This is a genomic window from Eubacterium sp. SB2, assembly GCF_001244405.1.
In the GTDB taxonomy this organism is placed as follows: Bacteria; Bacillota; Clostridia; order Lachnospirales; family Lachnospiraceae; genus Faecalicatena; species Faecalicatena contortus_B.
Genome location: NZ_LN865150.1, coordinates 173,015 through 288,357 on the forward strand (window position 1 = coordinate 173,015; position 115,343 = coordinate 288,357).

The following is a 115,343-nucleotide window of genomic DNA, read 5'->3' on the forward strand; positions in this document are numbered from 1 at the left end:
CATTCAGAAGCCACCCCTCGTCCGTTTTTTCAGCCTGAATTGTGTCCGGCAGCTGAAGATCTTCAAAGGAAGGCTCATAAATCTTCATATTAGATTCCGTTGCGTCAGCAGGCTGATCCGCAGTATCGTTCCCAGGAACAATGGTATATCGGGTTATGGCATCAAGTCGGTCGTATTTGTTCAGTTTTTCATACTGTGACTGGCTCATGAGAGAGCTGGTCGTATAAGCAACAGGCAGCACATTCTCATTTTCAGCCAGAACAGGAAGGCTTTTGCCGGCCGTGTTTTTTTCAGTGCCCGCAGCTTTCACGATTTGATATCCGGCAGGCACTTGATCCTGAAAGGTCTCAAGATAACGCACCCCGAGGAAATTCAGTAAAAACGGATTGGAAGAGGGCAGGATCGCCAGCCTGTTATTAATCTGAACGGGGGACAGCAGCGTATCATAATAAAAGTCAGAGTATCCCTCATTAGAAATAGAGGAGTACATGGCACTTTTCTGCTGCCTGCCGTTTACCGCAAGATTGCCGGTATTGAGTACGTCAGTCAGTGTGTCGTATCTGTAGAGAGGAGATCCGCCATACACCGGGCTGCTGTCCAGCACAGAGTTGTCTGTGAATACATCTTCTTTCTTTACAAACTGTTCCTTCTGCATTGTCTGGTAAAACAGCATACAAGGCATGAAGCATAGCAGAACCCGGCTGGTCACATACCTGTACTTCAGTAGGGGTTCTTTCACCTTTATTTTGCTGACCAGTACAACAAATAGGAGGATTCCAAGGTCAGCAGCTATCCATGGAAATGTATTCTTTGAACGGAAAAAGAACAAGCATGCAGCTGCAATCAAACAGGGCCAAAGCTTCCAGGTAATTTTTTCCATGCGCAGTTCATTTAAAAGTTTCGCGCATTGCAGTACAACGAGCGGTACAAATGGAATCAGAATCTTTGCACGGGCATACAGTGTCCCGTTCAATATCCATGCAGCGGCTCCGCAGAAGGAAACAAAGAGCAGCATAATACTCTCAGTCCGGTACTTTTTATGGCAGAGCCCCAAAAGCAGCAGGTAAAGGCATATTGCGGTCAGCCCCATTCCGTAAGGACTGTACAGGAGTCCGTGCATATCGGCATTCGCCCCAAGTATCTCCATTAGATTCAGATTCTCAGAAGCGCGTTTGTGTTCCAGAATGACCAATGCAGTCGGTATAAGCAGAAGAGCCGCCATACCGATGGAAAGAAAGGCCGATTTTAAATATCGAAGCAATCCATGTTTCCAGAATTCCGTTCCCTCCTCACGCATCCAGTACCAGCCAATGACCGCGAGGCAGGCTATGGAGTAATAAAAACTGTTAAGGTAAATCAGCAGCATGCATAGCGGAAGAAACTGAAAACGTTTTTTCTTAATGCACAAAAGTGCCAGCATCAAAAAGGGCATATAATTTACAAACATGATCTGCCGATGGGTCTGAAAAAAACATGCGGCAGTCAGGAAAAACAGGCTGCCAAGAAAGGCAGACCCCTTATCCTGCGTGTGTTTTAGCAGCCAGCAATAGCAGAGCATAACGGAACAGAAATATCCTGCCAGCATATAGCCGATCAGAAAATATACCATAGGAACAAAAGGAAACAGACATCCGATCAGAATGTCCGGCCTCAGGTATCCATAGTAAGAAAACTGATATCCATTACTCCCGCCCCCTAGCGGCAGAAAAGCCGGCACCAATGTCCCCTGTTCCAGGCAGGCGCCGCGGATTGTCTCAGCAAGCCGGACATGCTGGCTCAGCCAGTCTGTATAAGATCCATAGAAATATCCCCCCGGAATGGTCAGAATCACCAGCATTATGAAGAGCCCGGCCAGCAGTGCGGGGAAGAAATACTTTTTGTTTGTCATACTCTCTCCTTTTTATGAGCGGTTACAGAATATTGTTTACATTTGTGGATTATACAACCCGTTTCTTAAAGAATTCCCAAACTGAATCTGAAGAATTCTTAAGAGTAACTATATTTTTTCTGAAATCATGTATAATGATATTGGAAACAAGGGGGTTGGTAAATATGGAAACAGCCAGAATTTTAATAGTGGACGATAACCCGGAGATTCGTGAGATTATCAGAATCTTGCTTCAAGGGGAAGGATATGACATAGAAGAAGCAAAGAATGGAACAAAGGCCCTGGAAATGCTGGGGCTTAAGATGTTTGACCTGATTATTCTGGATATCATGATGCCGGGCATGAACGGATACCAGACTTGTCTGGAGATCCGGAAGCAGAGCAACGCGCCGATTTTGTTTTTAAGCGCGAAGGGACAGGAGAGCGACAAAACTCTGGGATTTTCCAGCGGAGGGGATGATTATCTGGTAAAACCGTTTTCCTATAATGAACTGGTCAGCCGTGCCAAAGCCCTGATCAGACGCTATCAGATATATAAAGGCAAAGAAGAACCTGATTCTGCCGCAGAGGATAGGAACAGCGAGGAAGGAAGCCAGGAAAAAAAGCGCCTGCACTTTCATTATCTTGAGATAGATGAGGAGCAGGAGACGGTGTATGCGGAAGGCCGGGAGATTGAACTGACGGACACGGAATATGCCATGCTCCATTTACTGATAAAGTACCGGCACCAGATATTTTCGGCGGAAAGACTGTATGAGGCTGTCTGGGATGAGCCTTACTATTACGGCGCCAATAATACGATCATGGTCCATATCAGAAATCTGCGGAAAAAGATTGAAAAGGATGCCAGGAATCCCGTTTTGATCAAAACCATATGGGGGAAGGGGTACCGCTGTGATTAAGAAGATGAAGACCGCAGTAAAAAGCTGGAAAATACGGACGAAGCTTTCAATACTTATGTTGGCAGCTGCGATTGCAAGTCTTTCCCTGTTTTGGGGGATCTGGTCTAATATGGGAAATGTATGGAAGTTCCTGTGCAGATTCCCTTCGATCACATGGGATGAGAATGCGCTGATTGAGGAACTGGAAGCAAATGCAAAATACTACGATGTTCCGGATCGGGAGGAAAATAAGGATGCGCAGGCCGAATTCAAGTCGTTCTTTGCTCCTAAGGATGAGTATACGGGTATATATGTTTACGAAATCGGCGGAGACGGGCTTTTCAGGGCAGGAGCATACCCGGAGATAACCGAACGGATGGTATACGGCAGCCTGCTGGATGCAGGATACAAAATCTCATCAGGGGAGATTGAGAACCACGATCAGAGGCCGATGGAGTTCCGCAATGGGAAATACAGCGTGATGATTTATTCCTATCACGCCATGAAAATGGTGTACCCATACCTTCTGTTCAGTGTGCTGATCAGCGTAGGTGCGTTCCTGACAATAAATCTGTTTTTTATTAACCGGAGGATGAAGGACGTTCTCTGCCTGAAGGATGAGGTGCTGCAGATGGCGTCCGGCAATCTAAAGCATCCGGTACCTGACTGTGGAGAAGATGAGATCGGTATACTGGCAGAAGAACTGGACAAACTCCGCACTGCGCTGGATGAGAATATCTGTCAGGAGGAAGAAAGCCGAAAGGCAAATCAGGATCTGATCACAGCCATATCCCACGACCTCAGAACCCCGCTGACGATTCTTAACGGATATCTGGAAGTACTCCAGTTAAAGAAGATACCCAAGTCAATGGAAGAAGAGTACCTGGCAAGATGCCTGCAGAAAACAAGCGATATCAAAGAGATGACAGATAAAATGTTCGAATATGCGCTGGTGTTTGAAGAAACAGAAGCGGTCAATATGGAAAAAGTCCCGGTACAGGATCTGCAGGAAATTCTGCAGGAGAACCTGGACTTCCTGCGTCTGGCCGGATTTGAAGCAGAAGTAAATATCGAAGAAAGCCAGGGGTTCATGAAGGGTGATATCGTAATTTTAAAAAGAATATTCAACAATCTGTTTTCGAACATCTTAAAATACGGGGACAAGAAAAACCCTGTCAGGCTCACCTTCAAAACAGAAAAACAGCAGCTCAAAACAACCCTTATAAATACAGTCAAAAAGGAAGTAAATGAAACCGACAGCAACCGGATCGGACTCAAAAGCGTGGAAAAAATGGTAGAAATCCATGGTGGAGAACTGTATGTGCTGAGTGAGGCAGATATATACACCATACAAGTCTCAATTCCAAGGGGGACGTGAGCGTTGCAGGAGGCGCGGCAGCATTCAGGGGCTGTCGGGAAATGAGATTCATAAGCTGCATATTGAGGCAGACTATAAAGTCAGGCTGCAATATATAGTATGAATCATACATTTCCCGACGGCCCCTTGGTTTTTGCAGGATGATAAAAAAGGATTTAACGGGCCATTTGGAAAATTTTAATTACATCCTCCTTATATAAGGTCTGGAAGAAGCCAACGTGTCCGCCGCCTGTGGCAACGCATTTTTCGGCCATTTCTTCAATTTGTGCATCTGTGGGAGTTACACCCAGTTCACGGAGACTGGTCGGCATTCCGATAGAGCGGCACCAGTTTTCCCAAGCTTCGATACCTTTGAGGGCAGTTGCCTCTGTATCATAGAAGTTCTGTGCTGCATCAAATACACGGACTGCAAACTGTGCGAATCTTGCCGGATTTGTCTTATATACGTATCTTGCCCAGCTCCCCCAGACGGCACAGAGGCCTGCGCCGTGAGCAACATCAAACATACCGCCCAGCTCATGTTCGATTTTGTGAGATGCAAAGTCGGATACACGTCCGGTTCCGGTCAGTCCATTGTGAGAAAGACTTCCGGCCCACATCAGGGTTGCGCGAGCTTCATAGTTTTCAGGGTCTTTTACAGCAGTCAGGGCAGCTTCACGAACAGATACAAGAAGTCCTTCTGCCATACGGTCGATCAGGTCGACATCTTTTGTGTTTGTAAAATACCGCTCCATAGTATGCATCATAATATCAGAAGCACCGCTGGATGTCTGATATGCAGGAAGTGTATATGTAAGTTCCGGGTTCATGATCGCAAATTTAGGACGGGCGCAGTCATGGTTGTAAGAACGCTTGAGCATGCCGTCTTCGATGGTGATTACCATGGAGTTGCTTGTCTCAGAACCGGTTGCTGCGATTGTTGAGATACATCCGATAGGTGCAATTTTGTCGGTGGCAGTTTTGCCCAGCAGAAGGTCTTCCAGTTCAAAATCATTTGCAAGGCCGTAACCGATTCCTTTGGCAGAGTCGATTGCGCTTCCGCCGCCGATCGGAAGCAGAAAGTCAACTCCTTCCTCTTTACAAAGCCGGATTCCTTCTTTTACTAGTCCAAGTCTTGGATTCGGAACAACTCCGCCCAAATCTACATATTCCAGACCGGCCTCAGTAAGTCCCTGGTGGATACGGTCTAAAGTACCGCTTTTCTGAAGATAATCGCCGCCGAAATGTACAAGTACTTTGTGCCCGCCCATTTCCTTGATGACCTTACCGGCTTCTGCTTCAACACCTTTTCCAAAAATAACTTTTGTGGGGTTATAAAATTCAAAATTAATCATGTGTAAATCCTCCTGATTATAAAAGATTATTGTGCTGTCTATTATTATAGACGTTTCCGAAGAAAAGAATATTTGATAAATTGCACCAACTAAGTGAAAAAGTATAGGCAGAGATACAAAAACACAGAAACAGTGTAGGATAAACGTAACCGGAAATTTGAAAAGTAAATAAAACAAACGAAATATCGGTTAATGTGCACAAAAGGAGGGGGAATAAATTTGTTAAATGTGATATATTTACCATTGATTGCACTAAGTTCATTGGTTAAAGTGCAATTAACTGATTTGTAAATAACTGCTGAAACTAGGTATAATATCTACAGAACAGCAAGGAAAGGTGGTCAAATGTTTTTACCAAGAGAAAAGAAAATCCTTCATTTGCTCTATAAAAATGAAAATAAGTTTACCACATCACAAATTGCTGCGGAATTAAAAGTCAGCCCAAGAACAATCAAGGCTGATATAAAGAAGATCAGGGAGATTCTGGAGAAAAATTCCTGCAGTATTAAGACAAAGCAGGGGGTTGGCCTTTGGCTGTATTATGATGAAGCCGGAGAACAGTTTCTGCAGTCAGTCTTGTATGAGATGAAGGATTCCTACATCTCATCGGATGTGAGGAAGTATTACGTTGCTGCTTATCTGCTCTTACATAATAAAAAGTATATATCAATGGAATCAATTGCAAACCTACTTTACGTGAGTAAAGGAACGATTGTGAATGATGTATCGGAGTTGATTTCCTTCTGGGAGAAATTCGGTATTACCTTCATAAAGAAAGTAAAATACGGGATTAAGGCAGAAGGTTCGGAAACACAGATTCGATGGGCGCTGACAGATGTTCTGAAAAAGGTCGGCGGAAAAAGCGGAAGAATTGAAAATGAGAAGATACAGACGCTGTTTACAAAAGTGCGGCTGGAAAGTTTAAAGCGTATCATCCGGTTGGCAGAGAATCGGTTCCATTTTGTATTGACGGATATTTCTTTTGATGAACTTTTGATTCAGCTTGCGATTCTGATAACGAGAGTTCAGATGGGATGTGTGACAGAGCCGGAGGAAAAAAAGAAACAGGCCAGTGAAGGAAGAAAAGCCTGGTTTGTAAGCCGTTATATTCTGGAACAGATATATGAACAGTTGGATGTTGAAATTCCGGAATCTGAGATTACATTTTTGATGACGTGTCTTCTGGCAGTCAGATATCAGATTCCTATGACGAAAGAAAAGGACAGAGAGAAAACCCGTGCCAGAGAGCCTCAGATGTTTGATGATATCATGTCACTTCTACAGGAAGTGGACGAACAGTATCAACTGCAGCTGGAGGAAGACAGCGAATTGGCATGCGCGCTGTTCGATCACCTGGAATGTATGGTTCACAGGTTCCAGAGCATGATGTATCTGGAAAATCCGATTTTGGATGCGGTGAAAAAGGAAATGTTCTACGAATATGAGATTGCTTCTTATCTGATATCAAAGTTCGGACAGAAATACGGACTGGAGACGACGGAGGATGAGATCGGCTATGTCTCATTTCACATAGGAGCAGCCATAGAACGAGCACGACAGAAAATGAAAAAAAATCTGTCTGTCACAATTATATGTATGACCGGTATCGGAACGTCACAGTTTGTTTCCATGAAGCTGAAACGATTGTTTCCGGAAATAGAAATTAAGCAGATTATTTCGGGAAACCAGGCAGATAGTTTAGAACCGGAGGCACAGGATTTTGTAATCTCAACAGTGCCTATTTATAAAGAAGGAATCGAAGTGCTTCATGTATCGTCGGTTTTGAGTGAAACGGATATTCAGAGAATCCGAAAATACATTCAGAAAAAAACAAGCCATCTACAGGAAGAAAATACTGAATATTTTTACCTAAAGAAGTTTTTGAATAGTTCCATCTCCATTATGAACTGCGATTTGAAGTCAAAAGAAGAAGTAATCAAACTTCTGGGAGGAAGGATGATCAGCGAAGGCTATGTAGATGAAGGGTATATACAGTCTGTATTTGAAAGAGAAGAACTTTCGGAAACTTCAGTAGGCAGTCTGGTAGCTATACCGCATGCATTTGAAGGGCACATACGTAAACAGGGAATTGGATTCATGACTTTACAGAAACCCATCATATGGGGCTCAGAGAAAGTACAGATTGTCTTTATGCTGGCGTTGGATGCAAAGGTGGAGAATAACTTTCAGCGGATTTTCAGCGATGTGCTGGATCTGACACGAAATATAAAAGATGTTGAACAGGTATTAAGAGCAAAAAAATTTAGCGAGTTAGATATTTTGACAAAGGCATAGACATGCAGGAAAGGAATAAACACAATATGAATGTATCAGAAATGGTGAATGAAAAGCTTGTAAATTTTGGATATGAAGCCAAGACAAAAGACGATGTAATCAAAGGACTTGGCAAAATGATGTATGATGCAGGGAAAGTAAATGACCTGAATAAATATATTGAAGGACTTTACGAAAGAGAGGCCGTATTTTCCACGGGGGTCGGAAACGGTGTCGCAATACCCCATTGCAAATCAGACTGCGTCAGAGAAGCAGCATTTACGCTGGTTAAACTAAAAAATTCGGTGGAATGGGAAACACTGGATGGACGTCCGGTTGACTACGTGATTATGCTTGCTGCACCAAACACATCAGATAACGCACATCTTGAAATGCTTTCCAAGCTGGCAGCGAATCTGATGGATGATGATTTCCGGGAAACGCTGAAAGGTGCATCTACAGTCGAGGAAATCAAAGCGCTGTTTTCATCAAAAAAGGAGGAAGAGTAATATGTATATTTTAGGAGTGACAAGTTGTCCGGTTGGGATTGCACATACCTATATGGCAGCATCCAATCTGGAAAAGACTGCAAAGAAAAAAGGTCTGGAAATCAAAATCGAAACGCAGGGGGCTGCCGGTGTTGAGAATGAGATTACAAAAGAAGACCTTAAAAGGGCAGACGCAGTGATTATTGCGAGTGATGTAAGAATAAAAAACGCCGAGCGTTTTGACGACCTGCCGACACTGACCGTCGGTGTCAGCGAAGCAATCAAAGATGCAGAAGGAATTATAAAAGAATTATTGGAGGCGTTAGAATAATGGCAGAAATCAAAAGAAAAACAAAAAAGAAAAGCCAGGGAGCTTTTCTGAGAGATTCTATTATGACAGGTATTTCCTACATGATTCCAGTAATTGTAGGAGCAGGTGTAATTCAGGCAATTGCAAAGGCACTGGGCGGATATGATATCGGAAACCATATGGATCAGATTGATACAATTGCAAAAGCAATCATGCTTCTCGGACAGAACATGATGAACTATGTTGTACCGGTTATTGCAGCATTTATCGCATATGCGATGGCTGATAAGCCGGGACTTGCACCAGGCTTTGTAATGGGTGCTCTTGCAGGTGCAATCAATACCGGATTTGTCGGCGGGGTTGTCGGTGGTATCATGGTTGGTTATTTTGTACTTATGCTAAAGAAGATTAAGGTGCCAAAGGCAATACAGGGTATCATGCCGATTCTGGTCTATCCGGTAGTCACGACACTGGTCTGTGGTCTGCTGATGTATTATGTGGTAGGACGCCCAATCAGTTGGTTTATGGCATGGCTTACCTCAGGACTGATGGCTCTGAGCGGCGGTTCCAGATTCGTACTTGGTGCAGTAATCGGGGCAATGATTTGTCTGGATCACGGAGGTCCTATTAACAAAACGGCAGCTCTGTTCGTAAACGGACTGAATGCTGACGGATTCTTAATTCCTACTTCTGCTAAAATGTGTGCAGGTATGACATCTCCTCTGGGAATTGGTCTTGCATGTTTCATCGGCGGAAAAAAGAAATTTACAGAAGCTGAAAGAGAGCAGGCAAAATCACTGTTTATCCTGTCATGCTGCTATGTACAGGAAGGGGTTATCCCATTCCTGATGAAAGACCCGGTTCGTGTTGCAATTTCCTGCTGCACAGGAGGTGCGATTACAGGCGGTCTGTGTATGATGCTCGGACTTGAGTCTCCGGCAGTTCATGGTGGTGCATTTGTTATTGCCATGACATCCAACCCGCTTTTGTTTATCGGTCTTTGGCTGTTAGGCGGTTGTATTACAGGCGTACTGTATGCAGTCCTCAGAAGACCACTGCCGGAAGGATATGTAGAAAGCGAAGAAGACATTGTATCTATTATTTAATTTCTCAGAAAGGAAGAAGCTTTGGCTTTTTCCTTTCTACACTTAAAGCAGAACCTGACAGACGGCTAGATATATTTTTACCGGGCGCCGAAAAGTATGTACGGCAGCCCGGGATATAAGGAGAATAATAATATGTATGTATCAATGAAGGATATGCTCTGGCATGCACATCAAAATAATTATGCAGTTATGGCAATCAATTGTGTAAATATGGAACAGGCGAAGGCGATTATCCAGTCGGCAGAAGAAGAAAAATCTGCGGTAATTATCAACATTTCCCCCCGTCAGATGAAAGCCCACGGACATGGGGATATTCTTGCCCCGATGATAAAAGGAATGGCAGAAAAAGTATCAGTTCCGGTTGCATTCAATCTGGATCACGGCGCTGACCTTGAAGATATAACAGCGGCCATGAAATATGGATTTTCAAGTGTGATGATTGATTCTTCCAGTTATGATTTTGAAGAAAATGTCAGAAGAACACAGCTGGTAGCTTCTCTTGCACACGGTATGGGACTGTCCTGTGAGGCAGAATTAGGACATGTAGGAATGGCAAAAGAGGCAGATAACGAAAAGGCGGACTTGTACACAGATCCACGCCAGGCTAAGGAATTTGCAGAGAAAACGGAATGCGACTGCCTTGCAGTGGCGATCGGAACGGCTCACGGAAGTTACCCCAAAGGATTTGTCCCAAAACTGGATTTTGACCGTTTGAAATTATTAAAAGAGACACTGCAGATGCCGCTTGTGCTTCATGGCGGTTCCGGTGCCGGAGAAGAGAATATCAGAAAAGCAGTAGCATATGGAATCAATAAGATCAATGTATGTACAGACTTGTTTAAGCATGCGAGAATCGCAACAGCAAAGGCTCTGGAGGCGAATCCGGAAATCGATTATATGGATCTTTGTATTGCGGCACAGGAAGCAATGAAAGATTTTATTAAGAGTTACATGAGAGTGATCGGTTCCAGCGGCCGCTATGATTTCGACAAGTATGAAGGGCCGGAGTTAGACTGATGGATTGAAAAAAGAAATACATTCTTTCCGACAATCGGCGGGGAATGTATACGAGGTGGACTATGGGACAGGATGTTTGGTTGGAATTACTTCCGGGGCTGCTCCTGGCAGTGGGAATGATTGCGGTTTTTAAAGGCGGAAGCGGATGGTATCTTTTTCGCCGGAGTATCTATAAAGAGATTTATTCTAATTACCTGGAATATGCAATGAGGAAGAAAAGCCTGACAAAACTGTCGGAAAGCTATTACCTTGATTCGCGGTTCGGCAGGCACAGGATTTTTTATCAGCTTGCCGCTGCGAAAGGGGAAAAGACCCCGCAGGCTTACGTTATCATCTTGCTGACCAGCGGAATGTATGTATTGGATATTAAGAATCAGACCGGCCAAATTGAAGCGTCAGTCCGGGGGGATTTTAAATATCAGGCAGTTGAAAAAGAAAAGAAAGGCAAAAAAGCCAAAGTAGAAATCAAAATGATGCGTAATCCTATGGATGAGATACAATATTTCCAATCGCAGATTATTCGGAAACTAAATAAAAAAGAACTTACGATTCATCCGATCGTCGTGTTTCCTGATGCGAGTACATTGACATGGAAAGACGGGAAAATACCAGATTTGGTTGCGGTCATTCACAGAAAACAAGTGTATCAGACAATGAAAGAGATACATGAGAAGAAAGCAGATGTTTTCAGTGAATCAGAAATAGAGCATATGTATCTGGCGCTTGCCGGAGAGGTGCTTGAAGCTGAGAAAAATAAACGATTCGGCTTCAGAAAAAAAGAGGTGTAATCATGTTAAATGGAAAAGATGTATGGAATATGTGGTTTCAGAAGGAGATGGGTGACCTGACTGTCGGAGACCGGACCGTTTATACTTTTCCGAAGATGAAGAAAAGTTTTTACGAGATGCTGAAAGATACGGCAGAAAAATTTTCTGAAAAAACAGGCCTTTGCGATAACTGGGGGCGCTGTTACAGTTATCAGGAATTTCTTCACATGGTGGATTCCATGGCGGCATATCTGAAATATGTGCGTCATTTGGAAAAAGGAAGTCATGTGGGACTGCTTTTAAATAATGGAATTGAATTTGCAACATCCTTTTATGCATTATGTAAACTGGGGGCCGTTGCGGTGCCGTTTCCGACAAAATACCGGGAACCGGAAGTGCGCTCTTTGATTGAAAAAGCGGATCTGCAGGGAATTCTGGCGAGTGAGGATTACGGATGGGTTCGGTCTTACAGTGAAGCCGGAATCTTCGTAGAGGTAACGGCAGATGAGGAGGAGGGATATGGTTTTGCAGAGGCAGTCGCAAAAGGAAATATCTCAGAGATGATGTGTGCGGAGCCGGGTTGTGGTGAATTGAATGATGAATTTATCCTGATGTTTACGTCAGGGACGACTTCTGCAAGTAAAGGCGTTATTTTAAAAAATTATAATGTCAATCATGCGGTGATGATCTACCAGAAGCTGCTGGAACTTGGACCGGAGGATAAAACAATCATTCCCGTACCGATTTATCATATCACAGGCTTGGTGGCGCTGCTTGGGCTGTTTGTCTATATCGGCGGAACAATCTATCTGTATAAGCGGTACGATGCAAAGCGGATTCTTGAAGGTGTAAAGAGGGATGGAATAACATTTATGCACGGCTCACCGACCGTATTCGGACAGCTGTTGGATTACAGAGAGGAATTCCCTGAGCTTCCGGGTATCCGGACACTGGCATGCGGCAGCAGTTATATGCCGGTGGAAACGATGAAGAAGCTGCACCGCTGGATGCCGCTGATGAAATTTTGCAACGTTTATGGAATGACGGAAACTTCTTCACCGGGAACGGTATTTCCGTATGATGCTGCCACAAGTCTGTATCCTGGGTCAGAGGGGAAACCGGTCCCGGGGCTGATGCTGAAAATATTGGATGACGATGGCCGGGAAGTGCCGGACGGTACGGTTGGAGTCGTATATTTAAAAGGTGCAAATATTTGTGAATATTACTATCATCTGAAAACCCCGCTGATTACGGAAGACGGATGGCTCAATACCGGAGATATGGGATATATCAACGAGGACTCGTATGTTTTTATCGTAGACCGGAAAAAGGACATGATAAACCGGGGCGGAGAGAAAATCTGGTGTACAGATGTGGAAGATGAACTTGTTGCGGTCGAGGGGGTTAAAGATGCAGCAGTGGTAGGGATTCCGAGTAAAAAGTACGGAGAAGTGGCTGCGGCATTGATTGTTCTTGAGAGCGGCGTGCAGATGACAGCAGAGGAACTGAAGGCGGATTTGAAGAGCCGTTTGGCAAAGTTTAAGATACCGGAGCAGATTTTATTTGCAGATGTAGTTCCGAAGACACCGGGACTTAAGACAGATAAAAAAACAATCAAAACGATGTTTGCTGATGCGGACAGAATTTCGTAAGAAGAGGGTTTGCGGCGAAATGAGATGAAAGAGAGAGGAAAGAAGTTATGCTGAAAGCAAATTTTGTGAGTGCGAAGGAAGCGGCTGCTAAGATAAAGGACGGCAATACTGTCTGTACGATTGCGATGACACTGGTAAGTGCCAGCGAATCTATTTTAAAGGAACTGGAAAAAAGCTATCTGGATACAGGACATCCGTCAAATCTGACGTTGCTTCACTCTTGTGGGCAGAGTGACCGCAAAGACGGAATTCAACATCTGGCACACGAAGGTATGGTAACCAAAATCATCGGTTCTCACTGGGGCTTGCAGCCGCGTTGGATGGACATGATTGCAAACAGCCAGGTTGAGGCGTACTGTCTGCCGCAGGGCCAGATTGCACAGCTATACCGGAGCATGGCATGTGGCCTGCCGGGAAAAATGTCAAAAGTCGGACTGGGAACATTTATTGATCCACGTGTGGAAGGCGGAAAGATGAATGAGCGGACAAAGCCGCTGAAAGATATTGTAGATATCATCGAATATGATGGTGAAGAGTACATGTTTTACAAACAGATACCGATTGATGTATGCGTAATCCGGGGTACGGTTTGTGATGAGATGGGAAATCTGACAACCACCGAAGAGGCTATGAAACTGGAAGTGCTTCCGGCGGTTCTGGCTGCCAAAAGGTACGGCGGAATCGTGATCGCACAGGTCAAACAGGTTGTACAGACAGGTACTATCAATCCGAAGGATGTGACGGTCCCGGGAGTATTTATTGATGATATTGTTGTCTGTGAGAACCCCCGGGAAGACCACCGGCAGACCTCTTCCTGGTATTTTGATCCGTCGTACTGCGGACAGGTACGGGTACCGCAGGGCAATATTCCTCCGGCGCCGTTTAATGAACGGAAATTCATTGCCCGAAGAGGAACGCAGGAATTATATGATGGTGCAGTCGTGAATCTTGGAACAGGAATTCCAAATGATATGGTCGGAAAAGTGTGCAATGAAGAAGGGGTTTCCGATGATATTATGATTACCGTAGAGTCAGGAATCTACGGAGGAGTCCAGGCCGGAGGGATTGATTTTGGGATCGGTCAGAACCTGTATGCAATGATCGGACATCATGAGCAGATGGATTATTACAACGGAGCCGGTGTCGATATTACATACATGGGGCTTGGAGAACTTGGAGAGGACGGCAGTGTCAATTCGACCAAGATGGGATCGAGATGTACAGGTGCAGGCGGATTCATTGATATTACGCAGAATGCGAAGAAAGTAGTATTTCTCGGAACATTTACGGCGAGCGGAGCAAAATATCAGTTTGCTGACGGCAGGCTGACCATTTTACAGGAAGGAAAAATCCGCAAGATGGTAAAACAGGTTGCACAGTTGTCTTTCAACGGACCGATGGCCAGAGAAAAAGGCCAGGAAGTTACGATCGTAACAGAACGTGCAGTATTTTGTCTCTGTAAAGAGGGCGTGGAACTGATAGAAATCGCGCCGGGAATAGATTTACAGACACAGGTGCTGGATATGATGGATTTTCAGCCGCTTGTCAGCCCAAAGCTGAAGCTGATGGATGAGAGATTATTCATCCAGGATGGTCCGTTTGGACTAAGGTTAAAAGAAAAATCCTTGAAAATAAAGGGAAAACGAATTGACTAAATTGGGAGGTAATTGGGAATGAAAATTGCAGTAATTGGTGCAGGACTTATGGGAAGCGGTATCGCACAGACATGTGCGCAGGCCGGATATGAAGTGAAGAATATTGATGTGTTTAAACCAGCGATTGAAAAGGCAAAGGAGAACATAGAGAAAATATTTGTAAAGAAAATTGCCAAAGGAAAAATTACAGAAGCAGAGAAAGCCGAAGTACTTGAAAGACTGACATACAGCAGTAATATGGAGGATGTAAAAGGCGCAGATCTGATTATCGAAGCAGTTCCGGAGAAAATCGATCTGAAAAAATCCGTATTTGAGCAGCTGGATAAACTGGCTGATCCGGAGACTCTGATAGTGTCCAACACGTCAGGATTAAGTATTTCAGAAATCGCAGCAGCAACAAACAGACCAGATAAAGTAATGGGGGTACATTTTTTCTATCCGGCTCCGGTTATGAAACTGGTAGAGCTGATTCGCGGAATTGCAACTGCAGATGAGACTTACCATAAAGTAAAAGAATTTGCAATTACGATTAAAAAGACAGTGGTAGATGCACCGGAATATCCGGGATTTATCGTAAACCGCGTACTTGTACCGATGCAGAATGAGGCAGCATTCATGGTAATGGAAGGCTGCAAACCGGAAGATGTCGATAACGCAATGAAACTGGGATGCAATTTCCCCATGGGACCATTGGAGCTGACAGACTTTGTAGGTGTGGATGTTATGCTTGCAACGATGACAGGACTGTACAACGGTTTCCATGACAGCAAGTACAGACCATGTCCATTGCTTGAGACTATGGTAAAAGCAGGACATCTTGGAAGAAAATCCGGACAGGGATTCTATAAATACGAATAAGATTTCAGAAAATTCAGAAAACGAAGGGCAAAGGGGTCAGACCCCTTTGCTGGGTGAGAGGAGAGACAGTGATGAAAGAAGTAGTAGTAGTCAGCGGCGTTAGACTTCCGGTTGGAAGTTATGGCGGCAGTTTAAAAGATATTTCAGCAATTGACATGGGTGCGATGGTAGTAAAAGAAGCAGTGGATCGTGCGGGGATTGATCCGGCGGTCGTAGATGAAGTAATCATAGGGCAGGTTGGGGAGGTTGCAGAGAATGGATTTGCTGCAAGGGCAATCAGTTTGAAAGCAGGAATGCCAAAAGAGACAACTGCATATTCTGTAAACCGTCAGTGTGGTTCCGGATTGCAGTCCATTGCAGAGGCTGTGATGGAAATCCAGACAGGTCAGGCAGAAGTTGTAGTGGCAGGTGGTTCTGAAAATATTTCTCAGCTTCCGTATTATGTAAAGGATGCCCGCTGGGGAGCAAGAATGGGACACAAAGTGTTTGAAGATGGTGTGATTGATATCCTGACATGGCCGCTTGACGGAAATCATAATGGTGTAACAGCAGAAAATGTTGCTGAAAAATATCACGTAACAAGAGAAGAACAGGATGCGTTTGCAGTACAGAGCCATCAGAGAGCCTGTGCGGCAATCAAAGCAGGAAAGTTCAAGGATGAGATTCTTCCGGTAGAGTTAAAAGACCGTAAAGGAAATGTAACAATATTTGATACAGACGAAGGACCGAGAGATGGGCAGAGTATGGAAAAACTTGCAAAGCTTCGGCCTTGCTTTGTAAAAGGCGGTACGGTAACAGCTGCAAACTCTTCCACCTTGAATGATGGTGCGGCGGCAGTTGTCGTTATGTCAAAAGAAAAAGCAGAAGAACTTGGAGTATCTCCGAAGTTAAAAATCGGAGGTTATGCAATTGCAGGGTTTGATGCAGAACTGATGGGATATTCACCGAAGTTCTCCAGTGAGAAGCTGGCGGAAAAATTAGGTCTGGATCTGAAATCCATCGATATGTTTGAAATTAATGAGGCATTTGCGAGCCAGGCATACGCAGTAAGCAGAGATCTCGGACTGGATCCTGAAAAAGTAAATATTTATGGCGGCGGTATCTCCATCGGCCACCCGATTGGCGCGACCGGTACAATGCTGACTGTAAAGGTGATGTATGAATTGATGCATACAGATAAGAAAGATGCGATGATCAGTATGTGTATTGGCGGAGGACAGGGAATTTCCATGTACTTTACAAAATGTGAATAAGAGATGATACCGCTAAAAGTTGTTTAGATTGAGTCCGAAAATGGGGCGCTGTCGGGAAATAGATAATCCGCACAGCGCCCCATACCCAATTCTAAAAAATTCTGATTTCCAAAATAATCTGATAAATATGTGGAATTAACACAATTATTGATTAATTTATAAAAAAAGAATAAAGTGTGTTGACAAAGATGAGCTTGTATGATATTATCTAACTAATCCAAGAGAGATAAATAAAAAAGAAAAAGATATCTCAAAGGAAATCATCTGAATGGACATAAATAAAAATGTTCCATTAGATTAAAATATCAGATGAAGGAGGAAAGGTCCAATGGACAATTCGACATCATTTATTAATCAATATGTTAGTGGTACGGCAAATGGAAGTTCCTGTGAAGAAGAGACCTTTACCGATATAAGATAAAGGAATCCAGTACAAAAGAAGAATGAAAAGGATTTAATCGGAGAGTTCTGAAGCTGGATTAAAATCAACGATTTACCATTTGCAGACGTATTGAATATAGATACCACATATAACAGAGTTCCTGACATGTGTAAAGAAACATTAACAGGATATCATTTCATAAAAAGTGTACATAGTTATAGAAGAAATAGCTTAATAGGATGCCGGAATATTGTTAACAATACTGCGGGAACCAAACAGCTATAGGATGAATAACCTAAGGTTATGCTTTAGAATTATGAATCGATACCAAGAGCGAAAGTGATTGGGTTCTAGTTGTATAATCGATTTGTATATTGAAGGACAGGAGGTTTAATAAGCCAGTCTTAGTGAACAGACTGAAGCATCAATAAACAAAGCGGTAAAGGTCTTACAGGAACGTAAATCAGGAGATTCCTCCGATTTATAAAATATATAGAATGAGAAAATTAAATAAGTCTTAAAATGCATCTTCAATGTTAATTGAGGATGCATTTTTTTGACATTGAGGAGGGCTTATGGTAAACTAAGGACAGAATTATCTGCACATGTGCGTATAAACGGGCGTATGCCGGATAAAAGATATAAATAATATTATATGAACGAGGTGAGTGCAGTGGATAAGTACGAATATAAGTTAAAGACAGAACAGATGCTTGAACTTATGGAAAGCGGTGCATATAATAAAGCCGCCGAGATTGCGGATACCATCGACTGGAAGAGAGTCAGAAACGCCACTATGCTGACGAATGTCAGTGACATATATGAGAGGAACGGGGACAATCAGAAGAGTTATGAGGTTCTGAATATTGCTTATCATCGTGCAGAAGGCAGCAGGAAGGTTATCTATCGTTTATGCGCTCTGGCACTTAAAACGGGAAATGTGGATGAAGCCATTGACTATTATGATGATTTTATGCAGGTTGCGCCGAAGGATCCCAACCAGCATATTTTGAGATACAAGATATTAAGAGCCAGAAGGGCTCCGGTCGAGCAGCAGATTGAGGCTCTCGAGGAGTTTAAGAAGGCAGAGTACATTGAAGAATGGGCGTATGAACTGGCCAGATTGTATCAGGAGGCCGGAATGACGGCAGAGTGTCTGGAGGAATGCGACGACCTGATTCTCTGGTTCAGCGAAGGAAAGTTTGTTTATAAGGCGATGGAACTCAAGATGCAGTATAAACAGCTGACACCTTCACAGCAGGAGAAGTATGACCATCGCTACGAAAAGATTGAATCAGAGACAGAAGAACTTCCTGACCTGACAGAATATCAGGCGAGGAAGGCAGCTCTGACGTCAGACGAGCTGGACGGTGATGAGGCGGATGACACGGACGCGCCGGCAGAAGTAGATGAGGGTGTGTATGAACCGGCAGATGACGATGAGGTTCCGGCTGAAGAGGATTCAACAGAGCGGGAGCCGAATCACGAGGAGATGCCGGAGACAGAAGAGGAGCCGGATGACCTTCCGGTAGATGAGACGGTGCAGAGACTGGAGCAAAAAGGAATTGGCAGCAGGATGAAGCTGGAGGATGCTCTGCAGAGTCTTTTGCGGCCTAAAAAGGAAGAACCTGAGCCAGAAGAGGAAGAGCTTGAAGAAGAAGATGTGCCTGAGCTTGAGGCGGCAATCGAGGAGATCGAATCAGTAATTGATCTGGAACTTGTAAATGAATATGCAGTGAAGCGTAAAAGAGAGATTCACTTTGACAAAGATTTGGAAGAATTGAAAGCGGAACCTCTGGAGGAAGAACTCTCCGATGATATAGAGGAAGATCCGTCTCAGGAAGAGACTGCGGCAATCGAAGCTGCGGATGAAGAACTGCAGGAAGCGGCAGAGGAAATTATCAGCGAGGTATTCTCTGAGGAAGCTCAGGGGGCGGCGGAAGCGGGACTCTTAGAAGAGACAGCAGAGACGGAAGGTATTGACGGCGATTTACTGGAAGAAGTTCTGGAATCGGCAGAAGCGGAGCTTTGGGATGAGGAGCCTTTGGAAGAGGATGTGGATTCTGCAGAAGAACCATGGGATGAAGAGGCGTTAGAGGATACAGAGGAAGAGCCGTTGGAGGAAGAACTGCTGGAAGATTCAGAAGAAGAACTGTTTGAAGAGGAACCAGTGGTAGAGCAGGCAGCGGAGCTGTCGGAGGACTCTTATGAGGAACTGCTTGAAGAAGAGCCAGTGGAAGAACACGCAGTAGAAGAGTTACAGGAAGAGCCAGTGGAAGCGCTGCCGGAAGAAGTGCCGGCATATGACTTAGCAGAAGAGATTACCGGGAACGAATTACTGGAAGATTCCGGGGAAGAACTGCTGGAGGAAGAGTCCAATTATGGTTTAGAAGAGGAATTTACCGAGGACGAATTACTGGAAGATTTCACGGGGGATCTGCCGGAAGAAGAGTCTGCGTATGGTTTAGAAGAGGAGTTTAACGAGGATGAAATAGGGGAAGATTCTACGGATGATCTGCCGGTCGAGGAACACCCGTATAGTATAGAAGAAGAATTCTCAGAGGAAGACATATTGGAGGATGCAGAGGAAGAATTCCCGGAGGACGAACCGTTCACAGAAAAAGAAGTTGAACTTCAGGAGGAGCCAGATGTAGAAGAATCTGAGAGAATAGAAGAAGCAGCAAAAGCAGATAATATTAAGCAGGAGAATAAAAAGCCGGTGAATGACGATCAGGTTGAAGGCCAGCTCAGCATCGAAGATATATTGATGGGTATGGGACATGATGAGCAGAAGGAACCGGCAGAAGAGGACAAGATGGAAGAAAAGAAGAAAAATGCGGAACCGATACTGCCGCCGGATATTCAGAGACTGATAGATGAGATTGAGGGGGTGCTGCCTGAGGAGCCTCAGCCGGTGAGAAGAACGGCGGGACGGGCTGACGAACCACGTGAGAATATGGGAGCAATTACGCAGCAGCTCCGTATCGACGATATTGCAGAGTTCCTGGATGCTTCAGACGATCTGGAGGAAGATATGGAAGGCTTTATTGACGATCTTCCAGAGGAAGTTGATGAGTTTGCTCCAAGGACAGAACAAGAGGCATATGAGGATGACTATGCCGGCGAGTATGAAGACTCTTATGAAGAAGAGTACGATGATGCAGAGGAATCCTATCAAGACGAAGAAGAGGAATTTACGGCAGAATATGAAGAAGCCGATGAACTCTATGATGATGAATATGACGACGGATATGACGGACAGGATGAATTTGAAGAGGAGTACGAAGAAGATTATTCTGAAGATGAGTTTGATGACGGTGAAACATATGAGGAAGACTACGAGGATGCCGGGACAGAATCATATGAAGAAGAGTATGATCAGGATTACTATGATGAGTATGAGGAGGAACTGGCAGAATACGATGCAGAGGAGCCTTCTGATGATATAGAAGATATAGCGGCTGGGCTGGAAGAAGAGTTCCGCCCGAATCCGGAGCATGCGGAGGGATTTGACGACAGGGAGATTCCAGACGATGATGACGGTATTGATATTATGTCTGCAACGACCCCGCTGAGCCGGAAAGAGACCGCTAAGATGATTGCTACAGGCAAGACTGCGCCGCTTCCGCTCAATGAGATATCCGATGCCCTTTCTATGTCAGACACGGGATTTGTCGTCCATGGAAGATATGATCTGGAGACACAGAGCGGGATCGGGACAAGGGCCGGACTTACCGAGGAGCAGAAAAAGTTATTCTCCTATTTTGTTCCGGTACGCGGCATGAGTGAGCAGCTTGTGGATGTACTTGAACAGGATCATAACTGTTCAAACCGCAATGGAACTTCCAAAACGGGCAACCTTCTCATTATTGGAAATAAAGGGAATGGAAAAACAGTTCTGGCTGTGGACGTTGTAAAAGCAATCCAGAAGCAAAGAAACATCAGACAGGGTAAGGTTGCAATCGTTACGGGCGATTCTTTGAATAAGAAGAAGATCAGTGATATTTTTGAAAAATTGTACGGCGGAGCTCTGATCATTGAGAAGGCTGGGAAGCTGAATGAAAAGACCGTGGCAAGGCTGAATAAGGCGATGGAAAGAGATACGGGAGAGATGATGGTGGTTCTGGAGGAACAGAGAAAGCCTCTGGACAGACTGCTTTCTTCTAACAGGGAGTTCCGCAGGAAGTTTACAAGCCGTCTGGAAGTGCCGATTTTCATTAACGATGAGCTTGTAACATTCGGCCAGACGTATGCCCAGGAGAACGGATACCGAATCGATGAGATGGGAATTCTTGCACTATACAGCAGGATTGATGCACTTCAGAGAGAGGATCATGCAGTTACAGTAGCTGAAGTTAAGGAAGTCATGGATGAGGCTATGGAGCATTCTCAGAAGGCATCTGCTAAGAAGCTGGTAAAACGAGTATTTGGCAAAAATACGGATGATGCTGACAGGATTATCTTGTCAGAAAAGGATTTTAATATATAATAGTGAAAAACAGACAGATTCTGCCGAGTCTGTCTGTTTTATTTCCGGACGGTAAATATTTTTGGAACATTCTGTATCAGAACTCTGTGACTTGCAGAGAAGGATTTCTCTTTCCTTTTCCGGTCATATCAAGTATAATTGAACATATAAAATACGAGCAGTGAGGTGGGCTTATGGGAAAGAATAAAACCGTACAAAAGAAAGTGAAGCCTTATGAAATTGGGGAATTAGACCAGTATCTGTTCGGCCAGGGGACACATTATGAGATCTATAAAAAGCTTGGTGCCCACAAGGTGACAGTGAGGGGAAAAGAAGGAGTTTACTTTGCGGTATGGGCGCCGAATGCAAGGCGTGTGTCTGTAGTGGGTGACTTCAACGAATGGGACTTTGAAGAGAATTATATGGAACGACAGGAACCCGAGGGAATCTATACCTGTTTTATTCCCGGGGTTCAGGACGGGGATTTATATAAGTTCTGTATAGAGACTATCCAGGGAAAACGGCTCTTCAAGGCAGATCCATTTGCCAATTATGCGGAGATGCGTCCGGGGACGGCTTCCAGAATTACAGACATTTCGCATTTGTCATGGACGGACGGCGAATGGATGGAAGCAAGGAAGGACTGGGACAGCAGGCAAAATCCACTGGCTATTTATGAGGTGCACCTGGGTTCCTGGATGAGACATCCGGGCAGGGAAGACGAAGGGTTTTACACCTATAGAGATTTTGCCAAAGCCATTGTGAAGTATGTGAAAGAGATGGGGTACACCCATGTAGAGCTTATGGGGATGGCAGAACATCCTTTTGACGGCTCTTGGGGATACCAGGTGACCGGATATTACGCGCCTACATGCAGGTATGGTACGCCGGAAGATTTTGCTTATATGATTAATTATCTGCACCGGAATAAGATCGGGGTTATCCTGGACTGGGTACCTGCACATTTCCCGAAGGATGCACATGGGCTGGCTGATTTTGACGGCACGCCTGTCTTTGAGTATGCGGATCCTAAAAAGGGAGAGCATCCGGACTGGGGCACTAAGATTTTCGATTATGGCAAACCGGAGGTTCAGAATTTCCTGATTGCCAATGCGCTGTTCTGGATCGAGCATTATCATGTGGACGGTTTGAGAGTAGACGCGGTGGCGTCTATGCTTTATCTGGATTACGGCAAGCAGGACGGACAGTGGGTAGCCAATAAGTACGGCGGCAATCAGAATCTGGAAGCAATCGCATTCTTCAAGCATTTGAATTCCGTTGTTCTGGGCAGGAACCAGGGTGCGATGATGATTGCAGAGGAATCGACCGCATGGCCGAAAGTGACAGGTTCTCCCGAGGATGACGGGCTGGGATTCAGCCTGAAGTGGAATATGGGCTGGATGCATGATTTTACAGAGTATATGAAGCTGGATCCGCTGTTTAGGAAGAATGCACACTATCAGATGTCATTTTCTATGGAGTATGCTTACAGTGAGAACTATATACTGGTGCTTTCGCATGATGAGGTGGTGCATTTAAAGTGCTCCATGCTGAATAAGATGCCGGGGGAAGGCTTTGATAAGTTTGCAAATCTGAAGGCAGCATATGCGTTTATGATCGGGCATCCGGGGAAAAAGCTGCTCTTTATGGGACAGGACTTTGCTCAGCTTAGGGAGTGGAGCGAAGAACGGGAACTGGACTGGTTTTTGCTTTCCGAGGAGCCGCATCAGCAGATACAGAGATTCTACCGCGACCTGCTTCATTTATATAGGAAGAACAAAGCGCTTTATGAGCTGGATGCGGATCCGGAAGGGTTCGAATGGATCAACAAGGATGATACGTTCCGTAGTATTTTCAGTTTTGTTAGGCATTCAAAGGACAATAAAAAGAATCTGTTGTTTGTATGCAATTTTACGCCGGTTGACAGGCCGGATTACCGGGTTGGCGTTCCGAGACGGAAACAGTATAAGCTTGTATTGAACGGTGATGATAAGGAGTACGGCGGAAGCGGTGAGGAGAGACCTTTGGTTTATAAGGCTGAGAAACAGGAATGTGACGGAAGGAAGTATTCTTTTGCATATCCGCTGCCGGGATATGGGGTTGCGGTATTTGAATTTTAAAGTTAAATATATAAAATTTGGTACCGAACATGGCTGAAAATAGTTATTGTGCGGTACCTCTTTTATATGGAAGGCTGATGAATTAAGAAGATAATGTGATAATACTTTTGGAGGAGAATTGTGATGGGTGGGAGTAAAAGGGAATGTATTGAATTCCGGTTTTATGAAAAGCCTGATCAGGAGCCGGTTCTGACATTGACGGGGAACAGCTGGAACCGCGATTACAGCAAAGGAAATAAAGAACTTCATTTTCATAATATGGTAGAGATAGGATATTGCCATAACGGTAAGGGCCAGGTGGTATTAAACAAACAGTACCATGATTATAAAGAAGGGACATTTACCTTTATTCCGCAAAATTATCCGCATTCAACTAACAGTGATATCAGGAGCCATTGGGGATTTCTGTATTTTGATGCAGAGGAGCTTATATTAGAGGCATTCAGCAGCAATCTGTATAAAGGGGAAAAGTTACGGACGAGCATTACAACAGATGCATATGTACTTTCTATAAGTGAGGAACCTTATCTGGGAAATCTGGTATTAATGGTTTTCGAGCTCGCAAGCCAGGGGGGGATCTACTCGAAAGATTCTATCCGATGTGCATTAATGAATATCATCTTTCTAATATTACGCATAAAGGAAGCAGGTGTGCAGTCTTCCGGTTCTGCAGAGAGGAGCAAGATTATATCTGCCTTAGAGTATATAAGCAAGCATTATACTGAGGAGATTATGATAGGGGATCTGGCAGAATGCTGTCATTTAAGTGAAACGCATTTCCGGAGGCTTTTTCAAACGGACATGAATATGACGCCTGTGGAGTATATTAATCTTATTCGTGTACAAGCTGCATGTGACTTGATGAAAAAAGAAGACTGCCAGATGGAGCAGGTGGCTGTCCGGACAGGATATCAGACGATGTCTACTTTTAACAGAAATTTTAAGCAGATTATTGGGATAAGCCCATATCAGTGGAAAAAACAGTTAACCTCAAACGTCAGAGGGAGAGGCAGATACCGGGTTCATGCGAAAAAAGGTTGGGAATTTTAAATTGGATGTCATTTTATGGAGAGATCGGGCCACAGACGCTTATGCCATTTAGTTCACAAGCAGGATACACCTGAGGGGAATTAAAGGAGGGTAAGTTTTGGCGCATATTAGGTAAAAAAGGAGCGCTGACAACAGTCAGGCTCCTTTTTTCTGTTTCATCCGCTTGATAACCTTCAGCCGGGTGAAATCCTCACGCTCCTTCTCTTCCAGTGCATTCGTAATACTATATACAAGCTTAGAATACATAGGAATCGTGATATTCTGCAGCGCATTTGCCCGTTTCTGAGTCTTCTTAATATTAGCCGCTAGGCGGTAGGCCGCATTTTCTACCATAGAAAGCTTTACGGTCAGGTCTTTAACCTTGCGGAAGGCCTCGGTAGCCAGGTCGATGGATTCTTTGGTTGTACTGAAAGAATACGTAGGAGCATTATTTCCAGGTACATATTTTACATGGGGGATCTCAGTTCCCATAATACTGCGGGTTTGTATTGTGATGGAGTTCTCAATAGGCACAGTATAGGCAAGCTGCGATACCATGCTGATCCCATGCTCAATATTGGCTCTCTGCAGACACTGGTATGCATAAGTGAACGTGGTGTCGATCTCATCTTGTATACCTCGGGCCTCATCAATCAGATTCATCAGTTCACGGATAAGGATATTCCTTTTTTTATCCATCAGGTCGTATCCCTGTCTTGCAAGAGCCAGAGAATTCTTTGCCAGCATGAGATTTCCTTTGGTGGGGAAGGTACGTGGATCCATGCAGTTCCTCCTTTTAACACTTGATTAGTCAGAATATTCTGAATATGGAGCTCATTGGGGTCAGACCCCTAATAGTATTTGTCGAGAATCTTCGTGTCGATACGGTCCAGTTCTTCTCTTGGCAGCAGTCTGAGCAGTTCCCAGCCAAGGTCGAGTGTCTCTTCCATGCTGCGGTTCTCGTTCGGTCCCTGACCGATGTACCGCTCTTCAAATGCTTTTCCGAACTCCAGATACTTTTTATCGGTCGGCGACAGCTCATCCTCGCCGATGACGGAAGCCAGGTTTCTGGCGTCTCCTACTTTGGCGTAGGCGGAGAAGAGCTGGTTCGCCAGATCCTGGTGGTCTTCTCTGGTGTAGCCCTCGCCGATGCCGTCTTTCATCAGACGGGACAGGGAGGGCAGGATGTTGATGGGCGGATAGATGGACTGGCCGTGCAGCTCTCTCTCCAGTACGATCTGGCCTTCCGTGATATATCCTGTCAGGTCGGGGATGGGATGAGTGATGTCATCATTTGGCATGGTCAGAATCGGGAGCTGGGTTACGGAGCCGTTTACGCCCTGTACGATGCCGGCGCGCTCGTAGATGGTGGCAAGTTCGCTGTAGAGGTATCCGGGGAACCCTTTACGGCTGGGGATCTCCCCTTTGGAGGAGGAGACTTCACGCATGGCCTCGGCAAAGGAGGTCATATCGGTCAGGATGACCAGGATATGCATGTTCTGCTCGAACGCCAGGTATTCGGCGGCGGTGAGCGCAACTTTTGGCGTGATCAGACGCTCCACAACCGGATCGTTTGCGAGGTTCAGAAACATGGCTACGTGGTCAGCAACGCCGCTTTCTTCAAAGGTACGGCGGAAGAAGTCGGCTACGTCGTGTTTGACGCCCATGGCGGCAAATACGATGGCAAATTGTTCATCGGTATCATCCCCCAGAGAAGCCTGTTTTACAATCTGGGCCGCCAGCTGGTCGTGGGGGAGCCCGTTTCCCGAGAAGATCGGGAGCTTCTGTCCGCGGATCAGTGTGGTCAGGCCGTCAATTGCGGAGATTCCGGTGTGGATATAGTTTCTCGGGTATTCCCGCATGACCGGATTCAGCGGGAGGCCGTTTACATCCCGCTTTAATGTGGATACAATGGGCCCCAGGTCATCTACGGGCTGCCCGATACCGTTGAAGGTGCGTCCCAGCATATCCGGGGACAGGGCAATTTCCATGGGGTGCCCGGTAAGGCGGGTATGTGTATTCTTGAGGGACATATTTTCGGAACCCTCGAAAACCTGAATGACTGCCTTGTCCTCATATATCTCCACAATACGTCCGATTTTGCGTTCTGAGCCGTCTACAACAAATTCTACAATTTCATCAAAAAAGGCGTCCTGAACGCCCTCCAGTGCTATCAGAGGGCCATTGATACTGCTGAGTCCCAAATATTCTATTGACATGAGATTATTCCCCCTTTTAAGCATTTTTCTCCAGCACACGCTGATAGAAAGCATCGATATCACGTCTGTACTGTGCGAACATTTCCAGCTGGTCGTTAGGTACATCATATTTAATTGCAATGATTTTATCGAAAATATTCTCTGACTTCAATACAGACATTGGATGCCCCATGGTTACGAGTGAACGGGATTGTTTATAAAGATATAAAATAATGTCCATCATCAGGAATTGTTTCTCCATGGATACGCAGGTATCATCCTTGTGAAATGCATTCTGCTGCAGAAAACCAAGCCGGATCACGCGGGCGATTTCCAGAACCAGTTTCTGGTCATCGGGCAGCACATCGCTTCCGATCAGTTTGACAATCTCCAGAAGGCTGCTCTCCTGGTTCAGGAGAGCCATCAGGCGGTTACGGTAGTCTACAAACTTTGGAGAGACATGATCCTGATACCAGGGAGCCAGATCCCCGAGATATTCGCTGTAGCTGGTCAGCCAGTGGATAGCCGGAAAATGTCGTGCATAGGCCAGGCTCTTATCCAGACCCCAGAAACAGCGGACAAACCTTTTGGTATTCTGTGTAACCGGCTCGGAGAAATCACCGCCCTGTGGGGAGACCGCACCGATGATGGTTACAGACCCGTCGGTTCCATTTAAATTGTGCATCATGCCCGCCCGCTCATAGAAGGCGGAAAGCCTGGATGCAAGATACGCAGGGAATCCTTCCTCTGCAGGCATCTCTTCCAGACGGCCGGAGAGCTCTCTGAGAGCCTCTGCCCAGCGGGAGGTGGAGTCTGCCATGATTGCCACATCGTAGCCCATATCCCGGTAATATTCCGCCAGTGTCAGCCCGGTATATATACTGGCCTCACGGGCAGCAACAGGCATGTTGGAGGTATTTGCAATCAGCGTGGTTCTGTCCATCAGCGGATTGCCGGTCCTGGGGTCGGTCAGTTCCCCGAATTCTTCCAGGACCTGGGTCATCTCGTTGCCGCGCTCCCCGCAGCCGATGTAGATGATAATATCTGCGTCGGACCATTTTGCAATCTGATGCTGCGTCATCGTCTTGCCTGTACCGAAACCGCCGGGAACGGCAGCGGTGCCGCCCTTGGCGATCGGAAACATGGTATCGATAATACGCTGGCCCGTGATCAGGGGCGTGGATGCAGGAAATCGGTGATGAGTGGGACGGGCCGTGCGGATCGGCCAGTGCTGTGTCATGGTCAGTTTCCTGAGTGTTCCATCGGATAGCTCCAGAGTCACCAGGGGTTCATCGATCGTGTACTCGCCGTCTTCTGCGGTATCAGTTACGGTTCCTTCCATATTGGGGGGAACCATGCATTTATGCAAGATGGCATGGGTTTCCGGGACCTCCGCTATAATATCTCCGGCATGGAGGTAATCCCCCTTAGAGACGACGATGCGGGCCGGCCATTTTTTGCTGCGGTCCAGCGAATCCACGCTCACACCGCGGGTGATAAATGCGCCGCTGTTCTCAGCAATCTTCTCCAGGGGGCGCTCAATTCCGTCGAATATATTGTTTAGTATCCCGGGAGCCAGAGTGACGGAAACCGCACTGCCGCTTGCGATCACCTCTTCCCCCGGGCAGAGTCCCGATGTCTCCTCATAGACCTGCACGGTGGTCAGGTCCTTGTCCAGAGAGATGACCTCTCCGACCAGCTTTTCCCTGCCCACGTATACCATTTCCGACATGCGGAAACCGGTATTGCCTTTCAGATAAATGACGGGGCCGTTAATTCCATATATAGTTCCAGTATTAAGCAATGCCGTCACCTCCTAAAAAGACAAACTTATCATACTCATTCCGAAGAGCCGTCTTAAATGAATTGTCGATCAGAATATTACGGCCTCTGATGACTGCCCGTATTCCGCCCATAAAATCCTCCGCACTTACCGTAAGCCGGGTGCCCAGAGCATCCTCCAGATCGGAGCGCCGGGCCTCGTCGGAAGGGTTGATATAGATAACCATAGCTTCCCCTGCGGCAAAATGAACGGCATTGCGGATACATTGGATCAGGTAATCTTCGTAAGCTTCTGTCTTCATATAATCGTGAACTAAAGCAACTGTCTCAGCAAAGATCTTATCTTTCAGATCCTGCTGGACCTTTCCCAGCATGCGCTTTAGTTCCAGCTGTGATCTGGCCATGGCCTGGTTCAGCTGCTGTCTGGCATTGACGGTTTCAGCCTTGATGCGGGTCTCGGACTGGCCAAGCGCCTCTTTTTTATGATCTTCAAATACCTGCTCCAGCGCTTCACGGTAGGAATCTATGATAGCGTTTCCCTCAGCCCTTGCTTCTTTCATAGAGGCGGACCGCAGGTGTGCGATTTTTTCTTCCAAAGTCAAGAGGGGTACCTCCTTCTATAATTCATATCTCTGCTTGTTTTAAGTTGATCTACAGTTTCAGCCCAATGGCCTCGGTAATATAGGATGTAATAAAGTCTTTTTTACGGCCGGTTCCGTGCCTGTCAGGAATTTCAATCAGCAGGGGCATCTTCCTTTCCAGACGGAATTCATCGATCATGTCCGGAAACTCTCTTCCAAACTTTTCCGTCAGCAGAACGATCCCCACTGTCTCATCCTTAAGGACCTTCTGCAAGGCCTCCTGGAGTTCCCCGCGCTCGTGGACGACTACTCCGTCCACGCCTGCAAGGCGCATTCCTGTATAGGTATCGACATTATCACTGATTAGAAACATCTTCATATCAAAGTTTACCGAGGATCATGAAGGAGATGATTAATCCGTAAAGACATACACCTTCTGCAAGACCTACGAAAATAAGGGACTTACCAAGCACGCTGGAGTCTTCGCTGATTGCACCGAGGGCTGCACTTGCAGCGCTTGCTACGGCAATACCTCCGCCGATACAGGATAAACCGGTAACCAGAGCGGCTGCGAGATAGCCAAGTCCTGTCGCCGTAGAAGCCGCAGCGGCAGTTGTCTCAGCCGCATTCACTTCTCCGCCAAGCATCATGATGGATGCGATGGCAAACGCACCAAAGAAAAAGAATGCATTTACGCCAATCGTCCTTTTAAAACGCTTTTTGTTCTTCTGTCCGATTAAGTAATAGCCAAATGGGATGATGATACTTAAAATTAAAGCTGCGATAAAAACGATTTTTGTTGCTAATGTCATAGTGATAGTCCTCCCTACTTCTTTTTGGTTTTATTTGATTTATTCGTATAAGGATCAAAAGCTCTTCCGCTTCCCTTGTAAAAACGGCTGAACATCTCGTAGTATTCCAAACGCAGTACCTGAATCCCGACAATGAGTCCCTCAAAGCCGCATACAAACAAGTTGCCCAGAACGATGACCACCCAGTTGGGCGATCCGTTTTCTGCTCCTGCCAGGATCAGGACAACCTCCATAATCGCGGCATGGCTGACGGCGAAGGCGCCGATGCGGACAAAGGAGAGCGTATTGGAAAAGTAGCTGAGAAGGGTCTCGAACAATTCAAAAAATCCCTGAATCAGAAACATTCCTGCACTTTCTTCCATTGCATCCGCCCGCTTCTGGATTTTTCTTGTAATAGGCTCCTTAAATAAAATCAACAGCAGCGGAATACCGAACATGACAGCCATAAAAATGGCGCCCGGAGTCTTATGCCCTGTCATAAACAGGACGATCGTGATTACAACGGAAAGATAAAATACAAATCCGGCAAGGCCGTTCGCGTCAAACCAGATATTTTCCAGGTCATGGGACCGTATGGCATTGACAATATGCAGGATCATGGCCGCCAGTATGATCCCCATGCCGAAGGCCACCGAAACAATAAAAACGGTATTCAGTTTACCGATAAACGGAAGCGTTGTCATATGGTCAATCGGCCGCAGCCATAATGGCTGGATGATGTCTTCAAATCCGAAGATACTGCCGAACATGAATCCAAAAATAGTAGAGAAGATGCCGGCCGTTGCGATAATACCGGCTAAAGGCGCCTTTCTAAAGTGATAAATCAAACTGCCTCCAATGAAAAGCAGAAGTCCTTGTCCCACATCGCCGAACATGATGCCAAATATGAGAGAATAGGTCAGGCCGACGATAATGGTGGGGTCCATCTCATTATGGGAAGGAAGTCCGTACATCCGGATAAACATCTCAAAAGGCTTGAATATTTTGGGATTTTTCAGCTTGGTGGGCGGCTCTCCGAAATAAGTGCTGTGGTCGTCCTCCACAACAACAAAAATCTTGTCGTCGTATCTGGTTTCTTCCAGGAACATCTCCACATCGTCGTCGGCCATCCAGCCGCACAGGATATAATAATCTTGTTTATGATCTTCCATGCGGGCAGCCATTTTCCGTACATCGAAGTTATTGGCCAGCTCTTCCAGCCGGTTCTTGGCTGCGATCAGCTGAGGAGCGCGTGCGGAAAGCATCTCTCCTGTTTTCCTGTCCAGTGCTTCAATCTCCTGCCCGGAGTCGTAGATTTCCCGTACCAGCATGCGGTATTCGTCCATGGGGGTTCCCTGCAAATCCCCGGGCAGTTCCATCTTCTCAAAATGCAGAGAGCGGAAAACCGCGTCAACTTTCTGGGCTTCTCCGGGTGATACAAAGTAGGCGCCATACACATGGCTTTCATCCCGTTCTCCCTCGACAAAGATTGCGTCCAGGTCATCCAGCAGGTACTTTTCCATCTTGTGATAGTACTCTGCGGGAATCCGGCCGAAACGGTAGGCGATATATTTATAATGCAGTATTTCATCCAGTTCGCAGTCCAGCGGTTTAAATGGAGCAACGATTTGTTGCCTTTTGCGGAGTTCCTCAATCCTGCTTTTCAGATTCTCCTTCTTATCCTGCATTTCCATATAGTCACTGTTTGCCATGCGTACAACTTTGAACATCTCTTGCAGGCTGAGAGACTCATCTGGTTCGACCTCGTCCGCATTCTGAAGATATCCGGTAAATTGTATGGCCTTGTTCAGGGCATCCCGGTAAGGGTTGATCTCTACAAAAGGCTTTAGATTATCGACTGTTTTAAGCTCTGAAAGTGCGGATTCCAGCTGAATCTCATATCTGGACAGATAGAGGTCGGTTATACGGTCAATATCATCTCTTGGACCGGAAATATTGACAAATTTCATTTTCACTATCATTGAGTTCTACCTCCAACGTACGCTAACGTTTCGCCGGGGGAAAGGCCGTAACGGATACATTCCAGGGCGGTTGTCAGCTTTTTAAGCTCTTCTTCTTTCAGGAATAAATACGTATTAACAGTGGCAATAGAATAAGGGTTGCGCCTTCTGTCCACAGTATACAGGTGATAAAGGCAGTCAGAATACATCTGTTCGATCGTCAGATTCTGCTCAAAATCATAATGCCGTGTATACGAAGTCCTGCGGACTGCCGCATAAAACTCTTCTATATTAGAGGCTTCAGCAAGTTCCTTGATAAGCTCTGTGGAGATTTTGTAGTGGATCGGGATTAAAAGGGAATATATATCGGCAGCCGTCATCTCATAATATTTTTTAGCCCTGTAGATCCACTGCAGATTTAGAAGGTCTATTTTCGAACCGCAGTCCCTGGTGAAGATTTCAAGTTCTTTTTTCTTCAGCACTCTTTTTCTGTCCTTCCATAATGTCGTAAAATAATATAAGTCGAGGGCCAGGTCGTAGTCAAATAAGGTGACGGACTGCGAGTCACGCAGTTTATGAAGGGGCTCATAATATTCCGTACCCTTTAAATTCTCTACGAGTTCATCTGTTGTTCTTGAGGTGATCAGCTTTTCTATAGAAATTTGTGAATACCGGTCAAAAAAAGATTGTTTATAACTCAGGTCAAATGGTTCAGTATAATGGTTAATCACAATTCGGAAACAGTAGTTAATCAGATCGATTTCATATCGCTTTAGATATAATTTTAAAAACTTTCTTTGTTCTATGGTGGAGAATCGGTAGATCTTTGAATAGTCCCGATATAAAGAGCGGATCAGAACCTTTTCAATATCTCCGCGGTGAAGATGCTCTTCGTCAAGCTCCTTCAGGATATCCGCGTAAGCGGAATTCTCTTTTAAATAGGTACAGACTTCCGGCACACTGTGAAGGCTGGCGATCTCTTCAAACTGCTCCGGCTTTAACAGCCTGGCCTCCATGGCGCGGATCTTGGTCACGATACCGCTGTATACTAGTAAATTTCCCATAGGCTATACCTCTGTAATCCGTTTTAGAATCATCTGGGCATAAAGTGTGTGCTTTTCTTCATATTCTTTCTGCAAAGCCTCGATAGAATCCGTATTGGCGCTGCTCTGGCAGGCAAGAAGTTCTGCCGTATTGCGTTCCAGCTCATCCCGTATTTTTTTGATTCTGGCCTGCGTCTGTGCCTCCAGATCATCATCAAACCTGCGGCGCATCCCCCGGAATTCATCATCCAGGACTGCTTTCTGCGCTTCTGCGTGTTCTACGACAGCCGCGGCAGCAGCTTCTATTTCAGATAATTTCTTTACAATAGAGTCCATAGTCTGCCTCCTGTGATTCGTGGATTGTAGTTGTTATTATAATACACCTTTTTTCAAAAAATGCAAGTTCGGTTAATGTCATAATTTGTCTAAAAAATGTAATAAAATGTTGACTGTTCCTTACTGTTTACAGGTTTGCCTGTGAACAGTAACAACGGCATCAAACGATGAACGGTTACATCAAATGTGCTTTGACCTTAACCTATCAGCGTGATATTATATTTTTTACAAAAAGAGGATTGATTTTTGGCTGTACTGTATTATACTTACCATAAAAGAAAATAAAAAACCTGGTTTGAGAGAAGTAAGGGAAAAAGACGAAATAAAAAGGAGCAATCTATTATGAGGTTAAGGAATGTACCACGTGCCGAGGGAACGATACAGAACCATCCGGCTGTGATTAAACGCCCGGAGGCACAGAAAGGCTGTTGGCGGCAGGTTTTTGGCAATTCAAAACCCATCCATATTGAGATCGGTATGGGGAAAGGCCGTTATCTCTTAACGATGGCATCTCTTCATCCGGATGTAAACTTTGTGGGAATTGAAAGATATACAAGCGTTCTGCTCCGGGCCGTAGAAAAGTTTGACACGGAGGAGTTCAAGATGCTGAAAAACATCCGTTTTGTGTGCATGGATGCGCGGGATGTGGCCGAGGTTTTTGCACACGGTGAGGTGGAGCGGATTTATCTGAATTTTTCTGATCCCTGGCCAAAAGCCAGGCATGAAAAACGGCGTCTGACATCCCATGAGTTTCTGGAACGCTATGAACAGATTCTTGTGCCCGGCGGGACACTGGAGTTCAAGACAGACAATACGGAACTGTTTAACTTTTCCCTGGAACAGGTGAGGAGTTCGTCATGGACTCTGGAACATTATACATACGACCTGCATCATCACGAGATCATGAACGAAGGAAATGTAATGACCGAGTATGAGGAAAAATTCTCTGCCAGGGGAAATCCCATCAATAAGCTGATTGCGGTAAGAAAATAGAAAAGTGAAACTCGGGAAGACGCAGTTTTTAGAAAAACTGTGTCTTCTTTCACATTTCGGCGGATCGTACATATTATAACTGTGAGGAGATGTAAGCCTTATACGGGCAGTCAGGAGTGGATATGCGGGGAAAAGGATGGAAGGATTTTATTTGTCGCAAAATGTATTGCAGGCCGGACCTGAACCGTAAGTTAATGTGTCTGAAGCGATCATTTGACGAAGTATGTGATATTTTGAATAACGGCAGCAAGTGCCGTGGTAAATAAATTGCAAAGGAATGTAGGTGCTGACAATGAAAATCAGAGTGACTGCGAAAAATTACCCACAGGAGGTTCTGAGGTCGGAAACGCCTGTATTAGTCGAGTTTTTTGCTGTTTGGTGCGGAAAATGCGCCATGATGGAAGATGTTGTGGATGAGATCGCCGAATTATACGACGGCAGGGTCAAAGTATGTCAGATCGAGATTGACGAAAGCGAGACCCTGGCGGCGGAATTTGAGGTTGAAATTGTTCCGACATTTGTTGTATTCAGGAATGGAGAGCCGGTATCGGCGGCAAGCGGAGTACTGGCAAAGGAAGTACTGGAAGAGATGATCGGGATGTAGGGAATTGAGGGGGACGCTTTATGACAGGGATGCCGGGAAGGTGCCGGGGCTATATATGCCGCTGCAGCTTCAAGGCATCCCTGTCGTTAAGTTGGTGTATCCGGGCGGAAGGAGAGACTGTATCTGCTGACTGGGCCCCCGGACAAGAACGGCTCATGGACTGGCGGGAAGTGAGAAATATGCTAAAAAATTTGTTGAATAATTGAAAAAATTAAAAAAAGTACTTGCATTTTTTTATCTGTTCATATATAATACTACTTGCGTCACCTGTTAAAGGTACTGCAAACACAATAGATAAGCGCGATTAGCTCAGTTGGTAGAGCACCTGACTCTTAATCAGGGTGTCCAGGGTTCGAACCCCTGATCGCGCAGTTGGAAATCACTGTTTTTGAGAAGTTGGAGTCTCGGGGACGGTGGTTTTTTTGTATTGAGGTTCTGGATGATGGAAAATATAGGGACAGGCGGCAGATTTACCGCTTATCCCTTTTTTAATCCGCATTTCATATGGCTTTAACGTTTCTCCTCTATTATAAGAAGGATAAAATTCTTAACGGACTGGGAAAGGAACGGGGTTATGGCAAAGCTAAAACGGGAAGCGGACAAAAAGTTAATAAATAAAGGTGCGGGCAGCTGGTTAAAACAGCATCGTGCGGAATGTATTACGATCCTGTTTATATTAGGTTTTATGATATCTGTGCTGATATGGAACAGAGGGATACAGGATAAGTACCAGCATTACAACAATACAAACATAACGTATGAAAAAGGAATTGTTACAGAGGTGAAGAATGACGGGCTGACGGTGGATGAGACGGACAGCGGGCGGTATCTTGGTCTGCAGTATGCAAATATTCGGATTCTAAGCGGTAAGTATAAGGGCAGGATTGTGGAGACAGATAATTATCTGACCGCCTCCAACAATATCTATGTGGAAGTGGGAACCCGGGTTATTGTTTCGCAGGATGAACCGGAGGATACGGAACCATATTTTGTGATCTATAATTATTACCGCTCCCCGGCTGTCTATGGAATTCTACTTGTGTTCGCGTTTTTTATGATGCTGATCGGGGGCAGAAAAGGGCTGCGGGCGATCCTGGGGCTGACGTTTACGCTGTTCGTGATTGTGATGTGGATGATTCCGGTCATTTATCTTGGGTATTCTCCTGTTATGGCTTCGGCTGCAGCTGTGGTTATTACCACAACCGCCGCATTGCTTCTGCTGAACGGGGCCAGCAAGAAAACATTGGCGGCAATCTGCGGGACCGCGCTGGGAGTGGTTTTGGTGGGGGTTATATTTGCTCTGTTCGCGGCTGTGCTGCATGTGTCCGGATACAATACGGATGAGACAGAATTCATGGTTCTGATATCCCAAAATACGCACTTGCAGATTGCAGAGGTCCTGTTTGCAGGTGTACTGATTGCTTCTCTGGGGGCTGTGATGGACGTGGGGATGTCAATTGCTTCGGCAATATTTGAAGTGCAGAGTGCGAACCCGCAGCTCAGCAGAAGGGAGCTGTTCCGGTCCGGAGTTAATATTGGGAAGGACATGATCGGAACTATGAGTAATACGCTGATTCTGGCTTTTACGGGAAGCGGACTCAGCACACTGCTTGTGCTGACCGGGTATGGGATTAAGTACCATCAGCTGGTCAGTTCTGATTTTCTGGCAATTGAACTTGGGCAGGGGCTCTCCGGGACAATCGCGGTCATTTTGACGGTGCCGGTTACTTCAGCGGCTGCATCTGTCCTCTATAAACGGACGAAGTAAATGTTAAATAAATATACAAAAATTTTAATTTATTATTTAAAAGATTAACAAGGGCTTAACTGCATAATGATGCTCCTCTGATATCTACTCTTTATTGTTGATAAGGAGTTCAGACTAAAAACATATCAGAAGGAGAAAACAGAGAAATGAAAGGGAAAATGATGAAGAAGCTGCTGGCTATGGCGATTGCAGCGGCGAGTATCATGTCGGCTCCCGGGCTTCTTACAGCAAATGCTGCGGGGAATACGGCAGGAAATATGGCAGGAAATACACTTGCAGATACAGCGGCAGATACGGGGGCACGGGATCAGGCAGCGTCCCAGCGGTCAACGGGGGAAACAGATATCCAGCCAATGGAAGCGAATGGGTTTCTCTCATCGGAGGGTGATACGGCGAGGACCGTTGACGGAGCTGCTGATGTCAGCTTTGGAGTAGTTTCCGATACCCATGTGCGGCAGGATAAGGCAACAGAAAAGAGCAGGCTTGCAAAGGCCGCTTCCTTTTTCAGCCAAGCAGGACTGGATCGCATGGTAGTGGCGGGAGATCTGACAGATAGTGGTTCTGCCAGCGAATATGACGCTTGGGGAAGCATTATTAATGAGAATCTTTCTATTCCGCTAATCGCAAGTATGGGAAACCACGAGAACAACAGCGCGGATTATTTTACTAAGACGACCGGTAACAAGCCCAATAACCATCAGGTTGTTAACGGATATCATTTTATTACACTCAGCCCGGGAAGCGGACAGCTGGATCCGGAAACCGGAAAGGGAACGACTCAGGGGGGCGGCAATTATTCCTATGCGGTGGAATGGCTGGAGGAACAGCTTACAGCGGCAGAAGCGGATACACCGGACAAGCCGATATTTGTATTCTTCCATCATCCGATTAAGAACACTTTTTATGTGTCTACAGAATGGTACGGAAGCGGGCTGGACGAGGTGTTCAAATCACATCCGCATGCGGTCACATTTTCCGGGCATATACACAGTCCGAACAATATGCCTACCAGTATCTGGCAGGATGGCGGTTATACCGCGGTTAACACGGTTACGCTCTCTTATATGGAAATGGAGACCGGTATGATCTATGGTTCTGTTCCGCCAAATGCAAGCCAGATTGCACAGGGGCTTGTAGTTGAGGCAAGCGGAAGCAGGGTGACCATTAAAAATTATGACTTTCTTGCGGACAAATGGATTCCGCAGACATGGACATTTGATGTAAATGAGACACTGCCTTATACGGATGAAAGAGCAGAATCTGCAAAGGCGCCATATTTTGAGGAAGGTGCTGCGCTTACGGTGAGTGAGATTAAGGATGACTCGGCAAGGCTGACATTTGACCAGGCAAAAGTGCCGGAAAATAATGTGGGGGATCTGGTGCATTCCTACAAATATGAATTTATTAATACCGATACACAGACGGTTGTGAAGACTTTTAAAACATGGTCCAATTACTATCTGCAGCCGATGCCGGAACAGATTACGCAGGTGGCCCCGGATCTGGAGGGAGGAACATCCTACGAGGTGCGTATTTATGCCATCGATGCATACCAGAAAATGAGTGAAGACTATTTGACGCAGACGTTTAAAACGACTGGTGAATCTTCAACAGAACCGGGATTTGATGATATGGTAAGCGGTGTGCCGAAAGCAGATCTACTGGATGTAGACTTTTCTGACGGCTCAATTGCGGATCATTCGGAATCCGGGAACACATTTTACGGCAGCGATGGAAGCAACATCACCATGGATGAAGGTCTTGGAAAATATGCGGCATCGTTTACCGGCAATACAGAAGAAGCTTTTCTGACAGACTGGTCAGCGGAGCAGTATGATAAAACAAATGATGATTTTACAATCGAATCCACCTTTAAAGTTGATAAATTCTCCGGCGGTTATGTGGATTTGTTTGGTAATATGGAATCCGCGGGCATTGGCTTTGAAATTCCGGCTTATGATGAGGAATCCGCAAGTCTGGAGGCATGGGTGCATATCGGCGGTTCCTATAAGCGGCCCATTGCCACAGGCGCTCTGAAATATGGCGAATGGAATCACGGTGTCATTACCTATGACGGAAGTAAGGTGACACTGTATCTGAACGGACAGAAGATTGCATCCAGGGAAGCATCGGGTGAAGTGAAAACACCTCCGGCAAGCTCACGGTATTTTGTTATCGGAGGTGACAGCGGTTCGAACGGAAGCGTACAGTCTCCGATGGTTGGGGCAATTTCTACGGCACGTCTGTACAGTAAAGCTCTTACAGCAAAACAGGTGTCTATGCTTGCCAATAGGGAACTGCCGGTGATTGACAAAAGCAAACCAGAGATCCGGCTTGCATCGGCGCCTGCTTCGGAGGGGACACTGAATGTGGACTATACGGTTCCCGCAGCCCAGGCGGCTGATAACAGCACAATTGCAGTGTTGACAGCGGTTGTGAAAGATCCGGATGGTAATGAGATCTTAAAGCTGGGCGGAGATGGCAGCGAGACAGAGGAAACAACGTTCAGGCCGGAGAAGGCGGGAACCTATCAGCTGAGTTTCACTGCGGCCGATCCTGCGGGAAATACGGAGACGAAGAGTTTTTCAATTGAAGTGAAGGCCGGGGACCGCAGTAAACTGGACGAGGCAATCATCAGGGCTGCATCCATCAGCAATGAAGAACTTGCCACCTATACGGAAGAGAGTATAGGCAGAATGATGGCGGCGCTTCAGAAGGCAATGGAAGTTACAAGTGCTACAGGACAGGAAGAAATTGACGCGGTGACAAAGGAACTGAACGATGCCATTGACGGACTGGAGAAAAAACAGGAAAAACCACAGGTGGATAAAACCCAGCTGAATGAACTTTATGAGGCAGTCAAGGGGATTACAGGTGAAGGGTACACCGCAGAGAGTTATAAAACTCTGGATGAAGCCCGCACCAAAGGTCTGGAGATTATAAACAGCGATACCGCTGATCAGGAGGCAGTGGATGCGGCATATGCAGAACTGCTGTCAGCAAAAGATGCTCTTTCGGCTGCTGAAATACAGAAATATATGGAGCTGGTTCTTCAGGCGGCGGAAGCGGCAGACACCGCGGATGCATCGAAAGAGGCTCTGGAAGCATTCCACAAGGCAGAAGAGGAACTGAGAGGGCTGCTGGAAGACAGCAATGCCAAAACACATGTGAAAGCTGCGAAAGCGATTGGCGTCATAAGAGCCATGGGCGGCCTGAATCCGGATACTGTAAACGCAGAAGGGCTTAAACTGGCGGTACAGGCAGCGGAAGTATTGAATCAGGCTGCATACACAGTAAGCTCATGGTCTGTCTTTGAGACAGCATGCCTGGAAGCACAAGGGCTGCTGGATAAACTTGAAGAGGCAGTGGCATATGATTTGGATCAGGAAACCAGTGATCCGGCGGTTATCCCAAAAGCAGACGGTCTGAACCCGGAGCCGGAGAAAATATCTGGAGAAATAGTGGATGCAGAAAAAGTAGATGCAGCGATCGAAAACCTGGGGACTGCTGTTATGGAACTGACAGAAAAGCCGGTTGAATTGCTGGCAAAGTTAAATGCATCCATTGCAAAAGCAGATGTGGTCCTGGCAAACACAGAGAGTTATACACCCGACAGCCTGAAAGGCCTTCAGGAAGCAAGAGATGCAGCGAAAGTGCTGGCAGATGCAGGGGAGGGCAATGAAGAGGAAATGCTTCAGGTACTGGGCACGCTTGATACTTTATTAGGCCAGGTAAAGAACCGCGCTGATAAGACAGAATTGGTTATGGCGCTTTCAAAGGCTTCTCTGGTCAAAGAAGCAGAGTATACAAAGGAAAGCCTGAAAGCGTTTAAAAAAGCTTTCGAAGATGCAAAGGCGGTAAATGAGGATTTGAATGTGTCAGATCAGGCGGTTGTGGACCAGGCAGTAAAAACGCTGGAAGAATCTATGGAAAAACTCGTTAAGATTGAGGATAACTCCGGCAATAACGGAGGAAATAATGGGAACCAAAACGGCGGAGATCAAGGCCAGAACGGAGGAAACAACAGTCAGAGCGGCAGTGATAATAACCAGAATGGAGGGAGCCAGAATAACGGCAACAGCAGCCAGGGAGGCAGCAATAAACCGGTGCAGCAGGCTTCCGGAACCAATTCTTCTGCTGTGAAGGCCGTAAAAACAGGTGACAACTCTTCCTTTCTCTTACTGGCGGTTCTGGCAATGGCAGGACTGGCTGGAGCTGCAAGCGCAGTTGTACTGAGAAAAAAACAGAGATAAAAGCAGATTTACAGCTGGTTAAGATTTATAAAGGCTGATGTAAAGCACCCGGGAAATGATTTCCGGGTGCTTCTTATGGTTCTTATCAATATGGATCGATCGAACAGTTCTGGAATAGAAAAGCGTTGTTAAAAGTTAAATTCATTCTCCCATGCAAAGTCTGCAGACTCTTCCAGGCTCATCGGCCAATGGCTGCACCAGGCCGGAACCCCGGGGTTTTTCACCCTGTCCAGGCTGGGCGTGTAAGGCTTGATGTCCAGGAGGGGTGTGTTGTCATTTGCATCAATATAGGCAATCTGAATGATGCCTTTCAGGTAATCGATGCGGATCATCTCTGCTGTGGATAAGGCAATCGGGTTCGGGCGCACCGGTGACCTTGTGGCAAAGACGCCCATGACCTCCGGTGAATTCTTGTAGGGCTCTTCTGTTTCCAGCTCAGAACGGAATTCTGCTGTGTCAAAATCACTGAACCACCACAAGACATTAATGTGGCTGAATCCGTCCAACGCCTGCAGTGCAGGAATGAATTTTGGCGCGAGCTGCAGGAAGGTTCCGCTTTCGCCGTTGTAGATGGTTCCAATCGGGTTTACTTCATATGTTTTCATGCTGTTTCCTCCATTTATTCTTTTTCCCCGTACGAAAGGATCCCCGGTGGGCCTGCCTGATGCGGGGAACTGGTTTGTAAGCATAAGGTAATCCCTGACACCGTGTGAGAGTCAAGAAAAAACGTCCTGTAATTTTAACTTACAAGACGTTTTAGGTAATCTTCTTCAAAGGTATTTGAATTTCTGTTAAATAGGATTGCGGGCATTCCTCATTCCATGGACCCCGGTGTACGATCTGCCGGTTTGGTCCGGACATTTTGTAACGGCTGTTTTTCTGCAGCCATTGTGCAAAGGCGAGGTAAGCGCCCGCGATATTAAAGAATTCTCCATACACCATGGTGCAGGCCATGGCGGGAACCGGTTCGGCTGGGCGCAATGAGAAGCCGCCCACAGTCTGGCCGGTTAAATCCTCAACTTTTTTTAGAACAGCACATAGTTCTACGTCTACATTTTCTTCTTTGTATTCCTCGTCGTGGTATATTGAAAATGTTTCACCGGACAGATCAATTCGGTTCAGCACTGCAAAGGCGGATAGTTCTTCCCACAATCCGCCTTCCGCATAATAATCGGGAATCACCCGCCTCAGAGACAGGACGTGGTAAGCTGGAATGGATTTGACAGCTATCTGATAATGCAGTTCATCCTTTCCGGAAAGAAACTGATTCTTTGCAATCTCAATCCTCTTTAACTTTGCCTGTTCAGCTTCAATATTTCCCATAATTTCCAGATATTTACGATCCAGCTGCTCCACAACAGTGTCATCATTCCCGTTCTTAAGGATATCAGCAATCTCCGCAACCTGAAATCCGCTGTCCCGCAGATAAACAATCTTATTCAAAACAGGTATTTGTGCAGCCGAATACATCCGGTACCCCGACCAGGAATCAATCTCAGCGGGGGCCAAAAGCCCCATCTTATCATAATACCGCAGCATCCGGACAGAAACCTGAGTTAACCTTGAAAACTCACCAATACGAAACATATTGCCGCTCCAATCACAGTTCCAATTATATTTTTCATTATATGGAATATTTAACAATACTTCAATATCCAATATTCATGGAGCTGTATATCATATCAGCTTTGCTTCGCTTACCTATTATCGGGCAATTGCACTGTCCTTACCCGCACCCCAATTTGGACAAACGGACCTTCTACCATCCCCCATTCTACTTACCAAAGTCTCCAGATCTACGTTTCATTGCTTTTATTAATTCTGTCAGAGCCTGGACCTCGTCTTCTGTCAAACCGGACAGATCGAGTTCCTGCTTTTTTTCTAGTCCCAGCAGATAATCAGTAGTAACTTTAAAGATTTGTGATATAGAAATTAAGACATCATAGGAAGGCATGCGCAGTCCGGTCTCATAGGCACTAATGACGGATTTAGTTACGCCAAGCCTCTGAGCTAACTGTGCCTGAGTAAAATTATTCTGCAGGCGTAAAGTCTTAAGCGTGTTTCCAAATTCTACCATACCAACACCTCCCATTTGTAGTGTACTATAGTATATGTATTTAATAGGTGGATTAAGTATTGATATAGTTGACAAAGAATGGAAGATTAAGTTATAATTTTATGTTGAAACAGGGAAAGATTCTATATCGGTTTTTTCCGCAGTAAAAAGTAATCTATAAACCTATCAAAAGATGAAAGGCAGAGTAAAAATAATGGTATTCGTGGTAAGTATCTGGCCTGTTTTAGATTCTGAAGAAAAAAGAAGAGAGATTCATAAAATACTGGAAGACTGTGGTACAGTCCGGGAAAAAGTAGAGACCAAATTGACCAGACTTGGCCTGCGAAACTTTCTGCTGCAGATTTACGGCGAGCAAAAATGGACGGGAAATCTGAGAAATCGTTTCAAACATCTTGATAAATATTTGGATATAAGATATAAAGAAAACAGCAGTCTTCTTACCTATGTATGTGAATTCAGTTCCAGGGACGATTTTACGGCTGCCGAGGGGCAGATCAGGAGCGTCTGTGAATCGGAGGAAGATACTATTTACGTATCCGGCGATTCTCAAAAAACAGAGCTGATACTGGAGTTGCTTGAAAATGAACATAATATCATGCTAATGAATTATTATGAGCCCGATTTATATAGAATGTTTACTAAAAACCTGAGTAAAATGAAAAAGTTTGGTGCGGCCTGCGGCATAACCCCCAGGGATTACCTTATCGTATCCGATGCGGTGCTTGCATTGTTCAACATCGAGCCATTTGCCCAGATAAGCTGGATACCAATCGGGAAAGAGGACGGGAAACTAAATAAGCTGAACAGGAGAGAGTATGAAGGTATTTTAGGGGACTGGCAGGAGGAGATTCATAAACCAGAGAACCAGGTAACCTTTCTCGGTTTTCGCTTCATATCCTTAGAAATGCTTAGAAAAATGAATATAGAAAAAAAGGGACACTTTTAACATATTTCTATTTTACTGCAAAGGGGTCAGACCCCTTTGAGAAGATCCCTTTGGGAGGAATGACTGTCATGAGAGAGTATAAAAATACCAGAAACCCCATTCTGCCGCCGGATATCCACATTCCGGACGGTGAGGGCCATGTTATGACGGATGGAAGGCTTTATATCTATGGAAGCTATGATGAGACAGCGAATGAATATTGTAGTGACAGGTATTATGTTGTGTCTACTGCAGATATGGAAAAATGGGTGATTCACGATGAGGCATTTACCGCAGAAGCGGTAACGTGGATTCATGATGGGAATGCCCCTAAATATCCGGGGATTGACCGGGAACATCCGACTCCGTTCATGAAGAAGATTCTGGAGGAAGCTGCGGGAAGTAATGACATTCAGGAAGAGGGGGATGAGACGGCTGATGAAGAGGCCGTATTTTTATATGCTCCGGACTGCATTTATAAGGAAGGAAGGTATTATCTCTATTTTTGTACATCGGATGACAGGGAAGGGGTGGCCGTTTCTGAGTGCCCGCAAGGCCCGTTCACGAATCCTGTACAGCTGCCTTGCGGAGGGATAGATCCCGCTGTTTTTATAGATGATGACGGGAAGGCCTATTACTATTGGGGACAGCTGTTCTCCCATGGAGTCAGGCTGAATGAAGATATGATATCTTTTGACCCGGATAATATCGTGGATAATCTTGTGACAGAGGAAAAGCATTTTTTCCATGAAGGGTCTTCTATGCGTAAGATGAATGATACTTATTATTATGTATACGCTGATATGCAAAGAGGGAGGCCGACAGCCCTTGGATATGCCACCGGCAGTTCACCGCTGGGCCCGTTTGAATATCGGGGAATTATCATTGATAATGCTGGCTGCGATCCGGAAAGCTGGAATAACCATGGTTCGATAGAATGCGTAAATGGACAGTGGTACGTGTTTTACCATCGCAGCAGCCGGGGATGCCGTCAGTACAGGAGGTTATGTATTGAGCCCATTTTCATCAATCCGGACGGGACAATCGATGAGGTGAATATGACCTCTCAGGGGCCCGGGAAACCTTTTGGCCCGGGAGAGAAAATAATGGGGTATCAGGCCTGTGGGCTTAAAGGGAGCGTATATATCGGTGCGGAAGAAAACAGGGGGGCAGCATATGAAGAAATACTGACACATATATGCCATGGAGATGAAGCCATATTCCGTTATGTACGTAGCCAGGTTGAATTTCGCAGTATACGGATACTTGCGTCGGGAAGCGGCCAGATAGAAGTACTTATGAATGGGCATTCTGCAGGTACTGTGAAAATAACGGACGGAGTACAGATAAACAGGGATATTAATATGCCTGCGGGAGAATATGAGCTTGTACTGCGATTCATGGAAACAGAAGGGTTAGAAATAAGAGAGATTGTTATAAATTAGACAAATAAGGGCAAAGGGGTCAGACCCCCCTGCAGAGGGGTCTGACCCCTTTGCGTTAAAACTATCGACAATGGTAATATCTATGTGCTATGATTGTCATAAGAATTACAGGAGGAAAGAATATGAGTGATACATTATGCCAAGAAGCCTGCGTTCTGATACAGGAGTTGATGGAATGCTATGTATCCAGGGGAGTAGCTGAAATTGAAGAGATGTACCAGTATCTTTCCCCGGATATTCTGGTGATCGGTACCGGGAAGCATGAATTTTATACCAATCTTGAATCGCTTAAGGCTGGACTGGAGAAGGATCAGGAAGAGGCAAAAGATATTGATTTTATTATAAAAAATGAATGGTTTAAGGCAAAACAGTTTACGGATGACTGCTGCGTTGTTTATGGGGAGTTTGAAGCCTGTGAGAATAATATAGAGGGCAAACAGGTTATCATCAATATGGACACGAGAATTACGGCGGAGGTACATAGGCGGCCGGACGGGAGCCTGGAGGTGGGAAGTCTGCATCATTCGGTTCCATATGTATACCAGAATGAGGGGGAATATTATCCGAAGACGTTTGCAAACATAGCAGAGGAAGCGCTGCGGCGCAGTCAGATTCTGGAGAAGAGTATCCAGCTAGATTCTTTAACAGGGCTTTATAACCGTAAATATACGGAAAAGCATATTAACAGAATACTGACCGCTGATAAGACGGGCGGGCTCATGTTAATGATTGACCTGGATGAATTCAAGCGGGTGAATGATGAGAAAGGCCATCTTGTGGGGGACGAGCTGCTGAAGAAGGTTTCAAGCATTCTGGCCAGGGGAGCTGCTCAGGCATCCGATATAGCGGGACGGATTGGCGGAGACGAGTTCATGGTCTTTCTGCCCGGAGACAGAAGTTTCGAGGAGGGTGACCGCCTGGCGGGGTATCTTATAGAATCAATTGGGCATGTCTTTTCAGGCATAGGATTGGATCAGAGCTGTTCTATAGGGATTGCCAGGGCGGAAATAGAGGGGGAAGATTTTGAAAGCCTTTACCATAAAGCAGATGCTGCGCTATACGAATCAAAGGCCTCAGGAAAAAGAACTTTCCAGTGGCATTTGAATAAATAAAAATTACTGTGAAGAAAGGTGGTAAAATTATGGTAAGTAATATCAGCAGAGAAGAGGCATTCGAGCTGCTAAAAAAATATAATAAGGAGCCATTTCATATTCAGCACGCACTGACTGTGGAGGGGGTTATGCGATGGTATGCCGGCGAGCTTGGCTATGGAGATGATGCGGATTACTGGGCTATAACCGGCCTGCTTCATGATATCGATTTTGAACGCTATCCGGAGGAACACTGCCAGAAAGCGCCGGAGCTTCTGAAAGAGGGCGGCGTGGGCGAAGATATGATTCACTCAATCTGTTCACACGGATATGGAATCTGCAGCGAGATAGAGCCCCAGCATGAGATGGAAAAGGTTATGTTTGCGGCAGATGAACTGACAGGCCTGATCGGGGCCGCAGCGCTGATGCGGCCATCCAAGAGTGTAATGGACATGGAAGTATCCAGCATAAAAAAGAAGTTTAAAGACAAAAGATTTGCGGCGGGATGTTCGCGAGATGTGATACGACAGGGGGCAGAGCGGCTTGGCTGGGAATTGAACGACCTGTTCGAAAAGACAATTCTTGCTATGCGTTCCTGCGAGGAAAGCATCAACAAAGAGATGGAGAATTACAGTGCATAAACAGCGTATTCCGGGCATTGCAAACGGAATCTATGGCGGAGGCCCTGCAGTATATGGTGGTGAGACTGCTGTGAGTGTGGGGCGCTCAGCCCATATAAATGCGGAACGGATCAGGGAGACCTGAATCGTTCCGCATTTATATGGGCTGAGCTAAATTTCTAAGCCTTTATTAAGGTAGCTATGGTAAACTGTTACTGAGGTGATGATGATGAAATTATTATTTGCTGAGGATGAAGTAAGTATGTCGGAGGCGGTTGTGGATATTTTGACCTATCATAAATATATTGTGGACGCAGTGTATGACGGAGAGGCGGCCCTTGAGTATGCCCGTGCAGCGCAGTATGACGGGATTATTCTGGATATTATGATGCCGAAAATGAGTGGGCTCGAGGTTCTGAGCCTTTTGCGCAGGGAGGGATGCCGCACGCCGATTCTGCTGCTGACCGCGAAGGCGGAGGTGGAGGACCGCATACAGGGACTGGATCTGGGGGCGGATGATTATCTCCCCAAGCCTTTTGCCATGGGGGAACTTCTGGCCCGGATCCGTGCTATGCTGCGGCGGAGGGAGGAATTTACCCCGGATATCATAGAATGCGGAAATATCGCGCTGAACCAGCAGAGCTATGAGCTAAGCGGGAATGGACAGACATTTGTGCTGACAAAACTGGAATACCGGCTGATGGAAACTCTAATGCTGAACCAGGGGATGTATCTTTCGTCGGAGGAACTGCTCGTGAAGGTGTGGGGATATGAAACAGAAGCCGAACTGGGGACGGTCTGGGTATATATATCATATCTGAGGAAAAGGCTGTCGTCCATGAATGCTAACGTGGAAATAAAAGCAAAACGAAACATCGGATATACTCTGGAGGTTAAGAGATGACGAAAACACTTCAGAAAAAATTCATAACCACTGCTATGCTGGCAATTACTGTGTTGATTTTAGTTCTGCTTGGAGCGATCAATGGAATATATGGCCTGATATCCGGCCGGCAGATGGAACGGATGCTGGGGATGATGGTCTACAATGGGGGCGCCCCCTCGCTGCAGCCAGAATTACCCGGCGGAGTCAGGCCGGGCTTTTTGGAGCAGCCGATCGATGAGGATACCGCCATGTCGGCCCGTTATTTTCTGATCCGTTATAATTCGGACGGTGAGGCTGTGCAGACTGATGTCAGTAAAATCGCTTCCGTGACAGAAACAGAGGCCGAAAAAATGGCAGAGAAGGTAAGGAAAAGCGGGAGCTCAGAGGGCAGGGCGAAACAATTTCGTTATAAAATAGCGCAGACCCATGACGGAAAAGGCAGTGTCGTCATTTTTCTGGATACATCCTCACAGACCCGCAACATACTCATGGTCTTAGGGATTTCAATATTTATCGGCATCCTGTGCTGGAGCCTTATGCTGCTTTTCGTCATTCTGCTATCAAAAAAAGCGATACTGCCCATCGCGGAAAATATAGAAAAACAAAAACAGTTTGTAACAGATGCCGGACATGAGATCAAGACCCCTCTGGCTATAATCATGGCAAATACAGACGCCATGGAGCTGCACAATGGGGAAAATAAATGGAGCCGCAATATCCGGGAACAGACGGTACGTCTCAACGGACTTATGCAGAATCTGCTGGCCCTTGCAAAAATGGATGAGGGCGCAGTAAAGCTGCCTTCGTCAGATATCTTACTGAGCAGTCTGCTGGAAGAGATCCTGCCGGCTTTTTATGAGCCGGCCGCTCTCAAAGAAATCATAATAGAAGAAAATATTCAGCCCAACATCATCATGCACGGGAACAGAGATAGTATGTCAAGGCTCATTACGATACTGCTGGACAATGCGGTAAAATACACGTCTAAGCAAGGAAATATTATAATTTACTTAGAAAGAAAAGAAGGCGTTATTACATTAAGTATAAAAAATACGTGTGATATGCTCCCGGAAGTCGATCCAGAAAAACTCTTTGACCGCTTTTACCGAGGCGACAGCGCCAGAACACAAAAGAGCGGGGGTTACGGCATTGGCCTATCTGCAGCCCGCGCTATAGCAGAATCACAAAAAGGAAGCATTACGGCATCCTATGAAGAAAACCAGATTATATTCACAGTAGAACTGAAGAACTCTAAGTAAAGGAGATATAAACCAGGTACCCCGCCCGCTCCTTTATCTGCGCCTGTAAATTGTCTTAAAATACAGGAGATAAAAGATTAAAAAAAGGTTATGCTATAGAGTAAAAGCTCTGCATATTACTGAGCATATGCTAAGTTGGAATCGTTAAAGGGGAGACTCTATGAAACCGGGAAAGAAGAAAGAAACAGGTGCAGTCCTGATAGAAGCAGTAAGAATTGCAGTGGGAAGCGGCGCAGCCATGTATGCAGCTTCCCTTTTGCATCTGGAATTTGCCGCATCGGCGGGAATGGTAACGCTGCTTACGATACTGACTACAAAGTGGGAAACGCTCAGGCTCTCAGCTGCCCGTATCCTGACTTTTATTCTGGCGGCAGTCCTGGCATGGTTAGTATTCAGTCATATCAAAAGCGACGGCGCTGCATTTGGAATCTTCATATTTTTACTGGTATTGATAAGCGAATGGGTAGGCTGGAGGATAACTGCATCCGTAAATGCGGTCATAGGCACACACTTTTTGGCTACACGAAACTTTTCGATTGCTTTTATTGCAAATGAATTTCTGATTGTATTGTTAGGGATCACGATAGCCATCCTTGTTAATCTGTTTCAGAATAATGGAGGGCAGAGGAACAGAATTATAGAAAATATGCGTTATACAGAGCAGGAATTTTCCGATATACTGGGAGAACTGGCTGCATTTTTATATAGCCGGGACAGAAGGGAGACTGTTTGGGAGAAGCTGGAACTTTTAGAACGGAAACTGGAGAATTTTATAGAGCAGGCATATGTGTATCAAAACAACACCTTCAGAGCTCATACCAGTTATTACAGCGCCTATTTTGAAATGAGGGAAAAACAGTGTGGGGCACTTCAACATCTGCATCAGGAGATGGAAAAGCTGAAGGCGCTTCCAAAGCAGTCCTTTATTGTGGCAGATTATATTTCCTATTTAAAACACTTTGTCAAGGAGATGAACCGGCCGGAAAAGCAGCTGGCACGCCTGGCGGCGCTGTCTGAGGAGATGAAGGCACAGGAACTCCCCGGCAGCAGAGAGGAGTTTGAGAACCGGGCGGTGCTCTATCATATCCTAATGGATCTGGAAGAGTTTCTGCAGTATAAGCAGCATTTTGTGGAGCGGATTGACGAGACGCAGTTTGCCGTTTACTGGAAAAAAGAGGTAGAGGATTTCAGACGCTCCAAAAGCAGGTGAAGATTTGCTACCGTTTCCCGGTTAATATAATGTTCAATTTTTTCCACCTGTTCGAGTTCATTCTCTGAATGATTCAGCAGGCACAGAAATTCGTGCAGTATATCGTGCCGGTAAAGCAGATACTCCCCAACCTCCAGCCCCTTGGGCGTTGCGGTCAGGTAGCCGTATTTCTGGAAAGAGATGTATCCCCTTTCCTTCAGTGCGTTAACCATCTTCGATGCGGAGGAGGGTTTTACATGCAGATTCTCAGACAGTGCCTGGATTCTTACGATATCCTGTCCCTTGAGCATCCGGCAGATCATCTCCAGATAATCCTCCATAGATGCGGTCAGATCGTCTGTGTTATGCAGTTCATATCCTTTTTGGGTATAAAAATCATTTCTATTGTCCATGATATCATTTCTCCTATTAAGATAAAAAAGTTAAAATCTATCCGAAATATATTCCCCAATGTGTCACAGAATCCCGAAAAATTAATATTATAGAATCAGGAAAGAAAGTTTCCTTATCCTAAATTCTATGACAAGGCGGTGGCGCTTATGAAAAAGGAGATCTGTTTAAACGATATACAGCCGGGGGAGAAGGCGGTTGTCAGAGAGCTGAGGTCAGATGGAAGTATCCACAGACGTCTTTTGGATATCGGTCTGGTCAGAGGAACGAAGATTGAATGTGTGGGAAAGAGCCCCGGAGGGGATCCGGGGGCATTTTTAATCCGCGGTGCGGTGATTGCGATCCGTTCGGAAGACTGCGGGGATATCCTGGTTCATACTTTGGAAGGCGCCTGATATGGGGCGCGAAAAAGTGATTGCCATAGCGGGCAATCCGAATGTGGGGAAGAGCACGGTATTTAACAACCTGACGAATCTGCACCAGCATACGGGAAACTGGCCGGGAAAGACGGTTACCAACGCTTCGGGATATTGTGAGACTAAGGACTATTCTTATAAAATGGTAGATATTCCGGGGACGTACTCGCTGCTGGCCCATTCGGCTGAGGAAGAGGCTGCCCGGGATTTCATCTGTTTTGGGGACGCAGATGCGGTTATTGTGGTCTGCGATGCTGTCTGCCTGGAGCGGAATCTGAATCTCGTCCTGCAGATTCTGGAAATCACCAGAAAGGTGATTGTCTGTGTAAACCTTCTGGATGAGGCAGAAAAGAAGGGAATTTACGTCAATCTGGATACCCTTTCCCGGGAACTGGGCGTACCGGTCATCGGCATGGTGGCAAGGGAGGGGAAGGGCAGAGATCAGCTGCTGGAGACTATGGATCATATGATGCGGGAGGCCGAAAACGTCAGGCAGGAGCTTCAGGCTTCTTCTGTAGGATGCAATGCTGCAGAAGGATATGTTATTCCATACTGCCGGACGCTGGAAAAGGCGATTTCTCTGCTTGAGCCTGCGGTGGATGCGGTGCTGGAGGGAATACAGATGCCCTCGGCATCCTCCTGCAATGGATGTCTGAACAGCAGATGGCTGTCCCTGCGGCTGCTGGATTATGACAAGGCGCTGGATGAAGGCATCCGCAGATACCTGCATAGAAACATCTGTCAGGAACGCTGCCTGAAGGAAGCGATTCCGGAGGCACAAAAATTACTGTACAATCAAAATATGGATAAGAAACGGCTGGAGGAAGAGATTGTATCATCGGTCATGTATATTGCGGAACGAATCAGCGAAAAGGCTGTGACGTTTACAAAAGAACATGCGGACAGCCGGGACCGGAAAATTGACAGTATTCTAACCAGCAGGCGGGCGGGGTATCCGCTGATGGCAGCGCTGCTGATGGCAGTGCTGTGGCTGACCATAACAGGAGCAAACTATCCCTCTGAAATGCTGGCAAAGGGGCTGTTCTGGATCCAGGACAGACTGACGGAACTGTTTGGACTTATAGGCGCGCCCGCCTGGCTGCATGGGATACTGGTCCTGGGGGTTTACAGAGTGCTGGCATGGGTTATCTCTGTGATGCTTCCGCCAATGGCAATATTCTTTCCGCTGTTTACGCTGTTGGAGGACGCCGGTTATCTGCCCAGAATTGCATATAATCTGGATAAACCCTTCAAAAAATGCTGTGCATGTGGAAAACAGGCACTGACTATGTGTATGGGATTCGGATGTAATGCCGCAGGGGTGGTGGGATGCAGGATCATAGACTCGCCCAGGGAGCGGATGATTGCAATATTAACCAACAGCTTTGTGCCCTGCAATGGACGTTTTCCTACACTAATTGCAATTATAACCATGTTTTTTGCCGGGATTTCCGGAGGCGCAGGTGCATCATTATTATCGGCGTTTTTACTCACTATGTTTATCCTGCTTGGTGTAGCCATGACATTTCTTGTATCCTGGATTTTATCAAAAACAGTGCTAAAAGGCGTGCCCTCGTCCTTTACGCTGGAACTGCCGCCTTACCGCAGGCCGCAGGTGGGCAAAGTGATTGTCAGATCCATCTTTGACAGAACCCTGTTTGTGCTGGGCCGTGCGGTAGTAGTGGCCGCGCCTGCCGGGCTGTTTATCTGGGCTGCGGCCAATATAATGGTGGGAGATACGAGCCTTTTGAATTATTGTGCGTCTATGCTGGACCCGTTTGCCAGAATGCTGGGACTGGACGGTGTGATACTGATCGCCTTTATCCTGGGGCTCCCGGCAAATGAGATTGTTGTGCCCATCATAATTATGGCCTATATGGCACAGGGCAGCCTTGTGGAATTTGACAGCCTGGCAGAAATGAAAACATTGTTTGTGAGTCATGGCTGGACCTGGCTCACGGCGGTCTGCACCATGCTCTTTTCCCTTATGCACTGGCCCTGTTCCACAACACTGCTGACTATTAAAAAAGAAACGGGAAGCTGGAAGTGGACGCTGGCGGCACTGGCAATACCGACTTGTGCAGGGATACTTATATGTTTTGTCGTGGCACAAATCGGAGGCTGCTTTTTGTAAGGAGGTATTTAAAAGAAAGAAAAACAGCTCGTCTACGGCTGGGGCGTAAAATGAAGAAATAGCCTCCAGCCGCCTACGGGCGCCCAAGCCGTTCCGGTTTTCCGGCGTTCCCAAAAAAGAATTATCCCCCCTCCAAACACTTTTGTTTGAACAGATTTAAGTGTATAATAGTAAGAAAACATGGCGGAGGGAAAATGAAGTGGCACAAGATACGCAGGCAAATGCAGAAAAATCCGGAAACGGCATGAAAAAGAATATATTACTGCGCACGAACTTACTCATATGCGTCGTAATTATTGCAGGGTTTCTGATGACAGCGGTACTGAGTTACCGAGCCAATTATAGTGCCTCCCTTGAGAATATCGAGCAGGTTTCTACTTTGACGTCGGAAGGGATATACTATCAGATGAATTATGCATTTACTAAGCCGGTCAATATTTCTCTGACCATGGCAAATGACAGCCTGCTGAAGGAGTTTCTTGCGACAGAGGCGGAACATCTTGCGAATAAGGAATACATAGAGACCATCAGGCGGTACCAAGAACAGGCCGGCCAACCAGGCAACGGCGCAGTATTTCGAAAAAATGGGAGCTCCTAAGGGAACACCATACGACCAGGCTCTTCAGATTGTAGCTGAAAGGCAGATTCATGAGGCATATCGGGAAGGAATGGGCGGTGGAAAAGGCTGCGGAGCTGTCCCGAGATCTCTGCCGGCTGCATCAGGTTGGAAATGACCGCTGGCAGATTACAGCCAGCATAGGCGTGGCTGTACTGCAGGGGGCGGACTTTGAGATGTTTTATAAGAATGGGGATGCCGCTCTGTATGAATCGAAGAAAAATGGGCGCAACCGGTATACCGTGTATTGCAAAGAGGCAGAGTAAGGCACATAGCCCTCGCTGCCTCACTGGTTAAAAACCCTTTATAAATTCGTGTACTTCCTTCTTTCCAATATAGTGATATTTGTTTCTCTTTGTATAGAAGAAAAAGAAGGAAAGCAGAAGTGTAACGCATTCCGCTGCAGGTACAGAGAGCCATACGCCGGTAACTCCCAGCAATTCGGGCAGCAGCAGGATACTTGCTACAATGAAGATAAAGGTGCGGGCAAAGGAAATAGCCGCGGATACCGGTCCATCTGAAAATGCGGTGAACATGGCGGATGCGAAGATATTCATGCCTGCAAATATAAAGTTAAATGAGAACAGAAAAAATCCTGTTTTAGCAATCTCATAGGTCGGCGAACCGGCAGGCGTAAATATTTCCACGATATAGGGGGATAATACCAGCGCTACTGCAGTTGCAATCAGCGAGGATATGGCAACAAAACCGGTACATATTTTGAAGATTCTCTGCAGGAGAGAAATATTATTTCTCCCGTAATTGTAGCTGATCACCGGCGCCACTCCCATGGAAAAGCCGAAATACAGCGCGTTAAAAAGGAACTGTCCGTAGAGCACGATCGTGATCGCGGCAACCCCCGCTTCACCCAGCAGACGCAGCATTACGATATTAAACAGGAAGGTAACTACTGCGGTGGATACATTCGTGACCATTTCAGAGGAACCGTTCGCGCAGCTCTTCAGCAGTGTTGAGAGGCTGAAGTGCGGTTTTACAATGCGCAGTGTGTTCTTTCCGGAAAAAAAGTATACCAGCCCGGCTAAAGCGGGGATGACCTGCCCAAGGCCGGTTGCCAGTGCAGCTCCCTGGATTCCCATCTGCAGAGGCCCCATAAACACATAATCCAGTATCATGTTGACGATGCCCCCCATAATGGTCAGAATCAGTCCAAGATGAGGCCTGCCTGCGGTGACAAAGAAGGTCTGGAAGAGCAGCTGCAGGATACAGGCCGGAGCAAAAAACAGCAGCATCCCGAGATAGCCTTTACAGTCTGCAACCAGAATATCTGTTGAACCGAGAAGCCGTACCACAGGCTCCAGAAAAAGGGTGCCTGCGGCCAGAATAACCACACTTAAGAATAAAGAAGTTGCAATAATTAATGAGAGGTCCTGGTTGGCCTCTTTTTCTTTGTGTTCCCCTAACTTTTTTGCAATGAGGGCGCTTCCGCCGCTGGCAAACATGACACCTACTGCTATAATCAGGTTAATAACCGGAAAGACAATATTTGCAGAGGACAGTGCGTTGCTCCCCACAAATCGAGAAATGAAAATCCCGTCAACTATTGTATATAAAGAGGTAAAAACCATCATAATCATAGTCGGAAGAGCAAATCTGAGCAGCGAAAAAAAGCGGAAATCTTTAGCAATTGATAATGACATTATAAATCATCCTTTCTATGAATTTTTTTCAGCATATGTTATGATAAAGTATAGGGTAACACGATAGTCAAGCTGAAATTAAAATTATATTAAAATTTTTAAACAAACAACTGTAAATGCGTGCGGGAGGGGAATCACATGGAGAATAGCAGGATATTAACGGCGGGGGAGTTTGCCAAGATCGTGGGAGTTACTAAGCATACACTCTTCCATTATGATGAGATCGGCCTTTTCCGGCCCGAGAAAAAGGGTGAAAATGGGTACCGGTATTATTCGATGGCGCAGATAGAGGTATTTGATGTGATTTACACATTAAAGGATCTGGATATGCCACTGAGTGAGATTCGGGAATACCTGGACAGAAGATCCCCGGGGACGCTGCTTGAACTGCTGGACAAAGAGCAGGAAATTGTGGAGCAGAAGGAAAAAAGGCTAAAAAGGACAAAAGAATGGATTATCGGGAAACGGAAGCTGATTAAGGAAACGGAAACGATCGATACAGAAGCGGTGGAATTATTGGAGATGCCTGCAGTTTATGAAGTGTCTGTCAGGGTGGATACTGCAGATGAAAAGATCTGGGCCATGGAGACCGGGAGGCTTCTGGACATGTGTGATTCGTTTGGCATCAAAGGCGTAAGGGGAATTGGTTATATGCAGCCGTTAGATTGTATTAAAGAAGGGTTATACAACAGCTATGAAAAAGCATACGTGGTTACAGAGCGCAATATCCCCGGCGCCGGGTGTGTAAAAAGGCCTGCGGGCACGTATCTGGCGGCTTATCATGTAGGGCACTGGCAGACGCTTAATGAGGCTTACGAAAGAATGCTGGCATATGCAGAGTCGGCGGGCCTTACGTTATGCGGAGGCTGTTATGAGGATTATCAGCTGGATGGACTTACACAAAAGACGGAGGAGGAATATGTCACAAGAGTGTCCTGCAGAATTGACGGTGCATGCGGAGGCTGCCGGTAACCTCTGCAGAGTCATGAACGGTTACCTTTAGGTATCCAGGTAATATGAAAGTCGTTCACAAAAGGTTGATTTTATTCCCATATCAGCGTATGATAGTAAAATACTTTTTACTACATATATAAGGATGTGATTTGTAATGTTAAAAAGGTGCATTTTATTGATATTAAAACCGCTGTCGTTTTTACCGGCACTGATCATGATGTATGTGATCTTCAGTTTTTCAGCGCAGAGCGGAACGGATTCGGGCAATCTGAGTTATTCCGTGAGCCATAAGATTGTGGAAATCGGGAATGAAGTCCTGCAGAAGAATATGGAGGAATGGGAGATCGATGAGAAAGCATACGAGATCGAATATCCGGTGAGGAAGATTGCGCATATGACAGAATACTTTATACTGGCAGTTGCGGTATCACTGCCGTTTTATGTATACGGCCTGCGGGGCTTTGGCCTTATGCTGGTAGCTGGGCTGATCTGTGTAGGCTTTGCCTGCGGGGATGAGTATCATCAGTCCTTTGTGGACGGGAGAGGTCCGTCCGTGAAGGACGTGGGAATCGACAGCATCGGAGTGTTCTTTGGAATCATGGCAGTGCGCATCTGCTGCTGGACGATATTGGCTCCTGTGCGGACGATGGAGCGGGAGCGCCGCCGATGGGAACGGAAAAGAGAACGGCAGAGAGCGCGTGAAGAGGAGCAGCGGTACAGAAGGCGCGGCAACCGTAGTGAGTATTAGAAACAATTTTATAATGAGGAAGTGTAAGTCTCAAAAATCCACTGGTTTTTGAGGCTTATTTTTATCTTATAGAATTAGGGTGTCAAAAGATTCTTTTAAATGAATCTTATGGCACCCTAATGTGATATAGGAAATTTCTGTGCACAAGTCCGGCAGACAGATTAAAAATAATTACGGAAACCCGAGTAAAAATTAACCAATAGACCCAAAATATAATGATACAGCGCCTGAGTGTGTCAGACCATTTATTATGCCTGTCGGAGCATCGTTCTTAACAGGCCCGCGAATGACCAGGTACACTCCTGCGCTTGATACAACTGAAATGGGGGCGTATGCGTTGTCTGTATGCCAAAGGAGGCTATATATGGAACTGATAAAACTGTCAGGAATATTAATTGTTATCATTGGATTTGCGTTAAGACTGGATTCGATACTGATTATATTAATTGCTGCAATTGTCACAGCTTTAGCAGGAAACCTGGGAGTAACCGGGCTTTTGGAGACGTTAGGAACCAGTTTTACTGCGAACCGGAATATGGCAATTTTCATTCTAATTATGCTGGTAACCGGAACTTTAGAGCGCAACGGTCTGAAGCCCGCGGCTGCCAGTCTGATCGGCAGGATTAAGAACGCATCTGCCGGGGCGGTCATTGGAGCTTATGGGATCATGCGGGGGATATTTGCCGCGTTTAATGTCAGCTTCGGCGGGGTTGCCGGGTTCGTAAGGCCAATCGTGATGCCCATGGCAATCGGTGCAGTGGAAGCACAGGGCAAGGAACCGGCAGAAGAGCACGTAGAGCAGTTAAAGGGAATGGCCTCCGGCATGGAGAATATTGCATGGTTTTTCTGCCAGGTGCTGTTTGTCGGGGGTTCGGGCGCCCTGCTGGTGCAGTCCACACTGGAAACCCTGGGATACCAGGTTTCCCTGCTTGATTTGGCAAAGGTAGAAATACCGGTCGGAATCTTTGCAATCATAACGGGGATTGTCTACTATTTTCTGAAAGACAGGAAATTGTACAAAAAATATTATGGGGATAAAAAGTAAGGAGGAAGGCGCATCATGACATTTTTTACCAGCCAGGACGTGACACTGGGCACAAAACTCCTGGAAATCATCTATATAATTATGGGCCTGATTACTTTCTATACCGGAATCAAAAATGCCTTGGATAAGGAGAATCCCTCCCGGTTTGGAACCGGGTTGTTCTGGTGCGCTCTTGGAGCGGTGCTGGCGTTTGGGCGCTGGATCCCGCCGGCTATAAACGGAGCTCTGATTATCCTGATGACCATACCGGCCATCCTGAAAAAAGTAAAGATTGGAAAAATCCAACCACTGACAGAGGAATATACCAATGAAAAGTACCGGACCATCGGAATGAAAATCTTTATCCCGGCTCTGTCCATCGGTGTCTTTGCCATTCTTTTTGCCATCTTCCTCCCCGATCTTGGCGCAATCGTAGGAGTGGGTGCGGGCATTGTGGCGTCGGTTATGATACTCATGCTGCTTTCCAGGGAGAACCGGCCTGCGGTTTTTTTGCGGGATTCTGAGCGCCTCCTCTCAACGGTAGGGCCTTTAAGTATGCTGCCGATGCTCCTTGCAAGCCTGGGCGCGGTTTTTACCGAGGCAGGCGTTGGGGGTGTGATAGCCGGTCTCGTCGGCGGGGTGATTCCCAGGGGCAATGTAAATGCGGGAATTATAGTATTTGCAGCCGGGATGGCATTGTTTACCATGATTATGGGAAATGCCTTTGCAGCCATTACCGTGATGACAGTTGGAATCGGCGCGCCGTTCGTCCTGCAATATGGTGCAGATCCTGCCGTCATAGGAATACTGGCATTGTCATGCGGATTCTGCGGAACACTCTGTACACCCATGGCCGCAAATTTTAATGTGGTACCCGTGGCGATGCTGGACATGAAAGACCGTTTTGGCGTAATCAAATGCCAGCTGCTGCCTGCGGCACTCATTTTTGTATTTCAGGTTTTCTATATGATTTTCATGAAATAAGGGTAAAAATAAGAAGTGCAGGCTCTAAGAGCATTGAAATGATATACAGGAAGGAAACGGTTATGCAGGATTACCGGAAAATAGAACGGGGCGCTATGATTGTTATAAAAGACTGGCTGCGCCTGAAACCATGGGAAAAACTCATGATTGTGACAAGCGAAAATCATCTGGAAGAGGCAAAAGCGCTGAGGTACTGCGCCCACAAACGGGCAAAGTCTGTAGATCTGATGGTGGTGGAAAGACGAGGGAAGCATGTAGGCGTATTTTTTGACCGCCACGAAAAGGTATTTGATGGTTACCGGGCCGTAATCGGAGCCACAGACTATTCTCTTGTTACCACAAAAGCGGCTAAAAGGGCGATAAACAGGGGAAGCAAGTTTCTGTCCCTGCCTCTGGCGACCAATAATGAAAAATCAATGCTCTCATACCGTTTTATGGGCATGGACACAAAGAAGAGCAAAATGATGGCAGGCATTATCATGAAATATCTGAATTCCTCCTCTGTGATCCAGGTGAAGACAAAGAGGGGGACAGACCTAAGGTTGTATAAGAGAAACAGAACCGCGGGGTTTTTTAATGGAGTGGTGCGGGACGGCAAAGGATTCTCATCCGCCAGCATTGAGGTGTACGTTCCGATTGAAGAGACAAAGACCGAAGGGGTCCTGATACCGGATGGCTCGCTGGGGTATATCGGAAGAGTGGAAGAGCCATTTAAGATCAGTATAAAAGAGGGGCGCATTCAGGAGATGGAAATGAATGTCAGCGGAAAGAAGCTGAAAGCATATATGGAGGATTTTAAAGACCCCGGAATTTATGTGGTGTCGGAATTGGGAATTGGCCTGAATTCCTATGCAAAGTGCAGGGGAAAATGTTATATTGAAGATGAGTCTGCCTATGGAACATTTCACATCGGTGTGGGGCGGAACATTGCCCTGGGCGGGCTACATGAGGCGAACGGGCATTTTGACCTGGTGGCGCATAAACCGGATATCTATGCGGATAACCGGATGATCATAGAACGGGGAAAGATCATTATACCGGAACCGCATATCCTATAAAATTCCAAATAGCAGGAGGAAAGATATGAGAGTATTAATTACAGGATTTGACCCTTTCGGAGGGGCAAGCATCAATCCGGCCTATGAAGCGGTAAAACTACTGCCGGATATCATTGGGAGTGCAGAAGTAATTAAGATGGAAATCCCAACAGTTTTTTACCGGGAAGGTGAAATACTGGAGGAAGGAATCCGCAGGCACAGGCCCGATGCCGTCATCTGTATCGGACAAGCCGGAGGACGTTCCGGAATCTCGGTAGAGAAGGTGGCCATTAATCTGATCGAAGCCAGAATCCCGGATAATGACGGGCAGCAGCCTTTTGACGAGCCGGTCTGTGAAGACGGGGAGAACGCGTATTTTGCAACGGTTCCGGTAAAGGCAATGGTGGAGCGCATCCGGGAGAGAGGGATACCGGCAAAAATATCTTATACAGCGGGAACCTATGTATGCAATGACGTCATGTACCGCCTGCTGTATATGATAGATAAGAAATATCCGGAGATCAGGGGCGGATTTATACACGTGCCATTTTTGCCCGAGCAGGTAACTGACCTGCCGGACGGGACGCCGAGCATGTCGGCTGAGACGATTGCACGGGCCATTGAGGGGGCGGTGGAAGCCGTGGTGGAGAACAGGGAAGATGTCAGGACGATTATGGGGGAGACGCATTAAACGCATAAAAGTAAAAAGCATTGTGAAGTATTGGGAGAAGGCGGTTTCGGACAAAGTGTGCAAGCCTATCTCAACTTCTTACCCCTTACTCATGAGGGCTTTAGGAGTTGAGATAGGCTTGCACACTTTGGCTATGTTTATAGGCGAACCTCAGACAGCGGAAAGCTGATATGAAATGCGGTACCCTCCCCAGGCTGTGATTCAACGGTTATAGTACCTCCATATTCTTCTATGCTGATCTTTGTAAAATAAAGCCCAAGCCCGCGCAGTCCGGGATTTCTTTTCGTACTGAATTCATAATTGAAGATCTTGGGAAGGTGATCCGGGTCAATTCCTTCTCCGCTGTCTTTGAACGTAATCTCTGCGGAATCCTTCGTATACGCGGCAGAGAGCGTCATAGATCCCTTCATAGGCGTATGCTCGGTGGCATTCATAACCAGATTCTCAAAAGCCCGGAATAGATTTTCTCTGTGGCAGTATATCGTGCATGTCTGAGGAGGCAGTTCCAGATGGTAGTAGATCCCGTTTGCATCGGCGTAAGGCAGGGTTTCCGTGTATACATACCGGAGAAATTCACTGCAGTCCAGATGTTCGGCCGAACCCTTGTGAGAAGTTTCCGTATGAAATAACTGAAGGCTCTGTACATTATTCTGGATCTGTGAGGATTTATGGTCGATCACATCCAGATAATGCTGCAGTTCTTCGTCTAACCCAATCCCGCTGCTTTTCATGTAATCTATATAGGTATTGATTGCCGCTACGGGTGCTTTCAGGTCATGGGCTACAGCAGAGAGAAACTGCTTGCGTTCCTCCATCATAGCGGTCAGGTAAGCCGTTTTTCTCTCCACCTCATCCTGCAGATGTTCCGTCAGATACTGGCGCTGGATCAGCGCTCTGCGGTTATAGTCAGAGATGAGCACGGTGAATAAGGCCACCATAACAAAACCGCAATATTCCGTCTGCCATCCGAAACGCACCGGTTCATAGCGGCCGGCGGTGAGATAATCCACCAAAATACCAAATCCGAATACTGCATTGCCACTCAAAAGCCAGACATGCTGCGGCTGCTGCAGTGTACCCAGAAACGCGGCCAGAATCAAGTAGGTACTCATTACAAGCTTGGATAAAGCGATGATCTGGCTGTACACGGCGATGAACTGCGGAAACAGAGGGAAAAGTATGTAAAAAGCCAGCATTGGAAAAGCAACCATAGCTATGGAAAATGTATAACAGGCAATGTAAACCTTTCGGTTCCATACAGAGCCGGCCAGGCGGTAAGTCAGTACGGTCATACATACGAGAATACCAAAATAGGCAGTATCCTCAATAACATAAGAAAGCCTGCCCAGATGAATACCCAGCCAGTGTATGAGCGGATAACAAATGTGTACGGAAAAACAGAGGCATAAAACCCCATAAGCTGCGTACAGGGTATCTGTCTGCCTGCGGAACCATACGGTAAAGGAAACGGCTGCACAGCCCAGTGTAAAAAAGCAAAGGAACGCATAAAATATAAGCCTGCCGATTACAAGGCTTGTTACCGTATCGGTCTGGCCTAAAACAGGCGGATAGACGACTCCACTGTAGTAATGAGAGTAATTGGAGGCCTGTATCACAATTTCTACACTGCCGGAAGGCAGGGAAACCAGGGCGTTCTGTACATGGACACGATAGTGGTTTTCGGACAAACTGCCATAGGAAATCAAGAGCTCTCCATTCACATATATTTTACTTGCAGAATATATTTCCGGCAGTTCTAAAAGCCATCCTTCTTCTGCCGGCTCAAGGTACAGCTGTTTTCGATAAACGGCGGTACCGAAGGGCGATGCATCGGGATGGAAAGATTTAAAATTTCCATATTGACCAATGGTGATGACTTTAGGGCTGTTAAAAACCGCATCATTGTCATTCCAGTTCTCGTCCAGGCTGAGATCAGGATAGAACTCCCAGCCTTCCGCAAGAACATGCAGGGTATTTCCTGTGTAGGTATATTTATTATCCCAGCGGAATGTGAGAGAAAAGAGCGCTCCGATTCCGGCAAGGGAGATAAAAAGAACCAGCAGTGATGCCGCAAGAGCCTTCTTTCCGCTGTGGACCTGGGGCAGGGCCTCCGCCTGCGGCATCAGGAAGGCTGCCTTAATTTTTTGGTAAAACTTTTTATGATTCATGTCTTATTCCGTAAAAACATATCCCTTTCCCCACTGTGTGCGGATGTATTCTTTTTCAGGTGAAAGCGCTTTGATTTTTCTGCGGATCCTCATAATCATGACCTGTATACTATGGGTATTATAACGCTCTCCCCACAAAGCCTCGTAGATCTCGTCCTGCCGGTAAGGGATGCCTTTGTTCTGGCTTAGAAATTGGAGTATCTGGAATTCGCTGAGGGTCAGGTCTAGAGAATTGGTGCCGATGTAAGCCTGCTTCTCATCGGGACAGATATAGAGACGGTAATCCTCCTGCGGACTTCCGGTACCGCTGTTATGTACCCGGGGATGGATCCTCGCTCTGATACGAAGCTCCAGCTCCTTCATACGGTAAGGTTTTACAATATAATCATCCCCTCCGCTTAAGAATCCTTTCTCCAAAGAGGCCTCATCAGTCAATACTGTAAGAAATATAATCGGAATATTGCTCATTTCCCGAAGCACACGGCACAGGGCAAAGCCGTCCTGCCCTTCCATTTGGATATCCAGTATAATACAGTCGTAGGTATTCCTGTTGATCAGCAGTAAGGCGTCTTTCGCGCTGCCTGCCTGGTCAACGGCATATCCCTGCTCTGTAAAGTAGGAATGGTTTAAAGTTAAAATATCAATATCATCATCCACAAAAAGAAGTCTGTCCATATTACACCAACTCTCATAATAGTTAGTTCCATTTTAAATGGGGCAGAAGCTGTTTGCAAATAAAATCGTACATTTCCAAAAATTGTTGTTAATTGTTGTTATTTATTGTTATTTTATTGTTAAATATAATATGATAAAATGAAATGTATAACAAAAGATGATATGGGAGGAGAAGGGCAAGTGAAAAAAAGATGGAAGATCCCTTTTTTCCTAATGGTTATGTTGGGGTTACTCTTCGTAAACACATCTGCCTGTAAGGCGTGGGGACCGCCTAAACTGGAGGATGAAGAGGCTTTTTTGCAGTGGTATGAAGAGAATAAGAATAACGACGGGGCGGTGTATCAGTTATCGAGTGACCTGAAGCTGACGAAAGGGAGTGAAGAGTCCCCTCTTATGTGGGACGGCCAGGGAAAGGTAACGATTGACTGTGGGAACCATTTGATCCTGGCTGAGAGCAGCCTTGTGATAAACAACCCGAACCTGAAGATTACAGGATCTGAGTACTGTGTGATTATGGTAAGAAATGAAACACTTACACTGGAACAGGGGAAGATAGAGTATGCAGGAACCGAAGGGTTAATCTTACAGGTGCAGGGTGGAAAACTTGCTGGACCCTCACGGCGGGGGCAGTTTACACTCTGCAATTCTGAAAATGCGAGAGATGTAACCGGAATTGTGTATGGAGTTATACAGGATGGTGTGCTCTCAAACCTGGATATCGTACTGGAAGGGCTTGATAAAGCCGTGGGAATCAATAGCTCCGGAATGCTGACAGTTGAGAACTGTGGGATCCGGGTGACAGCCGGGATAACAGCATATGGAATTAAACAAAATTTTGATACGATGGAATTGGTCGTTCGGGACAGTGAGGTGACGGCGGCTGTGTCTGAACCAACAGGAGAGGCGTACAGTGCTTATGCCGAAAGCGGAAAAATTTACTGTGAAAATTCTATATTAGTGCCAAAGCTGGAAGAGGACACCACTTATAAGGTACTTGCTGCAAAAGCCAAAACACCAGTTTATGTGGAAGCCGGGGATTCCAGTGCGGATTGGCAGCTGCCAGCGGCGCTGGATATGTATGTACAGGAGAATGGATCAGACCAGGAGACAGAACTTTCCATTCCTGTTATTTGGGGGCTGCCGGACAGTGTTCTGCAGGAGCCTGGTTATTGTATTATAAAGGGAAGTTTTAATACGGAGAGGTTACCGTATACAGTTATCAATCCGGACGGAGTAGTTCCGGAAGTCACAGTGATCTGTGTACCCCCGGAAAAGATGTTCCTGATTGCTTCAGAAATCACAGAGACCAAAACGAAACTGCTGCTGCCCTATCCGTATGGTGCCAGGTTTCTTAAAATAGAGTACAGCACAGACGGCAGGAACTTTCGGACTTATCTGCCGAATAGGCCGAACATGATTATAGAGGGGGAACCTGTTCCGGAAAACGGACTCTTTTTGTTCTCTGTATCTTTGCCGGAGGCGCAGAAAGGACTATACATAAGATTTGTTACAGTGGGGGAAAGCATGTTCAGTGGAACCAGCGCCGTGTGGAAAGTAGGAGACGGCGCCAGCACAGGAATTCCAGATGATGCAGGGGAGGAGCAGGGCGGCGACCGCGGCGGCCAGGATGCAGAACCTGATCTGCCGGATGCGAATGATCCTGATACCGTCCCGGACATAGAACGTCCGAATGTACAACCTCCCGTTCCCGACCTTGAAGATCCGGATGCGGAGAACGGAGAGGCAGGCGGGACACCCTCCGTGAAACCACCGTCTGATGGACAGGGAGAGCCACATTGGGGAGAGGGGGACAACCAGGAAGAAGCAGGCAGACAGCCTGGAACGACAGGCAACAAAGAAGAAACCTATGACAGAGCACCTTATGTGAGTTCCGGAGTAAACAGGCAGGAAGGTAATTCAGTTTTGGGCCGGGGTGTTGACGGTATTGGTAAACCGGAGAATGAGGGGAATCGTTCAAATAAACCAGTCAATCCTGCTTCAGAGGAGGCGGTTCAGCACATTGATGCGGAACCGGATGAAAAACCGCTCGATGTGCAGAATGCTGAGCTTGCAGAAGCCGGAAAAAAGGCAATGAAAAAACAGTATCCTATAGGGATAGCTGTTGTTCTGGTGGTTATTGGAATTGCGGCGGCGGGATATTGGTATGGAAAGAAGGTATTTAAAAAGAAGTAATTGAGATTTATTACCGGACTTTAAATTCAGCCCGGAAGAGGCCCCCCTCTTATAGGGGGGAATAAAGATATATTTACCCAGGTGCAGAGAGTTTGTAGTATATTGAAACAGTGGAGGAGCATACTACAAGCTTCCCTGCACCTGTATAGTGTTTAAAAAGCCATTTTATGAGTTTAATAGCATTTCTTGCACGGCGCAAATCCCATGCTTTCTGCTTCAGATAATGTTACCTGCTGTGGATTATTCATGCCACTGCATGATGGATTGTTGTGATATTTACTTCCGCTTTGTGGAATCCATACCATTTGTTCTTGCGGGACTTGATTTGCCTGCGAAGATTCTTGAGCGGCAGCTTCCGCTGCTATCCGTTCCTCCTCAGCTTTTTGGGCGGCAGCCTCTGCTGCTTTTCGTTCCTCCTCGGCCTTTTTAGCAGCTTCTTCTTCGGCTTTCTTAGCGGCTTCTTCCTTAGCCTTTTTAGCAGCCTCCTCTTCAGCTTTCTTAGCGGCTTCCTTTTCGGCCCTCTTAGCAGCCTCCGTCTCAGCTTTTTCTTGAGCTTCTTTTTCTGCAAGTGCAGCCTTGTCCTCTACAGTAATAGTTATGGTATTGCTTTTTATATCACCACATAGTACGTACATAGTGTAACTTCCAGATTTTTCAGTAGTAAATAGTAGGTTATCGCCATCCTTTTTTAGTTCCCCACCAGAAGTTTCGCATTCAATGTCTTTCAGATCAGCATTGGAGGGAGTGGTCTTAACATCTACGGGAATTGCTGTGTTTATATCGTACCGATTATTTTCATCTGCTGAGAGAACAATAGTTTCTAATTTATTATCCCTTGTAAACAGAGTGCAAATTCCACCGAGTACAAATAATACAATAAATACTGTTAAACATCCCTTCCCTTTCTTTTTCTTTGGCTCTTCAGGGAGCAGACTTTCTTTTTTCTTAATAAAACGGTTATTATGGATTTTTTTACTGGAATCTTTTGCGGAAGAGGTCTTTCTCTTAGATACCCTGCTTCCAGGAAGGCTAATGACTGGAGTCCGTTTTCCTTTAGATTTTCCCTTGTTATGCACACCTTTCATTCTATCAGTTTTGGTTTTGCGCCCTCTGTAAGAATCCATTTTTTCATCAGGAGCGTTTTCTTTACTTTTACGAAATGTAAATCCCATTTGCGTAATTCCCCCTTTTCCTTTGTATTTAAGATAGAATACATATATATGAAGCCGTCAGGCGTAATAATTGATCTGTCTATGCAAGAAAAGTGATACAATCAATATAGTTTTTTAATTTGCGCCACTTATTTTATACTTGCGTCTTACGTTAAACTACTTCTATTATATACGATTATATGGTAAATGGAAATAATAGGATTGGGGAGTCCAAGTAACTAATAAATAGTAAAAGTTTCCCTCAATTATTTATTTAAGCCCGATAACAGAAAATTGATTTTCTTTTGTTTTTTTGTATGCTAAACTTACACTATAAAAAATGCAACGATGCATGACAAGGAGGAGAGAAAATGAAAGAGTATCCTAAGTTTAGGGCAGCAGCGGTACAAGCAGCGCCGATTTTGCTGGATCTGGAGGCAACGGTAAGGAAGACATGTGATTTTATTGACGAGGCAGGTAAAAACGGGGCAAAACTTATTAATTTTCCGGAAGCGTGGATTCCTGGATACCCCTATTGGGTCTGGATGGACGGGCCGGATTATGGGATGAAGTATTTTGTTGAGTTTTATAATAATGCGGTGGAAATTCCCGGAAAGAGCGTTCAGGAGATTAGTGAGGCGGCCAAGAGAAATAAGATGTATGTTTGCGTTTCCGTTACGGAACGGGAAGGCGGCTCTTTGTATCTGACTCAGCTTTGGTTTAATCCGAATGGGGACTTGATCGGAAAGCATCGTAAGAATAAGGCTACCAGCCAGGAAAAAACAATCTGGGGCGACGGGGATGGAAGCCTGATGCCGGTATTTCACACGGAGTATGGAAATATGGGCGGGCTGCAGTGCTGGGAGCATTTTATTCCTTTGAATGTAGCGGCTATGGGCGGTCAGCACGAACAGATTCATTGTGGTTCCTGGCCCATTGCCATGTGGGATCCGAATAATATGTTTGCAACCGAACAGACACATGCGGCAGCGACTTATTATGCGGTTACCAATCAGGTTTTTTATTTGCTTGCGTCTATGATCTGGACTGAGGATCAGGCGGATCGCATCTGTGAGACAGATGCACACAGAGCAACGATGAAGCTGGGATACGGTATGACCAAGATTATTGCTCCAAACGGTACCGACATCGGGACGCACCTGGAGCCGGATGAGGAAGGAATATGCTATGCGGATATTGATCTGGGCGCTTATATATCAGGACGTTATATCATAGATACCGCAGGGACGTATTCCACACCGGGCTATCTGCGTATGACCCTCGATAAATCTGTACATAAGGCGGTAAATATTGTGGGGGATGCGGAACAGAAGGTGATACCTTATAACGAAATTCAGTTTGATGAATTAAATTAAGATAGTGATAATCAGGGCAGGATATCTTCAGAGCAGAGATATCCTGCCTTTTTCTAATCTGGAAAATTCCTCTGAAATTTTTTAGTGCTGATAAACTTTTTTGGATGTTCATGCTAAGGTTAAGCAAATAGCCGAAAATCGGCATCGCGGTGGTGCGCTAAAGATGTAAGCCCTTCATAAGAATCCAGGGTGGAGTTGAAGTGGATTAATTTACTTTTATCTTTCTAGTGTTATGTGAAATTCTGAATAAAATGGCAGAATTTCTGACAAGCATCTGTGGGAATAGTAGTTTTATTAAAAATTATGCAGACATCCCAGGTGCAAGCGGAATCCTCAAAGGGAATGATCACTGTATTCTCATAAGGATGTTCTCTTGCCGCAAAATCAACCGAGAGGCCAATGCCTTTATTTTGTGATGCAAAAAAGTGGGTGTAAGATATTTCACTGGTCTCGGTGACGGAGTTTGGTTGAATCTGTTTTTGCAGAAAGCGCTGCATATTGTGGTGGTATGGGTTAAATTGCCGCCCAATAAGTGCAAGGTCCTGTCCATTTAGGTCCCGATAGGATATGAAATCTTTATCTGCGTATGGATGATCCTTGTTAATAACGGCGACATGCCTGCATGAAAATAGATATTGGCAATCATATTGGTCTATTTTCATAGGCATTCCTATAACAGCAAGATCTATTTGATTCTGCGCTATCATTGATTCAATCTTATGATCGGTGTCTTCTATATAATCCAGACGTATAGACGGATAGCTCTTTTGGAATTGTTCTATAAGGTTGAAACCAAAATAGGCCATAACACCATAAGAAAAGGCAGCGCTCACCCTGGCAAGTGCGGTATCACTTTGAATATCTGTGGAGATAGAGTAAAACATATCAAGGATAGTGGAAGATTTGCTATATAATTGATCTGCATAGCGTGTCGGTACGACTCCTTTGGAAGTCCGTTTAAATAGAGTAAGGCCAAGTTCGTTTTCCAGCTTTTGAATAATTTTACTGACTCCCTGCGGTGTCATGTATACGATCTGCGCTGCCTGACTAATACTGGCTGCCTCGTATACACACCTAAATATTTTCATATCTTTTGTATCCATAAAGGGCTCTCCTTAAAAAATACGTATTTTTTAGGTGAAATACCTTAACTTTGGAAATTATTGTACTTTGAATGTATCGAAAAGTCAATATGGAAAGATATATGGTCTGCAATGGTGTAACAGTACTTTGACACTAGCAACGAGCTGCAGTATTAGCGATTCCTGTCATTAAGTATTCCCGCCCGTCGATAAGCCTAAAGTTTTCGGACTTAATTTCAGCCTGTCTAAACTGTTACATATTTTACAGGATTTTAATATTCTTATTTTATTTTAATTTGAACCGCACGCATAAACGTGCTATTCTAAAAACATCAAAACGGCAGGCATTTCAGCCAAATCTGGCCGTTCGATATCTCATCCCGGCGTTTCATATTCGAGACAGATTCCGTGAATGAATACAACATAATAAGAAAGGGGATTGCCTATGAAGAAAGGGCTAAAAGATTATTTTCCACAGATCAGAACACGGGAGGAGGTGATGAACGATATACGAATCAATCCTGTGTCAGCTTATCAGTTTGATCAGTGGGGGGAGGAACTTCAGGAAGAGTTTCTGGATTTCTGCACAGGAGCCAGAGGGGTTAAAATGACGTACGACTCTTTTTTTAAGGAGATTATGAACCCTGAATTACATGAGGAACGTTTGGAAGAACTGCTATCCTTACTGCTCGAACAGAAGGTAAAGATCCATCAGTTACTGCCGAATGAGTCGGCAAGAATTGCAGATGAAAACACGTTGCTGATCATGGACATTGTTGTGGAATTGGAGGATGGCAGCCTCGCCAATATTGAGATACAGAAAATAGGGTATGCATTTCCAGGGCAGCGGGGTGCATGTTATTCTGCAGATTTGCTCCTCAGGCAATATAAAAGAGTGAGAAGCCAGAAGAAAAAGAAGTTTACATATCAAGATATTAAAACGGTCTATACCATAATTTTCTTCGAAAAAAGTACTTCTGAATTTCATGAGATAAAACACACTTATATTCACCGGGCGAAGCAGGTATTTAACACGGGACTAAAGATGAATATGCTCCAGGAGTATGTTTTAATTCCACTTGACATTTTTAAGGAAACCAAGCAAAATAAAGCTATAGAAACGAAACTGGATGCATGGCTTAGCTTTTTGAGTGATGACCGGCCAGAACGGATTATGGAGATCATTGAAAAATATCCGGATTTTAGGGAATTGTATGGGAAAATCTACGAAATATGCCGTAATGTTGAAGGAGTGATGAATATGTTTTCAGAAGAATTACTGGAACTGGATAGAAATACAGTCCAATATATGATCGAAGAGCAGCAGGAACAACTGGATACCTTAAACAAGGAGAATGAAGTTCTGGCAATGGAATTAGCTGATCTCCGGAAAGCATACGAAGAGCAGAGAAATGCATACGAAGAACAGAGAAATGCATACGAAGAACAGAGAAAAGTACGGGAAGAGCAGCAGAGTGCGTATGAAGAACAGAAGAAAGAAAATGAAACACAGAGAAAACAAATTGAAGAACTGAAAAATATGCTTGAAACTTTGATGAGGAATCAGAAATAGGTATTTTATACGGATTGGGAATCTTGTGTTCCTCAATTCGTTTTACTTTATAATAACAATTTTTATGGGGGCATGACAGGAGATGATACGAATCCGCAATTAAAAAAGCCCTGCTATTTCGCAAGGCTTTTCATAACATTTTTAACGACTTCCTGACGGAGCCCTTCATCGGGTTCAGCAGAGGCTTTATAGTCCGCATACCGCGCGGTAATGTACAGGTAATCTGAAAGCCGGTTGATATACTGCATAGCCTTGCTGTCTGCGCCATAGTTCTGGGCTACTTTGCGGAAACGGCGTTCTGCCCTTCTGGCAACCGCCCTGGCAACATCCAGTCTCGCGGACAGCTCACATCCCCCATAAAGTACGAATTCCTTAGCGCGTGGAAACAGACCCTCCAGCCGGTCAATCTCTTCTTCCAGCATAAATGTCTCTTCTTTTGTAAAACGGTAATCCAGATTACGCGGATCTGCAATTCCAGCCATCATTTGAATCAGCGCTTTCTGAATCTGTGAAAGGCGGTCTTGCAGAGGCTGGCTGGCAATGACTTTGGCCAGACCGATATGGCTGCTCAATTCATCGATTGTCCCCAGCAGTTCTATACGGTCATCTGATTTGGAGACACTGATTCCATTCATAAGAGAAGTCTTTCCGGTATCTCCGTTTTTGGTATAAATTTTCATGGTTTTCTCCTCTTTTATTCATATAGAGTGACAGTTCAGACAGGCTTGAACTGTTACCATATTGATGCAATCCGGCACAGCGTCTAAAGCTGCAGCCTATTTGAAAGCCAGCTTTTTGACGGCGCGGGCGCTGTTTGCCCCCAGTTTCCTGCACTGCACCAGGGTGGGATTCTGGTAACTCTCGGTATTGCGGCCTTTTGGAAGGCCCCGCATCTGCATGGCAATCCCTTTTCCCGAGATACCGACTCCGGAGCCCAGCATGGAATCATTGGCAGCATTCCATGCCAGTTCGTCAGGCAAAGCGGTTTCCATTTCCTTTATTTCATAAAATACCCCTTCTTCTTCAATACCGGCACAAACATCCCTGAGAAAGACGGCATCCGGGTTATTAACATATATGAAAATAGAAGGTCTTTTAATTATCATTTTTCTTCTCCTGCATACGAAAGTGCCAATCCGGTGGCTACGGCATTGCGTGGTCCTTCTGTGCCGCGGATATTTCCCCGGCCGCATACGATACGGTAACCGGCGAATTCTTCCATCAGCATTTCAGGGATCTCAAAGTCTTCGGCAGAACCTCCGACCAGTACTATATTGGAAATATTCTTTAAATCATGGTTCGGAGCTACTTTTTTCAGAGCGCGGAACGCATTTGTGACAAAAACTTTCTTTTTAGCATCGCGGCGGACCTGAACAATCTTTTCCATTGGAATATCCTGCTCTATGCGGATAAATCCATCTTCTGCCAGCAGGATAACCCGTCCATAGAAGCGGGGGTCAATGGAATCCTCCACAAAGGTCATCTGCCCGTTTTCCATCCGCATGTGGAACAGGCTTTCCACCTTGGCAAGAGGGTATTTTTTAATCTGTTCCGCCATATGCCTGTCGCCCAGGCCCAGCTCGGTCTCGATCAGCATGGAAACAAGTTCCCCGGCTCCTGCCTGGTGGGTCATGGTAACCTGTCCCTCCCTGGAAATGACTGCGGCATCGGTAGAACCTCCGCCCATATCCAGAATAGCCAGGGGCAGCTGAGTGCCAGGGGTTGTAAGAGCTCCGAGGCTTGCCATCACCGCTTCCACGCCGGCTACTTTTACATCTGTTCCGAGTTCCAGTTTCAGTTTTTCGGCGATTTCCTTCATAGGAAGGCGGCGTGTCTTTACCATGGCAGCGATGCCAACCGCTTTTTCCAGGCAGGTCTCCCCTGCCAGGGCGCCGGAGATCAGAACCGGGGCCAGAGTGTCAACTGCCAGTACATCCGTAATATGGATATCCGCTTCGGGGGTATGATCTAAATTCCCCATGCCCTGCCTGATACGGGCAAACATATTCCCCACGTTGGTGTCCGGCTGTCCGCTGATATCACGGATACTGCCTGCCTCAGACACCGCCTGCATGATCTTCGCTGCTCCTTCATCCAGATTCACGGAGGTGCTGTGCTCCCCATCCAGATAAATCTCTCCGGCAGGGAGTACATTTTCACGCACATTTCCGCCCGGAGTCTTCAGTACCACTGCACTGCGCTTTCCGATCAGGCTCTTGGCGATCGGTGTGACAGTGCGGGTTTCCTCTGCATTCAGCTTCAGAAGAGTGGCAATACCATAGGGATTGGACAACATCCGAACAGTCTGTCCGGGAAGCGCCACCTCGATTGCAGCCATAACCTTGTCCGGAAGTTTGTCGATACGTGCAACTTCATCAATGATCGGCAGCTTTTTGCGCAGCCGGTTCTCTACCAGGACAGCCTCGTCTGCCTGCAGGATCACTCCCACAATATCGAGCGTATCGGCCGCCTGATTCAGAATTGCGGCCACCTCCTCATAAGAATAGGTTTGGGGAGCCGCGACAATATATTGTGTACCGGGTATCCCGCGGGACAGGTTCTCAATCAGGAGAATCTCCCCTACTGCCTGTCCGGCCCCAGCAGGAGTGGAAGGATTATGCCCGATCATGGAGGAATCCGTTATGATGGTCTCTGTCAAAGTCTCCATCGCAGTATCACCGATCACGGGCGCTGCCTCGTTCAGCCGGATCAAAGAAATGTCGCCGATCTCCCTTCCGATCCTGCCCATGGCCTGCTTTAAAGCCGCTTTGATGGCATGGGTATTCGCGACAGTTCCCTTCGTCCCGGTGGTCGGGCAGGAGGCGCTCGTCAGAAAGTGAATTGTGCCGTCGGACGCACTTTCCCCGACGCAGACTTCAGTTGTAGAATTCCCAATGTCAACTCCAGCGATATAACTCAAAGCAGAATCCCTCTTTTCTCATAAACTTCTGCGGCCTCCATAACGAGGCGCGCACAGTTTCTTGCGTTATATTTTTCAAGAAGCTCCTGTGCCATCAGAACCAGTTCTAACTTTGTAGAACGGTTGGGGCGCAGCTTATCATACATTTTCAAAATCACATCATCCGGTACATCGACCAGTTCGGCCGCGCGCTCAAAATTCTTTTCCATGGGATCATTGCCGGCCTCCCGAGCAACCTGTCCCTGTGCTTTTAACACCTCTTTTGATATCTTGATGTCATCGGCGGAAACGCGGTTTTTCATCACTTCATCCAGCGTAATATCAGTCAGCTTTTTACCGGTCCTGGATGTAATCTTTTCTTTTTCGTGTTCTCCTAATGGGTATTGCATCTACTTTACCTCCCATTCGATTATTCCGACTTCAGGGTCCAGCTGTTCCGTCTCGGCTATGTGCATCAGGGCAGCCTTGACCTGGTATTTAGGACGGGACATTGGATCGTTGGTGCAGGGGATGGGAACAACCTGTTCCCCTTTTACATATTTGGCGGCATTTTTACCGATCTTTCTGTAAGTGTCCAGATCCATCAGAGGCGCCTGGGGGAAAAGCTCCAGATTGGAGAGCGGGTACAAATCCTTCTGGTGGATGACGGTGGTTCCTTTTGACTGGATACCGATGCCAATGCCGGAGCCGGACAGTTTTGCGGCCTCCAGGGCCATGAAACATACATCCGAGGTGTCCAGGATCTTTACTACCCTTGGCACCATGCCTTCCTCTTCAATCCCTGCCTTCACGTTCTTCAATACATCGTCCAGCGGGATGCCGCAGATCGTCTTCAAAATTTCTTTTTGAAATGCAGCGCCGACCCCGATGACGACTTCCTTGGGGTCTGACCCCTTTGCGGCCCTTGGGTAAGACGCATAGGATGTCTTTATTTCATTGATTCTTTCGCGTCCTGCCATAGAGGGCACGGCAGCCGGTGCAGGCGCGGCGTCCTTTTTCTGCTTTATCTCAGCGAGGACAGCATCTGTTATCTGTTTTACTAAATCTTCATTCATCTGCATGCTCTTTCCTCCTATATATCCTGCGGATTGATAATATGAGGAATCTTTTTGATTTCCTCCCAGCGTTTGCCCTCGACACGGTAGCCTGTACCGGGGCCCATGTAGTCATTCGGTGTATTAACGCCGGAGAGCACATGGAAATCTCTGTCCAGGATCGCAGCGGTCTGCATATAGTCGCCCGCAACGCGCTGTTTCAGCATATTCAGGACGCTCTCCGCAAGATCCCGATAGCCGGATTCTGCAAGGGCCTTTACCACATCTACGCCGGTAATGCCGCGCTTGAGTACGTCCTCGGCGGACATCAGGTCTGCCGTTACGTCCCGGGGGAGCGTGTCTTTACTTCCGTGGGCATAGGTGACCGCCTCCACCTGTTCGTCGGAGACAGGCGTAAGCCCCAGCTGTTTGAACACGGCCTGTACGGCCTTTCCGGCTTTGCGTCTGACCTGGATGACTTCTTCCTCCGTGACCGGGCGGAGTCCGCCGTCAACCTGCATATCTCTCTGCAAAACGTTATAGTCATCAAAATCCTCTGCATCAAAGTTAGAACCCGCAAACATATTGTCGTAGTTGGGCTCTGCCGCATAGCCGGAAAATATAAAATCGGTTCCCGGCAGGAACTGGAGCATAGTTCTTGCGGTTCTGCGCATATCCGAATTGGAAAAGCTCTGGTCATTGGAGGATGCACATTCCAGGCCCAGCAGTGCAGCAACCAGGTTCTCGCTCATCACCTCCCGGATTCCTCCCGGAACAGCTCCGGGTACCCCGATACAGCTGACAGAACCATTCTGGATCCCCTGACTGCCAGCACCTTTTGTGGCGTAGAGACAGCGGCATTCCAGATACAACATGGATTTTTTCTCACTGTTACCCATCAGCACTTCGGAGCCGGAGCCGGAAGTAAAGCGTACTTTCAGACCGCGGGAAGCGTATGCCGAGTTCAAAAATGCTTTGGAGTAAGGAGTGTCGTCCCCGTCAATAAATACTTTTTCTGTCCCATACACAGAAAGTGTCTCCGCATATGTAGTCAGTCCTCTGATACCAAGTTCCAGTTCGGTGGCTTCCTCGGCGGAGCACTGCGTCAGAACACCGGGGCGTCCGGCCTGGGATCCGATCAGGAGCGCCATAGCGCTTAAGGGTGCATATCTGGCAACGCCCATGGTGGTCTCTTCCTCTGCAAATCCTCTCAGGGCGCCTTCCGCTGCGTCCGCTGCAATCTGAACCGGGTCGTCCTTCAGATTGGTAATATGGGCCTGATTGCCGGGAGTTCTGCGCGCGCGCATCTTCTGCATACCCATCATCAGCTCTACAACGTTGAGGCAGTTCAGCACCTCGACCATCTTGGCGGGGGTGATGCCGCTTACAATCTCCAGAATCTCTTTTCTGGATACATGGATGTCCACAATCATTCTGGCGATATCCAGGGACGGGATAGTCATAGACATCTCGGCTCTCTGGATGCTGATGGCATAATCCGCAATAAACTGGTCTATAAAATCGAAATCTTCTCTTTTCTTTCCGTCCAGTTCTATAATTCTGCCATTTTCAATCTTAATGGAAGGCTTGGGATCATACGGGCTGTTCATCGCTGCAAAACCCATCTCCGGCCATTCGTTAATATAACCGTCCATATTAACCGGACGGCGGTCCAGTGTTTCAATACGTTTTGATCTCTTCATTTTCTCTTCTCCTAAGGAATTAGATTCCAGATAGTCTACAGTGCCTTTATTATACAACAATCACAGGGAATTAGCAATGAAATATTGAGAAAAATCCATGAAAAGCCACAAAAAAACAATGAAAACCACAAGAATCAACAAGGAGATGGCTAAGTTATGATATTTAGTAGGTGGAACTCATGACGGGAGTAACTTCGTTACTTTGAGCAGGGAGTGCTATGCAAGGCTTCATGTCCAGAGCGTGACCAAGGGCATAAAAATAGCCACTCTTACGAGTGGCTATTTTATTAAAGCTGGTGAGCCAGTATTCATTTTAATAATCCTTCAAAGGATAGTTCGCTTGAAGCAATTTTCAAAATCGTATCGGACAGCTCTCCCTGCGTGTACTCCAGCTAAATTCGGTTGAGGGCAAGGAACACGAGCATGGCATGTGCGCCAATTCGTTTATTTCCATCAACGAAAGCGTGATTTTTTACAAGGTCAAAGCCGAGGCGTGCAGCTTTCTGCTGAATCGATCCCGTTGAATGCGCAGGCCCTAAGAAGGTAAGTAGATTTATAGGAATGAATGTGCTAAAATACAAACATATAAATTGCAGAAAACTTAAGCACATATTAGTAGCATATATATAATAAATTGTGGAAGGGAGGTGCCTGAAATGCGGATTACCAGTCTGCGGATCAGAAATTTTAAATCCATCCGCAACATGTACATCGAGAATATTGACAATGCCCTGATTCTGGTGGGGCAGAATAATACCGGGAAGACAGCCGTGCTGGATGCTGTCCGCGCGGTGGGAGGCTCCTACCGGATCCAGCCGGAAGATTTTCAGGAGAACAACTCGAATATCGAAGTGTTTGTCTCTCTGGAATTTCTGGAAGAAGATCTGATCCGCCTGCAGAAAAATGGGGTGGTCAGCCAGTACAGGCGCTTCGGAGCATGGGAGGCGGATTTTAGGAGGAAGCTGCCTTCCTTCGATGATAAGGGCATCCTGACCTTTGAGTTTGTGGCCAATAAAGACGGGCGTATCCGCTACAGTGACGGCGTAAAAAAGAACAACCCATATATAAAGGAAGTATTTCCGCAGATATATTACATGGACACACAGAGAGACCTGAATCAGCTTCAGGGGGACCTGCTGATGCTGCAGGAGGATGCGCTTTTGAAAAGAATGCGGTCGGGCTGCTGCATTTTCGACCAGGCAAAGCTCTGCAGCCACTGTTTTGCGTGCATCGGTCTGATTAACCAGAAAAAACCGGAAGAGCTGGATGCCTTTGAGGCGGCAAAGCTGCTGGATTACAAACTTTATCAGCTGAATCTGAATGATTTCGCGGGGAAGGTGAATGAGAACTTTCGGAAAAACGGCGGGCAGGATGAGATTATCTATTCTATGAACAGGGACGTAGAAAGGATGCTTCTGGTGACCGCAGAGATCCGGGGCAGGGAGAAGAGAGCGAACCGGCCGGTATCGCAGATGGGGAAGGGCATGCGCAGCGTCTATATGCTGTCTCTTCTGGAAACTTATGCGGAAGGGGCGGACCGGGTTCCCAGCATTGTGATGGTGGAGGAGCCGGAGATTTTCCTGCATCCGAAGCTGCAAAAGGTATCGGGTGAGATCCTGTACAGACTGTCCCGGAAAAATCAGGTGATGTTCTCCACCCACTCCCCGAATCTGCTTCCGAACTTCAGCAGCAGGCAGATTCGGCAGATAGTGCTGTGGGAAGACGGCTGTTCAGCAATCCGGGAGAAGACCGATATCAGCGCAATACTGGACGATCTGGGCTATACGGCCAATGACCTGATGAATGTGAACTTTGTATTTATCGTGGAGGGCAAACAGGACAAAAGCCGGCTGCCCCTGCTGATTAAAAAATATTATTCAGAGACATACGACGAGGAAGGAAATCTCTCCAGAATCGCCATTATCACAACGAACAGCTGTACGAACATCAAGACCTATGCGAACCTGAAGTATATGAACCAAATCTATCTGAAAGATCAGTTTCTGATGATCCGGGACGGGGACGGCCAGGATCCGGAAAAGCTGAAACGGCAGCTCTGCCGCTACTATGAAGAGAGAAATACGGAGGACGCGGATAAGCTCCCCCGGGTTACCCCGCGGAATGTACTGATTCTGCACTACTATTCATTTGAAAATTATTTTCTGAATCCAAAGATCATGGCAAAACTTGGCGTCATAGAATCAGAAGAGGCATTCTATGAGATATTTCTGGAAAAATGGAAAGAATATCTCTACAGAATCCGGAGCGGGAGGAAACTCACGGAGGTACTGGGAAGAGAGATAGCCTGTGTGGATGATGTGAAAAACCATATGGAAGAAATCCGTGTATACATGCGGGGCCACAATCTGTATGACATTTTTTACGGTAGATACCGGGAGCAGGAACAGGAGCTGCTGACCAGATATATCGAGCTGGCCCCAAGAGAGGACTTCCGGGATATCCTGGACGCCATTGACCGGTTTATCTATTTTGAGAGCAGAAAGAAAAATTTACAGGGCCCTGTGGGGGCGAACCGTGTTTGAAACAAAAAATCACGTTAAGTTCCTGCAGCAGCTCACATATACTCAAAGGGAAACGTACAACAGGAGGAGGAAACGATGCTGACATGTTTTTATATCGTAGAGAAAATTGACGGAGATTATGCAATGCTTAGAAGAACTGACGAGACAGACCCGGCGGCGGAGCCAAAGATGGTGGCCCGGGCACTTCTCCCGCCGGAGATTCGGGAAGGGAGCCGGCTGCTGTACGAATATCTGCAGTACAGCATTGCGGAGTAAATGTAACAGTTCAAAGAGGTCTGCGCATTTACTGCGCAGATCGTACGAAAACATAGTGGCTGCAGGCATCCAGCCCCTCGCCGCAGGCGAATTTAAATGGGCTGGATGCGTAACAGTTCAGGCTTGCCTGAACTGTTACGAGTAAATACCCCGTAAACTGGGACAACATCTTGCAGCAAGCAGTTTTATGACACACTCAAGGGAGGCAGAATGAAAAGCGCAGAAGCATGGGAAGTATGGTTTGAACAGAATAAAGAGGAAATGATACAGACAGCGGATGATATTTTCCGCCATCCGGAACTGTCCGGGCAGGAGGTCTATTCTTCAGGGCGGCTGGCCGCTTTTCTGGAAAAACAGGGATTTTCCATTCAGTGGAAGATCGCAGGATTTGAAACCGCTTTTATAGCACAGTGGGGTAGCAATAAGCCGGTCATCGGATATCTGGCGGAGTACGATGCCCTGCCGGGGCTTGGACAGGAACCGGTTTCGGAGTGCCGCACCGACGGCGGTCCGGGGCATGGATGCGGGCATAATCTTCTGGGAACGGCCTGTGCGGCAGCAGCCTGTGCACTGAAGGCGCAGATGGAAGCTGCGGGCGTGGAAGGGACGATCCGGGTATACGGCTGCCCTGCAGAAGAGATTGTCATCGGGAAAATCAAAATGAATGAGGCGGGTGTCTTTGACGATCTGTCCGCTGCTGTCACATGGCACCCTTTTGACAGAAACCGGGTAAGCTACGATATCTGGCAGGCCCAGGACGTGAAGAACTATGCGTTTTACGGTACGGCAGCCCATGCCGCCAAACATCCCGAACTGGGGCGCTCTGCCCTGGACGCCGCGGAGCTGATGAATGTGGGGGTCAATTATCTGAGGGAGCATGTGGCGGATGATGTGCGGATGCATTATACTTACACAAATACTGACGGTCCGGCAAATATTGTGCCTGACTATGCATCCACCAATTATTTTATCCGTTCCGGCCGCAGGGACCGGACGGAGGATGCTTCCCGCAGGGTGGATGACTGCGCACGCGGGGCGGCTCTGATGACAGGGACGAGAGTCGAGATTGAGCTTGTGACCTCCAACAGGGAGATGAAGGTGAACCGGGCGCTGGCAGAACTGTTTTACGAGGCCATGGAACAGATTCCCCTTCCGGAGCATACGGAGGAAGAGCTGGAGTTTGCCCGTAACATAAGCGAAGCGGCAGGACTAAAAAACGACGGCGTTTATTTTACAGAGCTGGAGCCTCTGGAGGAGGAACCGGTACTTCTGAACATCGGAACTGACGTATCGGATGTGAGCCACACCGTGCCCACGGTGATGCTCAGTGCGGCGGTGATGTGTAAAGGTACGCCGCTTCACCATTGGACCACAACGGCCCAGGCGGGGATGAGTATCGGGCAGAAAGGGATGCTGTACGTGGCAGAGTGCATGGCGCTTGGCGGCTGGATGCTGATGAGAGAACCCGGGCGGCTGGAACAGGTATGGAGGGATTTTTCGGATGATAAGGCCGGGGAATAAATAGGAATATCGTAACGGAAAAAAGAGAAAGCAGACAAATGGAAACGGTTCAGGCCCGCCTGAACTGTTTCGACAAATCAGAAGGAGGGAGCGCTATGGGAATTATGGCGGCATTTATGGTTCCGCATCCGCCGCTGATCGTACCGGACATCGGCAGAGGTGAGGAGCATAAGATTCAAAGCACGGTGGATGCATATGAGAAGGTCGCCCGGCGGATCGGGGAACTGCAGCCGGAGACGATCGTATTGATTTCGCCCCATCAGGTCATGTATGCGGATTACTTTCATATTTCACCCGGAGAGGGGGCGAAAGGGGACTTTGGCCAGTTTGGGGCAGGCCAGGTGAAGCTGGAAGCTGCATATGATACAGAGTTCACAGCGTATCTGGGCAGCCTGGCTAAGGCTGGAAAACTGCCGGCAGGAACCTTGGGAGCGCGGGATAAGTGCCTGGATCATGGTACTATGGTGCCCCTGTATTTTGTGAACCGGTACTGGACAGGATACAAACTGGTAAGAATAGGGCTTTCGGGATTCCCGCTGATCAGACATTATGAGCTGGGGCAATATATCGGCAGGACCATAGAACACCTGGGCAGAAAGACGGTACTGATTGCCAGCGGAGATCTGTCACACCGGCTGAAGGCGGACGGGCCTTATGGCTATCAAAAGGAAGGCCCGGAGTACGACGCCCGGATCATGGATGTGATGGGCAGAGGCGCATTTGAGGAGCTGCTGGAGTTTTCCGAAGACTTTTGTGAAAATGCGGGAGAATGCGGACACCGAGCATTTACAATTATGGCCGGGGCTCTGGATGGGATGGCGGTCGCGGCAGAGCGGCTTTCTTACGAGGGGCCTTTCGGCGTCGGCTACGGTGTGTGCGCTTATGTGCCCTTCGGGCAGGATTCTGAGCGGAAGTTTAAAGAGCAGTTTGAGGCAGAGGAAAAAGCCCGGATTCTGGAAAAGCGGGAACAGGAGGATGCCTATGTGCAGCTTGCGAGGCGTACGATAGAGGAATATGTGCGCACAGGCAGAAAGATACAGGCGCCAAAAGGGCTGCCCCGGGAACTGTACAGCCAGCGGGCCGGCGCTTTTGTGTCAATCAAGGAAGACGGGCAGCTTCGGGGCTGTATCGGAACCATTCAGGCAGTACGCAGCTCGCTTGCTGAGGAAATCATAGACAATGCAATCAGCGCTTCCTCCAGGGATCCCAGATTTCCTGCGGTGGAGCCGGAAGAACTGGACAGGCTTGTAATCAGCGTGGACGTACTGGGGGAGACAGAGCCGGTGGCTGCCCCGGATGAGCTGGATGTAAAACGATATGGGGTTATCGTGTCAAAAGGGCATAAGCGGGGGCTTCTGCTTCCGAATCTGGAAGGCGTGGATACCGTGGAGGAGCAGATTGATATCGCAAAGAGAAAGGCCGGCATCGGCAGGGACGAAGAGGTACGCCTGGAGCGGTTTGAGGTGGTTCGGCATGAATAAAGCTTGTCAGGTATGTATGCACCATTGCAGTCTGGGGCCGGGGCAGACCGGATTCTGTCTGGCCAGAAAAAATGAAAATGGAGCGGTCATATGCGGTAACTACGGCCGGGTAACCTCCATGGCCCTGGATCCGATCGAGAAAAAACCGCTGAAAATGTTCCGCCCGGGGAGCAGGATTTTATCGGTGGGCAGCTATGGATGCAACCTGCGGTGCCCTTTCTGCCAGAATTACGAGATATCCATGGCGGATGAGGCCGCTGCGGGCGCATTGTATATTTCACCGAAGGAGCTGGCCCAAAAAGCGTTGGAGTATAAAGCTGCCGGCAATATCGGCGTGGCGTTCACCTACAATGAACCGCTGGTCGGCTGGGAGTATGTGAGGGACACGGCAAAGCTGGTGAAAGAAGCGGGAATGGTGAACGTTCTTGTCACCAATGGCTCTGCAACTCTGGAAGTGCTGGAAGAGCTGCTGCCGTTTACGGATGCCATGAATATTGACCTGAAGGGGTTTCGTGCGGACTATTACCGGATGCTGGGGGGCGATCTGGAGACGGTGAAGGCGTTTATCCGGCATGCGGCAGCATCCTGTCATGTAGAGATCACAACGCTGATTGTGCCGGAAGAAAATGACAGCCTGGAGGAAATGGAAGAGGAAGCGCAGTGGATCGCATCTTTAGACGGGGAGATTCCTCTGCACGTAACCCGTTTCTTTCCACGATATCATATGGAAAACAGAGGGCCCACGGATATAGGCCGGGTGTACCTTCTTGCAGAAACGGCGCGTAAGTATCTGAAAAATGTATTTGTGGGGAATTGTTAATATGAAAATAATAGTAGATGCAGATGCCTGTCCGGTGATCGGGATCGTGGAAGCCGAAGCGCGGCAGAATGAGCTTCCGGTCATTTTGGTCTGTGACACGGCACACCTGTTCCATTCAGATTACAGCCAGGTTGTAACGGTGGAAAAAGGCGCGGACTCCGCTGATTTTAAAATTGTTACTATGGCGGAAAAAGGAGATATTGTAGTGACGCAGGATTACGGTGTGGCCTCCATGTGCCTCGGAAAGGGCGTATTCCCGATCCACCAGAGCGGAAAATGGTATACAGCGGAGAATATCGATCAGATGATGTTTGAGCGGCATATAGCCAAAAAGGTCAGGAGAAAGACCAGGAAGAATCATCTCAAAGGGCCGAAAAAGCGGACGCAGGAGGATGATGACCGCTTCCGGGCGTCCCTCAAACGGCTGATTGTGAAAGGAAAGAAGGAGGCGGGAGAAACAGAATGAAGTTCTATGACATTTCGAGGGAATTATTTGGCTCCGCCGTATATCCCGGAGACCCGGCGCCTGAATATGAGCGTCTGATGCAGGTGAGAACCGGAGACGCGTGTAATCTCACATACCTGAAAATGTGTGTACACAACGGAACCCATATGGATGCCCCCAGACATTTTCTGGATGAGGGCAGGGCAGTTGACGAGCTTCTGCTGGAGCAGGTTATGGGCCCGTGCAGTGTCGTAGAATATGACGGCATACTGGACGCAGAGCAGGCGGGGAAGATCATAGCCGGGAAAGAGAAAAAGGTATTATGGAAAGGCAGCGTTGTTTTCACGGAGGATGCGGCCAGAGTATTTGCGGAGGCAGGCATGGAGCTGACAGGTGTAGAAAGCCTGACCGTGGGCCCCGAAGATTCGCCGGCCGGAGTGCATAAAATCCTGCTGGGTGCAGGAATGGCCATACTGGAAGGCCTGTATTTGTGTGACGTGGAGTGCGGCGAATACTTTCTGTGCGCCCAGCCGTTAAAGCTGGGCGGATGCGACGGAGCCCCGTGCCGGGCGGTGCTGATAGAAGGTATCTGAATAGCAGGCTTTTATATCATCATATCATCTGTCTGACATTCAGGGGCCGGATTCTTCAGAAAAACATATTCCGTCTCCGAGGAAAGTTCCGGATGGAAACGATAATCCAATCGATCAAACCTGCGTATCTCGGAAATATTTTCTATGTACTGTTCAGACATCCAGCGGACCATCTCTCCGCGCGCCATCTTCGCCTGAGTACCTTTCATCTTTACTTTCCCATTTATAATCTCACCAAAAATGCAGGTCACCTGAGAATGCGGCGCTCTGACGTATGGCAGAATCGTTTTACTATATTCGGCAGAAGCCAGATTCAGGATCTGAACAGAATCAGATTCCCCGTCTTTCCCGGTCAATAAGTCATACATCCTGCTGCCCCAGAACCGATAAAGATCCCGTGCTTTCTCTGTTTCTAATTTAGCCTGCATCTCGAGGCGGTAAGGGATCACCCGGTCGGCAGGCTTCAGAATTCCATAGAACCCGGATAAAATATAAAGATGATCAGAAACATAATCCCACTGCGAATCCGAAAAAACCTGTGGAGCCATATACTGATACTGGATTCCTTCGTAAGCAAGCAGTGCAGGGCTGGAAGCACGATTCGGAGAGAAAGAATGAAGACGTTCATAATTCTGTTTGGCAAGCCTGTCGCTGCAATGCCACAATGTCTGAAGTTCTTCCAGTGCCATCTCCTTCAAAAGAGTATGTAGATATCTGGTTTCCTCCAGAAAGACCGGATCCGTAAGCTTAAAACTAAATTCATCTATAAGATTCATTTTTTTTGCAGGTGAAATAATAATCTTTAACATTTCAATAACCTCGTATGAGCTATATTCTCCTTTATTCATCCACGGTGCGGGTGGTTTGGAATAAGCGGAAGATATATAATTGACAGAATCCGTAATATTGACTATAATATACTTAACAAGACAGCCGGAGGGTGAATGCACCTCACCCACCCCGGCGAAAGATATTAAGAAATAGCCGTTTACTTTCTGAGGGTAGGACGGCTATTTTTTATGTTTGTCATAGAAACTTTTTACAAGGGTGATAATTGCAATAATCATCAACACAAATGTAAAGAGGTTATCATATGTAACGTACATAAGCACCACCCCTTCCTCAAGACTCGGAACAGGTGGGAGCACGTCCCCGGCTGCCTTATTAAGTATATTATTGTTACTGTTCACACCCTGCGGGCGTGCACAGTAACGGCATCTGCCCATTTAAAGTCGCCTACGGCGAGGGGGGCTATGCGCCAGTGGCGCATGTTTAGCACGTACCGAAGCGGAGCAAAGACCAGATGCCCCGAGACCATCACATCATCGGCTACGATGCCGTGCAGCAGGGTGCACGGCACGGTCTGAACAGTAACATATTATTGTCAATGAGCTGAGTCAGAAGATATATAATTGACAGAATCCGTAATATTGACTATAATATACTTAACAAGAGAGCCGAAAGCCAGCACACACCTGGCTGACGGTAAGCATCAGCTCTAAAAGTAGCGCCTTAGTTTACCAGACCGAGGGCGCTACTTTTTGCGTTTAAAGATGTTAACAACAAGAGTTATTATCGCACAAATCATAATTACAAAAGTGAATAAATCGCTATATGTAACCATTGACACCAGCTCCTTTCAAAAAATCCGGCAGCTGGTATGGTCGCCCCTTCGGCTCCCTGGGTAAGTATATTATTGTCAATGTGCTGTATTAGAACAAATGATCCGTTCAGGATATTTCTCCCCAGTCCTGTGGGGTATAAAAACTTGGCTGTTCTTTTAGAGAACGTTATTTAGAGCAGACAGATTCTTTGTCTTGTCTTTTGCTCTTTATAAATTCAATATACCTCTCAATATGTTCTTAATATCTCTCATGTTTTTTACCTTCTCAAAAAAGTTTAACATTTTAAAGTTAGAAACTCAATGCTAAAATATCGTTTTCCCCCAGACTCGCTTTTCAAAAAGTTTTCTGCTAAAATATGATTCAGAGATCCACAGGAGGTGAGGTCATGTTAAGCAAAGCCAAGGAGCTGTATCTCCGTTTAATCAAAGGCAAACTAGTCAACCAGATTATTTTCGTAATAGGAATCATCTGTTTCATACAGATCATCATAGTCTGTCTGATGTATTTATACATGTATCATTCCAGAGAAGAAGAAATTATATCAAATAATATGCAGATATTACATCAGGCAAACACAAATTACTTTTCCGGGATCGTGGATGATTTATCTGTTGCATCAAAAGAAATGTTTTATGATAAAATATTCTGGGAAAGCGGCGGAGAGGAATCGGTCAGCGAAGATAACCAGATATACAATATTCTTGCAAGTAAATATAATTCGGCAAGCGATATCGACAGTATTTATTTATATTCCAGTGCATCAAACAAATTTTATATAATGGATGAAGTTTCGTTTAACCATATTCCTATTAAATCAACGGAGAATACGCTGTACATATTAAACGGTCATGATCTGGAAGAGATGCCCTGGTATACTGCGGCGGAAACGAGTAATGCATTGGCGGTAACGGTGTCAAAAGAAATCCGGTACGATGAGAAAGATATCATTTGCTTTTCCAGATATATACAGTATCCTTTAAAGAATGACGATTATTATTTTGTTATCTCCGTAAATATCAATAAGAGCAGGCTCGATACACTTTACAGACAGTTTAACAGCGAGGAGGAAGAGTTATTAATATTTGATAATGACCTTCAGTTAATCTACGACAGCGAAGAGCGGGAGGAGAAAGCGCTGAACAGCTTAAAGGATGCAGTCAGTATTCATGACGAATCCGGATATTGGTTCAGACAGAAGATCGATAATAAAAAATGCGTTGTAATCGCGGATAAATCCCAAAATGAAGGCTGGACAATGGTAAAGATTGTGCCGGAAGACCAGATTATGAAAGGGATTAAAACACAGTTTATCAGCAACTGCATACTTGTGCTTATGATTTTCGGCCTGGGAATCCTGGTTTTATACTATATAATCAATCGTACTATGAAGCCGATAGAGAATCTTGCAGGTACCATGCGGCATTATAAACAGGGGGAAAGCTACGAGGAGCCGCTGCTGGCAAAGAGAAGCGATGAAGTGGGAACCCTTTATTCCAGCTTTGAGAAAATGAATCTGAGAATCAATACCCTGATCGAATCGGAATATCAGAGCCAGATTCAGGAAAAGCAGGCCAAATTAGAGGCGCTGCAGGCGCAGTTAGACCCGCATTTTTTATATAATACTTTGCAGACAATCAGCGGAATTGCAATTGAGAATAATGTCCTGGAGATCGAGGAGATTAACAATGCACTAAGCGGGATTTTAAGATACAGTCTTAACAACAGCAAGAGCATTGTGAAGGTATCCGAAGAAGTCAGAATTGTCCGGGATTATATGGACATTCAAAAATACCGGTTTGGTGATAAGATCAGCCTGGAGATTAAACTCTCGGAAAAGGCTCTGGATATGCTGGTTCCGGTGTTTACATTACAGCTTCCTGTAGAAAATGCCATCAAGCATGGGATGGAAAAAACTACAAAAGCAGTTCATATCTGTATTTATGATATAATTAGAGAAGACGTATACCCAAGGACATACCGTAACACAAGCCCTGCGGGCGGTGTATCAGCAAAGTTGAAAAATAAGGTATACCCAAGGGCACCCCGTATTTCATACCCCTGCGGGGCGAATTTTCGGCTAAAGCTGAAAAATAAGGTGTGTGAATTTTATATTGAAGACAACGGCGATGGCGTTGAGACTGAACGGTTAAAGGAAATTCAGAATATGCTGAATAGCAAAGGAGGGGCGCCAGCGAATGGATACGAGCAAAAAGGGCTGGTGAACCTTAACGAACGTATCCGGCAGCAATTTGGCCCGGCATATGGGGTAAGTATTGAACAGCGGGACGGAGGCGGTATTCGAGTGAAGATTAAGGTGCCAGGAGGGAAGGCAGATGCTGAGAGTAGTAATTGCAGATGATGAACGGATTATCCGTCGGACAATACGCCTGATTGGTAATTGGGAAGAAAACAATATGGAGATTGTTGGAGAGGCACAGAATGGGCTAGAGGCTGTTGAATTAATCAAGACTAAGACCCCGGATGTGATCCTGCTGGACATGAAAATGCCCGGCTGTTCCGGAGACCAGGTTCTGAAGTTTATAGCGGAGGAAAAGATGAATCCGTCGGTTATCGTCATCAGCGGGTATGATGACTTTCAATATGCCAGAATCGCTTTAAAATATGGCGCGGTAGATTATATATTAAAACCAATTAACCGGAATGAACTGAACCAGGCACTGAAAAAGATCTGTGAGCAGCACGCAGACGAGAGCGGCGGAGCAGGTATTGAGCGCAGGAAAGATATTGTCGGGCAGATAAGGGAACGGATCGATGCGGAATATGCCCGGGATATTTCACTGAGCAGCCTGGCTCAGGAGTACTACATGAATAAGGATGTATTGTCCAGGCTATTTAAGAAAAAGTATGGAGTAAATATCACCAGTTACATAAACGAGGTAAGGCTTGCACAGGCAAAGGCATATCTGGCGGCAGGCTATAACATTGCGGAGGCAGCAGAGCTTGTTGGCTATCACGATTGCAGCTATTTCAGCCGGGTATTTAAAAAATACTGCGGGGTATCTCCAAAGCAGTTTATTCTTGAAGGGGATAAGGCTCCTGTAACTATGGATGACGGGTAGGTAATATGTTAGGTCTGGCGGAAGTTCACCTTTCAAGATAAAGCTACTAGGGGATAGCAAGGCGCCTAAAAGCATCACGTCATACATTATGAGCATACTGCAACTCATGGTGGGGACAGCGAAAGCGGAAGAATAAGGCATGAGAGGCTTGACACGTGCCTCGCTGCAAATACTCCAAGACATACTCAAATAAATGTTGTAAAAAAAGGGAGGGGGGCTTCCATCTAGTGCAGGTATTTGGTTATACAAACTGGCATTTAGGTAATAAAGATTTGCACATTGAAAATTGAATATCGGCGCTTGGGGTGGTATAATTTTTCTATCAAATTGTGGAGGGAAATTACATGAAAGAAAATAAAGTTATGTGTCCATCTTGTGGGAAAGAATGGAAAGTCAAAAAAATTAAAAGGACTAGAATATCCGGAAGTGAAGAGGCTATTCCATTTGATATAAATGAGAATGATACACTTTATGTGGACACAGGAAAAGTTAATTGTCCTGAATGTGGAACTGAAATTCAGATATATTAAACTGAAAAATTTTACCAACCGTCAATATTCGATGGTTGGTATTTTTATGCAACAAAATAACTAAACCAAAATTTACCTCCGGTGATATCTGGCTTTTGACGTATGATGATGCCGATTGTTTTCTTACTCTTTAAGAGTAGTTTATAAATACAAATACACATTCTTTTTACTTTTTGTTATATCAACGCCGACTTTATTGCAGCTATTTCAGTTTAAACCTATTTCTTTCTAAAATGCAGCCAATGGATTCCATCTTCATACCCAATTTTGCTATAAAAGATATCTCCGCCACCGGTCATGATTTCCGCACCAAGCGGCTTCAAATTACTATAGTGCTTTGCAAGAGCTGACGACGCAAGTCCCTTCTTACGATACTCGGGAATTGTACAAAGTGGCTCCATGTAAGCCAGTTTATTTTGGGGTACCCACCACATCCCGGAAAAACAAACATACTCTCCCTGTTCATTCGCTATTATTATATTATATTGCTGAGTTGCATGAGGGGGCGGCGCTATAATAGAACTTAATGTGCCATTATATGCCTTTGTCGGATTCCATAATGTACCCTGATCTTCATTTTTCCAATTTTCAAAGGCACCTTTATCCTCATGGTTAAAGCCCTTCCAAGTGCAGACAGCAAGCTTCACAGGATCACAACTTTGGGGATCAACGAAACGAAATCCTTTCGGTAACGGATAGTTTAATACTGTTTTTTTAAAATCGCAGATCAAGTCAATATTTTCAGCCGCTGTCACATATCCTTTTTTCCTAACTGTTTCGACAAATACGCTTTGTCCTCTAAAAAGGACCAGTTCCTGTTCATGCCTAAAGTTTGGCATATTTTTTTCTGCATATACCACCATATCTTCTGCTAATTCTTCATATCCTGGTCGAAGATTAAAAAATATATTAGTGACAGGATCCGCTGTAAATACAAATCCAACTACCTTGCCACTATCAAGCCACAGCCGGTTTAAATGTAAATAGGATTTATTCATCCATGAGGATGTAATCGCATATTCAAAAAACGGTGCTGGTACGCCATTTATAAAAAAATGCTCATATGTATCCACCATAAAATCCCAAACCAACTGTATATCCGTCAGGATTTGGAATTGCTTTGTCGCTATATTTTTCATCTGCTTATTTCCCTTCATTAAATAATCATCTAGAATTTCTAATGTTTTTTCAATTAGTTATCATTCGCTTGAATTATAGAGAATCCCCACATTGCCTGCCTTCAATAAATTCAGTATACCAAATTATCAGCAAGAAATAATGAATAATTTGATAATTTTTTGCATTGTCAGTTTTGTCCTAAAAACAGTCGATATTGTCTATGTATTTCATAAGGAGTTAAATATATGATAATAATAACAAAACAAAGCGAAACCAAAAGGAGGAGGACAAATGAGGAAAAAGAAATTATTATCATTGGGAATTGCACTCGCGATGATCACGGGGCTGGCTGCAGGCGGATGCGCCCAAAAGGGAAGCGGCAGTACATCAGACAGCAGCGGCGCCCAGAAACAGGAATCAAGTGAACCGGTAGAGCTTGAATTTTTATTCGGGGATCCGAACAGGACGGAGATATTCAGCCGTATTGTTGAAGACTTCAATAACAGCCAGGATGGGGTTCACGTTACATTCAACGCAACCGGCACAAACCATCTCGAGGAGTTGATGACCCGGCTGGCGGCCGACGATGCGCCGGATCTGACAAGCCAGCTGCAGGGATTTGAACTTGCCAGTTATGTAGATGCAGGATATATCAAAGATATCAAGGATGAGCCTTTCATGAAATACATCCGGGACACAGAACTGGATACGGTCACGATTGAGGACGGGGTATATGGAATCCCGATGGATACGCAGGCATGGGGCGTTTTCTACAATAAGGAGTTATTTGAACAAGCAGGCATTGCGGACGTTCCGGTGACAGTTTCGGAATTAAAAGACTGCGTAGAGAAGTTAAAAGCATCCGGGATCACGCCGTTTGCCGCGGGCTATGCAACAGAATGGACCATTGGCCAGTTCCTGGGATATGGGGCATCCTCCATCCTGACGCCGGCTGCGGTAGAGTTAGGGGATGACTATAAGAAAGGAAACTGGACCTTTGACCAGCCGGGTATCGATCAGGCGTTTGACGTATTGGATCTGGTAGCAGACAATACACAGGACAGGCCGTTTGATACAGATGTGTCGGGACAATACGCCGCTTTTGCGAAAGGGGATGCAGCCATGATGCTGCAGGGCAACTGGTCGATTCTCCAGATCAGAGAACTGAATCCGGATATCAAAATGGGGATGTTCCCACTTCCGATTTCCGAGGATAAAGAAGACTTGTTGTTCCCAAAACAGTACGGATTTGTAATCAATGTATTAGCGGCATCCGAGGAGGATCCGGCAAAAGCTGATGCGATCAATCAGTTTATGGAATATTTTCTGAACCCGGAAAACGGCGGCGGCTACTATTATGATGAAATCGGTGTTCCAACAGCTAATGCTACAGCGGAGCCTGAATTAGATGAAGCATCCGAGATTCTGCAGACATATCTGCAGGATGAGAAAACAGTCTTTACTTATTATGCATATGAGCCGGCCGGATTTGATGCGGAATCATGGAAAGTTACTGTACAGTACCTGAATTCCGGTACAAAAGACCACAAGAAATTAATTGAGGATTTTGACAATGCATTTAACAAGTATGCGGATGCATTAGATTAGTTGATGATTCGTGACAGTTCAGGCTTGCGTGAACGGTTACGTCGATTCAGAGGCTGCAAAATTGGGCTTACGTAAAACCGTACAATTTTGCAGCCTTTTGATAACGAACGGAGGAGATGTGCAAGACATGAGGAGCAGAAAGAGGAAAAAAAGAGAGGTATACCAAAGGGCACCCCGTAATTCATGCCCCTGCGGAACGAATTTTCAGCGAAAGCTGAAAAAAGAGGTTTTAGATTTTATCAGATTTGTTTTTCCTATGTTAATACTATATGTACTTTTTTTTATACTTCCGTTATTTCAGACTATTGGTTATTCATTTACGAACTATAACGGAATTAATCCTAACAAAGAGTTTACGGGATTATCGAATTATGCAGATATATTGAAAGACGAACTTTTTTATAATGCCATGGGTTTTACTGTGAAATCGGCTGTTCTGCTGATTGTTCTGGCCAACATCGCAGGTTTTCTGTTCGCCCTGGCGTTGAATCGGAAAATCAAAAGCAGGAATGTTCTGAGGGCCATCATTTTCTGCCCTTTTATTTTTAATAATGTAACGGTCGGTTTTATCTGGCAGTTTTTATTGGGTAGATTTATGACGGATTTATATCCGCTGACCGGCTGGGGAATATTTAATACGGGCTGGCTGTCCGATGAACGGCTTGTATTGTACTCGGCTGCGGCTGTTAAGTTGTGGCAGTGTATTGGATATTTTATGGTAATTTATCTTGCCGGGCTGCAGCTTCTTCCGCAGGATCCGGTAGAGGCTGCGGTGATTGACGGGTGCAGCGGCGCTAAGATGATCCGGTACATTACGCTTCCTTTAATGAAGCCGACGATTTTTGTCTGCTTATTCTTGTCTGTCACGGAGAGCCTGAATATGTTCCCGCTGCTTATGAGCCTGACAAACGGCGGGCCGGGACATGCATCGGAGAATATTGCCTTATACATATACAACGAGGCGTTCAAGAGCCACCGGATGGGATACGCTTCTGCATTAGCGGTTGTATTGACGATTGTAATGGCGGTCATTGCCGGCCTGCAGATGAGACTGACAAAGGAGGAAGACTGATGGCAGAAAAAAAACGTACGAATAGGATGATTGCAGTGATTCTCTGGTTGATCTGCGCAGCGATGTTTCTTCCCATGGTTTTTGTAATCATGAATTCTTTTAAAACATTCGGGCAGGTTGTCATGGAGCCGCTTGCTTTGCCGGAATCCTGGAACCTGGATAACTTTAAAGAGGTTATGAACACCGGCCATTACGCAAAAATATTTGGGAATACGATCTATTTCGCGGTGTTAAGCGGGGTTATTGTCATAGGGCTTGGAGCAATGGCCGGATATAAGCTTGCGAGAATGAATAATAAAATCGGACACATTACGTCGGTTGTATTTATGATTGCCATGATGCTTCCATTTCCGGTCATTATGATTCCTCTGGCCGTGACAGCTTCAGATCTTCATATTACCAATAACCTGACGCTGATCTCAGTACTGAATGCCGGTTTCTCCTGTTCGCTGGCGGTGATTATGTACACCCAGGCCGTAAAATCCATACCGAGAGAACTGGATGAGTGTGCCTATATGGATGGCTGCAGCGGATATCGTTTCTTTTTCCAGATCATCTTCCCGCTGTTAAAACCGATCAACGGAACCGTGGCAGTACTCTATTTTATCCGATATTGGAATGATCTGATGCTGCCTATGATTCTGATCTCGAAGAAAGAATTATATACGATTCCACTGTCACAGTTAGCATTTTATAACCAGTTTACTCAAAATAGATGGAATCTTCTGCTGGCCTCCGGGCTGATGGCGATTATACCGGTTGTCATCATATATTTATTTGCACAGAAAACGATCATAAACGGCATAGCAGCCGGGGCTGTGAAAGGATAGGCGCGTATGTATAAAGAGACAAGTATAAAAGATGTTAAAATAACAGGCGGTTTACTGCATGAAAAAAGAATGCTGGCTGCCGGTAAAACCATCCCGTATATTAAAAAAGCACTGAACGATGAGATAGAGGGGATAGAACCAAGCGGGGCATTTGAAAACTTCAGAATTGCGGCCGGTGAGTCTGATCGGGAATTCTACGGGCTTGTATCCCAGGACAGCGATGTCTATAAATGGATGGAGGCGGCCGCACTGGCCCTTCAATATGAAAATCAGGAGACGCTGGCTGCTTTTGATGAGGCCGCGGATCTTTTAAAGAGAGCACAGCAAAAAAACGGATATTTAAATACATACTATATTATTCATGGTTTGAAGGACAAATGGCATTATCTGAAAGAGTCCTGCCAGTTATACTGTGCAGGCCATTTAATCGAAGCGGCGGTATCGGCGCATCAAGTGCTGGGACGGACAGATTTACTGGAGATAGCAGAAGCGTATGCGGATTATATTGATCATTGTTTTGGACCGGAGGCCGGGAAAATCAGAGGCTATGACGGTCATGCCGAAATTGAGCCTGCACTTTACCGGCTGTATGAGGATACAGGAATTGACAGATATAAGAGACTGGCGGATTTTTTTGTGGAGGAGCGCGGCAGGAAACCATACTTTTTTTCGGAAGAACCGCGGAATACGAACGTGGGGAATAACCTGGTATATGAGCTGGATGAAAGCGATTACAGGCATTCCCAGTCACATTTGCCGATACGTGAACAAAATGAGGCGGTCGGACATGCTGTAAAGGCAATGTATTTTTATACTGCTGCGGCAGATAAGGCAAGGCTGGATCACGATATGGATTTGTTTCAGCATGTAAAGAAGCTGTGGCGGAATGTGACAGAGGAAAAGATGTATTTGACAGGAGCTATTGGGTCATCTGCGTATGGGGAAAGCTTTACATATCCATATGACCTGCCCTCTGATTTGATGTATGGGGAGACCTGTGCATCGATCGGGTTGTTTCTGCTGTCTTATCATTTGCTGCTGATAGAAAATGACTCCCAATACGGTGATATTATGGAAAAAACTCTTTATAACGGCATCCTGGCAGGGATCTCGGAGAGCGGCACTGAGTTCTTCTATACAAATGCACTGGAAATCGATCCGGAAAGATGTGAGAAGAGGCAGGATTACTCGCATCTGAAATATGAGCGCCAGCCATGGTTTGACTGCCCTTGTTGTCCGCCGAACATTGCCAGGCTTTTAATGGGACTTAATAAATATATTTATACGGGTGATGAGCACAATTTTAATATCCATCTTTTCATAAACAGTGAGGCGGATATGAATGGCTGGACCGTAACACAAGATACCGTATACCCCAGAGCGGGGGAGATCAGGATCCGGGTGAGAAAGGCGGACAGCACGCCCGGAGTTCTGAGAATCAGGGTGCCGTCCTGGTGCGGGAAGATACGGATTAAAAAGAACCGGCAGGAAATACACCCGGTGATCAACAGAGGATACGCTGAAATCGAGCAGGAATGCTGGATGGAAGAGACTGAAATTCAAGTAGATATGGAAATGCTGCCCCGGAAAGTGTATGCGTCCCTGCAGGTACATTCTTTGATTGGGAAGGCGGCTGTGATGCGGGGGCCTGTGGTATATTGTGCCGAAGAAGCTGATAACGGGGATCTGAGCGGGCTGTTTTTTAAGAGAAAGGGAAACTTGTCGGGAGACGTGGATTTCATTTATGCGGAGGGATACCGGTGTACGAAAAAAGAGACCGGATTATATGGATGTGAGCCCCCGCAGTTTGAAGATAATGCCATTTGTCTGGTTCCTTATTACCATTGGGGAAACAGGGGAAAGGGCGGAATGTGTGTATTTATGAAAGAAAGGTGATTTGATGTTATGAAGCAGACAAAAATGGAAATCAGGGACGTTTTCTGGAGTGGGCAGATTGAAAAAATGTGCGAAAGCATCATACCCTATCAATATGAAGTACTAAGCGATGCTGTCCCAGGGATACCCAAGAGCCATGCAATTGAGAATTTTAGAATTGCGGCAAAGCTGGCGGATGGTGAGTATGCAGGCATGTTATTTCAGGACAGTGATGTGGCCAAATGGATAGAGGGCGCGGCATATTCCCTTAGAATAAAGGAGAATCCCAAGCTGGAATCCGAGATTGATGAACTGATTGAAATCATAGGACGGGCGCAGCAAAGCGATGGTTATCTTAATACATATTACACTTGCGTGAGAAAGGGGGAACGGCTTACCAATATCGCACACGGCCATGAAATGTACTGCGCAGGCCATCTGGCGGAGGCCGCGGCCGCGTATGCAGAAGCGACGGGAAAAGAACGGCTGCTGCAGATTGTAGAGCGTTATATGGATTGGTTTATGGAAAGAATCGGTCCGGAAGAGGGGAAACTGCATATCTACCCCGGGCACCCGGAATTGGAACTGGCGCTGTACAGGCTTTATCAATATACCCAAAAAGAAACATATTTGGATTTTATGAAATACCTGTTATTAGAACGGGGAAAGCAGCCCTCTTTCTTATTAAACGATTCCGGATTCGGTGAACAATTTAAGGATAAATGGTTTGGACTGGAGTATCACCAGGCACAGAAACCAGTGCAGGAGCAGCGCGAGGCGGTGGGGCATGCCGTCAGGGCCATGTATTTGTATTCCGGTTTAGCGGATCTGGCATACGAAACAGGAGATGAAAAGACCATCCGGGCACTGGATGCGCTGTGGCAGGATGTGACAAAGCGAAAGATGTATATTACGGGAGCAGTGGGAGCGGATGAGCATGGAGAGGCATTTTCGGTTCCATACGATCTTCCAAATGACCGGGCATATGCAGAAACCTGTGCGTCAATCGGCCTGGTGTTCTGGGCAAGACGGATGCTCCGTCTGAAGCTGGACAGCCAGTATTCGGATATTATGGAACTGGCATTGTACAATGGGGTATTGAGCGGTATGTCTGACAATGGCAAAGAGTATTTTTATGTAAACCCTCTTATGCTGAATCCCCGTGAAGCCGATCAGAGATACGACCTGAGGCATGTGAAAACAAGCAGGGTAACCTGGTTCGGATGTGCGTGCTGTCCGCCAAACGCGGCAAGAACCATCACGTCATTAGACAAATATGTTTATGATTATAATCAGGAAAAAAATCAGTTAGCCATTCACCTCTATATTGGCGGAAAAATATATTTGGAAGAGGGGGGCCTGTGGGAGATCACGGGAGATTATCTGGGAGTCGGAAGACTGGAAATAAAGTATTCCGGCCAACAGAAAGAAATGTCTGTAAGACTCAGGAAACCTGGCTGGAGTAAGAGCATTGGCGTATTGGTCAATGGAGAAGAAATACAACCGGAAGAAGTTACAGGATATATGGGAATAAACAAGGCGTGGTGTGATGGTGACGTCATTCAACTTCAATTTGACATTCAAAGCCGGTTTGTATATGCAAATCCCAAGGTATCTGCTGACAGCGGCAGAGCAGCGATATTGCGGGGCCCCATTGTTTACTGCCTGGAGGAAGCTGACAATGGAGAAGACCTGAATGCGCTGATCGCAGAATCGATTTGCGGGACACAGGAAATAGGACAGGAAAGAGAAGGCAGAGAAGAGATTTACCCGCCTGTTTATATACGGGGGTATCGGGAATATCAGAATTCGGGCAATCATGAACTGTATTCATTTGAACAGCCGGAGAGAAAAAAAGTCACCATGAAGGCGGTTCCTTATGCACGGTGGGGGAACCGGGGGATTGGGGAAATGCTGGTTTGGGTTAGGCGTTGACTAGCTTTGGGTTGGGCGATGGATGAGGGCGCAAAATGAAGGGCTAGCCGAAAGCCTGCCAAATGCACATATGCCGCCTCGAAGTGCGGACACGAACCTAAGAAATTCTAGGAAGCCGGCAGCCGAAAAAGCGGGGCACAGGCGGCACATCACGAGACATCCGATGATTTCTCGCGCTGGGCCGCCTAATTTTGTGATTCGGTGATCACAAAATTTCCCCGCTTTTTCGGCTGTCGGCTTCCAAGAATTTCTAAGGATCGTTTTAGCACTTTGAGGCGGCATATATGCATTTGGCAGGCTTTCGGCTAGCCCTTCATTTTGCTGGGTTCATCCAATCGGGAGGAAAGCTTGTCTACTGGGGGGCTCCTTAAGTGGGGCGGCGTATTGATTCGTTTGGTGGAACATATTGTACTCATTCATTTACTATAAAATAAGCGTATTCTATTTGCACCAGGGAATATTATAAACAAAGGGCGTACTGTAACGAAGGGCGTACCGTAACAAAGGGGTTTCGCAGAGTATTTGTACGTGATACAATGGTGCTATTGAAAGTTATGGGAGGCATATGTTATGAAGAGGATTGTACTTGGCTCTGCATCACCCCGGCGAAGGGAGCTGATGACGCAGATTGGGCTGGAGTTTGAAGTCGTGGTAAGTGATAAAGAGGAGCGTTATGATAGTACGGTTCCCCAGGAGATTGTGAAGGAACTGGCTTTGATGAAAGCGGAGAATGTGGCGGCTGAACTTGGTGCAGAACATGGATTGAGGGATACGGTTATTATTGGGGCGGATACGATCGTGGCTGTGGACGATAAGATATTGGGGAAGCCAAAGGATGAAGCTGAGGCATTTGAGATGCTGACGGAACTGCAGGGCAGGGCGCATCAGGTGTTTACCGGGACGGCCATTTTGGATTATGATGAGGACGGAGTGTGTCAGATTTTGAATCATGTGGTTGAGACCAAGGTTTATGTACATGCTATGGAACGGGACGAGATTCTGTCATATATCAAGAGCGGGGAGCCCTTGGATAAGGCAGGCGCATACGGGATACAGGGGGCATTTGCGGCTTATATTGATAGGATAGAAGGGGATTATTATAATGTAGTGGGTCTGCCGGTTTCTTGTTTGTACCAGCAATTGAAACAGATCGGAGGGGGTTACGTTGAATAAGCGTGAGGCATCAAACTGCGAATACTGTATGAACTATGAATATGATGAGGATTATGAGTGTTACGTCTGCATACAGAATCTGGATGAAGACGAAATGGTTCGGTTTGTAAAAGGGGATTTTCATGAGTGCCCGTATTACAGGCATGGGGATGAGTATAAAATCGTAAGAAAACAGATGTAAAGGGGGGCTGGCCCTTCTGTAAAAGGAACAGCTTCCTCCGCAAAGGGGTCAGACCCCTTTGCTCCAGAGCATGGCTCCGTTATCGCGCAGCCATTTCTGGCAGCTTTTGTAATTAGGAAGTATCTCTTCTACGATGTTATAAAATGCGGCTGAATGATTCATCTCTTTTCTATGCGCCAGCTCATGGACTACAATATAATCGAGCACATCTTCGGGGGCAAAGATCAGCCGCCAGTTGTAGTTGAGATTTCCTTGGCTGGAGCAGCTTCCCCATCGCGTTTTTTGTTCCCGGATGGAGATGCGTCCGTAGGAGACGTGCATGATGGATGCATAGTAAGCGGTTTTTTGTGTGAAAATATCTCTTGCTATTTTAATGTAACGGCTGCGCTGCCGTGTGGTAAGCGGCTGCGGGGCAGGCTGTGGAGTTTGCTTCGCTTTCTCGACGTATTTGAGTACCCAGGCTTCTTTTTCTTTGAGAAAACGGTCGATGGAGGATCTGGGGCAGTTCTTGGGGGCGCGGACTTTGACGCTGCCCTCCGTTGTGATTTGTATGGCCAGTGTTTTCCGGCCGCTGTATATAACTTCATATGAAAATGGATGTTTCAATTTGATCACCTCCACAACAGTTTAGCAGGGATACCATTAGAGTTCAAGATAGAAAAGGAGTCTTTTAAGAGTGGAAAAACAGAAGATTTTAATAGTGGAAGATGACCTTGCCCTTGCAGAAGGGCTTCGGATAAATATGGAAGCGGCGGGATTTTTGGCAGAGGCAGTGTATAACGTACAGGATGCGTTTCTGCAGCTGGAGACGGCCCAGGCGGATCTGCTTTTGCTGGATATCAATCTGCCGGATGGAAACGGAGTTGAATTTGCGGAAAAGGTGCGCCGTATGCTGAATGTCCCCATCATATTTCTGACAGCCAGGGATATGGATGAGGATATGATTGCCGGATTCCGGGCAGGGGCGGACGACTATATTACAAAGCCGTTCCATATTCAGGTGCTGGTAGAGCGTGTCCGGGCAGTGCTGCGGAGATATCAGCCTTCTATGGAAGTGAAAAATCAGATGCAGACAGGAAATCTGATGATCGACTTTGAAAGCTATACCGTATTGAAAAGCGGAAAGCCGCTGTCCCTGACTCCCACGGAGTTTAAGCTGCTTGAGAAGTTCTTAAGAAACCCCGGAATCGTCCTGACAAGGCAGGTGCTGATTGACGAGCTGTGGGATAATGATGGAAATTTTGTGGATGAGCATACGCTGACGATTTTTGTGAGCCGGCTTAGGTCAAAGATAGCAGATAACGAGTTTACGTATATTAAGACCGTATACGGGACCGGATACCGTTGGACAGGAGCTGAAAATGGATAAATGGACAATAGCCGCCGCCGTGGCTGCCGTCGTCGTCAGTGCACTAGGCACGGGACTGATTATGTGGATCAATATGCGGAAAAAATATATTGCATTTGCAGAGGACATTTGTGAATCTATAGACACGATCCTGCGGGGGGAGTCTGTGGAGAACTTTGTTTTGGAAGACGAAACCCTGTCTTCAAGGGTACAGATGAGATTGAAGCGGCTTTCTGATATTACGGAAGCTGCGGCAAAGAAAAATGAGGACCAGAAAAAGGAAGTGCAGAGCATAGTATCCGATATTTCCCATCAGCTGAAGACACCCATTGCGAATATCACCATGTATTGCGATACGGTTCGTCAGAAAGAATTGCCGGAAGAAACCAGGGAGAAGTGCCTTGAGGTGCTGGGCAGGCAGGTTGGAAAACTCGAATTTCTGGTACAGTCTCTATTGAAAATGTCCCGTCTGGAGACCCATATGATCTCCATCCACCCCGAAAGAAACAGCCTTAGGAATACGTTGTATGAAGTGTCTGAAAGCATCCGGGTGAAGGCGGAACAAAAAGGGCTGCAAATAGAAGTTGAGTGCCCGGATGACATCTATCTGTATTACGATGCCAAATGGACCGCTGAAGCAATCTTTAATATTGTGGATAACTCTGTAAAATATACAGCGGAAGGTGGAAAAATCCGTATTCATGCTGAACCCATGGAAATTTATACGAAGATTGTCATTGAAGATAACGGCATGGGAATTGCAGCGGAGCATGTCAATGATGTGTGCAAACGTTTTTTTAGAGAGGGAAAAGCGAACAGCACGGAAGGGGTCGGGATTGGCCTGTACCTTACCAGAGAGATTATCACAAAACAAGATGGATATCTGAAAATACAGTCCCGGGAGGGGGCCGGGACTAAAGTGGCGGTCTATATTCTTAACAAAATAAGTGAAGATTCTCCCACCTCTATCGGTGGAGAGCTGAGACACGAAAAACAAGATTAAGACGGCGGGCGGAGCGGATTCAGTATCCCCAACTGACATGATGTCAATCTACACATCTATAAGCTGCAGCATACTGATTGAAATTACCGAGCGTGTATTGAAACAATAAGGAAACGGGGACTGACCCTCTGTGGGGGTCAGAACTCCGTTTTTTGTTTGTACTATGATGCAATAGAAAGTAAACTTGACGGCTAAGTGGGAGCGATTAAAATAAAACCTACAAAATTCTTATGTTTTTCGAGAGGTTTTTGAAACATTTCTTTGATATTCTTATTACAGACCAAAAAACGGTGTTCAAAGGAGTGTTTAAAATGAGTATACTGAAAACAGAAAATCTGAAGAAATATTATGGGAAAGAACCCAATGTCGTGCGCGCGCTGGACGGCGTATCCCTGGAAATAGAAGACGGCGAATTTGTGGCGGTAGTCGGGACATCCGGCAGCGGCAAGTCGACCCTTCTGAATATGATGGGCGGCCTGGATGTTCCCTCATCGGGAAAGGTCATCATAGCGGGCAAAGACCTGTCGGGAATGGATGACGACCGCCTGACTATATTCCGCCGCAGGAGGATCGGATTCGTATTCCAGAACTACAATCTGATCCCCATACTGAATGTGTACGAAAATATCGTGCTGCCGGTCTCTCTGGATGGAGAGAAGCCGGATGAGACCTATCTGAAAAAAATCATTTCGCTTCTGGGCCTGGAGCAAAAGCTGATGGAAATGCCGAATAACCTATCCGGCGGCCAGCAGCAGAGAGTGGCAATTGCCAGGGCGCTGGCTTCAAAACCGGCAATCATACTGGCGGATGAACCCACCGGGAATCTGGATTCCAAAACCAGCCAGGATGTGCTGGGGCTGATTAAAATGACGAGCAGACAGTTCCACCAGACAGTTGTCATGATCACTCACAATGAGGAGATTGCACAGCTTGCCGACAGAACCATCCGCATCGAAGACGGAAAGATCAGGGAAAGCAGGTGGAATGCATGAGCCGGAAGTCATCAGGGAAAATTGCTGTAAATAATAATGGCAGGACGGTAAGAAGTCTGGCTGCCAGCAGCATAAAAAGCAGCAAAATGCGTAACTTTTTTATTGTAGTTACGATCATCCTTTCCGTCAGCCTGCTCATGGTCATGGCCTTGTTTTACGCGGGTATGGACACGGAAAGGGCGCGCCAGGTTGAAAAAATGCAGCATGTTATTTATTACAAGCTGGACAGACAGCAGCTGGAGGAACTTTCACAAGATAAACGGACAGAGTATGTCCTGGGGATGAAAAGCGGCCAGGGTATGGAAGTGGACGGCAAAATGGTCCAGCCCGTGGCATATGACAGTGAACCGCTGAAGGCAGACGGGGTTGAGATTGATACAGTAACTCCGGTCAAAGGAAAAGCGCCGTCAGAGATAAACGAAGTGATGCTGTCGGATGCACACTGCAAGGCGCTGGGGCTTCAGGGGGAACCGGGCGAAAAGATATCCTTTACCTTTTTAGACGGAACAACCGAAGAATTCATTCTTTCGGGTGTCTTTCATTTGGATAGCCCGCCAAAAATATATAGCGTTATGCTTTCCCAGAAATATGCGGAACAGGGATCACAGCTGAAAGATGTGGCATACGACGGTATCGTGCGTATTCATGATGCAAGAGAAATGAAGCAGCAGAAATTTTTAGAAACCATACGCACCATAGCGTCAGATTATGGTATTGCCAGAAAAAACGTCAATGAAAATAATTTTTACCTGGATACATTATCCGGCGGCGACCGGCAGGCCCAGCAAAACATGTTGTTGATTGGTGTAGGCATCGGGATCCTGTTTGTCAGCGTATTGGTAATCTACAGTGTATTTTATCTCTCAGTGGTTGGCCGCATCCGGCAGTTCGGGCAGCTTAGGACCATCGGAATGACAAAGCGCCAGATCCGCAGAATGGTTCGCTACGAGGGGCTGATATTATGTGGAATCGGAATCCCCGTGGGACTTTTGATTGGCGGAGTAATCAGTTACTTCCTGAAACCGGGCGGCTGGAGCTGGAAGAACACGCTGCTGATCGGGGCAGCCGTCATTGCGGCTGACATTATAACGGTGCTTCTGTCAATCCGTAAACCGGCATCCATTGCCTCTGCAATTGCGCCTGTGGAAGCAAGTAAATTTTCCGGTGTTGAGACGGAAAAACCGAAAAAAGGCAAAAAGAACCGGCGTGCGGAGGGAAGACGTCAGGATGGCGGACACAACGACAGAAGTAAAAAAATGTACCGGAATCTTACGCCTATGAATCTGGCCTCCATGAACCGCACGAGAAACAAGAAAAAAACAGCTATGACAATGGCATCACTTGGCATTGGCGGCGTTTTGTTTATGCTGGCAGCGTGTTTCATCACATGTACCAGTCTGGAAGGATATGCGAGCCAGGGCCCGTACCGTTTGGGGGAATTTGTCATTAACCTTTCCTACAACGTATCGGAAACAGCGGAACACGGACAGACATCCATTCAGGAGAATAATCCGATCAATGAGGAGCTGATCAGGCAGCTTGAGTCTATTGACGGGGTGGAAAAGGTCCAGACATTCCAGGAATTACACGCCCGCTGGGAATCCCATGATGAAACAGACGAGGAGAATATGGTGTCCTTTGCTGAAAATGAGGTGGAAAAACTGAAAACCATGCTGGAAGAAGGCGACATTAACTATGACAGCATGGTACAGGAAGATCAGCTGCTTATACAGTATAATGATTCAAACAAAGAAATATATGGCTGGAAGTATGAAGTCGGGGACAAGGTAAAACTGTCTTGGTATGACGGCGCAAATGAGGTAGAAAAAGAGTTTACAGTTGCAGGAATCCTGGATACGAATGACTATATAAACTACAGCAATAATTATGGGAACTTTATCCTGCCGGAGGAAACATTAAACCAGATGGCGAATGGCCTGAACCTTAACAGTCAGATCGTTGTGAAGGTTGACCGTGAAAAAGAATCCCAGATTGAAAAGCAGCTGAATGCGGTAATGGATGAAAATCCGATGCTGACAATGGGGACGTTCAGAGAAATGCTGGAAGAGAGTGAAAAATCCTTTAGTATTCTGTTTTCGGTCATGCTGGGGTTAAGTCTTTTCATCGTGGCATTCAGCATTCTGAATATGATCAACACATTAATCACGAATATTCTTACTAGAAAGCATGAATTTGCTATGATGCAGTCCGTAGGAATGACGACAAAACAACTGTCCCGTATGATACAGACGGAGGGCCTGATGCTGACAGCCGGGAACCTGGTCATCACACTGGTTTTTGGAACGGCGGCAGGGTATGGTATGGTTAAGATATTTGAATACTTTGGGGTCGACTATATGAGTTTCCGGTTCCCGGGGTGGCTGTTCCTGGGGTATGCGGTGTTTACGGCAATTGTTCCTATGATTGTATCCGCGGTTATGATACGCGGGTTTCAGAAAGAGGCTTTGGTGGATCGATTGAGGGAGTGATGGCAAAAATAAGCCGGAAAATTTAAAAAGAAGAGGCTAATGGCAGAAGGGTGAGTAATCCCCGGATGTCATCAGCCTTTTTTTTGATTGAATAATCCATACGTTTGACTTGATATTCTATCCAAACGAAAAGCAAATTATGATATCGTAAGTTTAACAACAAATAACATAAGCAAAAGGCATTATGGGTGACATAAGGAGGGTTCTTAATGAATACAGAGGAACTAAAAGTAATTGCAAACCGTCTGAGACTGACAGCGGTTGATATGATTTATAAAGGAAAAGACGGACACCCAGGACCGGCTTTGTCAATAGCAGACATCATATCAGTTCTGTATTTTGATGAGATGAATATCAATCCTGCAGAGCCCGATTGGGAGGAACGGGATCGATTTATTCTTTCGAAAGGGCATGCATGCCCAATTTATTATGCGGCACTATCGGAAAAAGGCTATTTTGGAAAAAGAGTTGAAGATTTTGGACTGCGTGCGCTGGGCAGTACGTTCCAAGGGCATCCGGTCATGAACAAGACAAAAGGTGTAGATATGACAGCGGGCTCTTTAGGGAATGGAATATCTATTGCAGGAGGAATGGCTCTGGCAGGTAAATATAGAAAAAAGGACTATTATGTATACGTAATTACCGGCGATGGGGAACTTCAGGAAGGGGTCTGCTGGGAAGGAATTAATTCGGCGGCGGCACACCGGCTTGACAATCTGATTGTATTTGTAGATAAAAATGGATGGCAGAGCGGAGGGACGGTGGAAGACACAATCGGCCGGAATAATATCCGTGAAAGGTTTGAGTCATTCGGCTGGCATACGCAGGAGATTGACGGACACGATATTGACGAAATTAAAAGGGCGATTGCCAGAGCAAAGGAAGCAGCAGGGAGTCCCAGTGCCATCGTGTGTGATTGCGTAAAGGGAAAGGGCGTTCCATACATGGAGAATAACAATGCATGGCATAAAGGTGTTCCGTCAGATGAAGAATACATAGAAGCAGGGAGAGCTTTGGGAGGTGTGAAGTAATGGCTGGTTTTAAAGGGACGAGAGAGGCGTTCGCACAGGCGATGATTGAATTGGCAGAAAAAGATGACAGGGTAATGTTTGTATCGCCGGATTCTTTAAAGGCAATGCGTGCGACCAAGTTTGCAGAAATGTTTCCGGATGAATATATAGAAGTAGGGATATCGGAGCAAAATGCAGTGGACACTGCAGCAGGGCTTTCAGCAGCGGGGCTGATTCCATTTGTGGGAACATATGCAGGTTTCCTAACGATGAGAGCGTGTGAGCAGATGAGAACATTTGTTGCATATCCAAATCTGAATGTAAAATTTGTCGGAATCAATTCCGGGCTGCTGGGCGGCGAGCGGGAGGGGGTTACTCATCAGTTTTATGAAGATATAGGGATCCTTTCAAATATCCCGAACTATACAATCTTTACTCCTGCTGATGGAAACCAGACATACCATGCCGTGAAAATGGCATATGAGACAGAAGGCCCGGTATATGTAAGGGCAGGAAGCGGGAGAGAGAAGGATATCTATCCTTTGGAGGCAGCGTTTAATAAGGATGGAATTACAATCTTGAAAAGGCATGGAAATGACACACTTTTGTTGTCCAGTGGATTTGTTTTAGACAGAGTGCTTCAGGCAGCAGAAGTTTTAAACGGCATGGGAATTCACGTAACGGTAGGAGATGTCAACATTCTGTATGGAAAAAATACGGAGCGGATTATCAAAGAAATATGTAACAGTGAAAGAATTGTTACTGTTGAAGACCATAATGTCAATGGCGGCATGGGCGCATACATCAGCGGACTGTCTGTAGAAAATGCCCCAAAAAAAATCATACGCATGGGGTTAAAAACATTTGGAGAATCGGGACCGGCAAAGGAATTAGCAGATGCATACGGACTGTCCGTGGAAGATATTGTGAAGACTGTGAAACAAGGCGTTGAAGGAAAGTAATGAGGTTGTTATTATGGAAAAGATTGTTGTAAGTGTCATTGGTGCAGGCGGTAAGATGGGGACAAGAACAAGTAATAATCTGGCAAAAAGACCGGATGAATTTGAACTGCTTATGGCAGAAGCTTCCCCGGCAGGAATACAAAGTATTAAGGATAGAGGACATGAACCAATAGCAGTAGAAGAGGCGCTGGAAAAATCGGACGTTGTGGTATTTGCCGTACCAGATACGTTGATCGGACAGCTGTCAGCGGTATATGTGCCCAAATTAAAGCCTGGCAGCGGGATGATTATTTTGGATCCTGCGGCGGCTGTGGCTAAGGAACTGACGCTGAGGGATGATTGTACATTTTGTGTGGCGCATCCATGCCATCCCTCCTATTTTCTGGATCAGGATACATATGAGGCGAGACAGGACAGATTCGGCGGATGCGGAGGGAAACAGGACATTGTGATGTCCAAGATTCAGGGGGATGATGCGCGGTTTGAACAGTGTGTAGAGGTGGCAAAGCAGATGTATGCGCCGGTAGAACATGCATATGTCATGTCATCGGAACAGATTGCATTTCTGGAGCCTACACTTGTGGAACTTCTGGGGGCAACCTGCCTGTACGCAATGGCTGAAACAGTGGATGAGGCAGAAAGAAGAGGGATTGACAGAGAGGCGGCGGTTTCTTTTCTGACAGGGCATATCTACAATCTTTCGGCTAACTTTTTAGGATACATACCAGGCAAGCCTCCGGTATCTGACGCCTGCAAAGTGGCAATAGGCCTTGGAAATAAATTGGTTATGAGGGAAGACTGGAAACAGATATGGGAAGATGATGTACTGGATAAAGTGATTGCCACAATGCTTCATCCTGAAAATCCACAGATATAATGGAGGCAAAAATGAAGATTGTAGTGTTAGACGGATATACGTTAAATCCGGGAGATATCAGTTGGTCGGGGCTGGAAAAATTGGGTGACTGCATAATATATGACAGGACATCTCTCACAGATACTGATGAGATTATCAGCAGAATTGGGAATGCAGAGGCGGTGTTTACCAATAAGACTCCGATCCATGCAAAAGTACTGGAAAATTGTCCGAATATCCGTTATATTGGAGTGCTGGCAACCGGGTATAATGTAGTAGATGTAAAAGCCGCAGCAGAAAAAAATATTACGGTTACAAATGTGCCGTCTTATGGCACTGCTGCCGTGGGACAGTTTGCCATAGCACTTTTGCTGGAAATATGCCATCACATCGGACATCATAATCAAGCAGTGCATGAAGGAAAATGGGAGCAGAATGATGATTGGTGTTTCTGGGATTATCCTTTGATTGAACTGGCGGGAAAAACAATGGGAATCATAGGATACGGAAGAATCGGCCAGGCGACAGGTAAGATTGCACAAGCATTGGGGATGCGTGTTCTGGCATATGATGCATATCCCGATATGACATTAGAATGTGAAAGCTGCCAATATGCAGATCTGGAAGAAGTACTGAGAAATGCCGATGTCCTGGCGCTTCATTGCCCCTTGTTTCCTGAAACAGAAGGGCTGATTCATAAAGACTCAATACGGAAACTAAAAGACGGGGTTATTATTTTAAATAATTCAAGAGGCCCCCTGATTGTGGAAAATGATCTGGCTGAAGCCTTAAAATCCGGAAAAGTTGCGGCGGCGGGCCTGGACGTTGTATCGACAGAGCCAATACAACCAGACAATCCACTGCTGAATGCCCCAAACTGCTTTATTACTCCGCACATTTCATGGGCGCCAAGGGAATCAAGACAGAGATTGATGGATATTGCTGTGAATAATTTAAAAGCATATATAGAAGGCTGTCCTGTCAATATTGTTACCGTGAAATAAGGGGGGAAGACTTTGCTGGAAATAACAAAGATCCATATCAATTACCAGACAAACCCTGAAGGCATTGAAGCGGTGGAGCAGATTGGCTGGAAACTAAAGTCAGATACTTTCAATGTTGTGCAGGCAGCATATGAATACCAAATCGCAGAAGATGATAGGTATAAGAAAATGGCAGCTGCAAGCGGGAGAGTTGAGAGTGAAGAATCTGTACATGTGACATCCGGGCTTGAAAGACTGGCCCTGAACTCTCACAGCCGTTATTATATCCGTGTCCGTGCATGGAGTACGGATGGAGAAGCAAGCGGGTGGAAAGAAGGCAGCTTTATAACCGGAATTTTAAAGACCGAAGAATGGAAGGCCCAATTTATCACTGCTGAAAAAGATGCGGAAAAAGAAGAGAGCCGCGCCTATTATTACCGCAGGGAAATCAACATAGAGAGAAAGATAAAGTCAGCGTATGCCTATGTAACGGCACTTGGCCTGTATCATTTTTATGTAAATGGAACAAGAGTAGGTGAAGATGAATTTACACCGGGCTGGACCTCTTATAACAAACACTTGTTATATCAGACGTATGATATTACGGCCTGCCTTGAGGATGGGGCGAACGTTATCGCAGGACTGGCCGGTCCGGGCTGGTATAAAGGAGACATAGGCTCCTTGCGGGCCAGAAATCATTATGGGGATAAAACGGCTTTTTTCTGTCAGATTGAGGTTGAATATGAAGACGGAGTAAGAGAATGCTTTTATACAGATGAGACATGGAAATGCAGAATAAGCCCGATTCGATTTTCTGAAATCTACGATGGTGAGATATATGATGCCCGCCAGGAGTGCCGGGGATGGAATAAAGCAGGCTGTGCAGATCAGGGCTGGAACCATGTTTGTGCTGTTACTTATCCATTAGAAATTCTGAAGGCCCAAGGCGGCGGCAGGGTAAAGAAAATACAGGAAATAGCTGTGAAAAACATGTTTCATACACCTCAGGGCGACCTTGTCATAGATTTTGGACAGAACCTGACCGGCTGGGTGGAATTCCGGATAAAGGGAAAAAAAGATGAGATCGCCGAACTGATTTGTTTTGAGACTCTTGATGCAGAAGGAAATGTATATTTGGATAATCTAAGGACTGCCAGGCAGACGATCAGATATATATGCAGCGGCAAAGATGAGGAAACATTCCATCCCAACTTTTCTTATCAGGGTTTCCAGTATATCAGAATTGTATCCTATCCGGGAAAGCCGGAACCAGAAGATTTTAAGGCGTGGGTGTTACATACCGGGATGGAGCAGACCGGAAAAATGGAGTGTTCCAATCCTGATTTGAACCAGTTGTTCCATAATATTCTCTGGGGCATGAAAGGAAATTTTCTGGATGTGCCGACAGACTGCCCGCAAAGAGATGAACGCCTTGGATGGACAGGAGATGCGCAGATTTTCTGCAGGACTGCCACTTACCTTATGGATACTTACACATTCTACAGTAAATGGCTGAGAGATGTTGAAGCGGATCAGACAAAAGAGGGGGGCATCCCCCATGTAGTGCCCGATATATGGACAGGAAAGCCCGTGCAAGGAAAAATCTTTGAGCAGGGAACACATTCTGCCGCCGGATGGGGCGATGCAGCGGTGATTGTTCCGTGGACGCTATATCAGATGTATGGAGATACAACAGTAATAAAAAGACAGTATAGATGCATGAAATCATGGATTGAATTCATGCGGAAACATGCCAGGAACAATATCTGGAATTATAAACTTCAGTTCGGAGACTGGGTTGCTTTGGATGCTGAAGAAGGCAGTTATTATGGTGCAACGCCAATTGATCTCACTTGCACCGCGTATTATGCATATTCAACGGAACTGTTTTCGAAGATGGCGGGCATTATAGGAGAAACGGAAGACGAGATAACATATAGAAAACTCTACGAAGAAATAAAAGAAACATACCAGAAAAATTTTTTAGGCAAGGATGGCAGGTTAAAGGTGCAGACACAGACGGCACAGATTATTTCGCTCTATTTCCGGCTTTTGCCGGAAAGCTCACGGGAAAAGGCAGTATGTGACTTGATTGGGCTTCTGCAAAAAGAGGGAGGACATCTTGTGACCGGCTTTATGGGAACCCCCTATATTTGTCATGCTCTCAGTGAAAACGGGCATACAAAAAAAGCCTTTGAGCTGCTGCTAAAGGAAGACTTTCCATCGTGGCTTTATCAGGTAAAACAGGGAGCGACTACGGTATGGGAACACTGGGACGGAAAAAGACCGGATGGTTCCATGTGGAGTCCGGCAATGAACTCATTTAATCATTATGCATATGGGGCTGTCGGTGAATGGATGTTCCGTGCTATGGCGGGAATCGAGTGTAGTGAAGCAGGGCCAGGTTTCAAAGAGATCATTATCCGCCCGCATATTGGAGGGAATCTGAAATATGTGAAAACTTCTTATGAAAGTATTTATGGAAGGATTCGTACACAATGGGATTGTGAGGGAAGTGAAGTGAGGCTGAAAATAGAAATCCCGTGTAACACCAGAGCGCTGATCTGCATAAGTCATGTAAAAAAAATAAAGAAGGAGGGCAGCTTACAGTTCAAAGAGAAGGATACAGAGATGCAGGCTCAGTGTGGTTCGGGTGTGTATGAGATACTATATGAAATATGATTGAATGTAACTGCACAGTCCGTACAAAATGGAATTGAAGCATATTACGATTGGTTTTGGTTTCCAATGGGTAAAACTTCCATGTGCAGTACAAAAAGAACGTGGCAGCATAAAAACATAGGAGAATTTGAAGGAGGAAAAGAAATGAAAAAACGAGTGGTGGCGGTATCTATGGCTGCTGTATTGGCAACAGGTCTTCTTGCAGGATGCGGAGGCAGCCCGGAGGAAAAAAAGAGTGAATCACCAGAAAAAGAGACTACAGAACTATCCCTATTGGTAGATACGGCAAATGCATCGACGGCGGGCTTTGAAGCAGTGGCAAAACTGGCAGAAGAGAAGCTGGGTATTCAGGTTACTGTGGAAACAAGGCCGGGCGGAACAGAGGGCGATAACATCGTGAAGACAAGACTTGCAAGCGGAGACATGGCAGACTTGTGCGTATATAATTCAGGCTCTCTTCTGAACGCGATTAACCCTGAGCAATATTTCATTGACATATCCGGAGAAGAATTTGCGGACAGGCTGGATGATGATTATAAAAAGGCAGTATCCGTTGGAGAAGGTGTGTATGGTGTGCCTTATCAGTCCTCTCAGGCGGAGGCTATTATGTACAGTAAGCCTATGTATGAGAAATACGGGCTGGAGGTTCCAAAGACATGGGATGAGTTCATGGCAAACTGCGATGTGCTTAAAGAAGCGGGTGAGACAGCTATCCTGGGAACATTTGGAGATTCATGGACTGCTCAGATTCCATTTTTAGGAGATGCATATAATTTGATAACAAATGCGCCGGATTTTCCGGAAAAATTTGATGCCGGAGAGGCAAAGTGGGCGACGACTCCTGCTGCACTTCGAAGCTTTGAGAAATTAGCAGATACGATGAATTATTATAACGAAGACTATCTCGCAACTACATATGATGACGGATGTGATATGATGGCTAATCAGGAGGCAGGACATTGGTTTATTCTTTCTAAAGTACTTACTAACATCGATGACCTGTATGGTGAAAAAGTAAATGACTTGGGCATCTTTGCAGTACCGGGCGATGATGCAGAGAAGAACGGCATAACACTATGGTATCCTGTTGCTATTTATGGAAACAAAAACAGTGACAAACAGCAGGCAATTCTGGACTTCATGGAATTCTATATTTCAGATGAGGCTCTAGATGCTTATTCAGAGGCAGCATTGCCCGCAGGACCTTATTGTGTAAAAGATTATGAGCTGCCGGAGAATTCTTATGATGCAGTTGCTAAGGATATCCAGTCCTATCTTGATGCAGGTAAATCAGCGCCGGCACTTGAGTATATCAGTCAGGTAAAGGGTGCTGACTGTCCGACAATCTGTCAGGAACTAGGCTCCGGACAGACAACCCCGGAAGAAGCAGCAGAAAAATATGATAAAGATTGTGAAAAACAGGCAACCCAGTTGGGACTGGACTGGTAAAAAAACGGGGTGTGTGAAGAAAGAGCACACCCTTAGTTTTATCAGATATTTAACGGAGGGTGAGTATGGACAGAAAAAAAATATATTCGAACTGGTTTATCGTGCCTGCAATGGCTATTTTTACGGTGTTCTTTTTGCTGCCAATGGTGATATCGCTGTTTTTCAGCTTGACAGTATGGGATTTTCATAGTTTTACTTTTTGTGGGTTAGATAATTTTAAGACATTTTTTTCAGACTCTTCCCTGTACAGTTCCATTACAAATACGTTGATTTATGCGGTGCTTACATGTGGCTTAAAGTTGATCCTTGCTTTTTTCCTTGCTGTATTTCTAACAAGTAAAATAAAGACAAAATCATTTCTGAGGTCTGTCGTATTTTTCCCAAATCTGATCAGTACAGTGGCAGTTGGAATTACATTCTGCGCCCTGATGCATCCAACCAAAGGGCTGATTAACCAAGTGATTGAGCTGATGGGCGGAAATGGGATAGACTGGCTGGGTAATGTCCAAATAGCACTCTATTCAGTTATTCTCACAGATGTATGGAAAGGTGTCGGTGTTGCGACAGTTATCTTTATTGCAGGCATACAGTCTATTGATAAGACATATTATGAGGCTGCTTCCATTGATGGTGCTACGGCATGGCAGAGCCTGAAAGCTATTACGGTTCCATTAAGCAGGCCGGCAATGAACTCAGTGATTATCCTCTCTTTTATAGGCGGGTTAAGAACCTTTGAGTTAATCTGGGCGATGACAGGCGGTGGTCCTGGCTATGCGACAGAGGTTATGGCGTCGACAGTCTATAAACAATATGCAGCCGGTTACTATGGTTTGTCTACTGCGGGGAATGTAATTATGTTTATTTTAATTGCATTGTTGGCTTTCCCTTTGCAGAAATTCCTGCTTAGTAAGGAGGCGGACTGATTATGAAGAGAAAAAAGAGAATTTATATTCTGGGAGATGTACTGGGAATTCTGATGGCAGTTATTGTATTTATTGTGCCCTTTGCGTTTATGCTGGTAAATGCCTTAAAGGAGAGGCGGGAGGCTAACCTTTTGAACATCAGCCTGCCACAGAATTTACACTGGGAAAACTTTCTGGAAGTATTCCGTGCGAATAATTACCAGATTGTAACTGCTTTTAAAAACAGTGGAATGATTGTATTAGGCTCTGTTATGATATTAGTGATTGTCGGTTCAATGGGCGGTTATGTAATTCAAAGAAGGAAAGACCGGATTATGGGAATATCCAATGCGTTGATTATGACAGGGCTGATGGTCCCAGCCGCAATTTTACCTACAATTTGGGTGCTGCAGAGAATTCATTTGTACAAAACACTGACAGGGATGATTTTGATAGAAACTGCATTACATATTCCGTTTACTGTTATGCTGTACAGAGGATTCATGAGCTCCATCCCTGTAGAACTGGAAGAGGCAGGCTATATAGATGGATGCTCCAGATGGAAGACTTTTACAAAGATTATCTTCCCGCTTCTCAAGCCTGTGACATCGACGGTTATCATATTAAATGCAGTCACAATTTTCAATGATTTTACAAATCCGCTGTATTTCCTGCCGGGGGCGGAAAACGCGACGGTACAGCTGACGCTTTATAATTTTATGGGGCAGTATGCAAGCTCTTATAATCTATTGTTTGCAGATGTTATTCTGA

At 46.0% G+C, this 115,343-nt stretch carries 99 protein-coding genes and 1 tRNA gene (2 of these 100 running past the window's edge); 70 read left to right on the forward strand and 30 right to left on the reverse strand.

All coding sequences use genetic code 11. The features are described 5' to 3' along the window. Positions 1–1,888 carry the 5' portion of a YfhO family protein gene (locus tag BN1938_RS04045; RefSeq protein WP_050639371.1) on the reverse strand. Its footprint begins 1,013 nt before the window's first position, so 1,888 of the gene's 2,901 nt are visible here — the first part of the coding sequence; its start codon is at positions 1,886–1,888; the stop codon falls past the left edge of the window. A 164-nt stretch (positions 1,889–2,052) separates the two neighbouring features. Here BN1938_RS04045 and BN1938_RS04050 point away from each other — a divergent pair, with 164 nt between their 5' ends. Continuing rightward, positions 2,053–2,790, forward strand: a complete 738-nt coding sequence (locus BN1938_RS04050; protein WP_050639512.1) for a response regulator transcription factor — start codon at positions 2,053–2,055, stop codon at positions 2,788–2,790. Then, entirely contained in the window at positions 2,783–4,147 is a 1,365-nt protein-coding gene (locus BN1938_RS04055; RefSeq protein WP_050639372.1) for a HAMP domain-containing sensor histidine kinase, read from the forward strand. The genes BN1938_RS04050 and BN1938_RS04055 overlap by 8 nt, the downstream gene beginning before the upstream one ends. Positions 4,148–4,302: 155 nt before the next feature. Here BN1938_RS04055 and BN1938_RS04060 read toward each other — a convergent pair whose 3' ends face one another. Next, positions 4,303–5,481, reverse strand: coding sequence for an iron-containing alcohol dehydrogenase (locus BN1938_RS04060; RefSeq protein ID WP_050639373.1), 1,179 nt, complete (start codon positions 5,479–5,481; stop codon positions 4,303–4,305). Positions 5,482–5,826: 345 nt separating this feature from the next. Between BN1938_RS04060 and BN1938_RS04065 the strand changes: the two genes are divergently transcribed. The 13 genes from BN1938_RS04065 (at position 5,827) to BN1938_RS04125 (ending at position 24,881) form a co-directional block, all read left to right on the forward strand. Continuing rightward, positions 5,827–7,776 (forward strand): BglG family transcription antiterminator, encoded by a 1,950-nt coding sequence (locus tag BN1938_RS04065; RefSeq protein ID WP_050639374.1) that lies wholly within the window; start codon positions 5,827–5,829, stop codon positions 7,774–7,776. A 26-nt stretch (positions 7,777–7,802) separates the two neighbouring features. After that, positions 7,803–8,264, forward strand: coding sequence for a PTS sugar transporter subunit IIA (locus BN1938_RS04070; protein WP_050639375.1), 462 nt, complete (start codon positions 7,803–7,805; stop codon positions 8,262–8,264). 1 nt (position 8,265) lies between these two features. Then, positions 8,266–8,574, forward strand: a complete 309-nt coding sequence (locus tag BN1938_RS04075) for a PTS fructose transporter subunit IIB (RefSeq protein ID WP_025654041.1) — start codon at positions 8,266–8,268, stop codon at positions 8,572–8,574. After that, positions 8,574–9,659, forward strand: a complete 1,086-nt coding sequence (locus BN1938_RS04080) for a PTS fructose transporter subunit IIC (protein ID WP_050639376.1) — start codon at positions 8,574–8,576, stop codon at positions 9,657–9,659. Before BN1938_RS04075 ends, BN1938_RS04080 begins: the two co-directional genes overlap by 1 nt. A 132-nt stretch (positions 9,660–9,791) precedes the next feature. Continuing rightward, a complete protein-coding gene (locus BN1938_RS04085; RefSeq protein WP_050639377.1) occupies positions 9,792–10,676 on the forward strand; it encodes a class II fructose-bisphosphate aldolase in 885 nt (294 codons plus the stop codon). A gap of 62 nt (positions 10,677–10,738) precedes the next feature. Continuing rightward, positions 10,739–11,464 (forward strand): nuclease-related domain-containing protein, encoded by a 726-nt coding sequence (locus tag BN1938_RS04090; protein WP_050639378.1) that lies wholly within the window; start codon positions 10,739–10,741, stop codon positions 11,462–11,464. 2 nt (positions 11,465–11,466) lie between these two features. After that, positions 11,467–13,095 carry a class I adenylate-forming enzyme family protein gene (locus BN1938_RS04095; protein WP_050639379.1) on the forward strand — a complete coding sequence of 543 codons (1,629 nt, stop codon included), beginning with the start codon at positions 11,467–11,469 and terminating at the stop codon, positions 13,093–13,095. A gap of 47 nt (positions 13,096–13,142) precedes the next feature. Continuing rightward, positions 13,143–14,750: an acyl CoA:acetate/3-ketoacid CoA transferase gene (locus BN1938_RS04100; RefSeq protein WP_050639380.1), complete on the forward strand. Its 1,608-nt coding sequence runs from the start codon at positions 13,143–13,145 to the stop codon at positions 14,748–14,750. 18 nt (positions 14,751–14,768) lie between these two features. Further along, positions 14,769–15,608 carry a 3-hydroxyacyl-CoA dehydrogenase family protein gene (locus BN1938_RS04105; RefSeq protein ID WP_082202780.1) on the forward strand — a complete coding sequence of 280 codons (840 nt, stop codon included), beginning with the start codon at positions 14,769–14,771 and terminating at the stop codon, positions 15,606–15,608. Positions 15,609–15,679: 71 nt separating this feature from the next. Further along, a complete protein-coding gene (locus BN1938_RS04110; RefSeq protein WP_050639382.1) occupies positions 15,680–16,861 on the forward strand; it encodes a thiolase family protein in 1,182 nt (393 codons plus the stop codon). 1,055 nt (positions 16,862–17,916) lie between these two features. Continuing rightward, positions 17,917–21,732, forward strand: a complete 3,816-nt coding sequence (locus BN1938_RS04115) for a hypothetical protein (protein ID WP_242843801.1) — start codon at positions 17,917–17,919, stop codon at positions 21,730–21,732. Between the two features lie 173 nt (positions 21,733–21,905). After that, positions 21,906–23,831, forward strand: a complete 1,926-nt coding sequence (gene glgB / locus BN1938_RS04120) for a 1,4-alpha-glucan branching protein GlgB (RefSeq protein WP_050639383.1) — start codon at positions 21,906–21,908, stop codon at positions 23,829–23,831. A gap of 123 nt (positions 23,832–23,954) precedes the next feature. After that, positions 23,955–24,881, forward strand: a complete 927-nt coding sequence (locus tag BN1938_RS04125) for a helix-turn-helix domain-containing protein (RefSeq protein ID WP_050639384.1) — start codon at positions 23,955–23,957, stop codon at positions 24,879–24,881. 135 nt (positions 24,882–25,016) lie between these two features. On the opposite strand, the gene BN1938_RS04130 is transcribed toward BN1938_RS04125, so the two are convergent. From BN1938_RS04130 to BN1938_RS04170, 9 genes are all read right to left on the reverse strand, one after another. Continuing rightward, entirely contained in the window at positions 25,017–25,643 is a 627-nt protein-coding gene (locus tag BN1938_RS04130; RefSeq protein WP_025654109.1) for a V-type ATP synthase subunit D, read from the reverse strand. 68 nt (positions 25,644–25,711) lie between these two features. Next, a complete protein-coding gene (locus BN1938_RS04135; protein WP_050639385.1) occupies positions 25,712–27,079 on the reverse strand; it encodes a V-type ATP synthase subunit B in 1,368 nt (455 codons plus the stop codon). A 16-nt stretch (positions 27,080–27,095) separates the two neighbouring features. After that, positions 27,096–28,862 (reverse strand): V-type ATP synthase subunit A, encoded by a 1,767-nt coding sequence (locus BN1938_RS04140; protein WP_050639386.1) that lies wholly within the window; start codon positions 28,860–28,862, stop codon positions 27,096–27,098. Further along, positions 28,855–29,442 carry a V-type ATP synthase subunit E gene (locus tag BN1938_RS04145; RefSeq protein WP_242843802.1) on the reverse strand — a complete coding sequence of 196 codons (588 nt, stop codon included), beginning with the start codon at positions 29,440–29,442 and terminating at the stop codon, positions 28,855–28,857. The genes BN1938_RS04140 and BN1938_RS04145 overlap by 8 nt, the downstream gene beginning before the upstream one ends. 49 nt (positions 29,443–29,491) lie before the next feature. Next, the gene (locus tag BN1938_RS04150; RefSeq protein WP_025654113.1) at positions 29,492–29,800 is read right to left on the reverse strand and encodes a V-type ATP synthase subunit F; all 309 of its coding nucleotides are present in this window, start codon (positions 29,798–29,800) and stop codon (positions 29,492–29,494) included. Position 29,801: 1 nt separating this feature from the next. Further along, positions 29,802–30,233: an ATP synthase subunit C gene (locus tag BN1938_RS04155; protein WP_050639387.1), complete on the reverse strand. Its 432-nt coding sequence runs from the start codon at positions 30,231–30,233 to the stop codon at positions 29,802–29,804. Positions 30,234–30,247: 14 nt separating this feature from the next. Continuing rightward, positions 30,248–32,194 (reverse strand): V-type ATP synthase subunit I, encoded by a 1,947-nt coding sequence (locus tag BN1938_RS04160; protein ID WP_050639388.1) that lies wholly within the window; start codon positions 32,192–32,194, stop codon positions 30,248–30,250. Next, entirely contained in the window at positions 32,191–33,237 is a 1,047-nt protein-coding gene (locus BN1938_RS04165) for a V0D/AC39 family V-type ATPase subunit (RefSeq protein WP_050639389.1), read from the reverse strand. Before BN1938_RS04165 ends, BN1938_RS04160 begins: the two co-directional genes overlap by 4 nt. 3 nt (positions 33,238–33,240) lie before the next feature. Further along, on the reverse strand, positions 33,241–33,552 hold the full coding sequence (locus BN1938_RS04170) for a hypothetical protein (protein WP_050639390.1): 312 nt from the start codon (positions 33,550–33,552) through the stop codon (positions 33,241–33,243). A 342-nt stretch (positions 33,553–33,894) separates the two neighbouring features. Here BN1938_RS04170 and trmB point away from each other — a divergent pair, with 342 nt between their 5' ends. From trmB to BN1938_RS04200, 5 genes are all read left to right on the forward strand, one after another. Continuing rightward, positions 33,895–34,545, forward strand: a complete 651-nt coding sequence (gene trmB, locus BN1938_RS04175; RefSeq protein WP_050639391.1) for a tRNA (guanosine(46)-N7)-methyltransferase TrmB — start codon at positions 33,895–33,897, stop codon at positions 34,543–34,545. A 292-nt stretch (positions 34,546–34,837) separates the two neighbouring features. Beyond that, positions 34,838–35,149: a thioredoxin family protein gene (locus BN1938_RS04180; RefSeq protein ID WP_050639392.1), complete on the forward strand. Its 312-nt coding sequence runs from the start codon at positions 34,838–34,840 to the stop codon at positions 35,147–35,149. Positions 35,150–35,447: 298 nt separating this feature from the next. Next, positions 35,448–35,520 (forward strand) — tRNA-Lys (locus tag BN1938_RS04190). A 203-nt stretch (positions 35,521–35,723) separates the two neighbouring features. After that, entirely contained in the window at positions 35,724–36,917 is a 1,194-nt protein-coding gene (locus BN1938_RS04195) for a YibE/F family protein (RefSeq protein WP_050639394.1), read from the forward strand. A gap of 146 nt (positions 36,918–37,063) precedes the next feature. Further along, positions 37,064–41,170: a LamG-like jellyroll fold domain-containing protein gene (locus BN1938_RS04200; RefSeq protein WP_050639395.1), complete on the forward strand. Its 4,107-nt coding sequence runs from the start codon at positions 37,064–37,066 to the stop codon at positions 41,168–41,170. A 128-nt stretch (positions 41,171–41,298) separates the two neighbouring features. On the opposite strand, the gene BN1938_RS04205 is transcribed toward BN1938_RS04200, so the two are convergent. The 3 genes from BN1938_RS04205 to BN1938_RS04215 form a co-directional block, all read right to left on the reverse strand. After that, a complete protein-coding gene (locus BN1938_RS04205; protein ID WP_050639396.1) occupies positions 41,299–41,775 on the reverse strand; it encodes an SAM-dependent methyltransferase in 477 nt (158 codons plus the stop codon). Between the two features lie 151 nt (positions 41,776–41,926). Beyond that, complete coding sequence (locus tag BN1938_RS04210; protein ID WP_050639397.1) at positions 41,927–42,757, reverse strand: MerR family transcriptional regulator; 831 nt, start codon at positions 42,755–42,757, stop codon at positions 41,927–41,929. 187 nt (positions 42,758–42,944) lie between these two features. After that, positions 42,945–43,247: a helix-turn-helix domain-containing protein gene (locus BN1938_RS04215; RefSeq protein WP_050639398.1), complete on the reverse strand. Its 303-nt coding sequence runs from the start codon at positions 43,245–43,247 to the stop codon at positions 42,945–42,947. 193 nt (positions 43,248–43,440) lie between these two features. Between BN1938_RS04215 and BN1938_RS04220 the strand changes: the two genes are divergently transcribed. The 8 genes from BN1938_RS04220 (at position 43,441) to BN1938_RS04250 (ending at position 50,683) form a co-directional block, all read left to right on the forward strand. Beyond that, positions 43,441–44,193, forward strand: a complete 753-nt coding sequence (locus tag BN1938_RS04220; RefSeq protein WP_050639399.1) for a hypothetical protein — start codon at positions 43,441–43,443, stop codon at positions 44,191–44,193. 68 nt (positions 44,194–44,261) lie between these two features. Next, positions 44,262–45,617, forward strand: coding sequence for a family 43 glycosylhydrolase (locus BN1938_RS04225; protein WP_050639400.1), 1,356 nt, complete (start codon positions 44,262–44,264; stop codon positions 45,615–45,617). Between the two features lie 122 nt (positions 45,618–45,739). Next, complete coding sequence (locus tag BN1938_RS04230) at positions 45,740–46,729, forward strand: diguanylate cyclase domain-containing protein (RefSeq protein ID WP_050639401.1); 990 nt, start codon at positions 45,740–45,742, stop codon at positions 46,727–46,729. Between the two features lie 29 nt (positions 46,730–46,758). Continuing rightward, a complete protein-coding gene (locus tag BN1938_RS04235; protein ID WP_050639402.1) occupies positions 46,759–47,349 on the forward strand; it encodes an HD domain-containing protein in 591 nt (196 codons plus the stop codon). Continuing rightward, positions 47,342–47,473 (forward strand): hypothetical protein, encoded by a 132-nt coding sequence (locus tag BN1938_RS24055; RefSeq protein WP_255350405.1) that lies wholly within the window; start codon positions 47,342–47,344, stop codon positions 47,471–47,473. Before BN1938_RS04235 ends, BN1938_RS24055 begins: the two co-directional genes overlap by 8 nt. A gap of 84 nt (positions 47,474–47,557) precedes the next feature. Then, entirely contained in the window at positions 47,558–48,232 is a 675-nt protein-coding gene (locus BN1938_RS04240; RefSeq protein WP_050639403.1) for a response regulator transcription factor, read from the forward strand. Continuing rightward, on the forward strand, positions 48,229–49,473 hold the full coding sequence (locus tag BN1938_RS04245; RefSeq protein ID WP_050639404.1) for a sensor histidine kinase: 1,245 nt from the start codon (positions 48,229–48,231) through the stop codon (positions 49,471–49,473). Before BN1938_RS04240 ends, BN1938_RS04245 begins: the two co-directional genes overlap by 4 nt. 160 nt (positions 49,474–49,633) lie before the next feature. Further along, positions 49,634–50,683, forward strand: a complete 1,050-nt coding sequence (locus tag BN1938_RS04250) for an aromatic acid exporter family protein (protein ID WP_050639405.1) — start codon at positions 49,634–49,636, stop codon at positions 50,681–50,683. On the opposite strand, the gene BN1938_RS04255 is transcribed toward BN1938_RS04250, so the two are convergent. Further along, the gene (locus BN1938_RS04255) at positions 50,635–51,075 is read right to left on the reverse strand and encodes a metal-dependent transcriptional regulator (protein WP_082202781.1); all 441 of its coding nucleotides are present in this window, start codon (positions 51,073–51,075) and stop codon (positions 50,635–50,637) included. The genes BN1938_RS04250 and BN1938_RS04255 overlap by 49 nt on opposite strands. A 147-nt stretch (positions 51,076–51,222) precedes the next feature. On the opposite strand from BN1938_RS04255, the gene BN1938_RS04260 reads away from it, so the two are divergent. The 4 genes from BN1938_RS04260 to BN1938_RS04275 all read left to right on the forward strand — a co-directional run bounded on the left by BN1938_RS04260 (position 51,223) and on the right by BN1938_RS04275 (position 54,505). Further along, complete coding sequence (locus BN1938_RS04260; RefSeq protein ID WP_050639407.1) at positions 51,223–51,468, forward strand: FeoA family protein; 246 nt, start codon at positions 51,223–51,225, stop codon at positions 51,466–51,468. 1 nt (position 51,469) lies between these two features. Continuing rightward, positions 51,470–53,623 (forward strand): ferrous iron transport protein B, encoded by a 2,154-nt coding sequence (gene feoB, locus BN1938_RS04265; protein WP_197278207.1) that lies wholly within the window; start codon positions 51,470–51,472, stop codon positions 53,621–53,623. 199 nt (positions 53,624–53,822) lie between these two features. Further along, complete coding sequence (locus BN1938_RS04270) at positions 53,823–54,221, forward strand: hypothetical protein (RefSeq protein WP_050639409.1); 399 nt, start codon at positions 53,823–53,825, stop codon at positions 54,219–54,221. A 50-nt stretch (positions 54,222–54,271) separates the two neighbouring features. Further along, positions 54,272–54,505 carry a diguanylate cyclase domain-containing protein gene (locus BN1938_RS04275; protein WP_050639410.1) on the forward strand — a complete coding sequence of 78 codons (234 nt, stop codon included), beginning with the start codon at positions 54,272–54,274 and terminating at the stop codon, positions 54,503–54,505. Between the two features lie 27 nt (positions 54,506–54,532). On the opposite strand, the gene BN1938_RS04280 is transcribed toward BN1938_RS04275, so the two are convergent. Further along, entirely contained in the window at positions 54,533–55,897 is a 1,365-nt protein-coding gene (locus BN1938_RS04280; protein ID WP_050639411.1) for an MATE family efflux transporter, read from the reverse strand. A gap of 138 nt (positions 55,898–56,035) precedes the next feature. On the opposite strand from BN1938_RS04280, the gene BN1938_RS04285 reads away from it, so the two are divergent. The 6 genes from BN1938_RS04285 (at position 56,036) to pcp (ending at position 61,335) form a co-directional block, all read left to right on the forward strand. Continuing rightward, on the forward strand, positions 56,036–56,869 hold the full coding sequence (locus tag BN1938_RS04285) for a MerR family transcriptional regulator (protein WP_050639412.1): 834 nt from the start codon (positions 56,036–56,038) through the stop codon (positions 56,867–56,869). A 136-nt stretch (positions 56,870–57,005) separates the two neighbouring features. Next, positions 57,006–57,599, forward strand: coding sequence for a VanZ family protein (locus BN1938_RS04290; protein ID WP_050639413.1), 594 nt, complete (start codon positions 57,006–57,008; stop codon positions 57,597–57,599). Positions 57,600–57,963: 364 nt separating this feature from the next. Beyond that, positions 57,964–58,644, forward strand: coding sequence for a DUF969 domain-containing protein (locus tag BN1938_RS04295; protein ID WP_050639414.1), 681 nt, complete (start codon positions 57,964–57,966; stop codon positions 58,642–58,644). Between the two features lie 15 nt (positions 58,645–58,659). Next, positions 58,660–59,607, forward strand: coding sequence for a DUF979 domain-containing protein (locus BN1938_RS04300; RefSeq protein WP_050639415.1), 948 nt, complete (start codon positions 58,660–58,662; stop codon positions 59,605–59,607). A gap of 38 nt (positions 59,608–59,645) precedes the next feature. Next, positions 59,646–60,665: a 2,5-dihydroxypyridine 5,6-dioxygenase NicX family protein gene (locus BN1938_RS04305; RefSeq protein ID WP_242843803.1), complete on the forward strand. Its 1,020-nt coding sequence runs from the start codon at positions 59,646–59,648 to the stop codon at positions 60,663–60,665. 25 nt (positions 60,666–60,690) lie between these two features. Then, positions 60,691–61,335 (forward strand): pyroglutamyl-peptidase I, encoded by a 645-nt coding sequence (pcp, locus tag BN1938_RS04310; protein WP_050639416.1) that lies wholly within the window; start codon positions 60,691–60,693, stop codon positions 61,333–61,335. A gap of 137 nt (positions 61,336–61,472) precedes the next feature. Here pcp and BN1938_RS04315 read toward each other — a convergent pair whose 3' ends face one another. After that, on the reverse strand, positions 61,473–63,503 hold the full coding sequence (locus tag BN1938_RS04315) for a sensor histidine kinase (RefSeq protein ID WP_050639417.1): 2,031 nt from the start codon (positions 63,501–63,503) through the stop codon (positions 61,473–61,475). A 3-nt stretch (positions 63,504–63,506) separates the two neighbouring features. Beyond that, positions 63,507–64,178 (reverse strand): response regulator transcription factor, encoded by a 672-nt coding sequence (locus tag BN1938_RS04320; protein ID WP_050639418.1) that lies wholly within the window; start codon positions 64,176–64,178, stop codon positions 63,507–63,509. A 180-nt stretch (positions 64,179–64,358) separates the two neighbouring features. Here BN1938_RS04320 and BN1938_RS04325 point away from each other — a divergent pair, with 180 nt between their 5' ends. After that, on the forward strand, positions 64,359–66,371 hold the full coding sequence (locus BN1938_RS04325; protein WP_050639419.1) for an ICP22 family protein: 2,013 nt from the start codon (positions 64,359–64,361) through the stop codon (positions 66,369–66,371). A 173-nt stretch (positions 66,372–66,544) separates the two neighbouring features. Here BN1938_RS04325 and BN1938_RS04330 read toward each other — a convergent pair whose 3' ends face one another. Then, complete coding sequence (locus BN1938_RS04330; protein WP_050639420.1) at positions 66,545–67,543, reverse strand: hypothetical protein; 999 nt, start codon at positions 67,541–67,543, stop codon at positions 66,545–66,547. 350 nt (positions 67,544–67,893) lie between these two features. Here BN1938_RS04330 and BN1938_RS04335 point away from each other — a divergent pair, with 350 nt between their 5' ends. After that, positions 67,894–68,898, forward strand: coding sequence for a carbon-nitrogen hydrolase family protein (locus BN1938_RS04335; RefSeq protein WP_050639421.1), 1,005 nt, complete (start codon positions 67,894–67,896; stop codon positions 68,896–68,898). Positions 68,899–69,128: 230 nt separating this feature from the next. Here BN1938_RS04335 and BN1938_RS04340 read toward each other — a convergent pair whose 3' ends face one another. Next, on the reverse strand, positions 69,129–70,001 hold the full coding sequence (locus BN1938_RS04340) for a LysR family transcriptional regulator (protein WP_050639422.1): 873 nt from the start codon (positions 69,999–70,001) through the stop codon (positions 69,129–69,131). Between the two features lie 424 nt (positions 70,002–70,425). Between BN1938_RS04340 and BN1938_RS04345 the strand changes: the two genes are divergently transcribed. Next, positions 70,426–71,553, forward strand: coding sequence for a PD-(D/E)XK nuclease family transposase (locus BN1938_RS04345; RefSeq protein WP_050639423.1), 1,128 nt, complete (start codon positions 70,426–70,428; stop codon positions 71,551–71,553). Positions 71,554–71,666: 113 nt separating this feature from the next. Here the strand turns inward: BN1938_RS04345 and BN1938_RS04350 are convergent, their stop codons facing one another. The 7 genes from BN1938_RS04350 to BN1938_RS24165 all read right to left on the reverse strand — a co-directional run bounded on the left by BN1938_RS04350 (position 71,667) and on the right by BN1938_RS24165 (position 77,821). Then, complete coding sequence (locus tag BN1938_RS04350) at positions 71,667–72,233, reverse strand: cob(I)yrinic acid a,c-diamide adenosyltransferase (RefSeq protein ID WP_050639424.1); 567 nt, start codon at positions 72,231–72,233, stop codon at positions 71,667–71,669. Between the two features lie 96 nt (positions 72,234–72,329). Continuing rightward, entirely contained in the window at positions 72,330–72,659 is a 330-nt protein-coding gene (locus tag BN1938_RS04355) for a glycerol dehydratase reactivase beta/small subunit family protein (protein ID WP_050639425.1), read from the reverse strand. Next, positions 72,656–74,473, reverse strand: coding sequence for a diol dehydratase reactivase subunit alpha (locus BN1938_RS04360; protein WP_050639426.1), 1,818 nt, complete (start codon positions 74,471–74,473; stop codon positions 72,656–72,658). Before BN1938_RS04360 ends, BN1938_RS04355 begins: the two co-directional genes overlap by 4 nt. After that, positions 74,470–74,862: a diol dehydratase small subunit gene (locus tag BN1938_RS04365; RefSeq protein ID WP_025654177.1), complete on the reverse strand. Its 393-nt coding sequence runs from the start codon at positions 74,860–74,862 to the stop codon at positions 74,470–74,472. Before BN1938_RS04365 ends, BN1938_RS04360 begins: the two co-directional genes overlap by 4 nt. Beyond that, complete coding sequence (locus BN1938_RS04370) at positions 74,863–75,534, reverse strand: propanediol/glycerol family dehydratase medium subunit (protein ID WP_050639427.1); 672 nt, start codon at positions 75,532–75,534, stop codon at positions 74,863–74,865. An 11-nt stretch (positions 75,535–75,545) separates the two neighbouring features. Then, the gene (locus tag BN1938_RS04375; protein WP_050639428.1) at positions 75,546–77,210 is read right to left on the reverse strand and encodes a propanediol/glycerol family dehydratase large subunit; all 1,665 of its coding nucleotides are present in this window, start codon (positions 77,208–77,210) and stop codon (positions 75,546–75,548) included. 392 nt (positions 77,211–77,602) lie between these two features. Beyond that, positions 77,603–77,821, reverse strand: coding sequence for a Fic family protein (locus BN1938_RS24165; RefSeq protein ID WP_334296472.1), 219 nt, complete (start codon positions 77,819–77,821; stop codon positions 77,603–77,605). Between the two features lie 45 nt (positions 77,822–77,866). Between BN1938_RS24165 and BN1938_RS04380 the strand changes: the two genes are divergently transcribed. The 7 genes from BN1938_RS04380 to BN1938_RS04410 all read left to right on the forward strand — a co-directional run bounded on the left by BN1938_RS04380 (position 77,867) and on the right by BN1938_RS04410 (position 84,868). Then, entirely contained in the window at positions 77,867–79,753 is a 1,887-nt protein-coding gene (locus BN1938_RS04380) for an AAA family ATPase (protein ID WP_050639429.1), read from the forward strand. Positions 79,754–79,828: 75 nt separating this feature from the next. Then, on the forward strand, positions 79,829–80,008 hold the full coding sequence (locus BN1938_RS04385; protein WP_050639430.1) for a hypothetical protein: 180 nt from the start codon (positions 79,829–79,831) through the stop codon (positions 80,006–80,008). A 210-nt stretch (positions 80,009–80,218) separates the two neighbouring features. Then, positions 80,219–81,529, forward strand: coding sequence for an amidohydrolase (locus tag BN1938_RS04390; RefSeq protein WP_050639431.1), 1,311 nt, complete (start codon positions 80,219–80,221; stop codon positions 81,527–81,529). Positions 81,530–81,624: 95 nt separating this feature from the next. After that, positions 81,625–83,010, forward strand: a complete 1,386-nt coding sequence (amrA, locus tag BN1938_RS04395; RefSeq protein ID WP_050639432.1) for an AmmeMemoRadiSam system protein A — start codon at positions 81,625–81,627, stop codon at positions 83,008–83,010. Next, positions 83,003–83,830, forward strand: a complete 828-nt coding sequence (gene amrS, locus BN1938_RS04400; protein ID WP_050639433.1) for an AmmeMemoRadiSam system radical SAM enzyme — start codon at positions 83,003–83,005, stop codon at positions 83,828–83,830. Before amrA ends, amrS begins: the two co-directional genes overlap by 8 nt. Position 83,831: 1 nt before the next feature. Continuing rightward, a complete protein-coding gene (locus tag BN1938_RS04405) occupies positions 83,832–84,296 on the forward strand; it encodes a YaiI/YqxD family protein (RefSeq protein ID WP_050639434.1) in 465 nt (154 codons plus the stop codon). Further along, a complete protein-coding gene (locus BN1938_RS04410; protein ID WP_050639435.1) occupies positions 84,293–84,868 on the forward strand; it encodes a cyclase family protein in 576 nt (191 codons plus the stop codon). Before BN1938_RS04405 ends, BN1938_RS04410 begins: the two co-directional genes overlap by 4 nt. An 11-nt stretch (positions 84,869–84,879) precedes the next feature. Here BN1938_RS04410 and yaaA read toward each other — a convergent pair whose 3' ends face one another. After that, the gene (gene yaaA / locus BN1938_RS04415) at positions 84,880–85,677 is read right to left on the reverse strand and encodes a peroxide stress protein YaaA (protein WP_050639436.1); all 798 of its coding nucleotides are present in this window, start codon (positions 85,675–85,677) and stop codon (positions 84,880–84,882) included. Positions 85,678–86,878: 1,201 nt separating this feature from the next. On the opposite strand from yaaA, the gene BN1938_RS04425 reads away from it, so the two are divergent. From BN1938_RS04425 to BN1938_RS04435, 3 genes are all read left to right on the forward strand, one after another. Beyond that, on the forward strand, positions 86,879–88,852 hold the full coding sequence (locus tag BN1938_RS04425) for a sensor histidine kinase (RefSeq protein WP_050639438.1): 1,974 nt from the start codon (positions 86,879–86,881) through the stop codon (positions 88,850–88,852). Continuing rightward, a complete protein-coding gene (locus BN1938_RS04430; RefSeq protein ID WP_050639439.1) occupies positions 88,827–89,573 on the forward strand; it encodes a response regulator transcription factor in 747 nt (248 codons plus the stop codon). The genes BN1938_RS04425 and BN1938_RS04430 overlap by 26 nt, the downstream gene beginning before the upstream one ends. A 344-nt stretch (positions 89,574–89,917) precedes the next feature. Further along, positions 89,918–90,103, forward strand: coding sequence for a hypothetical protein (locus BN1938_RS04435; RefSeq protein WP_050639440.1), 186 nt, complete (start codon positions 89,918–89,920; stop codon positions 90,101–90,103). Between the two features lie 218 nt (positions 90,104–90,321). On the opposite strand, the gene BN1938_RS04440 is transcribed toward BN1938_RS04435, so the two are convergent. Then, positions 90,322–91,242, reverse strand: coding sequence for a GNAT family N-acetyltransferase (locus tag BN1938_RS04440; RefSeq protein ID WP_050639441.1), 921 nt, complete (start codon positions 91,240–91,242; stop codon positions 90,322–90,324). 271 nt (positions 91,243–91,513) lie between these two features. Between BN1938_RS04440 and BN1938_RS04445 the strand changes: the two genes are divergently transcribed. The 7 genes from BN1938_RS04445 to BN1938_RS04475 all read left to right on the forward strand — a co-directional run bounded on the left by BN1938_RS04445 (position 91,514) and on the right by BN1938_RS04475 (position 99,896). After that, a complete protein-coding gene (locus tag BN1938_RS04445) occupies positions 91,514–92,830 on the forward strand; it encodes an ABC transporter substrate-binding protein (RefSeq protein ID WP_050639442.1) in 1,317 nt (438 codons plus the stop codon). Between the two features lie 127 nt (positions 92,831–92,957). Continuing rightward, positions 92,958–93,902 carry a carbohydrate ABC transporter permease gene (locus BN1938_RS04450; protein WP_050639443.1) on the forward strand — a complete coding sequence of 315 codons (945 nt, stop codon included), beginning with the start codon at positions 92,958–92,960 and terminating at the stop codon, positions 93,900–93,902. Then, complete coding sequence (locus BN1938_RS04455; protein WP_050639444.1) at positions 93,902–94,732, forward strand: carbohydrate ABC transporter permease; 831 nt, start codon at positions 93,902–93,904, stop codon at positions 94,730–94,732. Before BN1938_RS04450 ends, BN1938_RS04455 begins: the two co-directional genes overlap by 1 nt. A gap of 6 nt (positions 94,733–94,738) precedes the next feature. Continuing rightward, complete coding sequence (locus BN1938_RS04460; protein WP_050639445.1) at positions 94,739–96,628, forward strand: glycoside hydrolase family 127 protein; 1,890 nt, start codon at positions 94,739–94,741, stop codon at positions 96,626–96,628. A gap of 9 nt (positions 96,629–96,637) precedes the next feature. Further along, positions 96,638–98,542, forward strand: a complete 1,905-nt coding sequence (locus tag BN1938_RS04465; protein ID WP_050639446.1) for a glycoside hydrolase family 127 protein — start codon at positions 96,638–96,640, stop codon at positions 98,540–98,542. Positions 98,543–99,112: 570 nt separating this feature from the next. Beyond that, positions 99,113–99,715: a Maf family protein gene (locus tag BN1938_RS04470; protein ID WP_050639447.1), complete on the forward strand. Its 603-nt coding sequence runs from the start codon at positions 99,113–99,115 to the stop codon at positions 99,713–99,715. After that, positions 99,708–99,896: a DUF6472 family protein gene (locus BN1938_RS04475; RefSeq protein ID WP_050639448.1), complete on the forward strand. Its 189-nt coding sequence runs from the start codon at positions 99,708–99,710 to the stop codon at positions 99,894–99,896. Before BN1938_RS04470 ends, BN1938_RS04475 begins: the two co-directional genes overlap by 8 nt. Before the next feature lie 48 nt (positions 99,897–99,944). On the opposite strand, the gene BN1938_RS04480 is transcribed toward BN1938_RS04475, so the two are convergent. After that, complete coding sequence (locus BN1938_RS04480) at positions 99,945–100,502, reverse strand: M48 family metallopeptidase (protein ID WP_050639449.1); 558 nt, start codon at positions 100,500–100,502, stop codon at positions 99,945–99,947. 70 nt (positions 100,503–100,572) lie between these two features. Between BN1938_RS04480 and BN1938_RS04485 the strand changes: the two genes are divergently transcribed. From BN1938_RS04485 to BN1938_RS04540, 12 genes are all read left to right on the forward strand, one after another. Further along, entirely contained in the window at positions 100,573–101,265 is a 693-nt protein-coding gene (locus BN1938_RS04485; protein WP_050639450.1) for a response regulator transcription factor, read from the forward strand. Then, complete coding sequence (locus BN1938_RS04490) at positions 101,258–102,247, forward strand: sensor histidine kinase (RefSeq protein ID WP_050639451.1); 990 nt, start codon at positions 101,258–101,260, stop codon at positions 102,245–102,247. The genes BN1938_RS04485 and BN1938_RS04490 overlap by 8 nt, the downstream gene beginning before the upstream one ends. A gap of 311 nt (positions 102,248–102,558) precedes the next feature. Further along, on the forward strand, positions 102,559–103,239 hold the full coding sequence (locus BN1938_RS04495) for an ABC transporter ATP-binding protein (protein ID WP_050639452.1): 681 nt from the start codon (positions 102,559–102,561) through the stop codon (positions 103,237–103,239). Continuing rightward, positions 103,236–105,728, forward strand: a complete 2,493-nt coding sequence (locus BN1938_RS04500; protein ID WP_050639453.1) for an ABC transporter permease — start codon at positions 103,236–103,238, stop codon at positions 105,726–105,728. The genes BN1938_RS04495 and BN1938_RS04500 overlap by 4 nt, the downstream gene beginning before the upstream one ends. Before the next feature lie 209 nt (positions 105,729–105,937). After that, the gene (locus tag BN1938_RS04505; protein WP_050639454.1) at positions 105,938–106,759 is read left to right on the forward strand and encodes a transketolase; all 822 of its coding nucleotides are present in this window, start codon (positions 105,938–105,940) and stop codon (positions 106,757–106,759) included. After that, positions 106,759–107,700 carry a transketolase family protein gene (locus BN1938_RS04510; protein WP_050639455.1) on the forward strand — a complete coding sequence of 314 codons (942 nt, stop codon included), beginning with the start codon at positions 106,759–106,761 and terminating at the stop codon, positions 107,698–107,700. Before BN1938_RS04505 ends, BN1938_RS04510 begins: the two co-directional genes overlap by 1 nt. Before the next feature lie 13 nt (positions 107,701–107,713). Further along, entirely contained in the window at positions 107,714–108,577 is an 864-nt protein-coding gene (locus BN1938_RS04515; RefSeq protein WP_082202784.1) for a phosphogluconate dehydrogenase C-terminal domain-containing protein, read from the forward strand. Positions 108,578–108,588: 11 nt separating this feature from the next. Then, the gene (locus BN1938_RS04520; RefSeq protein ID WP_050639456.1) at positions 108,589–109,560 is read left to right on the forward strand and encodes a D-2-hydroxyacid dehydrogenase; all 972 of its coding nucleotides are present in this window, start codon (positions 108,589–108,591) and stop codon (positions 109,558–109,560) included. 12 nt (positions 109,561–109,572) lie between these two features. After that, a complete protein-coding gene (locus tag BN1938_RS04525; RefSeq protein ID WP_050639457.1) occupies positions 109,573–112,221 on the forward strand; it encodes an alpha-L-rhamnosidase in 2,649 nt (882 codons plus the stop codon). A 144-nt stretch (positions 112,222–112,365) separates the two neighbouring features. Then, entirely contained in the window at positions 112,366–113,670 is a 1,305-nt protein-coding gene (locus BN1938_RS04530) for an ABC transporter substrate-binding protein (protein WP_050639458.1), read from the forward strand. 65 nt (positions 113,671–113,735) lie between these two features. Beyond that, entirely contained in the window at positions 113,736–114,593 is an 858-nt protein-coding gene (locus tag BN1938_RS04535; protein ID WP_050639459.1) for a carbohydrate ABC transporter permease, read from the forward strand. A gap of 2 nt (positions 114,594–114,595) precedes the next feature. Beyond that, a protein-coding gene (locus BN1938_RS04540) for a carbohydrate ABC transporter permease (RefSeq protein WP_050639460.1) crosses the window boundary here: on the forward strand, positions 114,596–115,343 show its 5' portion. Its footprint extends 83 nt past the window's final position; 748 of the gene's 831 nt are visible here — the first part of the coding sequence; it begins with the start codon at positions 114,596–114,598; its stop codon lies beyond the right edge, outside the window.

Bases quoted from the DNA above. Each gene is read 5' to 3' on its own strand.
- BN1938_RS04075 (WP_025654041.1), top strand. From the start codon at position 8,266: ATGTATATTTTAGGAGTGACAAGTTGTCCGGTTGGGATTGCACATACC.
- BN1938_RS04215 (WP_050639398.1), bottom strand. From the start codon at position 43,247: ATGGTAGAATTTGGAAACACGCTTAAGACTTTACGCCTGCAGAATAAT.
- BN1938_RS04165 (WP_050639389.1), bottom strand. From the start codon at position 33,237: ATGGGAAATTTACTAGTATACAGCGGTATCGTGACCAAGATCCGCGCC.
- BN1938_RS04410 (WP_050639435.1), top strand. From the start codon at position 84,293: ATGAAGTTCTATGACATTTCGAGGGAATTATTTGGCTCCGCCGTATAT.
- BN1938_RS04375 (WP_050639428.1), bottom strand. From the start codon at position 77,210: ATGAAGAGATCAAAACGTATTGAAACACTGGACCGCCGTCCGGTTAAT.
- BN1938_RS04130 (WP_025654109.1), bottom strand. From the start codon at position 25,643: ATGGATCCACGTACCTTCCCCACCAAAGGAAATCTCATGCTGGCAAAG.
- trmB (WP_050639391.1), top strand. From the start codon at position 33,895: ATGAGGTTAAGGAATGTACCACGTGCCGAGGGAACGATACAGAACCAT.
- BN1938_RS04150 (WP_025654113.1), bottom strand. From the start codon at position 29,800: ATGAAGATGTTTCTAATCAGTGATAATGTCGATACCTATACAGGAATG.
- glgB (WP_050639383.1), top strand. From the start codon at position 21,906: ATGGGAAAGAATAAAACCGTACAAAAGAAAGTGAAGCCTTATGAAATT.
- BN1938_RS04255 (WP_082202781.1), bottom strand. From the start codon at position 51,075: ATGGACAATAGAAATGATTTTTATACCCAAAAAGGATATGAACTGCAT.
- BN1938_RS04385 (WP_050639430.1), top strand. From the start codon at position 79,829: ATGCTGACATGTTTTTATATCGTAGAGAAAATTGACGGAGATTATGCA.
- BN1938_RS04435 (WP_050639440.1), top strand. From the start codon at position 89,918: ATGAAAGAAAATAAAGTTATGTGTCCATCTTGTGGGAAAGAATGGAAA.
- BN1938_RS04430 (WP_050639439.1), top strand. From the start codon at position 88,827: ATGCTGAGAGTAGTAATTGCAGATGATGAACGGATTATCCGTCGGACA.
- BN1938_RS04250 (WP_050639405.1), top strand. From the start codon at position 49,634: ATGAAACCGGGAAAGAAGAAAGAAACAGGTGCAGTCCTGATAGAAGCA.
- BN1938_RS04125 (WP_050639384.1), top strand. From the start codon at position 23,955: ATGGGTGGGAGTAAAAGGGAATGTATTGAATTCCGGTTTTATGAAAAG.
- BN1938_RS04195 (WP_050639394.1), top strand. From the start codon at position 35,724: ATGGCAAAGCTAAAACGGGAAGCGGACAAAAAGTTAATAAATAAAGGT.
- BN1938_RS04280 (WP_050639411.1), bottom strand. From the start codon at position 55,897: ATGTCATTATCAATTGCTAAAGATTTCCGCTTTTTTTCGCTGCTCAGA.
- BN1938_RS04305 (WP_242843803.1), top strand. From the start codon at position 59,646: ATGATATACAGGAAGGAAACGGTTATGCAGGATTACCGGAAAATAGAA.
- BN1938_RS04245 (WP_050639404.1), top strand. From the start codon at position 48,229: ATGACGAAAACACTTCAGAAAAAATTCATAACCACTGCTATGCTGGCA.
- BN1938_RS04530 (WP_050639458.1), top strand. From the start codon at position 112,366: ATGAAAAAACGAGTGGTGGCGGTATCTATGGCTGCTGTATTGGCAACA.
- BN1938_RS04080 (WP_050639376.1), top strand. From the start codon at position 8,574: ATGGCAGAAATCAAAAGAAAAACAAAAAAGAAAAGCCAGGGAGCTTTT.
- BN1938_RS04505 (WP_050639454.1), top strand. From the start codon at position 105,938: ATGAATACAGAGGAACTAAAAGTAATTGCAAACCGTCTGAGACTGACA.
- BN1938_RS04370 (WP_050639427.1), bottom strand. From the start codon at position 75,534: ATGCAGATGAATGAAGATTTAGTAAAACAGATAACAGATGCTGTCCTC.
- BN1938_RS04290 (WP_050639413.1), top strand. From the start codon at position 57,006: ATGTTAAAAAGGTGCATTTTATTGATATTAAAACCGCTGTCGTTTTTA.
- BN1938_RS04535 (WP_050639459.1), top strand. From the start codon at position 113,736: ATGGACAGAAAAAAAATATATTCGAACTGGTTTATCGTGCCTGCAATG.
- BN1938_RS24165 (WP_334296472.1), bottom strand. From the start codon at position 77,821: ATGTGCTTAAGTTTTCTGCAATTTATATGTTTGTATTTTAGCACATTC.
- BN1938_RS04425 (WP_050639438.1), top strand. From the start codon at position 86,879: ATGTTAAGCAAAGCCAAGGAGCTGTATCTCCGTTTAATCAAAGGCAAA.
- pcp (WP_050639416.1), top strand. From the start codon at position 60,691: ATGAGAGTATTAATTACAGGATTTGACCCTTTCGGAGGGGCAAGCATC.
- BN1938_RS04510 (WP_050639455.1), top strand. From the start codon at position 106,759: ATGGCTGGTTTTAAAGGGACGAGAGAGGCGTTCGCACAGGCGATGATT.
- BN1938_RS04100 (WP_050639380.1), top strand. From the start codon at position 13,143: ATGCTGAAAGCAAATTTTGTGAGTGCGAAGGAAGCGGCTGCTAAGATA.
- BN1938_RS04070 (WP_050639375.1), top strand. From the start codon at position 7,803: ATGAATGTATCAGAAATGGTGAATGAAAAGCTTGTAAATTTTGGATAT.
- BN1938_RS04460 (WP_050639445.1), top strand. From the start codon at position 94,739: ATGTATAAAGAGACAAGTATAAAAGATGTTAAAATAACAGGCGGTTTA.
- BN1938_RS04205 (WP_050639396.1), bottom strand. From the start codon at position 41,775: ATGAAAACATATGAAGTAAACCCGATTGGAACCATCTACAACGGCGAA.
- BN1938_RS04065 (WP_050639374.1), top strand. From the start codon at position 5,827: ATGTTTTTACCAAGAGAAAAGAAAATCCTTCATTTGCTCTATAAAAAT.
- BN1938_RS04405 (WP_050639434.1), top strand. From the start codon at position 83,832: ATGAAAATAATAGTAGATGCAGATGCCTGTCCGGTGATCGGGATCGTG.
- BN1938_RS04155 (WP_050639387.1), bottom strand. From the start codon at position 30,233: ATGACATTAGCAACAAAAATCGTTTTTATCGCAGCTTTAATTTTAAGT.
- BN1938_RS04335 (WP_050639421.1), top strand. From the start codon at position 67,894: ATGAAAGAGTATCCTAAGTTTAGGGCAGCAGCGGTACAAGCAGCGCCG.
- BN1938_RS04060 (WP_050639373.1), bottom strand. From the start codon at position 5,481: ATGATTAATTTTGAATTTTATAACCCCACAAAAGTTATTTTTGGAAAA.
- BN1938_RS04470 (WP_050639447.1), top strand. From the start codon at position 99,113: ATGAAGAGGATTGTACTTGGCTCTGCATCACCCCGGCGAAGGGAGCTG.
- BN1938_RS04210 (WP_050639397.1), bottom strand. From the start codon at position 42,757: ATGTTTCGTATTGGTGAGTTTTCAAGGTTAACTCAGGTTTCTGTCCGG.
- BN1938_RS04300 (WP_050639415.1), top strand. From the start codon at position 58,660: ATGACATTTTTTACCAGCCAGGACGTGACACTGGGCACAAAACTCCTG.
- BN1938_RS04350 (WP_050639424.1), bottom strand. From the start codon at position 72,233: ATGAAAATTTATACCAAAAACGGAGATACCGGAAAGACTTCTCTTATG.
- BN1938_RS04285 (WP_050639412.1), top strand. From the start codon at position 56,036: ATGGAGAATAGCAGGATATTAACGGCGGGGGAGTTTGCCAAGATCGTG.
- BN1938_RS04455 (WP_050639444.1), top strand. From the start codon at position 93,902: ATGGCAGAAAAAAAACGTACGAATAGGATGATTGCAGTGATTCTCTGG.
- BN1938_RS04390 (WP_050639431.1), top strand. From the start codon at position 80,219: ATGAAAAGCGCAGAAGCATGGGAAGTATGGTTTGAACAGAATAAAGAG.
- BN1938_RS04220 (WP_050639399.1), top strand. From the start codon at position 43,441: ATGGTATTCGTGGTAAGTATCTGGCCTGTTTTAGATTCTGAAGAAAAA.
- BN1938_RS04200 (WP_050639395.1), top strand. From the start codon at position 37,064: ATGAAAGGGAAAATGATGAAGAAGCTGCTGGCTATGGCGATTGCAGCG.
- BN1938_RS04230 (WP_050639401.1), top strand. From the start codon at position 45,740: ATGAGTGATACATTATGCCAAGAAGCCTGCGTTCTGATACAGGAGTTG.
- BN1938_RS04240 (WP_050639403.1), top strand. From the start codon at position 47,558: ATGAAATTATTATTTGCTGAGGATGAAGTAAGTATGTCGGAGGCGGTT.
- BN1938_RS04095 (WP_050639379.1), top strand. From the start codon at position 11,467: ATGTTAAATGGAAAAGATGTATGGAATATGTGGTTTCAGAAGGAGATG.
- BN1938_RS04180 (WP_050639392.1), top strand. From the start codon at position 34,838: ATGAAAATCAGAGTGACTGCGAAAAATTACCCACAGGAGGTTCTGAGG.
- BN1938_RS04500 (WP_050639453.1), top strand. From the start codon at position 103,236: ATGAGCCGGAAGTCATCAGGGAAAATTGCTGTAAATAATAATGGCAGG.
- BN1938_RS04495 (WP_050639452.1), top strand. From the start codon at position 102,559: ATGAGTATACTGAAAACAGAAAATCTGAAGAAATATTATGGGAAAGAA.
- BN1938_RS04235 (WP_050639402.1), top strand. From the start codon at position 46,759: ATGGTAAGTAATATCAGCAGAGAAGAGGCATTCGAGCTGCTAAAAAAA.
- BN1938_RS04380 (WP_050639429.1), top strand. From the start codon at position 77,867: ATGCGGATTACCAGTCTGCGGATCAGAAATTTTAAATCCATCCGCAAC.
- BN1938_RS04355 (WP_050639425.1), bottom strand. From the start codon at position 72,659: ATGATAATTAAAAGACCTTCTATTTTCATATATGTTAATAACCCGGAT.
- BN1938_RS04330 (WP_050639420.1), bottom strand. From the start codon at position 67,543: ATGGGATTTACATTTCGTAAAAGTAAAGAAAACGCTCCTGATGAAAAA.
- BN1938_RS04050 (WP_050639512.1), top strand. From the start codon at position 2,053: ATGGAAACAGCCAGAATTTTAATAGTGGACGATAACCCGGAGATTCGT.
- feoB (WP_197278207.1), top strand. From the start codon at position 51,470: ATGGGGCGCGAAAAAGTGATTGCCATAGCGGGCAATCCGAATGTGGGG.
- BN1938_RS04225 (WP_050639400.1), top strand. From the start codon at position 44,262: ATGAGAGAGTATAAAAATACCAGAAACCCCATTCTGCCGCCGGATATC.
- BN1938_RS04085 (WP_050639377.1), top strand. From the start codon at position 9,792: ATGTATGTATCAATGAAGGATATGCTCTGGCATGCACATCAAAATAAT.
- BN1938_RS04445 (WP_050639442.1), top strand. From the start codon at position 91,514: ATGAGGAAAAAGAAATTATTATCATTGGGAATTGCACTCGCGATGATC.
- BN1938_RS04365 (WP_025654177.1), bottom strand. From the start codon at position 74,862: ATGCAATACCCATTAGGAGAACACGAAAAAGAAAAGATTACATCCAGG.
- BN1938_RS04275 (WP_050639410.1), top strand. From the start codon at position 54,272: ATGAGGCATATCGGGAAGGAATGGGCGGTGGAAAAGGCTGCGGAGCTG.
- yaaA (WP_050639436.1), bottom strand. From the start codon at position 85,677: ATGTTAAAGATTATTATTTCACCTGCAAAAAAAATGAATCTTATAGAT.
- BN1938_RS04465 (WP_050639446.1), top strand. From the start codon at position 96,638: ATGAAGCAGACAAAAATGGAAATCAGGGACGTTTTCTGGAGTGGGCAG.
- amrA (WP_050639432.1), top strand. From the start codon at position 81,625: ATGGGAATTATGGCGGCATTTATGGTTCCGCATCCGCCGCTGATCGTA.
- BN1938_RS04160 (WP_050639388.1), bottom strand. From the start codon at position 32,194: ATGATAGTGAAAATGAAATTTGTCAATATTTCCGGTCCAAGAGATGAT.
- BN1938_RS04490 (WP_050639451.1), top strand. From the start codon at position 101,258: ATGGATAAATGGACAATAGCCGCCGCCGTGGCTGCCGTCGTCGTCAGT.
- BN1938_RS04450 (WP_050639443.1), top strand. From the start codon at position 92,958: ATGAGGAGCAGAAAGAGGAAAAAAAGAGAGGTATACCAAAGGGCACCC.
- BN1938_RS04315 (WP_050639417.1), bottom strand. From the start codon at position 63,503: ATGAATCATAAAAAGTTTTACCAAAAAATTAAGGCAGCCTTCCTGATG.
- amrS (WP_050639433.1), top strand. From the start codon at position 83,003: ATGAATAAAGCTTGTCAGGTATGTATGCACCATTGCAGTCTGGGGCCG.
- BN1938_RS04320 (WP_050639418.1), bottom strand. From the start codon at position 64,178: ATGGACAGACTTCTTTTTGTGGATGATGATATTGATATTTTAACTTTA.
- BN1938_RS04170 (WP_050639390.1), bottom strand. From the start codon at position 33,552: ATGGACTCTATTGTAAAGAAATTATCTGAAATAGAAGCTGCTGCCGCG.
- BN1938_RS04260 (WP_050639407.1), top strand. From the start codon at position 51,223: ATGAAAAAGGAGATCTGTTTAAACGATATACAGCCGGGGGAGAAGGCG.
- BN1938_RS04295 (WP_050639414.1), top strand. From the start codon at position 57,964: ATGGAACTGATAAAACTGTCAGGAATATTAATTGTTATCATTGGATTT.
- BN1938_RS04105 (WP_082202780.1), top strand. From the start codon at position 14,769: ATGAAAATTGCAGTAATTGGTGCAGGACTTATGGGAAGCGGTATCGCA.
- BN1938_RS04340 (WP_050639422.1), bottom strand. From the start codon at position 70,001: ATGGATACAAAAGATATGAAAATATTTAGGTGTGTATACGAGGCAGCC.
- BN1938_RS04515 (WP_082202784.1), top strand. From the start codon at position 107,714: ATGGAAAAGATTGTTGTAAGTGTCATTGGTGCAGGCGGTAAGATGGGG.
- BN1938_RS04110 (WP_050639382.1), top strand. From the start codon at position 15,680: ATGAAAGAAGTAGTAGTAGTCAGCGGCGTTAGACTTCCGGTTGGAAGT.
- BN1938_RS04520 (WP_050639456.1), top strand. From the start codon at position 108,589: ATGAAGATTGTAGTGTTAGACGGATATACGTTAAATCCGGGAGATATC.
- BN1938_RS04090 (WP_050639378.1), top strand. From the start codon at position 10,739: ATGGGACAGGATGTTTGGTTGGAATTACTTCCGGGGCTGCTCCTGGCA.
- BN1938_RS04440 (WP_050639441.1), bottom strand. From the start codon at position 91,242: ATGAAAAATATAGCGACAAAGCAATTCCAAATCCTGACGGATATACAG.
- BN1938_RS04345 (WP_050639423.1), top strand. From the start codon at position 70,426: ATGAAGAAAGGGCTAAAAGATTATTTTCCACAGATCAGAACACGGGAG.
- BN1938_RS04135 (WP_050639385.1), bottom strand. From the start codon at position 27,079: ATGTCAATAGAATATTTGGGACTCAGCAGTATCAATGGCCCTCTGATA.